Source organism: Streptomyces sp. SM18, from assembly GCF_002910775.2.
Classification (GTDB): domain Bacteria; phylum Actinomycetota; class Actinomycetes; order Streptomycetales; family Streptomycetaceae; genus Streptomyces; species Streptomyces halstedii.
The window spans coordinates 5,601,291-5,716,633 of the sequence record NZ_CP029342.1; the positions used below are offsets into that span (position 1 = coordinate 5,601,291).

Annotated in this window: 81 protein-coding genes (2 of these 81 cut by a window edge); 47 read left to right on the plus strand and 34 right to left on the minus strand. The window is 70.7% G+C overall.

The window, feature by feature from the left end:
• Positions 1-61 carry the 5' portion of a hypothetical protein gene (locus tag B9S64_RS25305; protein ID WP_258037862.1) on the minus strand. 1,391 nt of this gene lie to the left of the window's left edge, so only the first 61 of its 1,452 coding nucleotides appear in the window; the start codon lies at positions 59-61; its stop codon lies off the left edge, out of view.
• A gap of 343 nt (positions 62-404) precedes the next feature.
• On the opposite strand from B9S64_RS25305, the gene B9S64_RS25310 reads away from it, so the two are divergent.
• Both B9S64_RS25310 and B9S64_RS25315 read left to right on the plus strand, forming a co-directional pair.
• On the plus strand, positions 405-1,121 hold the full coding sequence (locus B9S64_RS25310; RefSeq protein WP_103491395.1) for a DUF4839 domain-containing protein: 717 nt from the start codon (positions 405-407) through the stop codon (positions 1,119-1,121).
• A gap of 215 nt (positions 1,122-1,336) precedes the next feature.
• Positions 1,337-1,852 (plus strand): hypothetical protein, encoded by a 516-nt coding sequence (locus tag B9S64_RS25315; RefSeq protein WP_181012297.1) that lies wholly within the window; start codon positions 1,337-1,339, stop codon positions 1,850-1,852.
• Between the two features lie 990 nt (positions 1,853-2,842).
• On the opposite strand, the gene B9S64_RS25320 is transcribed toward B9S64_RS25315, so the two are convergent.
• Entirely contained in the window at positions 2,843-9,553 is a 6,711-nt protein-coding gene (locus B9S64_RS25320) for a DUF3320 domain-containing protein (protein WP_103491394.1), read from the minus strand.
• A 355-nt stretch (positions 9,554-9,908) separates the two neighbouring features.
• On the opposite strand from B9S64_RS25320, the gene B9S64_RS25325 reads away from it, so the two are divergent.
• Positions 9,909-10,580 (plus strand): SMI1/KNR4 family protein, encoded by a 672-nt coding sequence (locus B9S64_RS25325; protein ID WP_103491393.1) that lies wholly within the window; start codon positions 9,909-9,911, stop codon positions 10,578-10,580.
• A 273-nt stretch (positions 10,581-10,853) separates the two neighbouring features.
• Positions 10,854-11,213: a hypothetical protein gene (locus B9S64_RS35165; protein WP_258317578.1), complete on the plus strand. Its 360-nt coding sequence runs from the start codon at positions 10,854-10,856 to the stop codon at positions 11,211-11,213.
• A 328-nt stretch (positions 11,214-11,541) separates the two neighbouring features.
• Here B9S64_RS35165 and B9S64_RS25335 read toward each other — a convergent pair whose 3' ends face one another.
• From B9S64_RS25335 to B9S64_RS34610, 4 genes are all read right to left on the minus strand, one after another.
• On the minus strand, positions 11,542-11,778 hold the full coding sequence (locus B9S64_RS25335) for a hypothetical protein (protein WP_103491392.1): 237 nt from the start codon (positions 11,776-11,778) through the stop codon (positions 11,542-11,544).
• 21 nt (positions 11,779-11,799) lie between these two features.
• Positions 11,800-12,036, minus strand: coding sequence for a helix-turn-helix domain-containing protein (locus tag B9S64_RS25340; protein WP_103491402.1), 237 nt, complete (start codon positions 12,034-12,036; stop codon positions 11,800-11,802).
• A gap of 35 nt (positions 12,037-12,071) precedes the next feature.
• The gene (locus tag B9S64_RS25345) at positions 12,072-12,839 is read right to left on the minus strand and encodes a hypothetical protein (protein ID WP_103491391.1); all 768 of its coding nucleotides are present in this window, start codon (positions 12,837-12,839) and stop codon (positions 12,072-12,074) included.
• A 302-nt stretch (positions 12,840-13,141) separates the two neighbouring features.
• A complete protein-coding gene (locus B9S64_RS34610) occupies positions 13,142-13,300 on the minus strand; it encodes a hypothetical protein (RefSeq protein WP_181012296.1) in 159 nt (52 codons plus the stop codon).
• 244 nt (positions 13,301-13,544) lie between these two features.
• Between B9S64_RS34610 and B9S64_RS25350 the strand changes: the two genes are divergently transcribed.
• Positions 13,545-16,301 (plus strand): tetratricopeptide repeat protein, encoded by a 2,757-nt coding sequence (locus tag B9S64_RS25350; protein ID WP_109492122.1) that lies wholly within the window; start codon positions 13,545-13,547, stop codon positions 16,299-16,301.
• 30 nt (positions 16,302-16,331) lie between these two features.
• Here B9S64_RS25350 and B9S64_RS25355 read toward each other — a convergent pair whose 3' ends face one another.
• Positions 16,332-17,234 carry a serine/threonine-protein kinase gene (locus B9S64_RS25355; protein WP_181012295.1) on the minus strand — a complete coding sequence of 301 codons (903 nt, stop codon included), beginning with the start codon at positions 17,232-17,234 and terminating at the stop codon, positions 16,332-16,334.
• A 330-nt stretch (positions 17,235-17,564) separates the two neighbouring features.
• Here B9S64_RS25355 and B9S64_RS25360 point away from each other — a divergent pair, with 330 nt between their 5' ends.
• From B9S64_RS25360 to B9S64_RS25375, 4 genes are read left to right on the plus strand one after another with little or no spacing between them, the layout of a single operon-like run.
• Positions 17,565-18,836 carry a PD-(D/E)XK nuclease family protein gene (locus B9S64_RS25360; protein ID WP_258037860.1) on the plus strand — a complete coding sequence of 424 codons (1,272 nt, stop codon included), beginning with the start codon at positions 17,565-17,567 and terminating at the stop codon, positions 18,834-18,836.
• Positions 18,833-19,978 carry a hypothetical protein gene (locus B9S64_RS25365; protein WP_146060120.1) on the plus strand — a complete coding sequence of 382 codons (1,146 nt, stop codon included), beginning with the start codon at positions 18,833-18,835 and terminating at the stop codon, positions 19,976-19,978. The genes B9S64_RS25360 and B9S64_RS25365 overlap by 4 nt, the downstream gene beginning before the upstream one ends.
• A 58-nt stretch (positions 19,979-20,036) precedes the next feature.
• Complete coding sequence (locus B9S64_RS25370; RefSeq protein ID WP_258037859.1) at positions 20,037-23,480, plus strand: hypothetical protein; 3,444 nt, start codon at positions 20,037-20,039, stop codon at positions 23,478-23,480.
• Positions 23,481-23,511: 31 nt separating this feature from the next.
• Positions 23,512-26,280, plus strand: coding sequence for a pPIWI_RE module domain-containing protein (locus tag B9S64_RS25375; RefSeq protein WP_181012294.1), 2,769 nt, complete (start codon positions 23,512-23,514; stop codon positions 26,278-26,280).
• Positions 26,281-26,391: 111 nt separating this feature from the next.
• On the opposite strand, the gene B9S64_RS25380 is transcribed toward B9S64_RS25375, so the two are convergent.
• A protein-coding gene (locus B9S64_RS25380; RefSeq protein WP_374936069.1) for an IS5 family transposase occupies positions 26,392-27,242 on the minus strand; the annotation gives its coding sequence in 2 pieces (ribosomal slippage) (positions 26,392-26,873 and positions 26,873-27,242; 852 coding nt in all).
• 585 nt (positions 27,243-27,827) lie between these two features.
• Positions 27,828-29,162 carry an alpha/beta fold hydrolase gene (locus B9S64_RS25385; protein WP_103491385.1) on the minus strand — a complete coding sequence of 445 codons (1,335 nt, stop codon included), beginning with the start codon at positions 29,160-29,162 and terminating at the stop codon, positions 27,828-27,830.
• 68 nt (positions 29,163-29,230) lie between these two features.
• On the opposite strand from B9S64_RS25385, the gene B9S64_RS25390 reads away from it, so the two are divergent.
• The 4 genes from B9S64_RS25390 to B9S64_RS25405 all read left to right on the plus strand — a co-directional run bounded on the left by B9S64_RS25390 (position 29,231) and on the right by B9S64_RS25405 (position 37,266).
• Positions 29,231-29,848 carry a TetR/AcrR family transcriptional regulator gene (locus B9S64_RS25390; RefSeq protein ID WP_103491384.1) on the plus strand — a complete coding sequence of 206 codons (618 nt, stop codon included), beginning with the start codon at positions 29,231-29,233 and terminating at the stop codon, positions 29,846-29,848.
• Between the two features lie 521 nt (positions 29,849-30,369).
• Positions 30,370-32,022: a TlrC/CarA/OleB/SrmB family ABC-F type ribosomal protection protein gene (locus B9S64_RS25395; protein ID WP_103491383.1), complete on the plus strand. Its 1,653-nt coding sequence runs from the start codon at positions 30,370-30,372 to the stop codon at positions 32,020-32,022.
• Between the two features lie 498 nt (positions 32,023-32,520).
• Positions 32,521-34,548: an AAA family ATPase gene (locus tag B9S64_RS25400; protein WP_103491382.1), complete on the plus strand. Its 2,028-nt coding sequence runs from the start codon at positions 32,521-32,523 to the stop codon at positions 34,546-34,548.
• Between the two features lie 588 nt (positions 34,549-35,136).
• Positions 35,137-37,266 (plus strand): DUF2075 domain-containing protein, encoded by a 2,130-nt coding sequence (locus B9S64_RS25405; protein WP_258037865.1) that lies wholly within the window; start codon positions 35,137-35,139, stop codon positions 37,264-37,266.
• Between the two features lie 56 nt (positions 37,267-37,322).
• On the opposite strand, the gene B9S64_RS34770 is transcribed toward B9S64_RS25405, so the two are convergent.
• The 3 genes from B9S64_RS34770 to B9S64_RS25415 all read right to left on the minus strand — a co-directional run bounded on the left by B9S64_RS34770 (position 37,323) and on the right by B9S64_RS25415 (position 40,242).
• A complete protein-coding gene (locus B9S64_RS34770; RefSeq protein ID WP_219818780.1) occupies positions 37,323-37,451 on the minus strand; it encodes a DUF6408 family protein in 129 nt (42 codons plus the stop codon).
• A gap of 260 nt (positions 37,452-37,711) precedes the next feature.
• Entirely contained in the window at positions 37,712-39,583 is a 1,872-nt protein-coding gene (locus B9S64_RS25410) for a DUF2075 domain-containing protein (protein ID WP_181012293.1), read from the minus strand.
• A gap of 242 nt (positions 39,584-39,825) precedes the next feature.
• Complete coding sequence (locus B9S64_RS25415; protein WP_258037858.1) at positions 39,826-40,242, minus strand: GerMN domain-containing protein; 417 nt, start codon at positions 40,240-40,242, stop codon at positions 39,826-39,828.
• A 208-nt stretch (positions 40,243-40,450) separates the two neighbouring features.
• Between B9S64_RS25415 and B9S64_RS25420 the strand changes: the two genes are divergently transcribed.
• From B9S64_RS25420 to B9S64_RS25435, 5 genes are all read left to right on the plus strand, one after another.
• Positions 40,451-40,630 (plus strand): hypothetical protein, encoded by a 180-nt coding sequence (locus tag B9S64_RS25420; protein ID WP_103491380.1) that lies wholly within the window; start codon positions 40,451-40,453, stop codon positions 40,628-40,630.
• A complete protein-coding gene (locus B9S64_RS25425; protein ID WP_103491379.1) occupies positions 40,627-41,367 on the plus strand; it encodes an ABC transporter ATP-binding protein in 741 nt (246 codons plus the stop codon). Before B9S64_RS25420 ends, B9S64_RS25425 begins: the two co-directional genes overlap by 4 nt.
• Positions 41,368-41,450: 83 nt before the next feature.
• On the plus strand, positions 41,451-42,332 hold the full coding sequence (locus B9S64_RS25430; RefSeq protein WP_258037857.1) for an ABC transporter permease: 882 nt from the start codon (positions 41,451-41,453) through the stop codon (positions 42,330-42,332).
• Positions 42,333-42,420: 88 nt separating this feature from the next.
• Positions 42,421-42,642 (plus strand): ABC transporter permease, encoded by a 222-nt coding sequence (locus tag B9S64_RS35170; protein WP_258037856.1) that lies wholly within the window; start codon positions 42,421-42,423, stop codon positions 42,640-42,642.
• Positions 42,643-42,825: 183 nt separating this feature from the next.
• Complete coding sequence (locus tag B9S64_RS25435) at positions 42,826-43,491, plus strand: response regulator transcription factor (RefSeq protein ID WP_103491378.1); 666 nt, start codon at positions 42,826-42,828, stop codon at positions 43,489-43,491.
• Positions 43,492-43,495: 4 nt separating this feature from the next.
• On the opposite strand, the gene B9S64_RS25440 is transcribed toward B9S64_RS25435, so the two are convergent.
• The 7 genes from B9S64_RS25440 to B9S64_RS25470 all read right to left on the minus strand — a co-directional run bounded on the left by B9S64_RS25440 (position 43,496) and on the right by B9S64_RS25470 (position 52,245).
• Entirely contained in the window at positions 43,496-44,668 is a 1,173-nt protein-coding gene (locus B9S64_RS25440) for a sensor histidine kinase (RefSeq protein ID WP_258037864.1), read from the minus strand.
• 196 nt (positions 44,669-44,864) lie between these two features.
• Positions 44,865-46,211 (minus strand): FtsX-like permease family protein, encoded by a 1,347-nt coding sequence (locus tag B9S64_RS25445; RefSeq protein WP_109492234.1) that lies wholly within the window; start codon positions 46,209-46,211, stop codon positions 44,865-44,867.
• Positions 46,212-46,234: 23 nt separating this feature from the next.
• Positions 46,235-46,993 (minus strand): ABC transporter ATP-binding protein, encoded by a 759-nt coding sequence (locus B9S64_RS25450; RefSeq protein WP_103491951.1) that lies wholly within the window; start codon positions 46,991-46,993, stop codon positions 46,235-46,237.
• A gap of 269 nt (positions 46,994-47,262) precedes the next feature.
• Positions 47,263-48,537 carry a hypothetical protein gene (locus B9S64_RS25455; protein WP_103491952.1) on the minus strand — a complete coding sequence of 425 codons (1,275 nt, stop codon included), beginning with the start codon at positions 48,535-48,537 and terminating at the stop codon, positions 47,263-47,265.
• Positions 48,534-48,797, minus strand: a complete 264-nt coding sequence (locus B9S64_RS25460; protein ID WP_103491953.1) for a hypothetical protein — start codon at positions 48,795-48,797, stop codon at positions 48,534-48,536. The genes B9S64_RS25455 and B9S64_RS25460 overlap by 4 nt, the downstream gene beginning before the upstream one ends.
• A complete protein-coding gene (locus B9S64_RS25465; protein ID WP_103491954.1) occupies positions 48,794-51,463 on the minus strand; it encodes an SUMF1/EgtB/PvdO family nonheme iron enzyme in 2,670 nt (889 codons plus the stop codon). Before B9S64_RS25465 ends, B9S64_RS25460 begins: the two co-directional genes overlap by 4 nt.
• Positions 51,460-52,245: a class I SAM-dependent methyltransferase gene (locus B9S64_RS25470; protein WP_103491955.1), complete on the minus strand. Its 786-nt coding sequence runs from the start codon at positions 52,243-52,245 to the stop codon at positions 51,460-51,462. The genes B9S64_RS25465 and B9S64_RS25470 overlap by 4 nt, the downstream gene beginning before the upstream one ends.
• A 227-nt stretch (positions 52,246-52,472) precedes the next feature.
• Here B9S64_RS25470 and B9S64_RS25475 point away from each other — a divergent pair, with 227 nt between their 5' ends.
• The 13 genes from B9S64_RS25475 to B9S64_RS25535 all read left to right on the plus strand — a co-directional run bounded on the left by B9S64_RS25475 (position 52,473) and on the right by B9S64_RS25535 (position 67,970).
• Positions 52,473-53,354, plus strand: a complete 882-nt coding sequence (locus tag B9S64_RS25475; RefSeq protein WP_103491956.1) for an AraC family transcriptional regulator — start codon at positions 52,473-52,475, stop codon at positions 53,352-53,354.
• A gap of 166 nt (positions 53,355-53,520) precedes the next feature.
• The gene (locus tag B9S64_RS25480; RefSeq protein ID WP_103491957.1) at positions 53,521-54,384 is read left to right on the plus strand and encodes an ABC transporter ATP-binding protein; all 864 of its coding nucleotides are present in this window, start codon (positions 53,521-53,523) and stop codon (positions 54,382-54,384) included.
• Positions 54,385-54,563: 179 nt separating this feature from the next.
• The gene (locus B9S64_RS25485) at positions 54,564-55,631 is read left to right on the plus strand and encodes an iron-siderophore ABC transporter substrate-binding protein (RefSeq protein WP_103491958.1); all 1,068 of its coding nucleotides are present in this window, start codon (positions 54,564-54,566) and stop codon (positions 55,629-55,631) included.
• Positions 55,632-55,756: 125 nt separating this feature from the next.
• Positions 55,757-57,874, plus strand: a complete 2,118-nt coding sequence (locus B9S64_RS25490) for an iron ABC transporter permease (protein ID WP_103504950.1) — start codon at positions 55,757-55,759, stop codon at positions 57,872-57,874.
• A gap of 254 nt (positions 57,875-58,128) precedes the next feature.
• Positions 58,129-59,292 (plus strand): peptidase C39 family protein, encoded by a 1,164-nt coding sequence (locus B9S64_RS25495; protein ID WP_103489200.1) that lies wholly within the window; start codon positions 58,129-58,131, stop codon positions 59,290-59,292.
• Between the two features lie 350 nt (positions 59,293-59,642).
• Positions 59,643-59,993 (plus strand): NADH-quinone oxidoreductase subunit A, encoded by a 351-nt coding sequence (locus tag B9S64_RS25500; protein WP_103489201.1) that lies wholly within the window; start codon positions 59,643-59,645, stop codon positions 59,991-59,993.
• Positions 59,984-61,306 (plus strand): hypothetical protein, encoded by a 1,323-nt coding sequence (locus tag B9S64_RS25505; protein WP_109492123.1) that lies wholly within the window; start codon positions 59,984-59,986, stop codon positions 61,304-61,306. The genes B9S64_RS25500 and B9S64_RS25505 overlap by 10 nt, the downstream gene beginning before the upstream one ends.
• On the plus strand, positions 61,299-62,231 hold the full coding sequence (locus B9S64_RS25510) for an NADH-quinone oxidoreductase subunit H (protein WP_103493827.1): 933 nt from the start codon (positions 61,299-61,301) through the stop codon (positions 62,229-62,231). Before B9S64_RS25505 ends, B9S64_RS25510 begins: the two co-directional genes overlap by 8 nt.
• A gap of 11 nt (positions 62,232-62,242) precedes the next feature.
• A complete protein-coding gene (locus B9S64_RS25515; protein ID WP_103493826.1) occupies positions 62,243-62,848 on the plus strand; it encodes an NADH-quinone oxidoreductase subunit J in 606 nt (201 codons plus the stop codon).
• Positions 62,845-63,150 (plus strand): NADH-quinone oxidoreductase subunit K, encoded by a 306-nt coding sequence (locus B9S64_RS25520; protein WP_103493825.1) that lies wholly within the window; start codon positions 62,845-62,847, stop codon positions 63,148-63,150. The genes B9S64_RS25515 and B9S64_RS25520 overlap by 4 nt, the downstream gene beginning before the upstream one ends.
• Positions 63,147-65,042: a proton-conducting transporter membrane subunit gene (locus B9S64_RS25525; RefSeq protein WP_103493824.1), complete on the plus strand. Its 1,896-nt coding sequence runs from the start codon at positions 63,147-63,149 to the stop codon at positions 65,040-65,042. The genes B9S64_RS25520 and B9S64_RS25525 overlap by 4 nt, the downstream gene beginning before the upstream one ends.
• Before the next feature lie 4 nt (positions 65,043-65,046).
• Positions 65,047-66,552, plus strand: coding sequence for a NuoM family protein (locus B9S64_RS25530; protein WP_103493823.1), 1,506 nt, complete (start codon positions 65,047-65,049; stop codon positions 66,550-66,552).
• Positions 66,549-67,970: an NADH-quinone oxidoreductase subunit N gene (locus B9S64_RS25535; RefSeq protein WP_103493822.1), complete on the plus strand. Its 1,422-nt coding sequence runs from the start codon at positions 66,549-66,551 to the stop codon at positions 67,968-67,970. Before B9S64_RS25530 ends, B9S64_RS25535 begins: the two co-directional genes overlap by 4 nt.
• Before the next feature lie 249 nt (positions 67,971-68,219).
• Here B9S64_RS25535 and B9S64_RS25540 read toward each other — a convergent pair whose 3' ends face one another.
• The 10 genes from B9S64_RS25540 to B9S64_RS25585 all read right to left on the minus strand — a co-directional run bounded on the left by B9S64_RS25540 (position 68,220) and on the right by B9S64_RS25585 (position 79,518).
• Entirely contained in the window at positions 68,220-69,107 is an 888-nt protein-coding gene (locus B9S64_RS25540; RefSeq protein ID WP_103493821.1) for a hypothetical protein, read from the minus strand.
• A gap of 90 nt (positions 69,108-69,197) precedes the next feature.
• Entirely contained in the window at positions 69,198-70,322 is a 1,125-nt protein-coding gene (locus B9S64_RS25545) for a DUF3696 domain-containing protein (RefSeq protein ID WP_103493820.1), read from the minus strand.
• Complete coding sequence (locus B9S64_RS25550) at positions 70,315-71,496, minus strand: DUF262 domain-containing protein (RefSeq protein WP_103493819.1); 1,182 nt, start codon at positions 71,494-71,496, stop codon at positions 70,315-70,317. Before B9S64_RS25550 ends, B9S64_RS25545 begins: the two co-directional genes overlap by 8 nt.
• A gap of 828 nt (positions 71,497-72,324) precedes the next feature.
• Positions 72,325-73,620 (minus strand): cation:proton antiporter, encoded by a 1,296-nt coding sequence (locus B9S64_RS25555; RefSeq protein WP_103493818.1) that lies wholly within the window; start codon positions 73,618-73,620, stop codon positions 72,325-72,327.
• 86 nt (positions 73,621-73,706) lie between these two features.
• Positions 73,707-74,261, minus strand: a complete 555-nt coding sequence (locus B9S64_RS25560) for a helix-turn-helix domain-containing protein (protein ID WP_219818820.1) — start codon at positions 74,259-74,261, stop codon at positions 73,707-73,709.
• Between the two features lie 135 nt (positions 74,262-74,396).
• Entirely contained in the window at positions 74,397-74,972 is a 576-nt protein-coding gene (locus B9S64_RS25565; protein ID WP_103493817.1) for a flavin reductase family protein, read from the minus strand.
• A 34-nt stretch (positions 74,973-75,006) separates the two neighbouring features.
• On the minus strand, positions 75,007-76,575 hold the full coding sequence (locus tag B9S64_RS25570; RefSeq protein WP_103493816.1) for a tryptophan halogenase family protein: 1,569 nt from the start codon (positions 76,573-76,575) through the stop codon (positions 75,007-75,009).
• A 116-nt stretch (positions 76,576-76,691) separates the two neighbouring features.
• On the minus strand, positions 76,692-77,948 hold the full coding sequence (locus B9S64_RS25575) for a pyridoxal phosphate-dependent aminotransferase (RefSeq protein WP_258038079.1): 1,257 nt from the start codon (positions 77,946-77,948) through the stop codon (positions 76,692-76,694).
• A gap of 62 nt (positions 77,949-78,010) precedes the next feature.
• Entirely contained in the window at positions 78,011-78,754 is a 744-nt protein-coding gene (locus B9S64_RS25580) for an SDR family NAD(P)-dependent oxidoreductase (protein WP_103493814.1), read from the minus strand.
• Positions 78,751-79,518, minus strand: a complete 768-nt coding sequence (locus tag B9S64_RS25585; RefSeq protein WP_181012469.1) for a thioesterase II family protein — start codon at positions 79,516-79,518, stop codon at positions 78,751-78,753. Before B9S64_RS25585 ends, B9S64_RS25580 begins: the two co-directional genes overlap by 4 nt.
• A gap of 119 nt (positions 79,519-79,637) precedes the next feature.
• Here B9S64_RS25585 and B9S64_RS25590 point away from each other — a divergent pair, with 119 nt between their 5' ends.
• From B9S64_RS25590 to B9S64_RS25605, 4 genes are all read left to right on the plus strand, one after another.
• Positions 79,638-81,263, plus strand: a complete 1,626-nt coding sequence (locus B9S64_RS25590; protein ID WP_103493812.1) for a (2,3-dihydroxybenzoyl)adenylate synthase — start codon at positions 79,638-79,640, stop codon at positions 81,261-81,263.
• A 228-nt stretch (positions 81,264-81,491) separates the two neighbouring features.
• Complete coding sequence (locus B9S64_RS25595; RefSeq protein ID WP_181012468.1) at positions 81,492-82,583, plus strand: monodechloroaminopyrrolnitrin synthase PrnB family protein; 1,092 nt, start codon at positions 81,492-81,494, stop codon at positions 82,581-82,583.
• 1 nt (position 82,584) lies between these two features.
• A complete protein-coding gene (locus B9S64_RS25600) occupies positions 82,585-83,892 on the plus strand; it encodes an FAD-dependent monooxygenase (protein WP_103493810.1) in 1,308 nt (435 codons plus the stop codon).
• Positions 83,889-84,782 (plus strand): SAM-dependent methyltransferase, encoded by an 894-nt coding sequence (locus B9S64_RS25605; protein ID WP_181012467.1) that lies wholly within the window; start codon positions 83,889-83,891, stop codon positions 84,780-84,782. The genes B9S64_RS25600 and B9S64_RS25605 overlap by 4 nt, the downstream gene beginning before the upstream one ends.
• Positions 84,783-84,926: 144 nt before the next feature.
• Here the strand turns inward: B9S64_RS25605 and B9S64_RS25610 are convergent, their stop codons facing one another.
• Both B9S64_RS25610 and B9S64_RS25615 read right to left on the minus strand, forming a co-directional pair.
• Positions 84,927-86,495, minus strand: a complete 1,569-nt coding sequence (locus B9S64_RS25610; protein ID WP_103493808.1) for an NAD(P)/FAD-dependent oxidoreductase — start codon at positions 86,493-86,495, stop codon at positions 84,927-84,929.
• 165 nt (positions 86,496-86,660) lie between these two features.
• A complete protein-coding gene (locus B9S64_RS25615) occupies positions 86,661-87,872 on the minus strand; it encodes a cytochrome P450 (protein ID WP_103493807.1) in 1,212 nt (403 codons plus the stop codon).
• A gap of 591 nt (positions 87,873-88,463) precedes the next feature.
• Between B9S64_RS25615 and B9S64_RS25620 the strand changes: the two genes are divergently transcribed.
• Both B9S64_RS25620 and B9S64_RS25625 read left to right on the plus strand, forming a co-directional pair.
• The gene (locus B9S64_RS25620; RefSeq protein WP_103493806.1) at positions 88,464-88,691 is read left to right on the plus strand and encodes an MbtH family NRPS accessory protein; all 228 of its coding nucleotides are present in this window, start codon (positions 88,464-88,466) and stop codon (positions 88,689-88,691) included.
• A 469-nt stretch (positions 88,692-89,160) separates the two neighbouring features.
• On the plus strand, positions 89,161-89,604 hold the full coding sequence (locus tag B9S64_RS25625) for a winged helix-turn-helix domain-containing protein (RefSeq protein WP_028441069.1): 444 nt from the start codon (positions 89,161-89,163) through the stop codon (positions 89,602-89,604).
• Positions 89,605-89,769: 165 nt separating this feature from the next.
• On the opposite strand, the gene B9S64_RS25630 is transcribed toward B9S64_RS25625, so the two are convergent.
• Positions 89,770-90,489 carry a tryptophan 2,3-dioxygenase family protein gene (locus B9S64_RS25630; RefSeq protein ID WP_164343045.1) on the minus strand — a complete coding sequence of 240 codons (720 nt, stop codon included), beginning with the start codon at positions 90,487-90,489 and terminating at the stop codon, positions 89,770-89,772.
• A gap of 459 nt (positions 90,490-90,948) precedes the next feature.
• Here B9S64_RS25630 and B9S64_RS25635 point away from each other — a divergent pair, with 459 nt between their 5' ends.
• The 10 genes from B9S64_RS25635 (at position 90,949) to B9S64_RS25680 (ending at position 112,336) form a co-directional block, all read left to right on the plus strand.
• Positions 90,949-92,715, plus strand: a complete 1,767-nt coding sequence (locus B9S64_RS25635) for a non-ribosomal peptide synthetase (protein ID WP_258038078.1) — start codon at positions 90,949-90,951, stop codon at positions 92,713-92,715.
• A 153-nt stretch (positions 92,716-92,868) separates the two neighbouring features.
• A complete protein-coding gene (locus B9S64_RS25640; protein ID WP_103493803.1) occupies positions 92,869-97,479 on the plus strand; it encodes a non-ribosomal peptide synthetase in 4,611 nt (1,536 codons plus the stop codon).
• Entirely contained in the window at positions 97,476-101,600 is a 4,125-nt protein-coding gene (locus B9S64_RS25645; RefSeq protein ID WP_103493802.1) for a non-ribosomal peptide synthetase, read from the plus strand. The genes B9S64_RS25640 and B9S64_RS25645 overlap by 4 nt, the downstream gene beginning before the upstream one ends.
• Positions 101,597-102,721, plus strand: a complete 1,125-nt coding sequence (locus B9S64_RS25650) for a Gfo/Idh/MocA family oxidoreductase (RefSeq protein WP_103493801.1) — start codon at positions 101,597-101,599, stop codon at positions 102,719-102,721. The genes B9S64_RS25645 and B9S64_RS25650 overlap by 4 nt, the downstream gene beginning before the upstream one ends.
• Positions 102,722-102,805: 84 nt before the next feature.
• Positions 102,806-104,644, plus strand: a complete 1,839-nt coding sequence (locus tag B9S64_RS25655) for an ABC transporter ATP-binding protein (RefSeq protein WP_103493800.1) — start codon at positions 102,806-102,808, stop codon at positions 104,642-104,644.
• Entirely contained in the window at positions 104,641-106,356 is a 1,716-nt protein-coding gene (locus B9S64_RS25660) for an ABC transporter ATP-binding protein (protein ID WP_103493799.1), read from the plus strand. The genes B9S64_RS25655 and B9S64_RS25660 overlap by 4 nt, the downstream gene beginning before the upstream one ends.
• 8 nt (positions 106,357-106,364) lie before the next feature.
• Positions 106,365-107,165 (plus strand): thioesterase II family protein, encoded by an 801-nt coding sequence (locus B9S64_RS25665; RefSeq protein WP_181012466.1) that lies wholly within the window; start codon positions 106,365-106,367, stop codon positions 107,163-107,165.
• Between the two features lie 477 nt (positions 107,166-107,642).
• Positions 107,643-109,490, plus strand: coding sequence for an asparagine synthase (glutamine-hydrolyzing) (asnB, locus tag B9S64_RS25670; protein ID WP_103493798.1), 1,848 nt, complete (start codon positions 107,643-107,645; stop codon positions 109,488-109,490).
• A gap of 57 nt (positions 109,491-109,547) precedes the next feature.
• Complete coding sequence (locus tag B9S64_RS25675) at positions 109,548-110,774, plus strand: thiolase family protein (RefSeq protein ID WP_103493797.1); 1,227 nt, start codon at positions 109,548-109,550, stop codon at positions 110,772-110,774.
• Positions 110,774-112,336: a class I adenylate-forming enzyme family protein gene (locus B9S64_RS25680; RefSeq protein WP_103493796.1), complete on the plus strand. Its 1,563-nt coding sequence runs from the start codon at positions 110,774-110,776 to the stop codon at positions 112,334-112,336. Before B9S64_RS25675 ends, B9S64_RS25680 begins: the two co-directional genes overlap by 1 nt.
• Before the next feature lie 203 nt (positions 112,337-112,539).
• Here the strand turns inward: B9S64_RS25680 and B9S64_RS25685 are convergent, their stop codons facing one another.
• Both B9S64_RS25685 and ccrA read right to left on the minus strand, forming a co-directional pair.
• Positions 112,540-114,294, minus strand: coding sequence for a fatty acyl-AMP ligase (locus tag B9S64_RS25685; RefSeq protein WP_103493795.1), 1,755 nt, complete (start codon positions 114,292-114,294; stop codon positions 112,540-112,542).
• A gap of 498 nt (positions 114,295-114,792) precedes the next feature.
• Positions 114,793-115,343 carry the 3' portion of a crotonyl-CoA carboxylase/reductase gene (gene ccrA, locus B9S64_RS25690; protein ID WP_228872478.1) on the minus strand. The gene runs 652 nt beyond the window's last position, so the window shows 551 of its 1,203 coding nt (coding positions 653-1,203); its start codon lies beyond the right edge, outside the window; its stop codon occupies positions 114,793-114,795.

A 115,343-nucleotide genomic window follows, 5' to 3' on the forward strand; every position in this document is an offset into this window, starting at 1 on the left:
ACACCGCCGCGATCTCGCGCAGCAAGTCAGCCTGCGGTGCAGACACCGCGTACTTCACCACTCCGGCTCCACTCGAGGATGCAGATGGGATTGCCAAGGTAAGGGGGAAGGGAGGCGACCGAGGTGCGTTGGCCCCTCATACGAGTGGTGCCAAGGCTGAACCCGACCACGGACGACGGCATCTGGTGTAATGCCCTGCTGATCCTCCACAGGGCAGATCTGCCCGGAGTTCGCTGTTCGACATCGTCTTGGTGCCCTGCATCCGCCACCGGGACGCGCTACTCAGGCGTGGCCGCGAACGACCCGGTCGAGCAGGGGCTGAAGGCGACGTCCGTCTCTCGCGGAGTCATCTATGCTCGCACCCAGTTGATATGTCCGGTTCGCTTCAGGGGGCGGAGAGCCGCATGGCCGATGAGATCAAGTACGAGTACAAGGTCGTGCAGACGGTTCGAGGCACCGACGGACTGGTGATCTCGAAGATGCAGAAGGACGGATGGGAGCTGGTGGAACAGCTTCCAGGCAGACTTCGCACCACCCTCAACTTCCGTCGCCCGAAGAGGTCACTGCCTTGGCGTCTGATCGGGGCAGGGGCTGCCGCCCTCGTGGTCTTGGCCGCCATCATCGGCACGGGCGTTGCGCTCGGCGACGGCGACGAGGAGAAGGGCGCGGCGGCCAGTTCGCCAGCCGCGAGTGAGAAGCCTTCCGCTACGCCGCCCGCAAACGAGCCGACCACCGCTGAGGTGATCACGGGGCAGAACAGTCCCGAGTTCGCCACGTTGTTGAAGGCGGATCCGTGTGGCGAAGCGAACGTGAACTTCGCAACCAAGCACGAGGGGCAGACGGTCGCCTTCGACGGGTCAATCAGGCACATGGCGGCCCACGCGGATGACCAGACCCGCTACGACTTCCTTCTCGGCCCGGGCGACAAGGGGCCGCAGACGACGGACGGCCCGAACTTCAAGTACGAGGACGTCAACACCGGCAACCTCCACCTGACCGGCAAGGAGGTCCCTGCCACCATTGCAGTTGGCGACAAGTTCCGCTTCATCGCCGAGGTGATCGAGTTCAACACGGCCCAGTGCCTATTCCGCCTCGCCCCGGTCTCGACGGAGACCCGGTAGCCGAGGTGGCCAGCCTTCCCATCATGGAGGAAGCTGCCCAAGGGAACGGCCCCCTGCTCCATCCATTCGAGAGTTTTGAACTTTCCCACCAGCTTGCCAGACGGCAGCTCCATCCTTGACCCATGCTCGCATCCAGCCCTACCCAACGGCTCGCCGACCACGTTCGACATTCCCTTGGCAGCGGACCGTTTCTCCAACCCGGCGGATGGACCCACATGGGTGCTGTCATCTGCGACGCCAGCTTCCAACCACGGTGCAACTACGAGAGGACTCTCCGACCGCGGCTCCTCCATTTGCAACTGAGCTGGGCTGATGCAAGAACAGTCCGCGGATTCCAGCGCCGGCTCGTCACGGAAGACCTCGCCGTGGCCATGAAGTTCAACCACGCACAGAAGGTCGCGACGGCTCACGCGATCACCGACCTCCTCGCTGCCGACGAGGTCGATACCCGCGAGGACCTCCACGCCTGGCTCGATCATCAGGCCAATCGCGCCGCTCTGCGCACGGTGAAGGGAGTGGGGCCGAAGAGCATCGACTACATAGGCAATCTCGTCGGCCGTTCGCACGTCGCTGTCGACGTACACCTGCGTGCCTTCGCCGGGGAGGCTGGTGTTCCGAATCTCCCATACGACCAGCTCCGCGCCGTGTATGAGGAAGCCGCCGTGCTTCTCGGGCACGACAAAGGTGGGTTGGAGCATGCCGTTTGGCGGCACAGGTCGAAGGCCACGTAGCCAGCGGGCCTGGCCGTGGTAGGTGCGGTTGCAGCAGGCTGATCTGCTCGCCGAGTTCGTGGACCGTGTCTCCGGTTCGCCCCCTTCCACGAGTTAGCGAAGATCCTGCGGTGTCACCGTCGAGGCGAGGCGGAACTCTCCTGTGGCTGGGGAGAGTGCCGTGATCCGTGCGTGGGCTCATCCTGTTCGATTCGTTCTGCGGCTGAAAGTCGCGCAAGACCCGCCTGTTCCTGGCGGGCAAGGGCTACCCCGGAGCAGTCGAACCGGGCCCCGTGGGCGGGCGTTCAGTGACGACTCTGCCCCGGCCTCCGCGAGCTCTTGCAGCAGCTGCTCCATGAACGTCACCCGAAGCTGTGATGGAGGGCTTGGCCTCCGCCCGGTGGCCGGAGTTTCCAGCGCTCGGGTGGACTGAGGTCGTGGAGCGGCGGCCTAAGTCTTCGGCGGGCGTGACTCGCGGGGAGGGTACGCGCCGTGCGCCAGGTGGTGCTGGCCAGAGCCGGTCCAACACCGGGCGCGGCCCGGGCGATCGCTCCGGCCACGGAGGCAGCAACGGTTCGATTCAGAGCCCACAACTCATCGTCCACGACACGGTCGACGACCCACACCTCACGAACGGCCGTGGCGAAGTGCTCGGCCGGGTAGAAGGGCAGCGGCCAGCACTGTCAAGGTCTACGAGGTGGGTATGTGCGACTGTCTCCGTATAGCCGTCTTGAGTTCTCCCTCTGGGGCAGTCGATCGGTGGCTCCGCCTCAGCGATGGCGGAGTCGATCTCGGGGATGTGTGTGTCGAGCAGCTCACGGACGGTTGCGCATGGCGGTATCCCACCGTCAGGACGGGCCGGCACGTCGTAGAGCTCGTCCTCGCCGCACAGCTGTTTAGCAAGCCTGTGTCCGCTCGACGGCGGGCAGCTTCGATTCGCCGACAGGGGTGATGGACGCGACCCACGGCCGCTCGCCGGCAGTCCCGCCGAGCGGCACCACTCGTGACTGGTCAGTCACCATCCGCAGGCATCAGGAAACCGTCCGCTTCACGGACCGCCCCCTTCGCGACGAGCTCGTCCACATCTCGCGTGAGCGCATCCCTGATATCAGGACCCAGCCGTGTCCACCCGAAGAAGCGTGAGACCTCGCGGAGCAGTTCCTCTCGGTGGACGCCCGGACTTTCCTCGACCACATGTCCCACGACGAGCCGCCGCTCGACCGACGGGACCTGCCCGACCTTGCGCGCCACGGTTGCTGTCGGAGTGCGAGCGAAGGCCAGCTCCCGGCCAGGAACGTCGTACGCCTCGCCGACTCGCACGATCTGCCCCGCGGAGGAGATCCTCCGCAGCGCTCGACGAACTGAGTCCCGGACCACCGCGCCCGCCCTTGAGATGCCCCAGGCCGAACGGACCCGGGTGAAGATCAGGTCCTCCGCCATCGGGCCCTCAGCCTTGATCACGGAGAGGGCAACGTCGGCGACGACTCCCACGGCATCTGGGTCTTGCAGCTCCGCATCCCGCATGCCGCGACGCTTGGCGGACGTGACCCGCAGGTTGACCAGTTGAACGTCGACGACCTCCTCATACACCCGGCTCCACGCGGGGGGCCCGTCGTCCACCGCTACGAACGTCACCGACGGCCCCATGTCCACCGTCGTGTCCGGCGCGGCAGATCCCTCTGCAGGAGCCTCCTCGCTGACTAGCTCCTCCGGTCTCACCCGAAACGGGTCCTGCGCGCACGCCTCCTCTACCGCGGCGCGCAGGCGGGCCATCGCGTCCCGGCGGTTGCGGTACCAATCCGTGCCCCAGATGCGGTGCAGATTCCAGCCGAGGTCGCGCAGTACGGCCTCCCGCAGCCGGTCGCGGTCGCGGGCCGCGCGCGAGGAGTGGTACATGACACCGTCGCATTCGATGCCGAGGGCGTAGCTGCCTGGGGCGGCAGGGTGCCGTACCGCCATGTCGACGCGGAAACCGGCGACGCCGACCTGGGGCTGTACGGAGTAGCCCCAGTCGCGCAGGACGCCCAGGACTTCTTCCTCGAACGGGCTCTCCGGCACGGCGTCCGGGTCGGCCGCAGCCGTCTCCAGGATGTGGGGGCCGTGCTCGGCGTACTGGAGGTAGCGCTTCAGGTGCTGGACGCTCTTATTGCTATTATCGGCCAGCTCGGAACCATGGAAGGAGGCGACGACCTCCATACGTCGCCGGGCGCGGGTCACGGCGACGTTGAGACGGCGCCAGCCACCGTCCCTGTTGATGGGGCCGAATGTTGAGAGCAGCTTGCCTCGGTGGTCCGGACCGTAGCCGACGGACAGGATGATGACGTCGCGCTCGTCGCCCTGGACGGTTTCCAAGTTTTTGATGAAGAAGCCGTCGAGACGATCTTCGGTGAAGAAGCGATCGAGGTCGGGTCGGGCGGTTCGTGCCTTCTGGACGGCTTCCTCGACGGCCTCGGCCTGTGCCTTGGACAGGGCGACCACGCCCAGGCTGAGCCCCGGCCTGGTGGCGAAGTGGTGGATCACGCGCTGTGCGACCGCCGCTGCCTCGCCTGGGTTGTTGCTTCGACCACCCCGGTCGTAGACACCGTCGGCCTTGAAGAACTCGACGCCGAGGTCCGGGCTCTGCTCATACGCACCCGGGAAGGTCACCATGGTGTTGTCGTAGAAATCGTTGTTGCTGAAGGCGATGAGGTTCTCGTGGCGGCTCCGGTAGTGCCATCGCAGCGGCAGGCCACGCAGCACGCCGCTGGCCTTGCAGGCGTCGAGCACGGATTCGAAGTTGTCCGCGCCCTCCTCGTCCCATTCGTCATCGTCGTCGCCGTCGCCGGCGCTGAAGAACGAGGTCGGGGGGAGCTGCTTTTGGTCGCCCGCCACGATGAGCGCGCTGCCGCGGTAGACGGAGTTCACCGCATCCTGCGGCAGCACCTGGGACGCCTCATCGAAGATGACGACGTCGAAGCGGAAGTCCGGCGGCAGGAACTGGCTGACCGTCAGAGGGCTCATCATGAAGCATGGCTTGATGAGTCGCACGACATCCCGTGTCTCACCCAGCAGCTGCCGTACCGGCTTGTGACGGCGTTTCAATTGCGACTGGCGGCGCAACTCAGCCGCGGGGCCGATGTTGGTTCTACGCGGGCGGCGGGCATTACATGCCGCGATGACCTCAGCGTGGGCAGCCTCCACAAGGGCGCGATCCGCGTCTCGGAATCGCTCGACGAGCTGATCGCGGTCCGCCGCGCGCATGGGCTTGAGCCGGGCGTCGAGCCCGAGGCGTCGCTCGATCCAGGCGGTAAGGACGGCGCGTTCGACAGAGGCGGGGAAGTCGGCCGCGGACACGCCGCGCTGCGCGAGCTGGGAGGGCAGCCCGTCCAGGCCGTACCGTCGCAACTGCTTGAGAGCCTCGGAGCACGTGGTCCATGCCTCGGGGCCGAAGGGGTCATTGTCCAACTGGGACAGACAGGTCGCGGCAGCGGGAAGCGACTTCCGGAGCTCGCGCTGCAGAAGACGGCTGCGTTGCACGTCAAAGTGGGCGACGAGGTTGTCCCGCTGGCGCTGCCAGTCGTCGTGGCGGTCGGCCACGGACGTGTCGGAGGGGGCATCCAGCATCAGCCGGGCTGCTGGGGCGGACAGCGGGGCTCCGTGGCCTCCATGTGCTGTTCGGCGTACCTGCTGGGCCCAGTCCAGGGCGTCGAGCACAGCTCCCTTGTTGGTCGCCGCCCCCTGGTAAAGGCCACCGAGCAGCTCCTCGTGGCGTGGGGCGTCCTCGGCGAACCGCGTGACGACCGCCCGCGCGTCGACCACTGCCGTCACTGCCTGGCGAGCCCGTGAGAGAGACAGCCCGCTGTCGGCGTCGGCGACGCGCCCCACAGAGCGGAGGAGGTCGGCCGCGTCCTCGAAGGGTTCGACGTGGGCGCGTAGCCAGCGCGCTGCGTCGTGCAAGGGGCCGGCTAGCAGGTGCGCGCCTACGGCTGCCAGGTGCGGCTGACCGGCGTACTCCCGCCAGGCGTGCAGGTCGGTACGGAGCTGTGGCTCCGTCCGTCGCACAACGGCGTGCGGAACGGGTCGTGCGTCCGCGAGGAAGCCGATAAGACGTGCCCGTCGGACGGGATCGGTGAGCGTGTCCGGCGCCAGCCGTTCAACGGTGTGCGCGGCTTCCAGGGCGTCCTGCAGTGCGGCAGTGTCGACGCCGCTATCGGGTGCGTACCGACCGAGCAGCTTGCGCTGCTCCTCGTCGGCGCGGGCGCCCAGGGTGGATTTGTGGATGGTCCAGGCGCGGTGCAGGAGTTCGAGGACGCCGCTCGGACCCTGCTCTGCGCCGAAAGAAAGTGCCCGCAGCTCGGCGGGATCGGTGTCCAGTCCCTGGTACCAGGAGCCGCAAAGGCGACGGTGAGTGTCCTCCTCGGCCGCGAACCTGACGGTCTCTCGCCGGCTCTCCTGGGCGGCGCCGATCGCCGCTCGGGCGCCTGCGAGCGTGTACGCGAAGTCAGGTCCGTCGTCGCGACGGCCGACGGAAGTGACCGTGTCGATGACGTCGACGGCCTGAGCGAGTGGATCCAGGTGGTTGCGCAGCCAGCGGGCGGCGTCGGCCAGAGAGCACTTGGCGAGCTCGTCCGCGACGGCCGCCAGGCGGGGACGTGCCAAATCCTGCCGCCAGGTGTTCAGATCCTCGCTCAGGGCCCTACAGTGCTCCAGCAGTTCCGGAGCAGGAGTACGACCGTCGGCGACCTGGGCGGCCATCAGACCACGACGATGCGGGTCCAGGACCGTGTCCGGCGCGAGCCGGTGCACGGAACCGGCGTGCTCCAGTGCCGCTACCAAAGCAGGCACGTCGGGCAGATCCGTCCCCGCATAGTGTCCGAGGAGAACGGCATCCCTACGGGCGAGAGACCGCAGGTGGTCGTGGGCCGTATGCCAGGCCAGGGCGAGCGGCAACCGGGCGTACAGCTCATTGCGCCACGAGCCCGCGATCGTCAACGCACCGAGTGCCTTGCGGTCTGCGCGTACCGCGCTGGACAGCAGGCCGCCAATCCCGCGTGAGCCTTCGGATAGGCGACCTATCAAGTCCGGCAGCCCGGGGGTGACGGCGGTCTCGGGCCTGAAGACGTCCTGCGCAGCCTGCTCGGCCTCAGCGAGCCGGCGCGCGGCGTCGGTGATCTCCGCGCAGGCTTCCCGCACCTGAGACATCACCTCAGGGGCGAGCCATGTGTCCAGCATCCGGTGGGAGGCCGTGGCCAGCTTCACGAGGACGAGCAGCTCCTCGGCCTCCTGCGTGCTCCTCGGCCGGTCGTGCCCGAGAAGCCTGGCCGTGGCTGCGGCATGCTGTTCGGCAGATTCGAGGGTCGCCCCCAGGCTCGCGAACCAATTGGAGAGCCCTGCGGTCTGTGTACGTGTCAGAGTGCTCAGGTCCAGGCCGGCTGGTTCCAGTTCTGCAAGGTTCTGCTCGGACGCCGGTGGTTTCGTGTCGAGCGTGGCGGGAATCGAGGCCCAGCCAGGGCCGGCCTCTATGATCGCGTGTGCCTGTGCGGACAGAACCGTGTCACGTCGGGCGAAGAACGTGTGCAGACCGTCGGCGACGACGTTGACCGCCGCTCTGTCCGCCTCGGATGCTCCCCTGGGCACTAGCCACTGTTCGAGGGGCCGGTGGTCGGCTCCCGCCAGTGCGACGACGTCGCAGAGATCTTCCGCTGCCGCAGCGCTGCCCGGGATGTTCAGCCCCAGCTGCTGCGCGACCTCGGCAAGGGTGCGGTGCGTACGCTCAAGACCGTCCGCGGTCGTCTCGAACTCGTGGGCCAGCTCGTTCGCGTGCTCCTCCGACAGCTCGGAGGGATCGATACCGGCCGGAGAGAGAGTGGCCAGGGCGCGTTCGGCTTCGCTCGGCACGGGGGTGAGGCGCGGTGAGAGTTCCTCCCAGCGATCCCCTGCCACGGAGCGGGCCGTGGCCTGCGCTCTGACCACCTTTTTGAGAGCGGAGACGAAGTCGTCGACCGGGCTCTCCACCGTGTCGGCGAAGTCGGCACTGGCCAGCCATGTTTCGGGCACCGGGTGGCGTGACTCGATTAGCGCGAGGAGGTCGATGAGCCGGCGGACGCCATCTTCCTCATCGATCGGCTCGCCGTCTTGCGAGAGATCCTGGTAGTGCGCCACCGCCGTGGCAAGCCCGTCCCGTGCGGCCATGGCCTGGTCGAGCGCCGGGCGGGGATGGGGACTTCCGGCCTTCAGGTCCCGCCAGGGAAAAGATGGATCGGCGACTGTCTGCCAGGCACCGGCAATGGCCTTCGTCGCCTCGATGACGAGGTGTAGGTCCTGTCCGCTGATTGCTGCGGCGTCGAACACCTTCTGCTTGCGGGCAATGCCGTCCGCCTCCGAAGCCAGGAAGGCCACGTGTGCCTCGGACAGCTGCCCGATCCTGCCGATCACATCGTGCAGGCTCTGGCCGAGTGGCTGGCTGATCTCGTTCATCGCCTCGGCATAGGCGCTGAGGGCCTCGCGCGCCTCGCGGGCTCGGGCGACCGCCTCCTGGGAGAGTCGTGGGGCTCGCGGCTCCTCTTCCAGAGCCTTTCCCAGCTCCTGAGCGACGGCTCGGCGGCTGGTGTTGTGGCTGTGAAGAGGAAGGGCGTACGAGTCGAGGCCAACGGATTTCAGCCGATCCAGCACCACGTCGAGCGCGGCAGCCTTCTCACTGACGAACAGCACGCTGCGTCCCGCGTGCATCAGACCGGCGATCATGTTGGTGATCGTCTGGCTCTTGCCTGTACCGGGCGGGCCGTCGAGCACGAAGGACTGCCCTGCGACAGCGGCCGCGACGGCCTGACGCTGCGACGCATCTGCATTGAGGACGAGCGGGCTGTCCTCCGGCGGACTGAGCTCGTCGATCCGGTCGGCGTCGATCTCTTCGAAGTCGAAGCGGTCCGACGCCAGTCCTGCCTTGGGGCCGAGCGCCACTGCCCGTACGAGATCGCTATTCAGGATATGGGCTTCGTTGTCCAGCAGGTCCTGGTACATCGACTCCTTGTGGGAGGCGAAGAGCGCCAGAACCACGCGCCTCGAAACCTCCCAGCCCGATTTCCCGGCCACTGCGGTGTTGACCGCGTCGATCACGGCGTCGAGGTTCGTCGGATCGTGTTCCGTGACGGGCGACCAGTCGATGTGGAATTGCTCCAGCTTGACCTTGAGCGCGGGGTTGAGGCGCGGTTCCTCGTCGTCATTGACTACCAGGCGGATACGTCCGTTGGCCAGTCGCTCGATACGCACGGGAAAAAGGAGGAGTGGCGCGTTGCTGCTCGTCGACGCGCCGTCCTCACGCCAGCGGAGGATGCCGACACCCAACTGGAGCGTCCACAGACCGTAGTCGTTGAAGAGTTGGGTGGACTTGCTGCGCAGACTTGTCAGCGCACGGAGGAGCGCCGGCCCCGTCGTCTTCTGGGTGACGATCCCGTACGCGGCACCATGCCGTTCGGCGAAGCGTGTTTGCGCCTGGCCCCCCTCAGAGTCCTCGGTGGCGGGCTCCTCGTCGGGCAGCGGCGCGAAGTCCCAGCCGCGTTCCAGACCCTCGATGAGTTCCTCGGCCGACGGCTGCGCGATCTCCAGGGTCGCCGCCTTGGTGTGCCTGAAGTTGAGGAGCCGATTGCGGCCACTCAGGTCGACGAGTGACGTCCGCCAGTTGGCCAAGATCGCTTTGAACCGCTCCAGCTCTTCACCGCCACCAAAAGCACTCGGGTTTGCCACACTCGTCCTAGCTGCTCGTGTTCTCTCACTGGGCCTCCGAGAAGCGATGTGCCCTAATGAAGCCGCACAAGCCCAGGGCGAAGCCGCTCCCGAGAGAGTGGTGCCCTCCGGCTGCTCCAGTCCCGCCGACCCCCTGATTGGAGAATCCTATGACTCTGGCCCCATGGCGTGAAGAGCGGTGCCCCCCTGGCTCCGCCGTCAGCGACGCGGCTTCTCACGTGTTAACTCACCGCACGCGGAGCATCTCCGGGAACCAGGAGTCCAGCGCAGCCCACTTCGTGTGCCCGGTCGACGACTTGCACGGCGCGCCTGTGCTTGTAAGCCGGGTGTCGGTGGCTGCACGTACGGTTTCCGCATGTCTGATGAGTGGCGGGTAGGCGTACGTCGGCGGGTTGAGGCGGCGGGTGAGGGACCTGGGGGCAGCGAGGTGTTCGGGGCGTCGGGGCACAAGTGGGTCGTGGAGGAGCCGCTGACCCAGGACGAGCTTGCCGAACTTGAAGCTCAGATAGGCGTGAGGCTGCCGGGGGAGTACCGGGCCTTCCTGCTTTACGTGGGTGCGGGTGGCGCCGGCCCCGCGTACGGCCTGTTCCCGGTTCGGCGCGTACAAGGTCGCTGGCGTTGGGAAGGCGACGGCGCGGATCTGGCCGACCTGTCGAGGCTTGCCGAACCATTCCCCGACCAGGGCCCGAGCCCGAAGCTGCTCGCCGATCTCCTTGCTCAACGCCCAGAGGAAGAAGACTTCGATGACATCGAGGACTTCGACGACGCCATCGAGGCGTGGGACGAGCGGTGGGAGGCTGTCATGTTTGCTTCGGAGCGCACCGTCGGTGCCATCGCGATCTCCCACCTGGGCTGTGCCCAGAGAGAGTGGCTGATTGTCAGTGGCCGACACCGCGGCACGATCTGGTCCGACAGTCGAGTGGACGATGTCGATCTCACCCCGCTCCTCGACGATGACGGTATGCCGGTGAAGTTCGCTCGCTGGTACACCGACTGGCTGGAGAAAGCCGAGAGTACCGCCTCGTAGGCCCGTCGCCTTGTGTGGAGCTATGAGGGGCCGTCCGGGGAAGTCGGCCACGGCAGCCTGTTCGCTCCGAGTGGAAGGGACGAACTGGGCCGTGACGCTCGTTTGGCGCTCTGGGCGCCGACCAGTAGGGCGATGAGCAAAGAACGCGGCTCTGACCTGGGGTTTTCCGAAGATCGCTCAGGCCGACATCTTTCCGATGACCCATCATGTTGAGTGCGTGGCGATCCTCGAACCTGTCGCAAAGGTCGTCTGACCTGCAAATGTGTAGGCTTGTTGAGCTGGTTCGACCTGCTTTCAGGGCTTGGGCGGATACACCGTGTGGAGCGCGTTGCGCTACTGGATCCTCCATGGAAGGGGTTTCTCGGCTTTTTGTCCGTACCCTTATGTGATGTGCTACTGACTACGGAGGCGTCCATCAGCCTGCCGGTGGCGAAGCTGGTGGAAACACTCGGGGCGCGCTGGAAGCTGAGTCCTCGCCCTCATCCTGAGTATCCCTTGTCCGAGGCCCGGATGCGTCCGGACTACGCGGTGGAGAAATCGGGGCGCATCACCGGCTTCCTGGAACTGAAGGCGCCAGGGCACGACGTCACGCCCGACGGCTTCACGAAGGGGACCGGGAGCCGTGGGAGCTGATGCGTGGACCGCGGTGGCCCGGTACCAGTCCGGTTCCTGCGGGCACAACTCGGGCGCGCAGGTGCGCCCGGACGAGGGCTCGTGCGGCGGTGGTGCGGTCGGGGTTCTCGTCGGTGGCCACGGCAGCGTCGAAGGCCAGTCCTGCCGGTCGGAGAAGATTAGGTGGGTGCCAGTCCTTCGTGCCCACGACGGCGAGGACCTTCGGGGTCATCCCCTTGAAGGCGGTCGTAGCGAGCGGTGCGTAGGGTTGGGCCGCCGGGCCGTTCAGATTCGCGCCCCGGCCGGGCGCGGCGATCATGACGCGGGCGCCGAAGCGTGCGTCGACGGCTTACCGGCAGGTTCGGGGTTGACGGGCGTGCTCGCCGTAGCTCGGGTCGGTGATCGCCGGCGGGTTCACGAACTGGCCGATGTGCGCGGGCTGTCGGCTGCCAAGCCGCTCGGCGAAGAAGGAGGGCATCCCTTCGCCCTCGAGTGCCGAGCAGCCGTGGAGAACCGTGCGGCGCACGTCGGCGGCGAACGGCCCGTCGTAGGAGGCAGGGCCGTGCGGCTCCGTGGCCGATGCCACGGAGCCGCACGGTGGTTACCGTCAGAAGCCGACGCTCGGATCGGCCGTATCCTCTTCCGGGTCCACGCTGTACAGCGGGCGGTCCTCGATCCCCAGGGCGCGCATCAGCTCGTTGGTCGGAATCCTGTACCTACGTCCGATGCGGAGGACGGGGCAGGGGAACTCGTGCTCGCGGATCAGCCGGTACGCGGTCGTCGAGCCGATTCCGAGTGCTCGGGCCGCCGTGCGCAGGTCCACTGCGACGGGCAGGTCGAACATCTCCGTGAAACTGAGGCGGCCCTCTGCCGGGTCCTTCACCCTCGCCTCCCCGCTGGGCGGACCGGCCGGGTGTCCGCGCGGCGCCCGGGCCGTCGCCTCTTCCCGGGGTTGTGACCCGCCGAACGGTCCTGCGACCCGTCATCGGTGTCGATGAAGATTCCCTGTCGGCGCAGATGCTCCGGGCGCACCCGGAAACGCAGCGGTGCGCACAGCCCGTCCGGGCCATCCGGACGGTCGACCCGTACATCCAGGCTCTCCGCCGCCGGAGCGTCCGCCTCCTCACCGGACGCATTGAGAGCGTGCTCCTCGGTGATGCGTTCGATCTGGGTGGAGGGAAGCTCCCGCAGCCCTTCCCGGGCGAGATGCCACGCCCTGGCGCGCGCCGCGTGCAGCAGGGAGGAGTGGGTGAGACAGCTCGCGCCGTCCCGATCCGCCAGCTTCTCCAGGAGGACCAGGACCATCTCGGCCTCCACGTCTGACCGGTCGGCCCGCAGGCGGGTGCAGACCCGGTGGACCGTCCCGGTCAACCGTGGCAGGGCCAGCCAGATCGCCAGGAGTTTCCCTGTGCTGTCTGGAGTCAGGTCGCTCTGCGCCGTGCGGATGACCTCCTTCCAGACCGCGGTGGCGAACTTCGGGTCGGAGCTGGGGCCGTACAAGGCCTCGTGCGTCTCGGCGGCGGTCAGCCGGACCGGATCAGCCTCGTCGGCGTCCGTGGGGACGAGCACGAAGACCGCGTCACTGGTCCGGGGATCGTCGAAGTGCCGCCTCACCGAGGCGAACGCACTGCTGTGCAGTGGATACATCAGGAAATGTCCTCTCTTCGGACTGCGGCAACCTGAGTCCGGAGGTGCTGGAAATGCCGAGATGCTGGACGAGGTGGCCTGTGGTGGGGACGTACAGCCTCATATCCGCGTCAAGCGGAGACGAGTCCCACCAGCCTCACTTTGATGCGTGAGCATGCGGTAGTGGTCTTCTCGACCAGGTAACGCCGCCTTTGACCACGAGCGTGTAACAAGCGCGGCAGCCAGCCCGCGAGCTTGCCGGTGACGAAGTTCGCGAGGCTGGTGGGTGCCCGTACAGAACGGGCACCCACGAACTGTTGCGCTCAGGCGGTCTCGGAGGACGAGGTGTCCGGCGCCTCGGTGGGCGGGGTCGTCGGGGTGGTGTCCTCGGTCCGGTTGGCCGCCCGCCGGCGGCGGCTCGGCGGCCAGTCGGGGGACTGGCGCAGACGGGCTGCCCGGCGGTTGCGCTGACGGTTGTTCATCGGGTTCGCGGTTCCTCTCTGATGAATCGATGGATGACTACGCCGCCGTTTCGTGCTTCTGCGAGCGGCTGGTGCCATCGTGCCCGGGGGTGAAGCGGGGCCGCAGAGTGAAAACTGAGGGATAACTGAGTCCCCGGGGGCGTGAAGAAGCAATCGCGTGTGAAGCGGCACAGCGCGGCGCACAGATGAAGGAGCGCCGGCGAGGGGCCGGATCACTGACTGCGGCGCGGTGAGGGGGAGGGCGATGGATGGGTACGTGCTGGGCCCGGTGCGAGCCGAAGGGGACGCCGGCAGGAGGGTGGTCGAAGGGTCGAAGGTGGCGGCCCTGTTCGCGCTCCTGGTGACCTCGCCAGACTGCCGATGTAAGAGGAAGGACATAGCCGAAGTCCTCTGGGAGGGCGTCGAGGACGTCGGCGATCTGGTCAACCGCGTCGTCGCCGACCTGCGGAAGCGGCTGGGCCAGGAGTCCGTGCCCCATTGCGGCAAGTCGGGTTACTGCACGCTCCGCGTGCCGGTGGGAGACGTCGACCTGCTCCGTTTTCGCGAAAAGGTGAAGCAGGCTGAGGGACTGACCTGCAAAGCGCAGTTCGAGCTGCTCGGCGCGGCCTTGGAGGAGTGGGACGACGAGGACGAACCGCTGCACGGACTGTCCGAGACCGGCTTCCACTTGCGTCGGGAGGAGCTACGGGCCGAGTTGATGGCCGCCGTGTACGCGCGGCTGGACGCAGCCTACAAGTCCAGGGAGGGCAAATGGCTGCGCGAGGAGACGGAGAAATGGTTCGAACGCGCGCCGGAATTACCCCAGATCTTCCGGTTCTACCTGCTCGCCCACGCAGACCTGCCGGAGTCCCAACGTGAGCGGCTCATCAAGAAGTGGGAGAAGCGCAACGGAAAAGCGGATGTCGATGTACAGAGCGCCATTGACCAGGTCCGGGGAGAGAGACGCCGGCCGGGCGGGGTGCTCCTGCCCCCCGTTCCCGACCAGTTGCCCGGCGGCAGGCGCAAGCCGATCGGGCAGGACGAGCTGATCGGCGACCTCTTCGAGGCCGTGTGCGAGGAACAGGATGCCGGCAATCTGGCGCTGGTCCTGATCAGCGGCATGGCGGGTGTCGGGAAGACCACGGTGGCCGAGAACCTCGCCGGTCGGCTGCGGGAGCGATTTCCCGACGGGGTGCTGCGCGGCGAACTGAAGGGATTCACCGACGGAGACGTGCGGCCCGCCGAACCGGACGAGGTCCTGGACGGCTTTCTGGCCGCGCTGCCGCCCTACACCACGGTGACCGGAACGGAGAGCAAGGGCAATGCGCTGCGGTCGGCGCTGGCCCACCGGTCGGTGCTCATCGTCCTCGACGACGCGCTCAGCGCCCAGCAGGTGCTGCCGCTGCTTCCCGGAGACGGTACCTGCGCCGTGGTCGTCACCAGTCGTAACGACCTCTTGCGGCTGCAGTCCGAGAGAAAGGTGCTGTTCCGCAAGATGGAGCCGCTGCGCGAGGAGGACGCGCTGGAGGTGCTCCAGGAGAAAGTGTCGGTTGAGGGCCGGGCCAAGCACGCCATGGCCTTCAGCGAACTTGTCGACCTCTGTGGCCGACTGCCGCTGGCCCTTGTGGTGGTGGCCCGGCTCCTGGAAGGTGGTGCGCGTCCGCTGCACACCCTCCCTCTCCTGGTGCAAGAGATGAAGGAGGAGCGGAAGCGGGCGATGTTGGACACCCTGGACCTGCCCGAGCACGAACTGTCGGTCCGCGCAGCACTCAATTGCTCCGTGCGCGTGCTGAATGAGGAAGCCCGACTGCTGCTGTGGCAGCTCGCCGTCCACCCCGGGCCCAGCGCTTCCTGGGAGGCGGTGATGGATCTGGGACGGGCAGTGGACGAGGGGACACGTACCGACCGGGCCCTGGTGGACCTCGTGGCGGCGAACCTCGTGGAACTTCATGGCGACCGCTACGGGCTGCACGACCTCGTGCGGGCCTTCGCCCTTCGGCACGTGCGGCCGGTGTCGGACGGAGAGAACGCGGAGATTGAGCGGGCGACCGTACGGCAGGTGCTCGAACACCAACTGCACAACGTCCGAGCCTGCGACCGGGTGCTCGACCGCGAACGCACCCTGCCCACCGGCGAGCCCGGAGCGGTCACGGTCACCGACCCTGCGGACCTCGCGGAGGCGATGGCGTTCCTGGACGAGGAGTACCCCGCCGTCCAGCGAGGCATTCGCTTAGCGATCAATCGGCGTATCGACCGGTACGTGTGGCTGCTTCCGATGGCCCTGGTCATCTACCAGTGGCGCCGTCGCCTGCTCGATGATGCGCGGCAGAACCTCCGGTACGCCATCGAGGCGGCGGAAACCGCCGGCCCGGTTGATTGCGCCATGGTCTACCGGTCGCTGGCAGGGACCCACTGGCGGCTCGGTGAGTACGACTTGGCTGTGGGCAACCTGCGCAGGGCCGTCCGGCTCAGCGAGGAGGACCGCAGCACGGAAGGCCGGCTGAGTCTGGCCCGTACGCTGCACCGGCTCGGACTCACCCTGCGCAAGCAGGGCGACCGGACGGGAGCGGAGGAAGCGCTCGGCCGCGCACTGGAGTTGTGCCGGGAGGTGTCCGATCGGGTCGGGGAGGCGGCTGTTCTGAACGTCCTCGGCGCGATCGACCTCGACCGGGGCGAGCACGAGCAGGCGCTCCGTCGGTGCGCCGACGCCCTGGGCGTGGTGGAGCGCACGACGGAGCGCAGCGGCCTGGCCGATGTGCTGTTCACCCTGGCCAAGGTGCACCTGGCCCGTTCCGAACGGGACGAGGCCATCACCCTGTACCGGCAGGCCTCCGACATCTACGGCGAACAGGAGAACTGGCCCAACGAGGACAAGGTACGGATGCTCTTCGCTGATGTCCTGGTGTCCGCCGGCGACACCGACGCGGCGGTGCGGGAACTGGAGAGAGTCATCGTGCTGCGTGAGCGGATGGACGGTGAGGGGGTGCGGGGGGTCCGAGAGCGGTTGGAAGGGCTGAGGTGACCCGCCCGGTCGGGGGCCGTCGGCTCACCGTCAAAGCCGGGGTGGATGCGTGCGGTAGTACTCGGTCGGGTCCGGGCGCAGGGGCTTCGATGGCCGTCGCGAGCCGAGTTGGGGTAGGTAGCAGCGGAGCCGATCGAACACTTCACGGACATCCGCTGGGCGCTCCGCGGCCTTCCACCGGACCATCCACAGCGCCAGGGAGGCGAACTCCGGGGGCAGTTTGGCGAGCCGGTCGGCCGGCAGCACCGGGGTGCCCTCTTCCGCCCGCTCTTCCTGTCCGCCGTAGGGCAGGCGCATCACGGTCATCTCCAGCAGGATGCAGCCGAGTGCGAAGATGTCCGCTTGCCGCGTCAGACCTGACGGACACGCGTCGGACTGCTCGGGGGAGGCCCAGCCGCGCGTGCCGCGTGCGTATTCCGTCTCCTGATCCGCCATGACCGCGTGGCCCATGTCAATGAGCCGAAGACGGCCGTCCGGCTGCACGATGACGTTCTCGGGCTTGAGGTCGCAGTGCACCAGATTCCGGTCGTGGACTTCTGCCAGAATTTCGCACAGTTGGCCGATGACGGCCACAATGGTCCCAGGATCCTTAACGGGCAGGGCCGCCGAAAGGACCTTCTGCAGTTGGTGCCCTTCGACGAATTCCATGATCAGGCACCGGCGTCGCCGGTGTGTCCCCGTGGCGATGACTTCGGGAATCGCCTGGATTCCCGTCAGCATCATCATGCGTGATCCCTCTTTGAGGAGTTCATTGCCGGCCCAGCGGAAATCGCTCTCGGGTCCGAGGTCCCGGGCCTTCTGAAGCTTCAACGCCACCTTCTGCCCGCTGGTGCGGTCACGCCCGAGGAAAAGGTCGCCTTGGCCGCCGTCGCCGACCATGTCCAGCACTTCGTAGCGCCTCTCCACATCGCCGATCGCCTCGATCTCCCTCACGGCCATCCACCTTTCCTCAGCACGGAAATGGAGCATGAAATGTCACAGCCATGGCTGCCCCCCGACGGGGTGACCCGCACGTCCGACGTCATTACGGTATCCGCCGGAATGTTCAAGGGGGGAGAGTTCCGATGCCCCGCAGCTGACGCTCTCAAGACCCGCGGATACCACACCACCGACCCCGTCCCGCGCCGCCATGAGCGGTTGGAGCACTTCGCTCTGGGCCCCTTCATGGCTGCCAGCGACATCCGTTCGGGACCTGCCGGCCACCCGCCCCGGACACGTACCGGGCCCTTGCACGACGGTCTGCGGGCCTGGTCGGAGCACGGCGTGACGTTGTACGAGGCGGCCTTCCCCCTAGACCCGGAACGCCCCCTGCACGAGGTGCCCGAGCCGTGGACGTACCGCTATCGGCCGACCGGTCCAGACCCGCGCGACGCCCAGGAATACCGCCTCACCGTGTGGGGCCGCTGCCTGGCCTCCCCCGACGGTGCTTACCGCGAGCTTCGTCTGCCCGTGCACCGCCTGCGGGACCTGCCGCCCGACGGGTTCACCGCGGCCGTCGCCCTGGTGCTGGCCGAGGGCACCCCCGGACCACCGCCGGAGCACGTACGGATCGTGGAGTTCGCGCTCTTCGACGGCCGTACGCGGGAACTCTTCGCGGGAAGCCGGGAAGAGGCGCGCGCCCGGTACCGCGAACACGGCCCCGCTGCCCTGGCCGGCGTACTGGACGGACGGGAATACCGCCCGGGGTCCGCCTGTGGCGGATGCCCCTACCTGTCGGTGTGCCCGGCCCTGCGCACAGCGCCCGGACTGCTGGGCATCGAGGCGCACGACCGGCCCCGCCGCACCTGGTCGGTCACCAACGGGCGGGCCTACCGAGCCTGTCCGGCGCGTGACCATATGCGCCGGCTGCACCTGCCCACGGCGGATTCCGTCGAACGCGCGGTGACGGCCGAGCGCGGCCGGGCGCTGCACGCCTACCTCGCCGAACGGCACGCCCACGGATCGCCTCGGCCCTGCACGGTCGAGGTCCCGAAGGAGTGGGTACCGGAGGGATTCGACCTGCCCGCACACGAACGCGCACTCGGCGCCCTGCTGTTGCGGCGGCACGCCGCGGTCTGTCCGCTGCGGTACGTCGGGGACGGTGCGGATGTACGGACCGAGCCCCGGGTGGTGCGGCACGACACAGCCGCCGACGTGGTGGTCCTGGCCGCGCCGGACCTGCTTTACCGGGATGCCGGGTCATGGGTGTGGCGCGAGACCAAGACCTCCGTCACCGATCGGCGGTCCGACCGCCCCCTGTTGGAGCGTTATCCGCAGTTGGCCCTGGCCGTCGTGCTGATCGCCCGCGGTGACCTGGGCGGTGATTCGTTCCGCGCGCGGGTCGAGTTGGAGGTGCTGCGCCCCGGCGGCGCCGACCTGGAGATCATCGATCCCTTCGCCCCGGCCAATCGGGTCACCGCCGAGAAGGTACTGCGGGCGATGGTGGCCGACTGGCACGGGGACGACCAGTACGCGGCCCGGCCCGGACGCTCCTGCGAGCGGTGCGAAGTGGCCCGCTGGTGCACGGCGTCGTCCGTCAGCGAGGCCGCGGCATGAGGGCGGGGCCGGCCGGCCGGGCCGATCGGCCGGACGCCGGCGAGGCGCCCGAGGGCGCGGGCAGCGACCTCTTCGGCGAACTCGCCCGCATGGTAGCGGCTCTCTCCGAGGTCCAAGGGCTCCGCTCCTTCACCCTGCCCTATCCCGGCCTCGCCCAGCGGGCGCTGGAGCACACGGTGATGCGCTGCCTCGATACGGGGGAGGCGCCGCCGAGGAGTCTTCCGGAGCTGTGGGAGTGGTGCCGGACCAGGCCGTCCGACGATCCACTCTTCGCGGTCCCCTCCTTCCTGGTCTCGCCGGGCACCAGGCTGGTGCACCGGGTCGGCCGGATGCCGACCCGGTCGTGTCTTGAGATGGCCTCGCACGGACCGGACGGAGGCGTGGCGGGACACGCCCGCGCGCTTCTCGGGGACCTGCACGCGCGAAGTGGAACGGAGGAACGCTACCGGCAGTGCAGGGCGTTCCTGGCGCGTCACCCGGTCGTCCACCAGCAGGACCGCTTCGCGCCGGGTTGGAACAGTGCGGTCTGGAGCCGGGTCAAGAACCTCTACGGTCCGTTGCCCGAGTTCCTGCTCGTCGACGGAGACTTCCTGTACTGCCCCTCGTGCAGGCTCCCCGGGCTGCCCCGGGACAGTGCCGTGCCCGTACCCGGACCGTCCGGCACCGGCGCGGAAGTCTGGTGCGAGGGGGAGGACTGCCCGCGCGACGCCCCTCCGCGGCTCATCCGTGAGCCGGATCAGGCGTGGATCCTGCAGCGCTCGCTGCGGTGGTACCTCGTACTGCCGCACCGCACCGACGAAGCCGCCCGGGAGGCACTGGAGCGCGCCGGAGTCGCGTACGAGACCCTGCCCGGTCTTCTGCCCGCCTACCAGCCCAGGGACACCGGCCCCCGCATCGTGGACATTCAGGTGTACGACCGCCTGCAGCCGGCGCTCCTCGCAGCCCATCTCACCGACAACACGCGCCTTGCGGACCGCACCCTCGTCGTGGTCCCCGACGCGCTCGCCGGACGGGACGGCTACCGGCAGGCCTTCACCGACGCCCTTCCTGCGCTCCTGCGGGACCGGCTGGTGCTCACCACCCCCATGGATCTCGTGCCCGACCTGGGACGGGCCCGGCGAGAGGAGAAGGACGATGCGTAGCCTCACCCCGCCCTTGACTGACGTGTTCAATGCGCTCAAAGTATTTCTGGGGTCTTCCGTGCCCCAGCCCGCGCTGGAAGCCCTCTGCCAGGTCGAACTCGGCCTGTACCTCCAGCAGAAGATGATGCCGGGCAGCCCCGCGGGCAGCGCCTGGGTGCTATTCAGCGGGTACGGGTTCGCCGAGGCGCACCGGGCAGCGCTGCCATCCGATGCGGCGAAGACCCTGCGTATCGCCAGGTACTCGCTGTGGACGCTGCGCCGGAGCCGGACCTGGCTCGAGGCGCTGGACACCTACCAGAGGTTCGACCCCAGGGTGCGCGCCTACGACGTACCGGACGCCGAGACACCCGCTGCCCGCCGCGACCTCTCCGTCGCCGGCGACCGCTTCTCCGTCTACGAACAACTGCTGCGTGCCGCACCGCCGCTGGCGGGCAGGCGCCTGCAGGTCGCGGGTCAGGGCCCGCACGCCTTCCCCGTCAGTCGCACCATGGCCGTCGTCGACCTGCCGCCGGTCCCCCACATCCCCCTCGTCGCCCACGACATGGACCTGGAACCGGCCGGCGGAGGCGAGCCCCTGATCTTCACCAGGGAGAACCTGGAGCGCACGGCGGCGGAGATGGACGCCCAGCACGCTCACTCCGGCAAGGGCCGGGCACCACGGTGGCTGGAGCGACTACGGTCGTTCGACCTGTCCACCAAGGCGAACGGAACCTTTCACAAGGCGAGGAAGGACGAGGACTTCGCCTTCACGGTCGACGGCATCCAGCACCTGCTCGGCATCGTCGGCGCCGGCAAGAGCACACTGCGCGACATCATCGCCGTCCATCTCGCCAAGCTGGGCAAGCACACCACCATCGTCGTCACCGATGTCGCGGAGGTGCTGAAGCTCGTCCGGCTCTACGACCTCTACACCGACGGCGCCGCCGCACCCGTGCTCGGCTCCTCCGGCCGTGAGCGGCACGCCCAGCGGCTGCACCGCCGGCTGGCGGGCCGGGGCGAGCACCGACTGCTCGCCCACTACGACCCCGCCTTCGCCTACCTCGGCACGTCCTGCCTGCTCAACGTCAGACGGCAGGGCGCCACGTCGACGACCGAACCACTCGCCTACGGCGAGGCACCCTGCTCCCGGCTCCGGCCCCCCTCGGCCCCGCGGCGTGACCCGAGCGACGGACGGCACTCCGAGTGGCAGAAGAGGGTGACGAGCTGCCCGTACTGGTCCGCCTGTCCCCGTCATCACGGAGCTCGCACCCTGGTCGGCGCCCTGATCTGGGTGGCCACGCCGGCCGGGCTGATCGACGCCTCGCCGCCCCGCCCCCAGAACGGCGAGCGCATCCGCTTTCTCGAACTCGCCTGCCGCCGTAGTGACCTCGTGATCATCGACGAGGCCGACCGTGTCCAGATGCAGCTCGACCGGACTTTCGCACCCGCCGTGGTCCTCGCCAGCGACGAGGACAAGGGCCTCATCGACCAGCTGAGCCGGCACAAGATCCGGGAACTCGCGGCCGGCGGACGCACCCAGCTCTCCGAACGGGACGTCGAGACCTTCGCCGCCGCCCTCAACACCGCAGGCGCGGCCACCGACCGGCTGTACGCGATGCTCGTCGCCGGGTACGAGCTGCGCACGTGGGTGCGGACGGGCTACTTCAGCGCCTGGACGCTCCAGCTGGGGCTCCTCGACGAACGCTACGAACTCCCCGACGACAGCGGTCGGGACCACCCTCATCACGCCCCTCGGGAGGCTCTCGGGAAACTGCTCGACGCGTTCCGGGACAACCCCTTCGGTGACCGCCACCGCAGGACGCAGGAGGACTTTAGCCGGCTGACCACCCTCCTCAACGAACTGCTCCACACCGGCAACCCGGAGAACACTCGGCGCCGCCTCACCGAGGTCATGGACGAGGTCTTCGCCATCGACCCGAAGTACATGGCTGCCCGGCAGCGGAAGTACCAAGAGGCGTACGACGAGTGGCGGCGCAAGGAGGAGGAACAGGAGAAGAAGCGCGGACGCCGCAGGAAGGCCAAGCCTCCGCCCCAGACTCCCGAGGAATGGCGGAAGCAACTCGCGGAGCGCTTCGAGTTCACACTGTTGCTCAGCGCCCTGGAACCGCGGCTCGCCATGATCAACGCCATGTGGCCCCGCGTCGAGGCCGCCCTCAGCCTGGGCTTCAACACGATGTACCGCAGGCCGCTCGACTACGGCCCGATGGTGCCCGAGGCCCCGATGGGCAATGTGCTCGGCTTCCAGTTCCGGGTCCCGGGTGAGGACAAGGGCGGAGTCCGCAGTGGCGAACTGACCTTCTTCAGGTGCAGCGGCGTCGGACGTGAGCTGCTGCGCGCCATTCCCTATCTCACCTCCGTCGACGGCAGGCCCGGTGCCCACTTGCTGCTCATGTCGGGCAGCAGCTGGGCGGGCGCGTCCAGCCGCTACCACGTCTGCGTCCCGGTCGGTGTGGTCATCGAACCGCCGGCCGAGGTGACCGAACGCATCGCCAACGAGAGCTCCATGCGCTTCGAGTTCATCGACGACGGCGACGAGAAACTGCGCATGTCGGGAACCCATCCGGACGACCGCCCGGAGAAGTTGCGCCGCATCGCGTGCCATCTGGGTGAGGTCGGAGACGAGTACGAGGTCACTGAAGGTGGTCCGCTCCAGCAGGAGTTGCTCTCTCTTCCTCCAGGGCGCGACCAGATCCTTCTGCTGGTTGGCAGCTATGCCGAGGCACGTGTGGTGGCCGACACACTGCACAACCTCAACGTCCGCTGGCACAACAAGGTGCTGTGCCTGGTGTCGGACGACGAGGAGATCACCGCGGAGGACGAGGCGCCATCCGCCTACCACGCCCGATCACTGCGCCGGGGCGACATCGAGCACCTGAAGGACCTCGAAGCGGACATCCTGGTGGCGCCCCTGCTCGCGCTGGAACGCGGCCACAACATCCTCAACGAGGACGACGAGGCGGCCATCGGCACGGTCTACTTCCTGGCACGGCCCCATCCGCACCCAGAGGACCTCCATCTGGCCGTCAATGCCGTCAACGACTGGGTCGTCCGCGCCGTCACCGGCGGTGACTTCGCCACCCTGGTACGGGGACAACCCACCGTCGAGGAAGGAGCGGAGGAGTTCCGCCGCCTCGCCCGTTCGTACTGGTACCAAGTACTCGCCCGTTCGATGGCGTGGAGCCGTCTCGACGACGATGTACGGAAACAGGTCACCTGGGACATGCTGGTCCTGTTGTGGCAGGTGATCGGGCGACTGGTACGCGGTGGCGTACCGGCCCGGGTGGTCTTCGTCGACGCCGCCTTCGCCCCCAACCGCGGCGCCGTACCGGCGCGGCCCGACACCCCCGAATCCAGTCTGCTGCACAGCGTCCTCGCCGTCCTGGACCCGTATTTCGACGGCGGCACGAAGACCGCGGAGGAGCAGTTCATCGTCCGCGCCCTGTACGCGCCACTGCGCAGCATGCTCACCCGCCTGCTCGCCGCCGTACCCGCCCACCCGTAGGCGCCGAACCCCTGTCTCAGGAGGTAATTCTGTGTACCACCGCATTCGCATCGCGGCCTACGAACCCGACCCGCTCCACGGACCCTGGCGGGAGGATATGAAAGTGCTGCGGCTCGGCGAGGACCTGCACGCCGAGCTCACCGGGATGCATGCCGAGGCGGACAAGAACTCCGTCCGCCCCCACCGGCTCCCCGTGCGCAGGCTCAACTCCCTGCTCCAGGCGATGGCGCCAGGCGTCATCGCGACCGGCCGCAACGCCGGGACGGATGGCCGTCTGCCGTGGCTCTACGCGCGGGAAGCCGTCCCGCCGGACGTGCTGGCCCCGGTGGTAGGAGCTTGGGCGGCGGATATGCACCGGGAGGGCGACGACTCGGAGGGCGGCGATTTCGAGGAGAGGCTCCGCTCCGGTGACCCGGCCGAGACGGTACATCTGCCCCACTGGGAGACGGAATCGGTCGACCTCGCCGAGAGCATGCTCTCGGCGGGCGGAACCGCCGAACCCGCTGCGCGACTCTACAGCCTGCTGCCCGAGTGGATCGCCTTCCGGCTGGGCGCCCGGACCTTCCGCACGGGCGGCAGCGCACTCCGCTTCCGCGTCGAGAGCTCGGGTGACGGCGCGCGACTCGTCTCCTGGCCGCCTCAGCGCTACGAACGCCGCGGGCAGACCTGGTACTACTCGGCCTGTCTCACTGTCACCGTCCACACCGTGCCGTTCGCCCCGCGTTTCCGCGTCCATGTGTCCACCCAGGTACGCCGGTGGGCCACCCGACTGGACGTACGCCCCCACCAGCTCGGCGGTACGACCGTACTGCTCGACGCTCCACTGCCGTGGCCGGAAGGGCCGGACCGGGGCCACCGGCTGATGATGAACACGCTGGGCTACGACCGGCGGTCGAAGGAACTGGCCTGGCGCCGGCATAGCCCCGCACCGCTCGTGCCCGAGCTGGATATCGTGCGCAACTATCCCCGGCCCGAAGCGCTCTTCTCCGACCCCGAACGCTGGATCAACGGTTCCGGGGACGTGGCCGCTGGCATCGTTTACCACCCGTCGATCGGCCCGCACGAGGTCGGACCCGGGCTGATGCCACGGGAGCGGGCGGATTTGGACGCCTGGGTCGAGGAAGGGCTGCACCCCCTGCTGACCCGGGTCCCCGACCTCACGCGCGTCTCCCGGAGCAACACACCCTCTCTGCTGCCCCGTTCCGGCGCCGGACGCGTCCCGGGCGTCCGCGACGCCCAGCTGGCTCTGCAACGGCGGGCGGCGCTGACACGCGCACTGAACGGCCGCCCCCTGGAGATCGACGTCTTCTGGCAGTCCCCGGAGACCCGTGCGGCGCTGCTCGCCGAGCTGCCCAAGCTCATTGGTCTTCCCGCCGGGCAGCAAGTGCCGTCGGCCGACGGGGAGACCTGCCAGTGGCAGTGTGAGGGGGTCGACATCCGCGTCCGGGCCCGGCCCGCGGGACCTTTGGCCGACGCCCTGCCGACCCCCCGAGCCCGCGGGCGCCTCAGGGCCGTCCGGCTGGCCGAGGCCATCGAAGGGCGCTGCGGGCTCGTGGCGGACCGGGCGGATCCGCTCCTGGGCGGGGCCGGAGTCGTGATCACGGAGATCGCCGGCAAGGAGCGCTTCGCCGCCGTCCCGGACTCCGACCCCAAGCACGCGCTGCGCATCGCCTGGGCACGGCAGGGACGGCTGACCCAGTTCGTGAACTCGCCCGACGACACCGACAGCGCTCTGGAACACCGGGCCAGGTGGACCTGGCTGGACGCCTTCCGGCAGCTGGGCGCGATCAGCCCGCCCGCCCATCGGGTGGGAGCCGGCATTCCGGGCGATCTTCAGTACGCGGCGCTCTGGCTCGTACGCCACACCAGGAAGGGGCCCACGCGATGCCCCGCCCACCGGCTGGTGGCGGTGCGGGTGCGCCCCGGGGACGGACCGGGCGTCATCGAGGGGTGGGACGCAGAACGAGCCGAATGGGTGTCGTATCCGAAGCTGTTGCTGCTGCTCTCCCAGGCACGGGAACCGGCGGCGAGCGGCGGGAAGGAGACCAGCACGGGGAAGCTTGTCGATGACTCGGCAGCCCCAGGAGGATCCCGGCCCGCTGCCGGCCCGGGCGTGGAGCAGGACAGGCAGCGGGAGACCGAGCGGCAGATCCGGGCGCTGCTCTTCCAGCTCCGCGACCGCCCGACGCTGCTGCTGGCGGACGCCGGCAATCTGCGCCAGTGCTGGCCTGGCCTGCGCAACGGTGCACTGGACCGCGACACGCTTGGCTTCGGGGCCGAACCCGCCCAGCGGCACACGCTCTACGGCCACGACCTGAGGGTGCTGCTCGTACGGGACGCCAACGCCCGGGGTGAAGTGGCAGAGTGGTACGCCCACGGCACCGAGGACGGGGTCGGCTTCGCCGAGGGTGTGTGGGGGACGGCGGATACGGAGGGCCGTGTCTTCGCGAGTACGGCCTCGAAGCCGCACACTGTGGCGAAACTGCCGAAGGGGCTCATGAAGCTGGTGCCCACGGCACAGGGCCGGACAGCGCCCGGGAAGACCGCGTGGAACCCCGGGCAACTGGAGATCACTGTGCTCGGCTGTCTGTCGGAGAAGGCGCTGACGGACTCGGGGCGTGCGGGTGACCCGCCCGACCGGCCGGCGGAGTGGGCGACGCTCACGCACCAGCTGCGTTACCACGACGACTACCCGCCGCTCGCCCGGCCTCTCCCGCTGCACTGGGCGCGTCTCGCCGGTGAGTACGTGCTTCCGGTGGCCGGAACGAAGTCGGCGGGGAGTACATCATCCGCTTCCTGAGCGAGGTGCCGCCTGAATGGGGCGACCCAAACGATCGACGCTGATAAGGGTCAATGCTTCCCTCGTGTGAGCGCCGAAGCCTGAACCTGACTAGGGCCTGTCTTCATAGGGTCAAATCCACATCAGGAGTGACGCGATGGTGAGTGCCGTTCCGTATGATTCGCGGATTTTGTCGTAGCGGGTGGCTATGGCCCGGTACTGCTTTAGCGCGTTGAAGCAGCGTTCGACGACGTTGCGCTGCTTGTAGCGCTCCTTGTCGAAAGCTGGCGGCCTGCCGCCGTTGCTGCCACGACGGCGGCGGTTCGCCTGCTGATCCGACCGTTCAGGGATGGTGTGTGCGATACCGCGTTTCCGCAGGTAGTTGGGTATGCCTCGGCTGCTGTATCCCTTGTCGCCCAGGAGATGATCGGGCCGGGTGCGCGGTCGGCCTGGGCCTGGACGGTGAACCCTGATCCGCGCGAGGATTTGCTCCACCTGCGTGCAGTCGTTGATGTTGCCGCCTGTGACGACAAAGCCGAGCGGACGGCCCCGGCCGTCACAGGCGAGGTGAATCTTGGTCGTCAGTCCGCCACGGGATCGTCCGAGGGCGTGAGCGTGTGCCGTTTCTGTGTAGCCTGCCCCTTTTTACGGGCGCCGGCCGCGTGCTGATGAGCGCGGGTGATCGTGGAGTCCACCGATACCAGCCAGTCGACGTCCCCAGCCGCATCCTTCTGAGCCTGAACAGCCTCAAGCATCCGCGTAAACGTGCCATCGAGCGCCCACCTGCGGAAACGTGTGTACAACGTCCGCCAAGACCCGTACCTCTCCGGCACATCACGCCAGGCCGAACCAGTCCGCAGCTTCCACACGATCCCATTCAGAACCACCCGGTCGTCCCGCCGGGGCCGCCCCGTGTCCGTCCGCGGAAGCAGCCCCGACAGAACGTCCCACTCTTCGTCCGAGAGCTCATGTCGCCGCACCATGCGCCATATGATGCCCCATCAACCACCTTTGAAGACACACCCTAGGGGGACGGCGTCTGGTGCACTCCTTGCTGGGGTCACTGGACGTCCGCCGTGACGCTAGTTTGACGCTCTTCGCACCTGGTGGCCCCAGGACGGAGACGAGGGACGGACCTGACCTGGGGTTTCGCGCGTGCGCATTGTGTGCTGTGCGGGCGTTACGGGCGATACCTTGACGCTGAATGACGCTTGTTCTGATGGGGGGCCAGGCGGATCGTCAGGCAGGTCACTTGTCCCGGAAGGGGCCAGCCCGGGCCATGACCTGCGGCGATGGCCGGTCGTGATGCGCTGACCCGCGTCAAGGGGCTTTCGCTTGTTTCACGCTCATGCCCTGTGATGCGGCGGTGCCGGTCAACCCTCGCACGCGCTATGGCGAGCAGCCTGTCGCGCGATCCCAGCGGGCGGAGGCGCAGGATTTGATCCAGAGACTCGTCGCCGAGGGGCCGCGGGCTCAGCACTCGGCAGAGGTCGGCACGACGACCAACTCGCCACATAGGGCGCGGTCTTGTCCTGCGACGTGCGTGCGATGTCCAGGGGCCCGCCCGCTTACTTGTGGTCATGGAGGAAGGCCGGGATGTCGGCTCGGGTCGGGTAGTCGGGCAGCGGTGCGGGCTTGTCCTGGAGGAATGCGGTGATGACCGCTGCTGCTCGTTGGTCGTTGTCACCCAGGCTGTTCCACATGTGGTGGCCGACACCGGGCATGTACTGGGTGCGCTGGATGGCGGGGTTGTCCGCGAGGAGGGTTGTCTGCCACTGCCGGACCTGGGAGGAGCATTCAGCGATCATGAGCATCGAGGGCGTCCTGGACCGCCTCAACTGGGGGGTGATGGACGGGGAGTCTTGGATTGTCCGCTGGATGCGGAGGCTGGCGGCGGCACTGAAGGAGAAGTTCTCCGCGGTGTCCTCGACGGGGATGCGGTGCGCGTCCTGTGCGCAGTAGGCGGACGCGGTGTCGCTGCCGAGGTCGGCAGCGGTGAAGGCGTTGTCGCCCTCCGCCTGCCCTACCAGTCCGTTGTCCGGGCTGAGCAGTCCGAGCCGCATGAGGCCGAAGGCGACCGCGTACCGCGGCACGCGTGTGGAGCGCGGTCCGGTCATGGCCGGCGCGATGTCGCGGGCCGACGGCCGGCCCTTCTGCTCGGCCATGCGGGCGGTGGGGCCGTCCATCGGGCCCGGCTCGGCGATGACCGCCCGGCGCAGGTGGTCGGCGATGGTGGGGTCGGCGAGCGCGCGGGTGAGCACGACCGCGCCCGAGGAGAAGCCCAGCACGTCGGCGCGGCCCATGCCGAGTTCGCTGACGAAGGCGCCGAGGTCGTGGACGGACCGCGTGATCGAGTACTGGTTCATGGGCAGCAGGTCGCTGCGTCCGCCACCGGCCTGTTCGTAGGCGTACACGTCGTAGCCCTGTCCCGCGAGCCGCCGCAGGAAGCGGTGGTCGAGCACTGAGATGCCGCGTACCGGACCGCCGTTGAGGTAGACGAGCGGGGTGCGTTGCCGGGGGGCGTTGCCGGTGGGCGGGTAGTGGTAGACCGCGACCCGGCTGCCGGTGGACAGGCGCATGTGCTCGGTGGTCACGAAGGACAGGGCGGGCGGGTGGTGGCGCGTTGTGGGGACGGTGGGGACGCACACCGACAGGGTCAGGGTCGTTGCGACGAGGACCGGCAGGAAGGGCACCAGCCGTCCCTGCCAGGAGCGGCGGCGGCCCCGCCACAGCGCCGCGACGACCGCGATCCCGGCAGTCGCGGACCATGCGGCTAACCCCGACCCCGCGCCATCGGTGGCGACGATCAGCGCCAGGAAGAGGGCGATCAGCCCCACTACCGCGGCGGTGGCTGCCAGCAGGCGGCCGACAAGGTGCAACGGACGTATGACGGACGGTGGCATCGTGAGCTCCCCAGAGTTTCGTAACGGTGTTTTGAAACGATGTTATCACCATGGGTACACTGCTTTCCATGGGAAGGCCGAGAACGAACGACGCCGACGTCAGAGAACGGCTCATCGCATGTGCGACCGAGATGTTCGCCACCCGCCCGCAGGAGTCGGTCACGGTCCGCGCGCTGGCCACCGCGGCCGGAACGTCGACCGCGGCGGTGTACACGTTGTTCCAGGGGAAGGACGGAGTGATCCGCGAGGTACGCGACCAAGCGGTCGCCGGCCTGTTCCAGGACCTGACGGCCGTTCCCGGCTCTGAGGACGCCCTGGAGGATCTGTACGCGTTGGCCGTGGCGTATCGCCGTTGGGGACGCGAACACAGCCACCTGTACGCGGTGTTGTTCGGTGGCGCACAATCCTTCGCACCGTCGGCCCGGATCGGCGACCGAGACCCGGTGCGACCGCTTGTCGCGGCGATCGACCGTGCCGTGGCGGACCGGATCCTCGCGGGCGACACCACACTGATCGCCGTCTCGTTGTGGGTCGCCCTGCACGGGCTCGTGACCCTCGAACTCGCCGGCGGCCTCGACGGCACCGCGGCCGAGACCGCGTTCCGGTCAACGATCGAGGCCGTACTGCGCGGCTGGGCGACCCCCGCCGCCTTCCCCGGCCTTCGGCTCCCAGATCCGGCCCTGTGAGGTGGTTGCTCCGTAGCCACACGAACACGGCGGGCAGGGGACCGAGCCGATATACACGCGCCCCGGCTGGCATAGGACTGATCTCGGGCCCGGCGCCGGCGGCCGAGTGGCGGTCGAGGAAGCCGACGTCGTGGTCCGGGAGCGGGGAGAGCCGGGTCGACGGGCCCGGAGCCTTCAGGCCGAGGCTGCCGAGCCACTCGCCGGCGGGGCGACGGGCGCTCCCGTACTCGTCGTCGCCGGTCGACCGCGGGAATTCACCCGCCTCTGTTGCACCCTTCTGCCACCTCACCGAAGAAATGGCTTGCAGCCCCGCGGACTCCCCGTTTACGGTGCTGCGCATGGGTTCTCTGTGATATTCCCCGTGCGGCCGCGTTGAGCTCGGCTCCGCCGTCGCGCGTTCTCCTCCGTGCTTCCGCTCCTCCCGTGATGACGTCTGTTCGGCGTGCCGTGGAGTGTTTCCGGCGTGCGCGGACGCGTCCATCCACCCGCGCCGATCGGCCCGGCCGAGAACAGGGGACTCTATGTCTACTGCCGCACAGCTATCTCTTCAGAACGTCACCCGCCGCTACGACGACCACGTCGTGCTGGACGACGTGTCCTTCAGTATCAAGCCGGGCGAGCGGGCCGGCATCGTGGGCGACAACGGAGCCGGAAAATCCACCCTGCTGCGACTGATCGCCGGGCAGGACCGGCCCGACAACGGCGAACTGACCGTTGTCGCACCAGGCGGCTCGGGCTATCTGGCCCAGTCGTCGGACCTGCCTCCCGAGGCCACCGTCCAGGCCGCAGTGGACATGGCTCTTGCCGACCTGCGTGAACTCGAAGCGCGGATGCATCACGCGGAAGCCGGACTCACGGGCTTGGCGGGGGCTGAACTCACCGCCGCGCTGGACGCCTACGCCCACATGGCCGCCCAGTACGAGGCGCGCGCCGGCTACGAAGCCGATGCCCGGGTGGACATCGCCCTGCACGGGCTCGGCCTGCCGGGTCTGGCTCGGGACCGGACCCTGGGCACGCTGTCGGGCGGTGAGCGGTCACGGCTGGCTCTGGCCGCGACCTTGGCGTCCCAGCCGGAGCTGTTGTTGCTGGACGAGCCGACCAACGATCTGGACGACCAGGCGGTGGGCTGGCTGGAGGCACACCTGCGGGCGCAGCGCGGCACTGTGCTCGCGGTCACCCATGACCGGGTGTTCCTGGAACGGGTCGCCACCACGATCCTGGAGGTCGGCGAGGGCAGGGTGAGGCGTCACGGCGACGGCTACGACGGTTACCGCGCCGCCAAGGCCGCTGAGCGGCGGCGCCGTTCGCAGGAGTACGCGGACTGGTCCGCGGAGCTGGCCCGCAATCAGAAGTTGGCCGCCACGAACGTGGCACGGTTGGTGGCGATCCCTCGCAAGCTGCCGTTTGCCGTGTTCGGTCACGGCGGCTTCCGTGCCCGCGGTCGTGGTCACGGGGCGATGGTCCGTATCCGTAACGCGAAGGAGCGTGTCGAACGGCTCACGGACAACGCCGTCGCACCGCCGCCCGAACCGTTGGTGTTCGCCGCACGGATGACCACCGCCGACGGTCAGATGTCACAGGCCGCGGCGGAACTCACCGGCATCCGTGTCGAGGACCGACTGCACGTACCTTCGCTGCGGATCGGCGGCGAGGAGCGGCTGTTGGTCACCGGGCCCAACGGGGCCGGCAAGACAACGCTCATGCGGGTGCTGGCGGGTGAGCTGCGGCCCGATGAGGGGACGGTGCGGACGCGAGGCAGAGTCGGGCACTTGAGGCAGGAGGGGACACCGTGGCCGCCTGGCCTGACAGTCCCACAGGCGTTCGCCCACGGCCGCGGTGGCTCACTGGATGAGCGCATCGACCAACTGTTGTCCCTCGGCCTGTTCAGCCCTGCCGACCTGCGCCTGACAGTGGGCGAACTGTCCTACGGGCAAAGGCGCCGGATCGAACTGGCCCGCCTCGTCAGCGAACCCGTCGACCTGTTGCTGCTGGACGAGCCCACCAACCATCTCTCCCCCGCCTTGGTCGAAGAACTGGAAGGAGCCCTGACCTGCTACCAAGGCGCGGTCGTCGTCGTCACCCACGACCGCCGCATGCGCACCCGCTTCACCGGCAGGCACGTGGAACTGAACGCTGGCCACGTCGCACAGTTCCAGGAGACCGCAGCGGGCTGAAACCCACGGGCCGCCTTGTCACCGGCGGCGGCGAGCTCGCGGGCCTCGCGGTGATCAACACCGGACGAGAACGAACCGACCCGCCGCGTCCTCACCGACGCGCTGGGGCAGATCCTGTCCCGGAACAACGCGTGCCCCCTCGGTGACTTCGATCCCGTCCCCGACCGGCAACACCGTGGACCGGCCGAGCGCATCGAGGCAGATCACTTTTCGATCACCGAGGATCAGGCGGCAGAGACCGTCGCGTGCCTCCGGCACTGACTCGATTCACTCAAGACCATTCCATCCAGCATTCCGATATATGGAGCAGTCAAATGCGTGACACGTGAATATGGTCGGCCGTCATGGACCCAGTCATGGGGGCATAGTCCCGACAAGTAAGTCAAGACTTACCTTTAGGGAGCTTCGTGCGTATGGTGTGGCTCGAATCGAAGGAGCGACTTGTTGTCGAAGAAAAATGATTCTGCTGTGCGTGCGGTTGAATTGGAGCAGGGTTATGTGTCCTCGTTGTACGAGTTGCTCACCGAGCGGCTTTCCGAGGCGCGGGCACACAGAGCGAGTGTGCTGAAGGGCCCGGCAGACAGCGCCGGTGAGACATACGAGCGAGAAGTCGCCGCCGACCGTCTGGCCAAGGAGATCGGCCGGCTGGAGGGCGCCGAAAGAGGGCTGGTCTTCGGTCGCATCGACTGGACGGACGGCACCGCCCTGCGCATCGGACGGATCGGACTGCACACGGAGGAGGACGACCTGCCGCTGCTCGTGGACTGGCGCGCGAACGCGGCGCGGCCCTTCTACGAGGCGACACCGGTCCACCCGATGGACCTGCGGCGCCGCAGGCATCTGCGCCTCGACGACCGCACCGTCATCTCCGTGAGCGACGAACTGCTGGACGGGACCGCGCCGACCCACGAGGACATCGTGGGGGACGGCCCGCTGACCGAGGCCCTGTCGGCCAGGCGCACGGGCAAGATGCACGCCGCCGTCGCGACGCTGCAGGCCGAGCAGGACGAGATCGTCCGCTCCCGCCACCGAGGGGTGACCGTGGTGCAGGGTGGGCCCGGCACCGGCAAGACGGTCGTCGCCCTGCACCGGGCGGCCTACGTCCTGTACGCCTTTCCGCGCGCCGCGGAAGAGGGAGTCCTGGTGGTGGGCCCTAACGCCCGGTTCCTCGACTACATCTCCCAGGTCCTTCCCTCACTGGGAGAGAACGACGTGGTTCTGGCGACATGCCAGGAACTGGCCGGAGTGTTCACGGAGGCGGCGGATCCCTTCGACACGGCACGTCTCAAGGGCACCTCCGGCCTCGCCGACGCCCTGGCCGGCCTGCTGCGCGTCCACCAAGCCCCTGCCGGTGACTTCACCGTGCGGGTCGGGCAGGAAGTGGTCCACCTGTCCGAGAAGGAGGTGGCCACGGCACGCGACGCCGCCGTGGCAGCCGCACCGGGGCACAACCCCGCGCGCCAGGTGTTCAAGGAACTCCTCGCCGATGCCGTCACCGATGCGATGCAGCGGGATATGGGCGACATCCTGGAGCAGATCGACGCCGATACCGAAAAGATGACGGGTCTCAACCTCGACCGGTTCACGGGAGCCGCCCAGCGCCGTGCCGAAGGCGCGGCCGACCCGGATGCTGCCCACGAGCTGGACCTGGACGCCATCCGGGCCGACCTCCTCGACGACGCCGGCGTCGACCGGGCGGTCGAGGCGCTGTGGCCGCGGCTCCCGCCGGGCGGCCTCGTGAACGAGCTCCTGGCGAATGCCGGCGCTCTCGCCGAGCATCTGCCTGGCGTGAGCGTGCGGGAGCGGTCCCTGCTGCTGCGCGGTCCGGACGACCCGTGGACCGGTGCCGATGTCCCGCTGCTGGACGAGGCGGCGAGCCTGGTCGAGGGTCCTCCCGAGCGGACGTACGGCCACGTCGTCGTCGACGAGGCGCAGGAACTGACCGCCATGCAGTGGCGGATGATCGTCCGCCGGTGCCCGGCAAGAGCGATGACGCTGGTGGGCGACTTCGCCCAGGCAGGCCCCGTCGCGACAGCACGCGACTGGAGGGAGGCGCTGAGCCCGCATGTCGGACCGCGGTTCAAACTGCACAACCTGACCGTCAGTTACCGCACCACGCAGGAGATCCTGGAGAGCGTCCGGGACCTGCTCACGCGGATCGCTCCGGACCAGAAGCCCACACGGTCACTGCGAAGCGGTGAGAGCCCTCGTACCGTGATCACGTCTCAGGACGGGTCGGTCGCCGCCGTCGTCCAGGAACTCCATGCGCAGAGCACCGCGCACCCGGACGAGCTCTTGGGGGTGATCTGCGCGGACGCGAGGGTGAGCGAGTTGACGGCCCTGAATATCGTGCACCAGGCACGCATCGTGCCGGCGTCCGAAGCACGCGGCCTGGAATTCGACGGGGTCGTCGTCATGAACCCCGAGGAAATCATCACGGCCCGCCCTGGTGGGGAGAGAGACTTGTACGTAGCCCTGACCCGGGCCACCAAACGCCTCTGCACCATCACCGCCCAGCCCGCCTGACGACTCCGCGCCCGCGGTGTCATCGAGGGCGCATCCGGCGGTCACAGCAGCCGGTCGACGAGCCTGTCGACGGAGTCCTGGGTGAGTTCCATGCCGAACAGGAACCGCGGATGTACATCGGGGCGGGGACGTGGTCCAGCACGTCGAGCGCGGCGGGCCCTCTCGCCGCGCCAGCCGGCGCGGTCCGGCATGGACTGCGCCGGTGGACGGTCGGGTAGGTCGTGGCCCGCGTTGGGTGCGGCCGCAGTCCGGACGTGAAGCGCCGCCCGCACGACCCCTCACCAGCGCCTCGACCGTGCCGAACGCGGCCGTGGCCGCCTCGGCCTCCACATCGTGGATCCCGGCGTTCACCAGCGAGACCCAGAACGGTGGGGGTTGAACGTTCGGTGCACCCCTTCATGGGTGTGGTGGCCCGCCCAGGCGGCCACGAGTGTCACGCTTCCGGCCGACAGCCGGGGCGGCATACTTCTGCAGGCCAAATCCTGTCTAAAATCACCCCAACCGAATTGCGGCCCGACGGGCTTCCTGGACAGGACATGCCCCCACCCGCACGAGTGACTCGTGCCCTGGGGGAAACACCTCGTGTCCATGCTCCTTCTGCGACTGTCGGCGCAGGATCTGCTCACACTTGATTCGCGAGACCGGATGGTGCCGCACCTTGCCGCACGTTGGCGGTACTTCCGGGGAGCGGAAGCCTCGGAGTCGGAGCGTTCCGCGTGGGCGGAGAGCCTCGTGAGCCTTGCGAACGACCTGGTCGCGGCGGGACGGGGCAACGTAGAGATGATCGTCGAGTGTGCGGCCACGATCGACGAGGCGGTCTGCCCCGGTGATCCCCGCCTCATCGACGTCGTTCTGGTGGGCCGCCATCCGGAGCGTCACGTTCCCTCCGTCCAGTTGGTCGAACTGAAGCGCTGGTCAACCGTGAGCCGGGTGGAAAAGGCGGCCGCGGAACTGTTCCACGTGACGGGCATCAAAAAGGAAAAGAAGCATCCGACGCTCCAATTGGAGGCCTACTATGAGGCATTCACAAGCCACCGGGGTCCCTTTCAGGGCGCCGACTTCGAATGCGGCGGTTTCGCGTACTTGCACAATGCCACCGAGGAATCGGTACGCAGCCTGATCGACGTGGACGCGCCTACCGGTTCCTACGCCCGCGTGTACACGCGTGACCGACGCGAGCGGTTGCTGTCCGATCTCAGGACGAACTTCGCCGAAAAGGGCGCGGCCTCTATGGCCGAGAGGATGCTGCAGGGCATGGGTCTGCGCAATACCCCGCTGCTCGATGCCATGATCTGGTCGCGAGGAGCCGACACCGTCTTCACCTTGCGAGGGCGGCAGAAGGAGGCCGCGGATCAAGTCCTGGAGACTGCGTCGAAGGTCCTGCCTGATCCGGCCCATCCGGCGCTGGTGCCGGATGAACGGCGCGTGGTCTTTCTTGTGACGGGTGGAGCGGGAACGGGAAAGAGTGCCATCGGCTTGCAGATCAAGGCAGAGCTGGAGGCCCAGGGGCATACGGTCAAATACGCCAGTGGCAGTCGGGCCTTCAACGGCGCCCTCCAGGAACACGTCGGCTACGGGGATCGGCAGTTCAGGGAGACATTCACCTACTTCAGCGGGTTCGTCACCCCGCCGGACCCTCCGTTGGACGTGCTGATCTGCGACGAGGCGCACCGGCTCCGAAATCGGTCGACCAGCCGTTTCTGGAAGCCCGAGGATCAGGGGACCGGCCCGCAGGTGGACGAACTCCTGGCCGCATCCCGCTTGACGGTGTTCTTCCTGGACGAGGGGCAGTCCGTGAGACCGAACGAAGTCGGAACCGTCGCTCTGATCAAGGAAGCGGCTGAGCGGCACAACGCTCTCGTCGTCGAGTACAAGTTGAGGGAACAGTTCCGATGCGGGGGCAGTGACGCCTACGTTCGTTGGGTGAAGGCGTTGCTCGGTGTGACGGGCGAAGACCCTGGTAAATGGCGCCCTGACGGACTGATGCACATTGAAGTGGCGGATAGCCCGGAGGAACTGGAAGAGATCATTCGCACGGAAGCGTTCGCCGGTGCGTCCGCGCGCATGGTCGCGGGTTACTGCTGGCCGTGGACGAAGCCGCTGGGCAAGGAGCGAAGGCTGGAGCCCGACGTCCGTATCGGCGAGTGGTTCCGGCCGTGGAACGCGGACAGCGACAGCTTCTGCGAGGACGACGCACCACCGTCGAAGATCTGGTCCGTGCACGAGAACGGCCTCGGCCAGATCGGGTGCGTGTACACCGCTCAGGGGCTCGAATGGGACTGGTGCGGTGTGCTCATGGGGGATGACATGGTGCGCCGCGGTGACCAGTGGGTCTTCCGGCGGGGCAAGGAACTCAAGACGGCGGAGCCGGGTGTGAAGCGGGTCGCGGAACCTGGTTCGTTTGATCCGAAGGTGAAGGCCGGCAGCGTCGACGACCACGAGTTCGCGCGCCTCGTCCGGCACGCGTACCACGTGCTGATGACCCGGGCCAGTCGTGCCACCGTGCTCTACTCCACGGATCAGGAGACCCGGGACTACCTCAAGAAACTCGTGGGCAGGGTCGAGATCCATGGGTTGCGGCCGACTTGGGAGAACCTGCCCGTGGAGGCACGTACACCTCACCTGCCCAGGCCGGGCCGGAATCGAGGGCGGGGTAAGAGCAAGGGGAAACGCCACAAGGGCCAGGGGCCACAGGGCCCGGAATGCAGGCTGTTCTGACGAGAACCGGGGCATGAGTGAGGTGGCGGGCTCACCGGGCCCGCCACCGGCCTGCACTAGAAGAGCAGACCTGCGATCGCCATCAGGGCCGCCACCAACAGGTTGGAGACGACTGCGGAGGCGATGTCGATCAGGACCTCGCGGATCCGGTCACGACGCGCACGCTTGCACTCGACCGAGTTCATGGCCACTCCAAAGCAGTGAGATCGGAATGGCAGGGGGACGCCCTGCCGGGCGTCCACGCTCACGTCGTGTGTCACCACGCGACGGGCGCAACCGTTCCTCACTCGCAGCCCGTTGGGGCGAACCCAAGAACCACAGCCTCGTACCTTCCGGGAAAGGTGCGCAGCGCGATCATGATATCTCTTGAGCCGCTGCGGAGAGTCCGGATTTCACAGAGGCGTGCGCCGGTCCCGAATCCGGTTCGATCCGGCGCTCGCGAGGGTCAGAGCGCCGAAGGGATCAGGGAGCGGAGCTTCTCGCGAGTTTCGGAGTCCGTCGAGTAGATGACCGTGCCTATCATGCCGCGCGTCAGGAGCACCTTGTAGGTGTTGCGGATCAGGCGGTCCACGTCCTCGTCCGGAGTGGATTTGGTGAAGGACGGGTCCTTGGAGGCGCTGCGGTCCACCACCCATTGGTCGGTTCGCCAGACGAGGTCCGGGCCCATGATCACACCTGACCAGTCGTACTCGAAGCCCTGGGCGGTGTAGACGCATCCGACCTGTCCGAAACCCGCAGGGTCGGTGGCCCAGAGGGGCGCCGGCGGGGCGCCGAGCAAGGCGCGGTCGCCGAAGAGGTTCCACGGTCTGGCCCAGTCGCCGATGACCACGTCGGTGGGAAGGGTGTGCATGCTGGACGTGACCTTTGTCGTCCACTTCCAGCAGTAGCCCGCGGAGATGCGCGCACCGTAGTTCTGGGACCGTCGCGCAGCCAGGAAGCTTTCCAGTTCCTGGGGGCTGTCGGCGGTCAAGAGCTGCACCTTGTCGTCAGGCTTCCACGGGGTGGGCGCCGTACCTTCGAGTCCCAGAAGGTCGACCACCCACCGCAGGTAGGCGTCGCTGCCACCGCACCGGAACTGGCTGTCGAGCTTGACCACCGTGCAGTCCAGACCCTGTTCGGCCGCGGCCGCCTGGATCTGTTCCACGGTTCCCATCTCACCCGGACGCACCACTTGGTGCTGGTCCAGCAGGAACACCGGAACCCGGGCGGCGTCCATCAGCTCCGCCACCTGCGGTCGGCCGGTCCGCAGTGTGGCCTTTGTGTACCGGTTGGCGGAGGTCCTGCGGAGCCGGTGCGCCTCGTCGCAGACGAGCACGTCGAGGTCGTTCGGCTCCGCCTCCATGAAACTGTTGAAGTACCGGAAGAGCCGTTGGACCTCGGGCTTGCGGGCACCCGCGATCTTGCGCATCGTCTTGGTGAAGGACTGCGAACCGGTGGCATGCAGGGCCGGTACACCGTGCCGGTAGAGCTCGCCCAGCAGGGAGAGGGCGATGACGCTCTTGCCGGAGCCAGGCCCGCCAGCCACGACGACGACGTGCTTGCGGTTGGACCGCCTGGCCTGTCGAACTGCCGACATGACCGTTTCGTAGGCGAGCCGCTGTTCGTCCAGGAGCACGAACTGCTCGCGCGTGCGCACCTCTTCGGCGGCAACAGCCATCAGTTGCCGTGAGGGCCGGACCTTACCCTGCAGCAAGGCGTCGGCTGCCTCGGCACCCGGCTTCGCCGCCAGCCTGGAGCGCAGGTAGCCGATGAAGGCTCCGCGTTGGTCGCCCGTGAACATCCGGCCCCGATCGTCCTCCACGACAGCGCGGAGCCCCGCAACGCCGAAGTCGGTCGCGTTGTGCAGGTAGGCGACTCCCGTGACCGAGTCGGGGATTCGTTCCAACGCTCCGTTGAACGAGGTGAGGTAGTCGCAGTAGCCGCGCACCTGCTCGATCGGATTGAGGACCGGATCCGGGTAGGCGTCGATGCGGCACAGCAGTGCATCGTCCTCCTCGGGATGGGCCTCGCTCCACTGCTTCAGCTCGACCACCACGTAAGAGGGCTCTCCGCTCCTCGGATGAACACCGGCCAGTATCACGTCCGCGCGCTTGCTGGTGAGTGGCAGCGCGTACTCGAGCATCATCTCGACTTCGCCGAGCCCGGCTTCGATGAGCGCATTGGTGAGTGCCGGGATGCTGCGCTCCCAGGAACGCACCTCGGACGGCTGGGGGCGATGGCGGTGTTTGTACAGGAAGTTCTCGCTCAGGAGCTCGGCAAGCCGTCCTTCAAGGTGGGTGCGGTTGGCCAACGACGCCGCGGACTCACGGAACAGCAAGGAAGTGCCCCCAGGCAGCACGAAGTAGCTCGTGCGGGTGGGGGCATGTCCTTCGGTTCCACCGAGGTGGAGCGGAAGCCCGTCGGGCCGCTGAGATGGTCTGAGCCATCCTAAAACAGCGCGTGGATGATGTGCCCTGAGCCAGCGGCCAAGGACTCCTGACCTCCGGTCGCGTCTGCGCGCCATACGGAGCGTGGCACGGCCGAAGGAGCATCGACCAGGGCCCGCGCGGAGGCGCGGCCTCAGGAGTGCGGCTGTTCCGGTAGGTCGAGGTCGAGGACCACGGGGCAGGCGTAGTCGGACTGGGTCATGGTCCAGCCGTCTCCGCGTACGCGGATGCTGCCGGACGTGGGGGAGGCGGGTTCGGCGCCTTCTTCGGCCTTCGCGTCCAGGGGAAGGGGGTGGGAGACCTTGACGGCCGACTGCGCCACCGTGCAGGCCAGTTGGTACATGGCCTGGCGGCTGAGCGGTGCCGCGTCGTCGGGGAACTGGACGGTGAGGACGCCGTCGTCGTCGATGGCCACCTGGGAGGCGTCCGACAGGCGGGGCAGCTTCGTCGTGGCCGTCTCGGCCTCGCTCGCGGTCGGTCCCTCGAACAGCAGGCGGACGACGGCCACCGGGTCTTCGGCGTCGCCGGTCTGGCGGGGGTACGCCGTCACGTCTCCGTCCCGCAGGAAGAAGAGAGAGACGACGGCGGGCGTCGAGTGCCCGGGATCAGGGGAGGAGATGCCGCTCGCCGGCGCACCCGCCTGGATGACACCGGTCGGGGGATCCCGGACGCCGCGAGTGTCGTCGCGGCCGCGAGTCCGGACAACAGCGCCACCACTCGCGGGCCCCTCACCAGGCATCACCGGCTAGGTACTCACCGTGCCCGTCGCCGCGCTGCACACCTCCGCCGACAAGAAGGCCCGGGTGCGGGTCGTGCGGGACGGCAAGGTCACCGACGTCGCCGTCGAGGCGGGTCTCTCCGCGGACGGTCAGGTCGAGGTCACCCCGGCGGACGGCGCCGCTCTGGCCCCCGGCGACCAGGTGGTGGTCGGACGATGAGCGGTGGCCGGACACCGGGCGGCGCCCCGCCCGGCGGCGCGCCCGACGCGGACACCGTCATCCAGCTGACCGGCGTGAGCCGGACTTTCGACTCCGCGCCGCCGGTGCACGCCCTGCGTCAGGTCGATCTGACGGTCCGGCGCGGCGAACACCTCTCGATCGTCGGCCCGTCCGGTTCCGGCAAGTCGACACTGCTCCACACCCTCGGACTGCTGGACCGCCCCACCTCGGGCGCCTACTGGCTCGACGGGGTGGAGACCAGGGGGCTCGGCGACGCGGAACGCACCTCGCTGCGCGGCAGCCGGATCGGGTTCGTCTTCCAGTCCTTCCACCTGCTGCCGTACCGGACCGTGGAGGAGAACGTCATGCTGGCCGAGGTGTACCGTCGGCCGCGCCCCGGGCGCGGCCGGGCCGGACGTGCCGCACGGGCCGCGCGGGCACTGGAACGGGTGGGTCTGGAGCACCGGTCCGGCTTCCGGCCGGACCGGCTCTCCGGCGGTGAGAGACAGCGGGTCGCGATCGCCCGTGCGCTGATGAGCGAGCCGGCCCTGCTGCTCTGTGACGAGCCCACCGGCAACCTCGACAGCGAGAACACCGAGTCCGTACTGGATCTCTTCGGCCGACTCGGCGAGCAGGGCATGACCCTGGTGGTGATCACTCACGAGGAGGCGGTCAGCGGACGGGCCCACAGACGGGTGAGGATCCGCGACGGACGACTCACCGAGGAGCTCCTGTGAGGCCGCGGACACCCGCCCGGCGCGCCGGAACCGGCACGGCGTCCGCCGCAGGCCAGGCCGGGCGGAGCACCGGGCGCCCCTGGATGGATGTCAGGGACCTGTGGGCGGAGGCGCTGGCGGGGGTGATGGCCCGCCCGACGCGGTCCGCCCTCACCACGCTGGGCACCGTCCTGGGTATCACCACCCTGGTCGTCACCATCGGGATATCGTCCACGGCGGGCAACCAGATCGTGGGCCGGTTCGACGCCCTGACCGCCACCTCGGTCACCGTGGGGGTGCCCTCCGTGAAGGGGGCCGGCAGGGGTCCGCTGGTGGACTGGCCGGACGTGGACGCGGTGCGCCGGCTGGCCGGGGTCGAGTCGGTCGCGGCGGTCTCCGAGTCCGAGAGGACCGCGAGCGTCGAGGTGCGCGCCAACGACGTGGTCGCTCCCGGCGAGGTCAGCGGTCGGACCATGGCGGTCGTCGCCGCGTTCCCCGCACTGCCGGACGTGGTACGGGGCGGGACGACCGCCGGGCGCTTCTTCGACGACGGGGACATCGCCCGGCACGACCGTGTGGCGGTCCTCGGCGACCAGGCGGCACGGCTCCTCGGTATCGGCTCGGTGGAGGACGCCCCCGCGGTCTTCCTGAAGGCGCAGACGTACACGGTGATCGGAACACTCGGCTCGGTGGAGCGGGAACAGCGGCTTGCCATCGCGGCGATCCTGCCGCCCACGACGGCCGCGGACCGGATGGGGCCGGAGGCCGTGACCCGGGTACTGAGCAACACCTCGCTCGGCGCGGCGGACCAGGCCGCCCGCCAGGCACCGGTCGCGCTCGCCCCCGGAGCCGAGGCCTCCCTGACTGTGACGGCACCGGCCGACCCGGCCAAGGCCGGCACGGGGGTACAGGGCGATGTCAACGGACTGTTCTGGTCCTCGGCCTGGTCTCCCCGGTGGTCGGGGTCATCGGTACCGCCGATGTGACACGGGTGACCGTCATCGAGCGCGTCGGGGAGATCGGTCTGCGCCGCGCCCTCGGGCCTTACGGTGCCAGGCCGCCAGGCAGTTCCTGGTGGAGTCGACGACGATCGGACTCCTCGGCGGTGTCGTGGGCGCCGCGCCGGGCATGGTCGTCGTGGTGATCGTCGCCGCAGTCAAGGAGTGTACCCCGGTCCTGGACGTCCGTCTCGCCCTCGGAGCACCGGTCGCCGGAGCTCTGGTGGGACTCCTGGCCGGCCTCTACCCGTTTCTGCGGGCCTCCCGCATGGAACCGGTGGACGCCCCGCGCTCGTAGTGCCCGTCCGACGGGAGGACCACGCCGCTCTGCCGCACCGGCCGCCGTCGGCGGTGCGGCAGAGCGGCCGACCGGACGCCGGAGGACCGCCCACCCCAGCAGGACGACCGACGCCTACGGGAAGGAGCCGAACCGTCGTCACCCGGAGGCGGCGACCGCCGGCGCGGGCCCGATAATGGCCTCATGACCGACAGGCGTCTGCGCGTGCTGCTGGCCGAGGACTCCGTCGTCCTCCGTGACGGCATGGTCGAGCTCCTCGGCGCCCGGGGATGCGAGGTGGTGGCCACCGCCGGGACGGCGCCCGAGCTGCTCGCCGGGGTGGCCGAGCACCGGCCCGACGTCGCCGTGGTGGACATCCGGATGCCACCCACACACACCGACGAGGGCATTCGCGCCGCCGTCGAGATCCGTGCGAAGACGCCCGAGGTCGGCATCCTCGTCTTCTCCCAGCACATCGAGACCGCCTGGGCCTCCCGGCTGCTGGCCGGCGGCGCGGCGGGCATCGGGTACCTGCTGAAGGAACGCGTCGCCCGGACCTCCGAGTTCGTGGCCGCGCTGCACCGGGTCGCCGAAGGGGGCGTGGCGCTCGACCCCGAGGTGGTCACCCTCATGATGCGCGGTGGCCGGCGCAGCCGGGTGGACACCCTGACGCCGCGCGAGCACGAGGTGCTGGAGCTGATGGCGCAGGGGCATTCCAACCGCTCCATCGCCGCGCTGCTGGTGGTGTCAGAGCGTGCGGTGGAGAAGCATGTCGCCGCCGTCTTCACCAAGTTCGGCCTGCGGGCGACGGCGACCGACAACAGGCGGGTGAAGGCCGTCCTGACCTATCTGGCGGAGAGCGGCGGCTGAGGTCTCAGCACAGCCGCGTCGGCAGTTCGGCGGTGACGACCGTGGGCCCGCCGGGCGGGCTGTCCACGCGCAGGATCCCGTCCACCGCCGCCAACCGCTCGGCCAGACCGGTCAGGCCGGTGCCGGTGCCGGGCGTCGCGTCGCCGCGGCCGTCGTCGCGCACGGTCAGACGGATACGGCCGTGGGCGGCCCGCGCCGTGAGTTCCGCCGACCGGGCACCGCTGTGCCGGGCGACGTTGGTGAGGAGTTCGGCGGCGCAGAAGTAGACGGTTCGGGCGACCACCGGGTGCGGGCGTTCGCGCAGGTCGAGGTGGACGCCGACCGGTACCGGCGAGGTGGCGGCGAGGCCCGGCAGCGCCTCTTCGAGGCCGCCGTCCAGCGCCACCGGGTGGATTCCCCGGGTGAGCCGCCGCAGTTCGGCGACGGTGTCGTCGGTCTGGGTACGGGCCCGGTCCACCAGGGCGCGCAGCCGCGGCAGATCGGGGCCGGCGGCGGGGGAGAGCGCGTCGTCGGCCAGTGAGAGGGTGATGGCGAGGGCCACGAGCCGGGCCTGGGTGCCGTCGTGCAGATCACGCTCCAGGCGGCGGAACCGGTCGGTGTTGTCCGCGAGCAGGGTGGCACGGGCGGCCTCCAGTTCGCGCACGCGCCGCTGGGTACGGGCGGGGCCGAGCAGCAGCCGTGCGAGGTACCGGTTCGCCGCGCTCAGCGACCGGATCGCGACGGGCACCGCGCACAGGAGCAGCACTCCGAGCACGGTGGAGGCGGCTTCCAGCCGCACGTCCGGCCGCGGGCCCGCTTGCGGCAGGCGGATCCAGAGCGGAAAGCCGATCAGCCAGCCGCAGCCGAGCGGAAGCACCACGGCGTCGGTGAACCCGAGCACCCCGAGGGGCAGGCGCAGCACCAGATAGAGCAGTGTCCGCCAGCCGGCCGGATCGGTCAGTACGACGCGGCCACGGGCGATCGGGCCCGCCGGGCGGGGCAGCTTCCCCGGTACCTCGACGTACTCGCCGAGCAACCGTCCGACCAGCCGCCGGTGCAGCGTGCCCAGACCGCGCGCGCCCAGCAGCCCGGCGACCACGAACGGCAGGCCGAGCACGGTGAGCGAGAGCAGCGTCCCGGCGTACAGGACGGCGAACGCGTAGACGCCGCCGAGGAGGGCGAGCGGCAGCCCGACCACGGCGAAGACCCATTCGCCGCCCCGGACGGACAGGAATCGCCGTCGCTCAGCCGTCTTTGGCCCCCGGCGTCCCGGCCGGACGCCTCGCGGGCGGCCGGGACGGACCGGCGGGCGGCGCGTCCACCCCGGCCGGAGTCCCGCCCGGGTGGGCGTCCGACCGCCGGCCGCACCCTCGGCGGCGGACCCGCCGGCGCGCTCAGTCACGGCCGCCGCCCACCAGCTCCGCCGCCGGGCCGTGGATCGCCCGCAGGCCCGTGGCCAGGACGGCGGGGACGGTCAGCAGCGCCGCACCCGCGACGACGAACCCGCAGGCGCCCACCGGGACGGACGGCATCCGCGATCCGGTCACCGCCGTGCTGAACGCCGCCGACGCGGCGCCCGCGACCGCCGCGCCGAGGAGGACACCCACCGCTGTGGTCAGGACCGCTTCCGTGGTCAGCATGCGCATCAGCTGCGGCCGGGTGGCGCCGACCAGCCGCAGCAGCGCGAACTCGCGGCGCCGTTCGGCGGTCACGGCCACCAGGGTGTTGAGGGTGGAGACGGCGGCGAAGCAGGCCAGCAGCGCCAACTCGGCCTGGCGCAGCCAGACGTCCGTGGCGGACGTGACGCCGGTCGCCGTCGGGCTCGCGGCGTGCCCGGCGGTGCTCGTCATGATCAGCATGGTGCCCGACAGCCCCACGAGCAGTGCCACCGGCACCACGGCGGACGAGAGCCGTCGCGCGTACCCCCGGAGGCCGGCGTCGGCCAGCCACCCCGCACCGGGTGCCAGCGCCCGTACCGGTGCCCCCGCGACGGCCGCCAGGACACGCGCCATGAACGGCCCCGCCAGGGCGACGGCGACCAGCAGGACCAGGGAACCGAGCAACGCCGCCTGCCCCGCCTTGTCCGCCTCCTGCGCCGGGCGCGTCGCGGCCAGTCGTAGCAGCAGGACACCGCCCACCAGCACGCCGGCACCGGCGAGCAGGCGTGGTGCGCCGGTCCGCCCGTGCTCGGCCGAACTCGCGGTGAGGGCCACGGCGGGCGTGACACGGGAGATCCGCCGGGCGGCGACGGCCGAGGCCGCGAGGCCGACGGCGAGCGTGGCGACCAGCGCGACCAGCATCGGCAGAGGGGCCACCGGCACCCGTACGTCCGGCGCCGTCAGCCCCAGTCGCCGCAGCCCGGCGAGGAAGCGGCGGGCCGCGATCACCCCGACGACCCAGCCGGGCACGGCCGTCAGCACGGTGACCGCGACGACCTGGCACCGGACCAGCCGCCGTATCTGACGGGGCGTCGCCGCGATCGTGCGCAGCAGGGCCAGCTCATGGTGCTGCTGGCGGAGGGCGAAACCCAGCGCGTTGACCACGACGAAGAACGCGACCAGGACGGCGATCTCACCGAAGGCGCCGGCGATCACCATCAGCCCGGGGCCCGCGACGCTCCCGTGGGTGGGCGCGGGCGCGGCCGCCTCGGCGGCGAACAGCGAGCCGAACAACGTCACGGTGGTGACGGCGAGGAACAGCGCGACCGCCAGACCGATGAAGGCGGCCGGACGCCGGCGCATCTGTCCGAGAGCGAGTACGACCGTCACGGGCGCTCACCCAGCTGGCTCAGGCGCTCGCCGACCTGGCTCGCGGTGGGCCGGTCGAGCTCGTCCACCACCAGCCCGTCGGCGAGCAGCAGCACCCGGTCGGCATACCCGGCGGCGACCGGATCGTGCGTCACCATCACACAGGTCTGCCCCTCCTGGTCCACACCGGCGCGCAGAAGGGCCAGGATCTCGTGGCCGGTGGCCCGGTCGAGCGCGCCCGTCGGCTCGTCGGCGAAGAGCACCTGCGGGCGGGAGACCAGCGCACGGGCGATCGCCACCCGCTGCTGCTGCCCGCCGGACAGCTGTCCGGGCCGGTGCCGCTCTCGCCCGGTCAGTCCGACCCGGGCGAGCGCGTGGGCCACCCGGCTCCGGTCGGGCCGCCTCCCGGCCAGCCGGCCGGGGAGCTCGACGTTCTGCGCGACCGTCATCGCCGGCATCAGGTTGAACGCCTGGAACACGAATCCGACCCGGCTGCGCCGCAGTTCGGCGAGCCGCCGCTCGGGCAGCCGGGACACCTCGGTACCGCCCCACCGGACGGAGCCCCGAGTGGGCCGGTCCATCCCCGCGAGACAGTGCAGCAGGGTGGTCTTGCCGGAGCCCGAGGGCCCCATCACCGCCGTGAACGTCCCGGGCGCGAGCGCCACCGACACCCCGCGCAACGCGTGTACGGCGGCGGTGCCCCGCCCGTACGCACGGTGCAGGTCCTCCGCCCGGACGGCGGTTCCCGTCCCGATGTCCTTCGTCGTCTCAGCCATCCCCCCATCCTGGGCGGGCACGGCACGAAGATCGATCGTGGCAGCCCCCGGTCCGGGGTACGGGAAACCGAACCCCGCGCCTGTCGCCCGGAAGGCGATGCGCCGTGATGTCGCTTCAGCGGCGCTGCCACGAGGTCCGGCGGGGAGCTCGGTCGGTGCGGGTGGCCGGAGCTGGCCAGGTGTTCACGCCCATCAGAGAGGTGCCCACGACGAAGAGCGCCGCGTACCGGGCGTGACTCTGCCTCCCGGTCCCGGCGGGCAGAGCCCGGTCACGGTCTGGCTCCCCCGCGAAGTGACGACAGCACCAGCCTCCCGTACCGGGTCGCCAGAGCGCCTGCCGTGGCGGCGACGGAGAGCCCGAGCGCGACGAGCAGATGGGCGAGGGACTCGTCGCCGAGTACCTGGAGTACGCCGAGGGCCGTACCGAGCGGCAGGCCCAGAACCGTGATCAGCCCCAGTGCGCCGCTGATCTGCTGGCTCTCCTGCGTCTGGACCAGGCGGCTGTAGTCCGCCGCTTCCGCCAGGATCTCGGTGAAGCGGGCGGGCAGCCGGTGCTGGTCCTGGAAGGCGAGGAGAATCTCGTTGGCCGGGCCGTGCGCGGTGAGGTGCTGGCGCCAGTACGTGCTGCGGAATCCGGCGATGTTCCGTTCGAGCGTGGCGACCCGGCGTGCCAGCCTCGCGCCGTCGAAGACCTCCGAGAGGTCGTCGGTCAGTTCGTCGATGTGATCCCGCTGGAGCGAACCGAGCAGCAGGGCGTCGAGGTAGACGGTGCGTGAGTGCAGCGCGCCGAACTCGTAGAAGTCTCCGTCCCCCGTGTCGGCACGATGCCCCAGGAAGGCGGCGCCTTGCCGTAGCACCATGGAGCTCCAGTCCGCCGAGATGCGCACGGTGCGGTCCGACTGGTCCTCGGCGATTTCAGGGGCCAGGGGGAAGTCGGCCGGGTTCGAACGCGAGGCCAGCTGCCACAGCCAGCGGTCCGCGGTCGCCGGCAGAGCCCCTTCGATGCTGAGGCGAAGCGTGGCTGTGTGGGCGGCCGTTGGCGTCATGAAGGCGACGGTGTACGGACGGGCGATGGCGAACGGGCCCGTGCCGCCGCGTACTTCGGCGATACCGGAGAGAAGGCCTCCAGGATCCAGCCGCCCGCTGAGCGGTCCGGTCCCGGCGGCCGGGCGTCCGGCCAGCGCGCGCAGGACGGGCAGCAGCGGCCTCGTGACGGTGAAGTGCAGGACCGCGAGGGCGTGTTCGGGGTGGCGGGCAGTGGCAGTGCGCAGCAGCTCCGTACCGATGAGACGCAGGCCGCCCTGGACGATGGACCTCGGGCGGTGCCAACGGCGGGGCCGTCCCGGACTCCCGTACAGGACTCTGGCGGAGGCCGGGGCGAAATAGGTGGCACGGGTCGCGGTGTCGGTGCGTCGACTGCCCGTCTCGAACGGGAACGGCCCCTCGGCCCAGTCGGGCGTGCGCAGCAGGCTCACGGGGACGACGACGGTCAGCTCCTGGCGTGCGCCGGTCACGACGTCGAGCGGCGGGGCAGCAGCGGTCATCCGTAGTACTCCGAGGGATCGGGCTGGTCCAGACGGATCACGAACTCGGCCCGCCCTGGGCTCTCGGCCGACACATGGAAGCGGACGGGCTCTCCGATACGGATGGTCCGGAATCCCTCCGTCACGATCTGCCGGTAGTCGAAGCCGTAGTACCGCTGGTCCTCGTCGTCCTGGACGGTGTAGGCGCCGACGGTTCCGTTCGCACCACCGCCGGTCTGCCGTCTGTCCACGACGGTGCCGTGGCGTGCCTCGCCGTTCACCCGGCCACCCCCCTCGGGTCCGTGACGTCCTCCACACAGCGGAAACCGACCGCGCGGCTGGCACCGCCCTTACGGTAGAGCCCCTTGCTGCTCGTCTGCACCGCACGCATCGGGTTGTCGTAACTACCGCCGCAGATGACGGCCAGACCGGGGTCGCCGAGGCTGCTGGACGTCCATTCCCAGCAGTTGCCCACCATTTCGGCGACGCCGAACGGGGAGCGGTTTCCGGGGTGCTCGTCCACGGGGGCCGCCCCCGCCCTGCGGACGGCGTCCTCCGCGAAGTCCCGGTACCACGCCTGATAGGTCACCATCGGGCGGGTGACCCATGAGTCCGCGCAGTTGACGAGGGCGCTGTCGGGCCGGTCGCCCCAGGGGAACAGGCGGCCGTCGGCACCGCGCGCGGCGGCTTCCCACTCCAGCGAGGTGGGCAGCCGTTTGCCCTCGAAGGCGGCGAAGGCGAACGCGGCCCACCAGCTCACGCAGACGGCCGGGTGTCCGGCGTAGCGCGGATCCGCGTAGTAGTCGGGCCTGCTCAACTGCTCGCTCCTCGGCCGGTGCGTGACACCGGCCGGCTGGTCGGGATGGTCCCAGCGCGAGGTGCCGTCGCTGGTGAGCGCGTCGAGGAAGCGCCCGTAACGCGCGGCGGTCACGGCGTACCGGTCGAAGCGCACGGGGCGTGGGACACGGCGGAGCAGCAGCCGTTCCGGCGGCCCGACGAGGTAGGTCCCCGGCGGCAGTACGCAGTCGTCGGTCCCCTGGGCGCCGGGAAGACCCGCCAGGAAGGCCCGCACCTGCTCGGTGAGGAAGGCTCCGCCCGGTATGACCGCTGCCGCGTCGCGGTTCGCCGGTTCGGTGAGGTACCGAGCGGCCAGCAGTTCCTGGTACGCGGTGTGCACGAAGGCGACCTTGTCCGGTCCGACGGGACGCAGTAAAGGGCCGAGCACACAGGCGTCGGATTCGAGGCGGCCCTCGGCGAACGCGTCCGTCCCCAGCGCTCTGTGCAGGTCGAGGAGGGAGAAGACGGTCCGGTCGGTGAGAAACGCCTGTCCGAAGAAGGCGGGCAGGCGCCTTTCGAGGTCGGGCCGCCCGCGGTCGGCGAGGACATGGGTGAGGTGCCTGCCCAGTAGATCGGCGAACGGCCGCCCGGGAGACACGTCCAGCGAAGCGGTGAGGCGCTTTTCCAACGGGGTCGCGGGCTGCTCGGCACCGGGTTCCACGAGACGGACGAGGTGGAAGTGCGGGACCCTCGCCGGATCGACCCCGTTGGCGTACATCTGCTCGACCAGTTGCTCGGAGCGGCCCGCGCCGCTGTCCAGCAGTTGGCGTATCTGTGGTGAGTCGGCCAGGAAGGACACACGTGAACTCATGATCACCGCGGACTCGGCCGACAGCACGGCGGCGAGGTCCGCGAAGAGCCGCAGGAAGCCCGCCGGGCTGGGTTCGTCGACGCCTTCGTCAACGGCGTCCAGCACGCAGAGCGCGGTGCCGGACCGGATCAGGTAGAGGAAGAGCTCATAGGCGCGGGAGCGGTCGGAGGCCATGGACGGCGCCAGAAGCCTGGCGGCGTACTCGGAGAAGGGTTCGTCCTTCGGCTTGAGTCCGAGATCGAAGTAGAAGCGGAACCGGCGGACGGTGGGATTGACCGCCAGTGCACGGAGCAGTGTGCTTTTGCCGCTTCCGGGACGGCCTGTGACCAGTACGTTCGCACTGCCACGGGCCAGTCGGGTCAGCAGCTCCGCGGCGTCCCCCGACTCGGTCATCAGGGACTCACCGGTGCGCGGGTCCGTGGACAGTACGGCCGCTGAGACGGGTGCGGCTGCACCGGCCGGAGTTGACCCGGCCGTGGAGGCGACCCCGCCGAGGTGGGCTTCGAGATTGACGAGTGTGTCCACGAAACCGTCGTAGGGGACGATCCGGATGTCCATGCCGAGCAGCCGGTGCAGGGCGTCTGACGGCGCACGGTCGTGGGGGTCCTCCAGGACGACGAACCTGGTGAGCTTGGGGAGCCTGGTACGCAGCAACTCGCCGTCACCGGAGGCGAGTACGGTGCTCAGGTCGTCTGCATCGCGGGAGAGTATGAGCTCCACGTACTCGAACCGCATGCCCGATTCACGACAGAACAGCTGATAGACGGTGTCGGAGCTGAGGACGAAGCGCTTGGCCTGCCGGTATCCGAGAGTGACGTACAGGCCCGCGAGGAACTCGCAGCGGCGGGCCACCTCGGGAGCCATGTCCGGTTCGCCGCCGGTGAGCGCGGCGCTTCCGGTGTTCGTGAACCAGACCAGTACGTCCACGAGTCGGCGCACCGCCAGCAGGCCGTCCTCGTCCCTGATGTCGTAGCCGTCGTGCGAGGACCGGTTGCGTAATCTGCGGATGTCTTCAAGCGCGTCCATCACCGTGCTGCTGCGGATATGCGGGCGACAGCGCTTGACGAGGTCGTTCAACGCCTTGGTCGAAGGGTCGCCCTCGATGTCGTGGTGACGCCACAACTCCTTGAGCAGCTTCTCGGTGAGTTTGCCGACGAGGGCGACGGCGTTCTCGGGATAGCCGTCGTCGAGGGAGCGTAACGGGCGTTCGAGGTCCAGCCCGAGGTGGTCCGCGATGCGTGAGTGGTCGTCCAGCTCACTGCGCAGACGCCGCAGCCGTTCATCGACCACGGTGCTCATCCGACTCCGTCCTGCCCTCGGTTCGACGTGCCCAGAGCGAAGGCGAACCGGTCGGGAAAGACCAGGACGGGTTCGGGATGGGCGGCGCGCATCTCTTCGATCCCGGCCTCGATCTCGCTGTCGCTGAAGGTGGAGAGCAAGGACATGTAGCGGGCGCGCACCATGCCGAAGTACGTCTTGCGGTCGATGCGCAACTCGTGCTCGACGTGGCTGAGACCCGCGTCCAGCCCCGCCGCCGTCAGGTGCTTCACGATGTCGGCGGGGTCGGGCTGAAGCTCTTCGAAGCGGGCCAGCGCGGCCCCGAACAGCGGGTACCGGATGGTTGCCGGAAGCATCACGACGAGCAGGCGGCCGCCGGGCGCCAGACGTTCGGCCAGGCCGTGCAGCGTCGGGCCCGGTTCGGCAAGGTGGTGCACCGACTCCTTGAGCCACATCGCGTCGAGCCGCTCGTACGGGAGCTCGGTCCGCCGCTCGGCGATGTCTTCCGCGGAGGCGACGAGCGGCGTCAGGCCGGGCGGCGGAGGCACGCCGATCTGGCGCAGCATCCCCTCGGACGGATCCACGCACAGGACGGGGTGGCCGGGCCTGACGGTACGGGCTATCTCGCGGGCGAACAGGCCCGTACCGCAGCCGATGTCGGCTGTACGGTCCGTGGCGGTCAGCCGCAGCGCCTCGGCGATACGGGCGGACATCCAAGGGACGTAGTCCGGCCCGTAGACCCAGTGCTCGTCGTACTCTGCGGCCAGTTCTTCGTAGTGCCCCCGCACATCGCGCCGCTCCACGGCCGTCCCCTCGTGTGTCGCCGACGCCGTCACCCCGAGCGGGCATCGAACTCGGCCAGGTTATCGCGGGGCGTGCTGCCGGCGACACCCCGTAAAGCTCATGGCGGTCACGTCATCCCGTCGGGGTGCCGCGCCGCGCCGGGTCTCCGCGGGCGGTCCGGTGACCCTCGCGGGGCCTTGTCGGACGGCCCCCGGGGCCGTCGCCGGGCCCGGATAGAATCGTCCGTATGGTCCGATCGTCCCGTGGTGAGGCGGCCCCCGGGATGTGGCGGCGGGAGGCCGGTACCGTGGTGCGGCGGGCCGGGGTGCTTCCGGAGCCCGTGGTGGCCCCGTTCGTCATCGTCGCCGGGGGACAGGTTCCCCGCGTCCCCACGGAGTGGGCGCCGCACTCGCACCGGTTGCACGAGCTCGTCTGGGTGCGCGGGGGGACGCTGACGTCCCGGGTGGAGGACCGTCTCTTCACCGTGTCCGAGGGGCACGGGCTGTGGATGCCCGCCGGAGTGGTGCACGGGGGCCGGGCGACGGCGGGGGCGGAGTTCCGCGACGCCTTCTTCGCTCCGGACCGGACCCCGTTCGCGTTCGCGTTCGGGGAGCCGACGGCGATCGAGATGACGCCCTTGCTGGAGTCGCTGCTGACCCATCTCGCCCGCACGGATCTCGACGCGGCGGCCAGGGCGCGGGCGGAGTCCGTGGTGTTCGACGTGATCCGTCCCTCGGAGCGCCAGTTCGCGCTGCAGCTGCCCGGTGACGCCAGGATCGACGCGATCGCCGAAGCCCTGCTGGACGATCCCGCCGACTGCCGTTCGCTGGAGGAGTGGGCGCGGTCGCTGGGTATCAGTGACCGCACGATCACCCGTGCGTTCCGTCACACCACGGGTCTCTCCTTCGCGCAGTGGCGGCAGATGCTGCGCGTGCACCGGGCGCTGATGCTCCTCTCCGAGGGCTTCGACGTGATGACGGTCTCCGAGACGCTCGGCTACGCGCAGCCCAGTTCCTTCATCGCCGCCTTCCGCCGCGTCATGGGCACCACGCCGGGCGCGTTCTTCGACGCGGCCGGCGACAGCTCCGGGAATGTCCCGAATCCCGTATCGCGTGTCCAGAACTCCTGATTGTCGCCATCGCAAGCGGAATATAACCTTCTCGGAGTTAGGTGACCCTTAGTTGATGCTCGCCGCGAACGGTGCTGTCCGTGCGCGGAGGAGTGTGGGGCCCGGCCCGTGAGGGCGGGGCGGGGGGTGCCGCAGTCCTTGCCCCTCCGAGCCTCCGGACTCATCGATGTTCACACGCCCCTTCCGGCCCGCCGACCAGGTCGCGGCCGGCCCCGCCGCCCCGGCGACCGCCCTCAGCGGGCACGACCTGGAGCTGCGGTACGGCGGCCGGCCGGTCGTCCACGGCGTCTCGCTCGCCCTGGAACCCGGCCGCGCGACCGCCCTGGTGGGGCCGAACGGCAGCGGCAAGTCCACGCTGCTGCGGGCGCTCTCCCGGCTGCACCGGGTGGACGGCGGCCGGGTGACGCTGGGCTCCCCCGAGGAGCGGTCCGAGCGTGACGCGGCCCTGCTCAGCCCCCGCCAGTTCGCCCGCGAGGTCACGCTGTTCTCCCAGTCGCGGCCCGCGCCCCAGGGGTTGACGGTCGCCGAGGTCGTGGCGTTCGGACGCCACCCCTACCGGCGCGGCTTCGCCGGACCGACCGACGAGGACCGGACCGCCGTCGACCGTGCCATGGGCGTCACCGGCGTACGGGACATGGCCGGCCGGCCGGTCGGTGAGCTCTCCGGCGGGGAGATGCAGCGCGTCTGGCTCGCGGCCTGCCTGGCCCAGGAGACCGGTGTCGTGCTGCTGGACGAGCCGACCAACCACCTGGACCTGCGCTACCAGATCGAGACGCTCGACCTGGTGCGCGATCTGGTCGAGGACCACGGCATCGCGGTCGGGATCGTGCTGCACGACCTCGACCACGCCTCCCGTGTCGCGGACACGCTGGTCCTGATGTGCTCCGGCCGCGTACACGCGGTGGGCGCACCCGCCGACGTCCTCACCGCCGAGAACATCGGCGAGGTCTACGACATCCGGGTCGAGGTCGGCATCGATCCCCGCACGGGGCGTCTCCGTATCGACCCACTGGGGCGGCGCGACTCCTGACACCCAGCGCACCCCCCGCTCCGTCGAGCCGCGTCCGGACCGCTTCCGGGCCGTCCGAACCGTGTCCGGACCGTCCGAGCCGCGACCGAACCGGTCCGCGTCGCCTCGCATTTCGCATCATCGAATATCGCAACGTATCGCAACGTATCGCTGCGAACCGTAAGAAAGAGGACCCCTTCATGAACCGTGCCCGTCGCCTGGCGGCGTCAGCCTCCACCGGGCTCGCCCTCCTCCTCGCCGCAACGGCCTGCGGCACGACCGACGTCGACAAGACCGAGGCCGGCAGCGCCCCCTCCGCGTCGCCCGCGTCGAAGAGCTGCGCCGAGGACACCACGGCCACCTCGACGAAGCCGGTCTCCTTCAAGGACGGCGTCGGCCGGCAGGTGAAGCTCGACAAGCCCGCCCAGCGGATCGCCGTCCTCGAATGGCAGCAGGTCGAGGACGCGCTGACCCTGTGCGTGACACCCACCGCGGTCTCCGACGCGAAGGGGTACAGCACCTGGGTCAGCGCCGAGAAGCTGCCCAGCGGGGTGACGGACATCGGCACACGCGAGGAGCCCGACCTCGACACCCTCTACGCGGCCAAGCCCGACCTCATCGTCGTGGAGGCGTTCGACGCCGACGACGAGACCATCGCGAAGCTGGAGAAGCGGGGCGTCCCCGTGATGGCCACCCGCGGCGCGAACCCGAAGGACCCGATCGGGAACATGCGCGAGGTGTTCAGCATGATCGGCCAGGCGACCGGGCGCACCGAGCGGGCCGACCAGGTGCTCCAGGAGTTCGACGAGCACCTCGCGACGGCGAAGAAGCAGGTCACCGACGCCGATCTGCCGACGAAGGACTTCCTGTTCTTCGACGGCTGGCTGGAGGGGGGCAACCTCACCGTCCGCCCGTACAGTGACGGCGCCCTGTTCACCGAGATAGGCAAAGAGCTCGGCATGACCCCGGCGTGGACCAACGACGTCAACAAGGCGCACGGCGACGGGGGTGTCGATCCCTCCTACGGCCTCGCGCAGACCGACGTCGAGGGTCTCACCTCGGTGGGGAACGCCAACTTCTTCTTCGCCAACGACGAAGGGGCCGGCGGGTACGTCGCGGCCCTGGAGAAGAACCCGATCTGGAAGACCATCCCGGCCGTGAAGGAAGGCCGCGCCCACGCGTTCCCGGCGCGGGTGTGGGGCGCCGGCGGTCCGCGCTCCTGCGAGCAGGCGATCGACGCGTACGTCGACGTGCTCGACAAGAAGTGAACGCACCCCGGACATCGGCACCCGGAACGGGACCGCTGCCGCGCGACGAGCGCGGCGGCGGTCCCGCCGGGGTGCCCGGCTCCGCCGAAGTGCCTGCGCCCGCCGGGGTGTCCGCCCCCGCCGGAGTGCCCGCCCCCGTCGGGGCAGCCGTCGCCACGGCCGGTGGCGGACCCGCCCCGGCGGCCGGCGCCGAACGCGGTGGCGGCCTCAGCGGGGTCGCCGTCCTGGCGCTCCTCCTCGTCGCCACCGCCCTGGTGGGCATGTGGCACCTGACGCAGGGGACGTCGGGCGTCGGCTTCGGCGACCTGGTGCGCCACCTCGCCGGGGAACGGGCGGACACCGGTGGGGCGCCGGTCGGTGAGATCCTCACCGGCTCGCGCCTGCCGCGCCTGCTCGCGGGCGTGGCCGTGGGCTTCGCCCTCGGTTCCGCCGGCGCGCTGCTCCAGTCCGTCACGCACAACGCGCTCGCCTCCCCCGACACCCTCGCGGTCACGGCCGGGGCCTACCTCACGCTCACGCTCGTCGCGGCCTTCGGCCTCGCCGTCCCGCTGTGGGCGTCGGGCGCCGTCGCCTTCGTCGGCGGACTGGTCGCGGCGGCACTCGTACTGCTTCTCGCGGGACGGGCCGCCGGCACCGCGGGCACCCGCCTCATCCTCGCCGGATCGGCGACGGCGATGGCCCTGGACGCGGCGACCGGGATGCTCCTCATTCTGTTCAAGCAGAACACGACCGGTCTCTTCGCCTGGGGCAGCGGTTCGCTCGCGCAGCTGAACATCGACGCCTCCGTACGCGCCGTCCCCCTCGTGGCCCTGGTGCTGTGCGTCGCTCTGGCACTGTCCCGGCGGCTGGACGTGATGAACCTCGGCGACGACGCCGCGTCCACCCTCGGCGTGCGGATCCGGAGCACCCGGGTGACCGCCGTGCTCTGCGCGGTGCTCCTGACCAGTACGGCGGTGACCCTGGCGGGGCCGATCTCCTTCGTCGGACTCGGCGCGCCCGTCCTGGCCCGGCTGATCGCGGGGCGGGTCCGGGCGCTGCGCCGGCACCTCCTCCTGGTGCCCGCGGCCGGGCTGCTCGGCGCGCTGCTCATCCTGCTCGCGGACGCGACCCTGCGCGCGGTGCAGGGCGCGGACGGGGCCGCCTCCATCCCGACCGGCGTACCGACCGCGCTGCTCGGTTCCGTCGTGATCGTGGTCCTCGCGATGCGGCTCCGGGACACGGGCGGACTCCGCCGTCCCCCGCACGCGCGGGTCGCCGCGCGGTCACGCCGGGCGTTCCTCCTGGTCGTGCTCGGCGCGGTGGCACTCCTGGCCGGTGCGGTCCTGGTGGCCGTCCTGGCGGGGAGCCTCTGGCTGCGGACCGGGGACCTCGCGCTCTGGGTCCAGGGCGCCGCCCCGGACCTGATCGGGGCGGCGCTCGACGACCGGATCCCGCGTGTGGCCGCCGCGGTCCTCGCCGGAGCGGCGCTCGGTCTGGCCGGATGCGTCGTGCAGAGCGCGGTACGCAACCCGCTGGCGGAGCCGGGCGTGCTCGGCATCACGGCGGGCGCCGGACTGGGTGCGGCCGGCGTCGTCACGTCCGGCCTGTCCGGCGGACGGCCCGTGCTGGTGGCCGTCGCGGTCGCGGCGGGGCTCGCCACGTTCGCGGTGATCGCCCTGCTGGCCTGGCGCGGCGGCTTCCTGCCCGACCGGTTCGTCCTGATCGGCATCGGCTGCGGGTACGGTCTCAGCTCCGTCACCACCTTCCTCCTGCTGCGCGCCGACCCGTACAACACGCCCAGGATCTTCACCTGGCTCTCCGGTACGACCTACGGCCGCACGCTGCCCGACGTCCTGCCGGTCGCGGTGGCCCTGGCGCTCGCGCTCCCCCTGCTGCTCGCCATGCGCTCCCGGCTCGACCTGCTCGCCGTCGACGAGGACACCCCGCGCATCGTCGGCGTGCGGGTGGAACGCACCCGCTTCGCCGCACTGGCGATCGCCGCCGTGCTCGCGGCGCTCAGTGTGATCGCCGTCGGTGTCGTCGGCTTCGTGGGACTCGTCGCCCCGCACCTCGCCCGGTCACTGGTGGGCGCCCGGCACGGCCGCTCGATCCCGGTCTCGATGCTGCTCGGCGCCGTGCTGGTGTGCGTGGCCGACGCCCTCGGCCGAACGGTCGTCGCACCGTCCCAGGTACCGGCGGGCCTCATGATCGCCCTGGTCGGGGCCCCGTACTTCGTCTGGGTGCTCAGGCGGTCCCGCGCATGACACCGGGCGGCGGTACGGCCGCGCCGACCGGGCTGCCACGGGCCGGCCCGACCGGTCCACCACGGACCGCGCCCTCCGGTACGCCGCCGGCCGGGCTCGGGGCGCGGCGCGGCGGCCCGGATCCGGCCGCGGCCGGGGCTCCGGCTCAGGCCCTCGACCGGCCCGGACCCCGGGGCCTGGCCGGCGCCCTCACGTACCGGCGGGCGCGCCCCCGACCCGCCCCTCGCCCTCCGAGACCCGCCTGGAGCATCGCAATGCCGTCCCCGCAGGAAACGCCCGTGAAGAGCGTCGTCGTCCCGTTCGAGCGCGAGAATCCGCCGGCCCCGCTCGGGCGGCTCCTGCGGCACGGGATGCCGGAGCGCTGGCAGGCGGCCGACCGCTCCGCCCACGCCCCTCACCTGGTGGCCGTCCCCGCCGACGACGGCGAGGACTGGACCGCCGCCGCGCTCGTGACGGCACGCCCACACACCGCCTATCTGAAGATCGTCGACGCCGTCGGAGACGTGCGGGCCGCCGTCGCGGCCGTCGTCGCCCACGCACGCGGCCGGGGGCTCGCGCAGGTCAAGTGGGAGGGATGGACGGCACGCCCCGAGGACGCCGCCGCCGCGGGCTTCGCCGCGCTGCGCCCTCCGCTCGCGCAGGCCGAGGACGCTGCCGGGCCCGCCACCGGGTACGTCCGCTGGCTGCACGACGGCGCGGTGGCCGAGCCCTCGTACGGGGCGGTGGCCGAATCCTCGTACGGCTCGGTGGCCGAGCCCCCCTACTACGGGCAGACCACGCACTTCACCTGCGGCGCCGTCACCGCCCTGGTCGCGCGGGCCCACGCGGGCGCGCTGCCGGTCGAGGCGCTCGACCGCCGGGCCGAGCTGACCCTGTGGCGCGACGCGACCAACCACCCCGCCTGCGAACCGGTCGGGCTGGGCGTCGCCGTACGCCGGGCGTGGCCCTCCTCTTCCGTCACGGTCCACCTCGACACGGACCGGCCCGTCCTGCTCGACCACCTTCCGGAGAACGAGCGGGAGTGGCGTGCCCTGCTCCAGGACACCTCGCGTACGGAGGCGGACCGGACCGGCGTCCCGGTCGACCCCCGCCACCTGACCCTGGCCGCGGTCCGGAGCGCGATCGGCCGGCGGGAGCAGGTGCTGCTGCTGGTCTCGCTCGACGGGATGCAGGGGTTCGACGTGCCGCACTGGGTGCTCTGCCACGGCGTGGTGCCCGGCGCCGTGGTGATCGAGGACCCGTGGGCCAACGCCTCGACGGGGGACACCTGGGTCGACGCCCATCTGCTGCCCGTGGCCGATCCGGCGCTGGACACGATGTCGGTCATCTCGGCGGACCGCTTCCGGGGCGCCGTGACCATCGGACCTCCGCGACCGCACGACCCGTCGTTCGCGTCCGCACCCGCCGAAGCCCCGTAGACCCCCTGAGCCCCCACCCGATGGCGGTGGGGTGTCCGCCGTCGGAGCCCGACCGCCGGGTACGGGTGGACGGAGATGCTCCGCCGCCGCGAAAACGGGCCGCCGCCATGTTTCACCCGTCTGCCGCCGCACGGTGCCGCGCGTGGCGGATCCGCCTCGGGCACCGTAGCCGTAGCGCTCGACGGGGGACGCGAACGGTGACCCCGGCGTGCGCGGTCACGCACAGGTGAGGCAGGGGAGCGAGCACGGGTGGGACGAGTGGCGGAAGCACCGGGGCACGCGGGCGGCGGCCACCCGGCTCACGTACACACCGCCCGTGAGCCGGGTACGGCGACCGGGAGCGTGAGCGGATGAACGGCTTCACGGCCGCGCTGTCCCTGCTGGCCCTCGCCCTTCTCGTGGTCGCCGGGGTCTACGGCGCCGCCCAGGCACTGCGCGTCTCGTCCGAACCGCTGGCCGCCCGGGCGTTCGGGTCCGGGCTCGATCCCACCGAGCACGCCGTCAGCCGCTTCCACATGCGCTGGTACACGGTCACGATGCTCTTCCTCGCCTTCGACATGGAGATGATCTTCATGTATCCGTGGACGCTCGTCATCTCGGTGACGGGCCCCGGCGCGGTGATCGAGATGTTCGTCTTCCTCGGTGTCCTGCTCAGCGGAGTCGTGTACGCGTGGCGGGAGGGGGCGCTGCGATGGGCCTGACGCGCTTACTGGTGCGGGCGGCGGCGGCCCGGCCCCGCGTGCTGCTGGTGACGACCCCCGGCGGGACGGCCGTGCGGCTGGCCGCCGAGAAGGAGTTGCGGTGCCGGGACTGGCCGACGGCGGCGACACCGGCCGGAGCCGACCTGATGCTGGTGGCGGGCCCCGGGTGCCGGGAGCTGGGACCGGCACTGGACCGGCTGTGGGAGGACACGCCCCGCCCCCGCGTACGCCTGCGGGCCGAGACGGCCGAGGACGTGGCGGCGGCCCTCGACGCGGGCCGCGCCCGGCTGGGCGCGACGGAGCACACGTACCCCGGCACCGGCCGCCCCGCGCGCACCGCCCCGACGCACGGGCGGGGCGAGGATTCCGGCCGTACGAGGACGGCGGGTGGAGAGCGGCACACGTCGGCGGGCGGAGACGCCGACGGCGGCATGGAGATGCCGGGCGGGCTGCCCATGGCCGAGGTGGGGGAGGACCGCGACGGTCTGGCCCTCGACCGTCTGCACGTACCCCTCGGGCCGTTCCTCGCCGACTGGCCGTCCGGGCTGATCGTCCACCTGGTGCTCCAGGGTGATGTCGTCCAGCGGGCCCGGCTCGGCGGCCCCTGCGGCAAAGGCACCGCCGAGCCGTTCTGGGCGCGGCCCTGGGCGCGGGCCGCCGAGGGTGAGCCGGTGCCCCTGGCCGAGGCCGCCCGGCGGCGTGCGGCGGCGCATCTGGACAGCCTGGGACGGTTGTTGGCGGTGGCGGGCTGGCCCGCCGAGGCCGTCACCGCCCGGCGGATCCGCGACGACCTGCTGGACCGCGCGCCCGCGGAGGCCGTACTGCCCAGGACCCTGCGGCTCCAACGCCGCGTCGGGCGGTCACGCACCCTGGACCGGCTGACCCGGGGCATCGGCACGCTGAGTACGGCCGACGCGCGGGCCGCCGGTGTGAGCGGTCCCGCCGCTCGGGCGGGTGGAGACGTACCGGCCCGCTACCGGCGGTGGCTCGCGGACGCCGTGGACGACGTGCGTCGACTGGACGACGTGCGCCGACTGGACGGCGTGCGCCGACTGGACGGCGGGGCCCTCCTCGATCCAACTGCCCCTGCTCCCACGGCTTCTCCCGCTCCCACGGCCCTCCTCGATCCCACGGCACAGGAGAGTCCACGGGGCCGGTGGGACGCCGGGCGGCCGCCGTCCGTCGCCCTGGCCGGGCTGCTGCCCCGGCTGCTGGAAGGCACCGAACTCGCCGCAGCCCGGCTCGTCGTCGCCGGTCTCGACCCGGATCCTGACGAACTGACCGCGCCGATCAGGGAGTTCGCGGGTGGTTGAGGCGGGGGCGTGGTGGACGCCGCTGGCAGCCCCGGCCCTGCTGCTCGGTCTCGCCGCGCTGGCCGTGGCCGGTGACGCGGCGCTGGACGCCAGGGGAGCCGGGCGGTCCGTCACCCCGGCCGGTGTGCTGAGGCCGTTCCTCGCCGTGCCGCGCGCCCTGGTCGAGCAGCCGCGGCGGCTCCCTGCCTCGGACCGGTGGCTGTGGCGCCTGGGGGTGGTCACCGTACCGGTGGCGGCGGTGCTGTCCACGCTGGTGATCCCGTTCGGGCACCACGTGGCCGCCGATCTGTCGGTGGGGGTGGTGTGGTTCAACGCCATGGAGGTGATGACCTGGGCCGGGCTGTGGCTGGCCGGCTGGGGTCCGAACGCCGCGTTCTCCCTGGTCGGCGGATACCGCTTCCTCGCCCAAGGCCTCGCGTACGAGCTGCCGTTGATGTTCGCGCTGATCTCGGCCGCCACCGGCGCCCGCTCCCTGCGCGTGTCCGGCATCGCGGAGGCGCAGCACGGCCTGTGGTACGCGGTGTGGATGCCGTTCGCCTTCGCCGTCTACCTGGCCGGGGTGCTCGCCTTCAGCTTCCTGGGCCCGTTCGCCTACCCGGCCGGCCGTGACATCGCGGACGGGGTGCTGGGCGAGACCTGCGGGGTGGACCAGCTGCTCCTGCGGGCCGGGCGGTGGCTGTGGCTGGCGGCCGGTGCGGCGATGGCGGTGCCGCTGTTCCTGGGCGGCGGCGCCGGTCCCTGGCTGCCGGCCTGGACGTGGTCGCTGGTCAAGACCCTGCTGGTGCTGGGGCTGTTGGTGTGGGTGATGCGGAGGCTGCCGGTGGTCCGCGCCGACCGGTACGTGGAGGTGGCCTGGGTGGTGCTCCTCCCGGCGGCGGTCGCGCAGGCGTTGGTCCCGGCCCTCGTCGGCCTCGGTGCGGGGTGAAGGAGCGTGTCATGGGTGTGACGAGCACGGTGCTGCTGTGGGTGCTGGGGGCATGCGCCCTGACCGGTGGCGTCCTGGTGTTCACGCTGAACTCGATGGCCCGGGTCACCTTCGCGCTGCTCGGGTCCCTGGTGTGCGTCGGCGGGGTGGTGACCGTGCTGGGACTGCCGTACCTCGGCGTGGTGACCGTGCTCATGATGGTCATGGAGATGCTGATCATGGCCGTGTTCATGATCGCCTACATGATGAATCCGGCCGGTCTGATGCCGATGTCGATGCTGCACAACACACGTGGGGCGCTGTTCGTCAGCGGCGCGATGTTCGCCGGGCTGGTGGCGGGGATCTTCCTGGTCCCCTGGCCCGGCCGTACGGGCACACGGCCCGAGGACACCACCTTCCAGGTGGGCGCCGCCCTGATGGGCGATCAGATGCTGACCATGGTCACGCTCGGGTTCGTCCTGCTGGCCACCATGGTCGGTACGACCGTGCTCGCCACCCGGCGCGGCCGGTACGACCGCTTCGGCGACGACCTCGACCGGCGGCCGGCCGAGGATCCGGGCGCTGGTCCCGGCCGGCGGCAGGCCGGGGGTCCGGCCGGCGGGGGAGCGGGCCGATGACGTTCCACCTCCTGCTGGTCCTCGCCGCGGGCCTCTTCTCGACCGGCCTGTTCGGCGCGCTCTCCCAGCAGTCCGTCGTCATGATCATGATGGGGATCGAGCTGATGATCGGCGGTGTCGTCGTCGCGGCTGCCGACTTCTGGCACTTCCTCTCCCCGGCGGCCGGCGGCGGACAGGTGGTGATCGTGGCGGCCGTGGTGGCGATGGCGGTCGAGATGGCGATGGGGTTCGCCGTCACCACCGCCCTCTACCGGGCCCGTCGGATCGACATGACCGACATGGCCGAGGACCTGAAGGGATGAGCGCGGTCCTCTGGCTCCTCGTCGCGCTTCCGCTGGGCGCCGGAGCGGTGCTCGCCGTGACCGGGCCGCGCCTGGACCGGTGGGTTCCCGCCGCCGGTGTGACGGCGGCCGTGGCGACGCTCGGTGCGGCGATCGCCGCCGCGCTGCTCCGCCCGACGGCCCGCGCGCCCCTGTTCGCGGGTACGGAGGCGGGGCTCGCGGTGGACGGTCTGTCCGCCGTCATGGTGGTCACCGTCGCCGCGGTCACCACCGCCGTGCTGGCCTTCGCGGTGGGGGAGCCCGGTTCCCGGGGCGAGCGCGGCCGGTTCTTCGGGCTGATGCTCCTCTTCTCCGGCGCCATGCTCGTCACCGTCACGGCGACCACGCTGGGGCCGCTGCTGATGGCCTGGGAGGTGATGGGCGCCACCAGTTGGGCGCTCATCGGCCACCGGTGGCGGCGGCCCGGGACGGCGGCGGCCGCCGATGTCGCGTTCCTGACCACCCGCGCCGCCGACCTGGGCCTCTACCTGGCGGCCGGCGCCGCCACGGCCGGGGGTGTCACCACCCTGCGACTCGACGCGCTGCCGCGGGCGGCCTCGCCGTGGCTCCATGTGCTCACTGCGGGCGTCGTCGTGGCCGCACTCGGCAAGTCCGCCCAACTGCCCTTCTCCTTCTGGCTGTCGAGGGCCATGCAGGGTCCCAGCGCGGTCTCCGCGCTGCTGCACTCCGCGACCATGGTCGCCGCGGGCGCCTACCTGCTGCTGCGTACGGCCCCGCTGCTGGAGACCACCGGCTGGGCCGGGCCGCTGGTCGCCTGGTCCGGCGCGGTCACCGCCCTGGCCCTGGGGCTGGTAGCGGTGGCCCAGACCGACCTGAAGCAACTGCTCGCGGCGTCCACCTCCGCCCAGGTCGGATTCATGGTGATGGCCGCGGGCAGTCACGGGGTGGCCGGGGGCACCACCCAGCTCGTCGCCCACGCCGCCACGAAGTCGGGCCTGTTCCTGGCCGCCGGGGCCTGGCTCACGGCGCTGGGCACCAAGCGGCTGCCGGCCCTGCGCGGCGCGGCGCGCACCCACCGGTTGGTCGGCGCGGCCTTCACCGTCGGCGCGCTCACGCTGGCCGGGCTGCCGCCCCTCTCGCTGTGGGCGGCCAAGGACCTCGTGCTCGCCGCCGCCCGGACCCGGGGGACCTGCCTGTACGCGGTGGGGCTCGCGGCGGCGGCCGTCGCCGCCGTCTACGGCGTCAAGGCCCTGTGGTACGTCACCCGCCCCCTCCCGCCGGATCCGGCGGCCGGATACGACACCGAGCGACCCGGCACCCGGCGGGTGTCCCGCGCCACCCCGGCTCCGCTCCTCGCCCTCACCTCGGCCGCGGCCCTGCTCGGGGTGCTGGCCCTGCCGGGACCGGCGTCCTGGCTGCGACGGCTGGTCGGCGCCGGGGGCGAACCGTCCCCCGAGGCCTGGGAGCTCGGCCTCTCGGCCGGTGTCGTGCTCACCGCCGCCGGGGCGGCCTGGTGGTGGGCCGCCCGCCCGGCACCCGCTCCGGGAGCCGCCGTGGCGCCCGTACCGCGTGCCGTCGTGCGGGGGGCCCGGAACTGGCTGTACCTGGAGCGGTTCGCCCGCACCGCGGTGGCCGGGCCCGTGCTGAGCCTGGCCAGGGCGCTGGCCGTCTTCGACGACCGGGTCATCGACGGAGCCGTGCGGCGGACCGCCCGGGGCGGCCTCGCGGCGGCCCGGCTCGCCCGCCGGGTGGACGACGACGGCATCGACGCGGCCGTACGCGCGCTCGCCTCCGGCACCCGGAGCCTGGGCCGGTGGGCGCGGCGCCCGCAGACCGGACTCCTGCACCAGTACTACGCCCAGGCCGCCGTGGGCTTCGCCGCGCTCGTCCTGATCATCCTGTTGGTGAGGTGACCCTGTGCTGAGCGTCGTCACGTTCTGGCCGCTGCTGGTGTGCGCGGTGCTGCTGCTCCTGCCGCGCACCCTCCCCGACCGGGCGTACCACCGGATCTGGATCGGCACCGCCGCCGCCGAACTGGCCCTGGTCATCGCGCTGTGGGCGGGTTTCGACACCGGCGGCGGGACGCAGTACGAGCAGCGGGCGCGCTGGATCCCCGGCGCGGGCGTCGGCTACCACGTGGGCGTGGACGGACTGTCCCTGCCGCTGGTGGCGCTGACCAGCCTGCTGTTCCTGGCCGTCGCCGTCTACTCGGCGCGCGAGCGGCGGCGGGTGCGGTCGTACGTCTGCCTGTTCCTCTTCCTCCAGACCGTCGGCACCGGCCTGTTCGTCGCCCTGGACCTGATCCTGTTCTTCGTCTACTTCGACCTGTCGATCGTCGGCATGTTCTTCGTGATCGCCGGATGGGGCCACGGCGAACGCGCCCGTGCCGCGGCCGTGACGTTCTTCCTCTACACCTTCCTCGGCTCCCTCGCCCTGCTGCTCGGGTTCATCGGCCTGTACCTGGCGGCCGACCCGCACACCTTCGACATCCTCGACCTCACCCGGGCCAACCCGCTCGCCGGACGCGGAACGTACGCGGGCCTGGTGCTGCTGGCCATCGGGGCCGGGCTGGCGGTCAAGACCCCGACCGTGCCGTTCCACACCTGGCTGCCCCCGGCGCACACCGAGGCCCCCGCGGCGGGCTCGGCGATCCTGGCCGGGGTCCTGCTGAAGATGGGCACCTACGGATTCGTGCGCATCGCCATGCCCCTGCTGCCGGGGAGCTGGCGCCGGTACGCGCTGGCGATCGCGGTCGTCGGGGCGGTGTCGGTGGTCTACGGGGCTCTGGTGGCCCTGGCGCAGACCGACTTCAAGCGGATGATCGCCTACACCTCCGTCAACCACATGGGGTACGTCGTCCTGGCCGTCGGCGCCGCCGGGACGCTCGCCGGTACCGACGCCCAGGCCCGCTCCCTCGCGGTGACCGGAGCGGTCACCCAGATGGTCAGCCACGGCCTGATCACCGGAGCCCTCTTCCTGCTCGCCGGTGTGCTCCACGACCGCGGCCGGACCTACGCGATGGACGCCTACTCGGGTCTGGCCGCGCACACACCGCGCTTCGCCGCGGTCACGGCCGTCGCCGCGTTCGCCGCGCTGGGCATCCCCGGCTTCTCCGGGTTCATCGCCGAGTTCCAGATCCTCACCGGGAGCCTGGCCTCCCAGGCGGTCGCCACCGCCGTCGCCCTCACCGGCATCCTGATCACCGCGGCCCTCTTCCTGACCGCGCTGCGGCGCATGTTCTTCGGCGCCCCGCGCCTGCCGGGGACGGTGCCCACCGGCGGCCTCGCGGATCTGCGCGCCACCGAGACCTGGTCCACCGGGCTGCTGCTCGCCGTCGCCCTGGTGATCGGCGTGGCACCGCGCTGGCTGCTGGACGTCGTCGAACCGGCCGGCCGCACCCTGACCGGGCTGGTCGCGCGGTGAACGAGGACCTGACCGCCCTCGTCCCCGAACTCGCCCTCCTGGGCGCCGCCGTCCTCGGCCTCCTCACCGGCTGCTGGCTGCCCCGCCGCCGTCAGTGGATCGTCGCCGTCCTCGCCGCCGTCGCCTGCGCGACCGGTCTGACCGCCACCGCCGTCACCCTCGCCTCCGGGCGCGAACAGACCGTCTTCTCGGGGACGTTCGCCGTGGACACCGCCACCGGCGTCGGCCGGCTCGCCGTCCTCACGGCCCTGCCGCTGGTCATCGCCATGTCCGTGGACACCGTACGGAACCATCCGCGCGAGACCGAGTACTGGGTCCTGCTGCTGCTGTCCGGCGCGGGCACGCTCGCCCTGACCGGTGCCGACGACCTGTTGATGCTGTTCGCCGCGTACCTGCTGGCCAGTCTGCCCGCCTACGCGCTCGCCGCGTTCGCCAAGGACGCCCGTGGTACCGAGGCAGCCCTGAAGTACTACCTGATGGGTGCGCTGCTCGGCACGGTCATGCTCGCCGGGACGGCCCTCCTGTACGGCGCCGGGCACACGACCCGCTACCGCGCGCTCGCCACGGCCCTGCCCCTGGCCCCCTACGGACTCGTCGCCGTCGGGCTCATCGGTGTCCTGGCCGGCCTGCTGTTCAAGGCGGGCGCGGTACCGGCCCACTTCTGGGTACCGGACGTCACCGAGGGCGCGCCCGTGCCGGTCGCGGCCTACGTCACCACCCTCCCCAAGATCGGCGCCCTGATCGCCGGTTACCGCCTCCTCCACCAGGCGCTTCCCGGCAGCGGCGTCAACTGGCCCCTGTTGCTCGCGGTCGTCGCCGCGCTCACCATGAGCCTGGGGAACCTGGCGGCGTTCTTCCAGACCTCCGTGACACGGCTGCTGGCCTACTCCACCATCAGCCAGGTCGGCTACCTCCTCATGGCCCTGGCCGTCGCCACCCGGAGCGACCTCGCCCAGAAGGGCCTGCTGTTCTACCTGCTCGCCTACGCCGTCACCAACCTCGGCGCCTTCGCCGTTGTCGCCGCACTGCCCCGGGCCCGTGCCCTCACCGACTACCGCGGCCTCGCCGCCAGGCACCCCGGCCTCGCGGCCGTCCTGGTGGTGTGCCTCCTCGGCCTGGTCGGCACCCCGCCCACCGGGGTCTTCCTCGGCAAGCTGGAACTCTTCAGCGCGGCCGTCGACGGGGGCTTCACCTGGCTCGCCGTCCTGGCGGTCGCCAACACCGTCGCCTCGCTCTTCTACTACCTGCGCTGGCTCGGCCCCCTCTTCGCCACCACCGGTGCGGCGCCCGCCGCCGTCCAGGCCGTACGGGGACGAGCGGCCGCCGCCACCGCCTGCACGGCGGCGGCCCTCTCCCTGGCGCTCGGCATCGGCGGGAGCGCCGTCCTCACACTCGCCGGGGGGCCGCTGGTGCCGTGAGGGGGCCCGGCTGTCGGCGTTCCGAGCGGCGCAAGGGTGTGAGGCGTACGGGGCGTTCGAGCTGATGGCGCGCCACTTGGACAATGGCATGTCGCTTTCAGCGAGATGCTCTACGCGAAGCTGTGTGAAGCCGTCGTGCGTGCGCAAGCCGCACAAGTCGTCCTCGGTCGCGGATAGAGGCGAGGCCTGTCCTACCAGAGGTTTCAGCGCAGGCTACGAAGTCGCGAAGACTTGGCTCTTCTGCTCACCCTATGCGCCAAGCTTGGGTCCGATGTAGGCGATCTCCAGAGTTCTTTCCATCGCAACGAGTCGGAAGTGCAGGCGGCCTGCGCCGGGCGTGAAGCGTCCGTGCCAGTCGTAGCAGCGGTTCTCGCCGGTGTCGTCCGGAAAATAGCACAGGCGTTTGCGCTGCACGTGTTCCGGCGTGATCTTCGCCCCCTGCCAGTGGGGGACAGCGGATTCGACCGGATTCCACCGCGCGGCCGACTCCTCCAGTCGCGCGAGCAGGCCCCGTACTTGAATGAATGCTGGTGGCTGGAGGGCTTTCAGGTCTTCCTGCACGCGGGAAAGGAACCGGAGCGAAGGAAAGAAGTCGGCCCTCTCCCCCCAAAGTCGCGCTGCCGAGTCGATCGCGTCTAGGCCGGTGGACCGGCCCCATTGTTCGTGCGGCTTGAGGTCCACCGGACGAGAACCGTGGCGTACGGACTCGATGGACTCGGCCACGAAGAGCTCGCCGTGGTCATCTTCGGTCAGCGTGCGGACCGTGACCTCCAACCATGGCCGGTGCCAGGCAACTGACACGGGAAGACTGACGCAGAGGCCGTCCATGAGATGGGCCGCACCCATCCCTTCGGCACCTCCTCCCGCGTACTCGTACTCGACCTCGCCGCGTGCCGTGTGCTGAGAGAGGACATCGGCGAAGGGGGACCGGTTGCGGAGGGCTTTGATGTATTGCCGCTCATTGCGATGCCGGTTGTCGGCGGCCCATTGCTGGTAGCAGTAGCCCTGGGCGAGCTCGGACTTGGTCAACGGGGTCCGGGTGACCAGTGCGATCTCACGCCATGAGCGTGCCTCGCGTAGTAGTCGGATCAACTCGTCCATCGCCGCGGCCACTTCCCCCGGCGACGCTTCGGACATGCAGGACCGCTCGTTGAGGAATAGCAGAAGTGGCATGCCCGCCCCCAGGTATGGTGATGGTGAATCGTGTCGGTTCTCGTTGAGGGCTGTTCAGTCCAGTAGCTGATCGAGGGAGTTCTCCCACTCGTCGAAGAATCCCTGAGGCCAATCGGACAGCATGCCGTCGTCTCCCATCCGGGGACTGACCACCCCAATGCCCTGCCCGTTGCGACGGAAGAAGTGTACGGCTGTTGCGGACGGTGCGATGCGGTCGTTCTTGACCGAGATACGCAGGCCGTTGAGGACATGGTCCGAGTGCGTCTCCACAATGAGCTGCGCACCGGCTGTGACGGCGGCCGTCGCCAGATAGGCCAACGAGGTCTGACCTTGCGGGTGGAGATGTGCTTCCGGATTCTCCAGGAGGATGAGTGATCCGGGCCGGGCGGTGAGGCATGCGACGACGATGGGCAGGGCGTAGGTGAGGCCGAACCCGACGTTGGTTGGCCGGTACCTGTTCGAGGCGTTCACTCCCGAGCCGAAGCCGTAGCTGAGCCTTACGGTGTCCGTGCCGTCGATGCCGATGGCCTCGAGATTGACTCCTGGGCAGAGTTGTTGCATCCATGCGTCGGTCTGCTTGAGCAGTGTGTGTGAGGCCGTTGACGGGTGGCGCAACGCCGTCTCCACCGGATCGTCCTGATGAACGCGCAGGTAGTTGGCCGTGTGTTCTCCCCGGGCGCCAAGGAACCCACGGCGTACAACCGCGTGGTGCGAGCGCGGGTAGCTGATGGCGGGGACGATGCGATCCGCCTTGAGGTACTGGAAACCAGGACCGAAGAGCTCGGGCAACGCCATTGCTAGACGTGTCTCCGCTGGAGGCGCATCGACCAGCTTGAGCAGATCGTCCTCCGAACCGTACGCGGCACGCCAGCTCAGGCCCGCCTGGGAGAGCCCAACAGGGAGGACGCCGAGACCGATGTCGGGATCGTCCTTTGTGTAGGCCTCGTGGCGTACGTCCTGACCGATACCCAGCTGAACGAACTCCCCGTTGAGGAGGAGCCCTGACTCGGAACCGTCTTCGAGGACCCCGGCCTCGTAGGACTGGCGCAACAGGGCGAGGGCTTGGAGGACCGTACTCTTGCCGGAGGAGTTCAGGCCGGTGAGCAGAGTGAACGGCGCGAGCGCGAGGTTCTGTCGGCCGAATGCCTTGAAATTGCTGATGGTGATTCGCTCAAGCATTCAGTACCTCCTGAAACATTTCGTCGAGCAGGCGAAAGCGGAGGCGTACCTTGTTGATATCGCCTGTGCCTGCGGAGACGGCATTGAAGAAATCGCCGTCGTCCATGAGGTCGAGGAATCCCTCTTCCACCTCTGCGTGTCGCTGCTGGAGAATGTCGATTTCGTGCGGTGCATACGTGGATAGGGTGACCGACTGGGATTCGAAGAGCGCCTTGTTTACAGGGGAACGTCTGTTCGTGTCACGGAATCTCTTGCGGAACGCATGGTCGCCAAGCACGGCGTGGCTCGCGTCCATGGCCGTGAGGAATCGTAGTCGCAGATGTTCTCGGGCTTCGGGGTCCAGGGAGTTGACCTGATGCATGGCCTGACGTAGGAACCTGTCGAAATCCCCGCTCGTGTATTCGTCGGGGGGAGTGAGTGAGAAGGCGACGAAGCGCAAGCACATTTCCCGGTCGGACATCCGCTCCGAGGAAACACTTCCCCCTGTTGCCTCCCGGAACGCATCAGAAGAAGCGAGGTGCGCGAGAAAAGTACGTGCGGGGCCGGGGATCAGGGCATGGCGGAGTTCCTGACGGGTGAGCGCCCGCCCGCCTGTGTTGATTCGGGCGAAGATGTTGAACTTGACTTCTTCTGGAGTGCCCCGCCGGATGAGGAGAACGACGAGTTCGGTTTCCTCTATCCGGGTCTGGAGGCGACCGGGCAGGTCGGTGAAGGTGCAGCCGTCGAACTCGGTGAGGTACTCCAGTCCCGTCAGACGCAACGGTTCACTGCCGATTGTTTCGGGGGCGACGAACCTTGCGATCGTGGAGAGGCGCTGGACGCCGTCCACGATGGCCCACGTGTCCTCCTCGCCTTCAGCCGCGTAGAGCGTCGGCAAGGTGATGCGCAGCAGCAGCGATTCGATGAGTCGGCTCTGGGCCTTCATGGTCCAGATGCCCGCCCGCCGCTGGAAGTCAGGGGCGAGGTCGATCGTCTTTCGTCTGATCCGGTTGAGGAGCAGACCGACAGTGGGATTGCGGGTCTGCACTTCAATCAGATCCGGATCGAAGGGACTGTCGATCCGCTCGCCGATGTCCTCGCGCTCCACGTCCGTGCTGAGACCCGTCTCGTCCAGTTCGACGGGGATCATTTCCTGGACGAGGCGTGCTCCGGGTGCGGTCGTACCATCACTCATGGGTTCTCTGAACCGCCTTTCCGTTGTCGGGCTCCATCGTCCACAGACGCATCGTATGCGGATCCCGTCGGCCGGCTTCGTGGCGGTCGATCGGTGGCATCGGACCATCTGGCGGAAGAGCCGAGTGGTTGGCTGTTCGGCGGAGTCCGCTCAGGGGCGGGGGTGGCCGCGTCGGAGCACGGGTGGCCCTGGGGGAGAGTGACCGACTCGGGGGAGGGGACAGTCCCCTGTCATCCCCTGGGGCGCCGCCGGGCCGGCGAAGCAGAAAGTGGGAGTGCACGATCCAGCGGAGGTGGTTGTGCTGCCACGGGCGGTCGGTGCGCAGAGCGTTTGGGTGGCCGGTCAGCTGTGTATCGGCCCCTGAAGACGGTAGTCCTTCGGAATGCCGTCAGTTGTCGACCGTTACGTGGAAGCACTGGGGGACGCGCTATGCGTCGTCCTGCCAGGTGCGTGCCCAGCTCCGTATCTCGCGCTCGGGGCAGCGGCACACCCTCTACGGTGGAGTTCTGGGCGCCGTCAAGGTGGAGAAAAGCCGCAGTTGGGCATATGCGGGACCGCCAAGCCGATTCACCCCGAGGTCGAGCTCCTTACGTCCACGGCGCCGTGCTGGACACATTCGGCGTGGTCGGCGAGCATCGCGAAGCAGGGCTGGAGCCCGCGTCGTGCGCGAGCGGCCGTGTGGCGCGGGATGAACATGCCGACGGGATGAGGCGTGCCACGACGGGCGACGACAGAGTGGAGATCGCTCGCCGTGTCCCCTCACCGGGCGACCGCGCAGCCGTTGCCGCGCGACGCACGGCGCTGGTGGGCCCAACCACGTCGTCCGTATCACTCCTTCATCGCCACCGGGCCGGGGAGCCCGGGGGCCGTGGGGGTACCGCCGCGGCGGCGTTCGGCGCGGTCGACGAGTCCGAGCAGGGGGCCGGTCATGGCCGTGGTCGTCAGGGCCATGATGACCAGGGCGAGGACCAGCGGCGAGGGCAGGATGCCGGCACGGTGTCCCGCTTCGAGCACGATCAGTTCGGTCAGGCCCCGGGTGTTCATCAGGACGCCCATCCTGCGGGCGGAACCGGAGGGCATGCCGGCGAGGCGGGCCCCGAGGTAGCCGCCGAGCAGCTTGCCCACGCAGCCCAGGACGAGCGTGGCGGTGATCAGCGTCCAGGACGCGGCGGAGAAGGCGTCGATGAGCACGGTGACGCCGGTGACCACGAAGAAGACCGGCGTCAGGGTCCGCCCGGCGTGCGAGACGGCGGCCACCGGCTTGGTCCAGGGGGCCAGGGCCTCGCCGGGGATCGCCAGGCCGACCATCGCGGCACCGACGATGGCGGTCATGCCCAGGCGCTCGGTCAGCAGGGCCGTCCCCATCGCGGCGCAGCCCAGGAGCACGGCGGTGGTCCTCGGCAACCGCAGGCAGAGCCGGCGCGCCGGGGCGGTGAGCAGGCCCAGGCGCAGCAGGAGCGCGCAGCCGCCGCCCGCGAGGAGGGCGAGGCCGGATCCCCAGAGGCCCGAGAGATCACCCGCGCCCAGTCCGATGGCGAGCGTGAGCATCATCCAGCCCAGGCTGTCCATGACCACGGCGGACGCCAGGGCGAACTGCCCTTCGGTCGTGTCGCTCATGCCCCGGTCGCCGAGGATCCGGGAGAGGACGGGCACCGCGGTGATGGACATGGCCACCGCGACCAGCAGGACGAAGGCGGGCATCGGGGCGTCGCCGCGGGCCGCCGTGTCGTCGGTGAGATGGATGAGCCCCACCAGGAGCAGGCCCGTGGTGAGGGGGAACACGAAAGCACCCGCGACCAGACCGGAGAGGGTGCGCTGCGATGGGCTGCCCGGCCCCGGCCGCAACTTGTGGGCGAGGCCCACCAGATAGAGCACCAGCCCCGTCTGGCCGACGAACTTCAGCACGTCGAGTACCTCGGCCGGCAGCAGCGTGTCGAACGCGGCCCGGTCGGAGAGCGCGAGCACGGCGGGGCCGATCAGCAGCCCCACCGTGACCTCTCCGACGACCTCGGGCTGGCGCAGCCACCGGGCGGCGGCCCGTCCCGCTCGGGCCAGGACCAGGACGACGGCGAGCGCCACGATCACGTGCACGGGATGGGACAGGAGGTTCGAGACGATGTCCATGGTTGCGTGAGGCCCTTCGTGGCCGTTCTGACGCGGTCAGACGAGGTGAAGACGCTGTGGAGCCGCGTGGGTCCGTGGCGTGGGGGTCACCGCCGCCGGATCTCCGGATAGCGGGCGGCGATCAGCTCGCTCGCGCGGGGGCCACGGGCGAAGACGAAGTCGGCGGTGTCGAGGTGACGGCCCGTCAGGCGGTCCACCACGACCGGGTCCGCCTCCACGCCGGTGGCGTTGTCCACCAGCAGCAGACTGCGCTCCTCCGGGGCCAGCCGGTGATTTCCCCACGCGGCCATGACCAGGATGAGCGGGCGGAGCGCCCGGCCGCGACCGGTGGGCCGGTACACCGGGTCGTCCGGGGACGAGGCCCCCTCCTCGGGAGTGAGGAGGTCCCTCGCCACCAGGTCGGCGATCCGGTCGGTCAGTACGTCGGCGGGCGTCGCCAGATTCCGGCGGATCGACGAGAAGCGGGTGTGACCGTCGAAGACCTCGTGCAGGATCTCCAGCGTCCACCAGGGGCCGACGGCCTCGACCGTACGTGCCAGCGGGCAGTCGGGAATCCGTGGCTTCGGGCCGGCCGGGTGTGCCGGTTGTGCCGGTTGTGCCGGTTGTGCCGCTTCGGCACGTCCGCCGTCCCGGGTGTTCAAGAGATCGCTCCTCACCGTCAGCTCCCATGGGTCGTCGGAATCGCCGGAATCGTCTGGTACCGCCGGGCGCCCCCGGCCGGTGGCCCCCGCGTGACGGCGGGCGCCTCCGGCCGGGGGCGGACACGTTCCGGCCCCTCACACGGCCGCACCGCCGGCCGCCGGACCGGTGCCGCCCGGGCCGGGCGGGGAGGTCTTCAGGGAGCCGTACCGCCGCATCCCGTACAGCAGCGGGCTCGACGGCCGGTCCGCCCGCACCTTCACCTGGAGCACCTCCCCGAAGACCACCACGTGGTCCCCGACGGACAGCGTCTCGCTGACCCGGCAGTCCGCGACCGTGTGGGCGTCCTCGACCAGGTGCGGCAGCCCGGACTCCGGTTCCCGGACCCACGCCACCTTCTCGAACCGGTCCGGCGCGCCGGAGGCGAAGAGGGTCGCCGCGCCCTCGGCCCGGTCGTGCAGGAGGTTGACCGCGAACGCCGACACCTGGAGCAGCGCGGCCAGCGTCGGGCTCTCGGCCCGCAGGCACACCAGCAGGGTCGGCGGCCGCAGGGCCACGCTGCACATCGACGAGCAGGTCATCCCCCAGGGCTCACCGTCCGGCGCGGTGGTCGTCACGACGGTGACTCCGGCCGGGTGCGTCGTCATGAGAGAGCGGAACTCCGCCTGATCGACGGGTGCGCGCGCGATCGTGCCGGTCACAGGGTTCGGCATGCTGTGCTACCTCCTCGCTCGGCCATGCCGCTGACTACGAACGTTTCCCTTTCAGCTTCGTGACGTGGGCCAGGTAGTCCCAGTGGCTCGGCAGCCGCTCGACCAGCGAGGCCGCCTGGTCGCGGACCTGACGCAGCTCCTTGGACGCGGCGGTGTCGTCCATCAGCGCCAGACCGGGCCGGGGACGGACGTCGAGACCACCGAGGCCCAGGATCATCGCGGTGTAGGAGTAGGGCTCGAAGCCGTGGTAGTACGGGAACACGGTGTCCGCGTCGGGCAGCTTGACCTTCCACTGCTCGATGCGCTCGGCCAGCGCGTCCGGCACCGTGCGGGCCTTGGCGTCCTGCCAGTACGCGTTGTTGTTGCGCTTGGCGGCGATGTAGTGGAGTACGAGGAACTCCCGTACGCCGTCCATGACGTTGGCCACCTGGCGGTTGTAGGACCGGCGCAGCTGGTGGTCGTCCCGGCCGCCGGGGAAGTGCTTCACCAGCTGCTCGATGCCGTTCTGGATGAAGAAGATCCCCGTCGACTCCAGCGGCTCCACGAACCCGCTGGACAGGCCGATGGCCACGACGTTGTTGACCCAGGAGTTCTCGCTCCGGCCGATCCGCATCTTGATGTGATTGGCCGTCAGGTCCTCGGACCCCGGCCCCACGAACGAGCGGAGGGTGCGTTCGGCCTCGTCCGGGGTGCAGTAGTCACTGGCGTAGACGTAGCCGGTGCCGATGCGGTCGGAGAGCGGGATCGTCCAGATCCAGCCGGCGTCCTGCGCGGTGGACCGCGTGTACGGGCCCATCCCCTGGTCGGACATCTCCATCGGCACCCGCAGGGCGACCGCGCTGTCGTTCGGCAGGCTGTCCTGGTAGGAGAGGAAGGGCACCTCCAGCCGTTTGTTGAGCAGCATCCCGCGGAACCCGGTGCAGTCGATGAAGAGGTCGCCCGCCAGGTCGCCGCTCTCCTTGGTGCGCACGTGCGTGACGTCGCCGCGCTCGTCCACCTCCGCGTGCACCACGTCGTCCAGCACGTGCCGGACCCCGCGGTCGGTGCCGTACCGGGTGAGGAGCTTGGCCAGCAGGGTGGCGTCGAACTGGTAGGCGTACGGGAACTGGGTGTTCTGCTCGGCCATGGTGGACCGGGACGCGTGCTCCGCCTCGTGCTCGACCGCGTCGAGCTCCAGCAGGCTGCCCTCCAACTGCCGGGGGGAGCGCTTGGCGTCGCAGAGCGCGGCGATCACCGAGCAGTCCTGGTCGTAGTCGTCGCTGGGCCGCTTGTGCAGCCACCAGTCGGCGAGGGACACGCCCTCCACGATGCGCGGCCGCTCGAAGGGGTGGTAGAAGTGGTGCCCCTCGGCCCGCCAGTTGTCGTAGCGGATGCCCAGCTTGTAGGTGGCGTGGCACTCCGGCATCCAGTCGGTCTCGGCGAGTCCGAGATACGAGAAGAAGTGCCGGATGGTGCTGAAGGACGCCTCCCCCACCCCGATCGTGGGCACGTTCTTCGATTCGACGAGCGTCACCGCGAGCTTGTCGCCGAAGGTCGCTTTCAGATACGAGGCGGTCATCCACCCCGCGGTCCCGCCGCCGACGATGACAACGCTTCTGGCCATGGTTCCCCTCACTTCTTCCGTGCTGACCCGACTTCAACCGTCCTGGCTCCCCGGGGCCCAAGTCCCGGGCCCGCGAAGGAGGATGATCTGGGAGGGACGCGCCCCGTCCTCCTCGTCTACCGGGAGGAACCCGCGCCCTCGTCACCGCACTCGTCGACGAACTCCAGGATCTTGCGCACCCCGGATTCGAGCGACGCCGGATCCACGCAGAACGCGACCCTGACCTGATGCCGTGCCCAGGGCGCGAAGTCGTGGGACCGGATGCGGCCCTGCTCGTCCACGTCGGGGCGCATGGCGAAGCCGTTCCCCGGTACGACGGCGACGCCCTTGCGTGCGAGCAACTCGGTCGCGAAGGTCTCGGCGTCCAGCCCCGTCCGGGCCACGTCCAGCATCGCGTACCAGCCGCCGGCCGGGAGTTCGTTCATCAGCCCGGCCCGGACCAGCGGCGACAGCGCCACGTCCCGGTTGCGCTGCACCAGCTTCCGGTTGGTCGCCGCGGCGTCGGCCCGGGTCTCCAGCGCGGCGATCCCCGCGTACTGCACCGGGGTCGAGGTGCCGATGATGTTGGCCTCCTGCGTCACCTTCATGACGTCGGCGGCGTGGTCGTTGGCCAGGGCGACGTAGCCCAGCCGGTAGCCGGTCATCGCGAAGCTCTTGGAGAAGCTGAAGACGCTGTGCACGATGCGCTCGGCGACCGGCACGTCGCGTTCGAGCGAGGCGACCGAGACGTGTTCGCCCTCGTACAGGAAGTGCTCGTACGCCTCGTCGCTGATGACGTGCCAGCCCCGGGCGCGGGCCAGCTCCAGCAGGGCACCGATCTCGTCGCGGTCCAGGACGACACCGGTGGGGTTCGCCGGCGAGTTGATCACCAGCACCCGGGTACGCGGGGTGGCGGCGGCCGCGATCGTCGCGGGGTCGGGCCGGAAGTTGTCACCGAGCGCGTACAGCACCGGCCGGAACCCGGCGAGCACGCTCTGCTGGAGGTGGACCGGCCAGTGCAGTTCCGGCAGCAGGATCTCGGCGCCGGGCTCGGCGAGCGACTGGAGCAGGGCGGCCAGACCCTGACACGAACCCGGCGAGATCAGCAGCCGGGAGACCGCGCTGTCCACACCGTTGTCGAGGCGGAGCTTCTCCACGGCCGCCGCGCGCAGCTCGGGCAGGCCCTCCACACCGGTGTACTTGGTCTCTCCGCGCCGCACCGCGTCCACGAAGGCGTCCGCGACGTTGTCGGCGGGGTCGAAGTACGGGTCACCGACGTGCAGCTTCACCACCTCGGTGCCGGACTCCTCCTCCTTCGCCTCCGCCGCGCGGAAGATGCGGTGCAGACACGAGGAGGGGATGGAACCGGCGGCGGACAAGATGTCTGAACTCACGCTCGTACCGTCCTTGTTCTGTCGGGGTTTGCGTCGGCCGTTCGGGGAGGTCGCGGGATGTGTCATGCCGTCCGGCCGCCGTCCACGGGGATCAGCGCCCCGGTGACCCAGCCGGACACCTCCGGGTCCAGCAGCAGGGACACCCACCGGCCGATCTCCGTGTCCTGGCCGAACCGCCCCATCGGGGTCGAGGCGAGGAGACCGACACGCAGGTGTTCGGTGCCCGCCCCGTCGAGACCGGTCTCGTGCCACATCGGCGTGTCCACCGGGCCGGGCATGACGGCGTTCACCCGGACGTCCGGGGCGAGTTCCCGCGCCAGCGAACGTGTGAGGCTGTTGAGGGCCGCCTTGCTCGCGCCGTAGAAGGCGCGCCCCGGCATGGAGAGCGCGCCGCCGACCGAGGAGATGTTGACGACGCTGCCGCGGTGGGCGCGCAGCTGCGGCAGCGCGCACCGGATCAGTTCGGCCGGAGCGCGCACGTTGACGGCGAGCATCGCGTCGAACAGCGCCGGGTCGGTCGTCTCCAGCTCACCGAACCGGGCCAGCCCCGCGTTGTTGACCACCGCGTCGAGCCTGCCGAAGGCCTCGGTCGCCGCCGCCACGATCCGCTCGGCCGCGCCCGGTGCGGAGACGTCCTCGGCCACCACCGTGACGGCGTCCCCGTAACGGTCCTTCAGCTCCCGCAGGGGCTCCTCGCGGCGTCCGACGGCGGTCACACCGGCGCCGGACTTCAGCACGCACTCCGTGATGCCCCGGCCGATACCGGTGGCCGCGCCGGTGATCACGACGGACTGTGCGGTACTCATCGCAGGACCTCGCTCTCCGCGAGAACCGCGGTGATGTCGTCGATCAGCTCGGCCGGGTGGGAGAGGAACCGGAAGTGCCCGCCGGGCAGGGCGCGTACGTCGAAGCGGCCGGCGGCCACGGCGTCCCAGGCGCCGGCCCGCGCGGCGTCCACCAGCGGGTCCCCGGTGTTGTGGTAGCAGCGGATCCGGCAGTCCAGCGGTTCGGCGCCGGCCGGAGGCCGGTAGGTCTCGTGGAGCGTGATGTCCGACCGCAGGACCGGCAGCAGCAGTTCCCGCAGCTCCGGGTCGTCCGCGATCTCCGGCGCGATCCCGCCGAGGTCCCGCAGCGCCTGCCACAGCTCCTCGTCGTCCGCCCGGTGCGTCGTCCCGCCGCCGGCCGCCAGGGGCGCGGGCGCGCCCGACAGGAACAGGGCGCGCGGGGGCGTGCCGAGGTCCCGCATGGCCCGTGCGGTCTCGTACGCGACCAGGGCGCCCAGGCTGTGACCGAACAGGACGCAGCGAGCCGGATCCAGCCGGGACAGCTCCCGCGCGACGTGTGCGCCGATCTCCGCGATGCTGCCGGCCGGCGCCTCGGCGATCCGGTCGGCGTGACCGGGATACTGCGCGGCGAGCAGCTCCATGTCCCCGGGCATCGCCGGCGACCAGGCACGATAGGTCGCCGCCGAACCGCCGGAGTGCGGAAAGCAGACCAGCCGGCCGGCCGGGCCCGTCACACCGCCGAGGGCCCGCAACCAGCCTCGGTCACGCGTTCGTATGGGATTCACGCCACCGAGCTTCACCGAACCCCCGGCCCGGTCGCGGCAATCTGTCAAAGCTCTGTCGGGCTCGCCTGGGCACCCGCACCAGTGCCCGAACCTGAAGGTGTCGCACCCTAGGAGGACACATGCTCGACGGGTTCGTGCCCTGGCCCACCGGCTTCGCCGACCGCTACCGCCGTGCCGGCTACTGGCGCGGTCTCTCCCTGCGGCAGCTGTTCGCCGACAGCGCCGGACGCCGGCCGGACAAGACCGCCGCGGTGGACGCGCACCACCGCGTCACCTACGCGGAGCTGGCCGAGGAGGCCGACCGGATCGCGTCGGGCCTGCTGGCCCTCGGCGTCCGCGGCCGCGACCGGGTGGTGGTGCACCTGCCGAACCGGATCAGCTTCCTGTCCACCGTCATCGCCCTGGCCGGCATCGGCGCCATCCCGGTCCTGGCGCTGCCCGGTCACCGCCGCGACGAGATCCTGCATCTGGCGCGCGCCTCCGAGGCGGTGGCCTACATCGGCCCCGACCGGTTCCAGGGCTTCGACTTCCGGGCGCTGGCCCGTGACGTCCGCCGGGACGTGCCCGGCCTGCGGCACGTGGTGATCGACGGCCAGGCGGAGGAGTTCACCCCGCTGTCGGAGCTGGCGCGCTCCGGCGTACGGGAACTGCCCCCCGTCGACTCGTCCGAGGTGGCGCTGCTCCTGCTGTCGGGCGGAACCACCGGAGTGCCCAAGCTGATCCCGCGCACCCACGACGACTACGCGTACAACATCGCCGCGTGCGCCCGGGTGGTGGAGTTCGACGACACCGGGGTCTACCTCGCCGCGAACCCCGTGCCGCACAACGCCGCGCTCGGCTGCCCCGGCGCGCTGGGGGCGGTGCTCCTCGGCGGTAAGGCCGTGCTGGCCGCCAACCCCAGCCCCGACCACGTGTTCCCGCTGATCCGGGACGAGGGCGTCACCCTCACCACGCTGGTGCCCGCGCTGGCGCTGCTGTGGGCGGAGGCCGCCCGCGCCACGCCGATCGACATGAGCGGCATGATCATGCAGGTGGGCAGCTCCAAGTTCGGACCGGCCGCGGCGGAGCGGGTGAGCGGGAGCCTGGGCTGCCGCATCGCGAACGTGTACGGCATCGGCGAGGGCCTGATCACCCACACACGCCTGGACGATCCGCCGGAGGTCGTCTTCGGCACGGAGGGCAGGCCGGTGTGCCCGGACGACGAGATCAGGATCGTCGACGCCGACGAGAAGGACGTCGCCGTCGGGGTCACCGGTGAACTGCTCACCCGCGGCCCGTACACCATCCGCGGCTACTTCGCGGCGCCGGAACACAACCGCCGGTCCTTCACCGAGGACGGCTTCTACCGCTCCGGCGACCTGGCGCGGCTGACCGAGGACGGCAACGTCGTCATCGAGGGCCGGCTGAAGGACATCATCCACCACCTCGGGGAGAAGGTCTCGGCGGAGGAGGTCGAGGGACACGTCCTGACCTACCCCGGAGTCCGGGACACCGCTGTGGTCGGCGTCCCGGACGGCGACCTCGACGAACGTGTCGTGGTGTTCGCCGTCCTCGGCGACGACGCGGACGGCGAGGCGGCGCCGGTCACACTGCGCTCGGTCAGGGAGCACATGCGCGCGCGGGGACTGGCGTCCTACAAGATGCCGGACGAGGTGGTCGTCGTACCCGACCTCCCCCGCACCCCGGTGGGCAAGATCGACAAGAACGCGTTGCGGGCCTCGCGCCGCGAACGCCAGACGGTCTGAGAGCCGCCCCGAAGTCCCGTATCCCCCGCGTGGACTTCGGGGCACCGGGCCCGGTACCCGTACCGGGCCCGCACCCCCCGCCTCCCTCTTCTCCGCCTCGCGGTGTTCCGTGTCCGGCCCGGAGCCCCACCCCCGCGCCACGGCTGATTCCTGACCGTTCCGGCATCACAAGGAAACGGATCCCCATCGGAAGAGTTGGTTCACATGCACCGCACGGCAGAGACAGACGTGAGTTCCGAGGAACGCAACGAGAGAATCGGGCGGCTCGACCCGTTGCGGCTGGACGACGACGTCCGCGCGTTACCCAAGATGAACGAAGCCGCTGACGTCCCGGCGCTGGTGGACGTCCTGCGCGGGGCGCTCCCCTCCGAGGAGAGCGTCGCCGCCTTCACGGTGCCGGAATGCCTCGCCGCCATGCGTGATCTGGGCATGTACCTCGGCAGCCTCAAACGGCACGGTGTGTCGGCCTTCGACGCCATCCCGGAGGCGACCCGTTCGTTCGAACTCCTGGGCCTGCGGACCCATATGATCCCGCGCGACACCGTGTACCACTACACGTGCTGGAACCCGGTGGGCGCACGGGAGCGCCTCTACAGCGGCCACCCCATGGAGAGGCACCTCATCGACGCGGTACGCCGCTGCGTCCCGGACCTCGCCCGCGCCGTCGAGGCCGGGCGGGTGCTGCGCGCCGAGGAACCGGGCAGCGCGGCGCACGCCGACGCGATGGCGGCCCTCGCCGGGCACATCACGGCGGCCGACCGGGCGATGGGCCGGGTGAACGCGCACGTCACCCCCGAGTTCTTCGCCCTCGTGCTCAGACCGTACTTCGAGGACGTGCGCATAGCGGGCCGAAGATACATGGGGCCGGCCGCCGCCCATGTCCCCCTCTTCCTCCTGGACCTGCTGCTCTGGGCGTCGGACCGGGGCAGCGGGCAGTACCGGGGCTTCTGCCACGAGGTCGCCCTCCAGACGCTCCCCGACTGGCAGGAGCTGTACGCGGAGTGGACCGCGGGGCCGTCCGTCACCACGCGGGTCGTCGCGGCGCTCGACGGCCCCTCCCCACCACCCGGGACCGGCCACGTCCTGGCCGGTGCCGAGGGGCTGCGGCAGGCTCTCCGGTCGCTCACCTCGTTCCGCGGGAAGCACCTGGTGATGGCCCGGCGCGCCTACCACGCGGAGGTCAGGCTCTACGAACTGGGCAGCGGCGGCGGCAGCGTGGGCCTCCTCGAGGAGATCCTCGCCCTGACACGGCAGAACGGTGCCGTGGTCGGTCCGGCCGCCGCCCGTACCGCCCCCCGTGCCACGACACCGAAGGAGTGACGTGCCGACGACGAAGATCACGATTGTCGGGTCCGGGATAGCCGGACTGGCCACCGCGGTCAGCCTCCACGCGGCGGGATTCGACCGCGTGACCGTCTACGAGGCCGATCCCTCCGTCCGCTCGCTCGGGCTCGGACTCAACATCCTGCCCAACGCCGTCCGCGAACTCGCCGAACTCGGGCTGCTGGACGAACTGCTGCACCAGGCGGTCCGCACCCGGGAACTCGCGATGTACAACCCGCACGGAGACCTGGTGTGGCGTGAGGACCGCGGGACGCACGCCGGATACACCTGGCCCCAGCTGTCGGTGTCCCGCTCTCGGCTCGTCGCGGTCCTGGCCGGGGAGGCCCGGCGGCGGCTGGGCGACGGCGCCGTCGTCACCGACGCCCGGCTCGTCGGCCTGGACCACGGGCCGGGCGGACCGCGCGCGGTCTTCACGGACCGGCGCGGAGACACCCGGACCGTCGAGACGGACGTGCTCCTCTGCGCGGACGGCATCCGGTCGGCCGCGCGCGCACAGCTCTACCCCGACGAAGGGCCTCCCCTGACGAACGGGACGACCCTGTACCGGGGGACCGCCTGGGCCGACGCGTTCCTGACGGGGGACTCGATGGCCGTTCTGGGGGACGACAGAAGACGGCTCGTCCTGTACCCGATCGAGAGGAATGCCGAGGAGCGCCGCGCACTGGTCAACTGGGTGGCCGCGTTCCCCGACGAGGACGGCTCCACGCACCGGCGGCCGATGGGCGCGGCGGACAGCCGGGAGGTCATCCTGCGCGAGTTCGGCCGGTGGTCGCCCCCGGGGACGGACCTGGCGAGCCTCCTCAAGGACACCGAGGACATCCAGCGCTACCCGATGACCGACCGGGACCCCATTCCCCGGTGGACGTTCGGGAACGTGACGCTCGTGGGGGACGCCGCCCACGCGATGTACCCCGCCGGATCGAACGGGGCCACCCAGGCCGTCATCGACGCGCGGGTGCTCGCCTGGCACCTCGCCGCACACCACCCGGACGTGGGCCGCGCCCTGCGGGCCTACGAGGCCGAACGCCGGCCGCAGATGACCGAACTCCAGGCGAGCGCCCGGTCCATGGGGCCCGAACGGGTCATCACGCTGGCCCACCAACGGGCCCCTGACGGCTTCGACGACGTACGGGACGTCTTCGGCGAGGAGGAACTCGCCCAGATATCCCACGACTTCGCCGTCACGGGCAGGTTCGACCAGGAATGGGTCAACACGCGGCCCTCTCTGAATGTCAGCCCCCACCGTCCGCCGGCCGCACGGCCCGACTCCCGGAGTGCGAAGTGACCCACCCGACCCGGCGGGACGCCGAGTCTGAGACCGCGGCCGCCTCCCAGACGGTGCGGGCCGTTGAAGCCGTGGAGGCCGTCAAGGAGACGAGCTTCATCACGGCCGTCATCAGGGCCATGGAGAACGACCGGCCCGACGCCTACCTGTCGGATCCCCACGCCGCCCTGTTGAGCACTCCCCGGTCCAGACGGATGGCGGACGAGGCGCTGGCCGCCGGCGGCACCACCGGATCGGTGATCGTGCGGGCCCGTTTCGGTGACGAGGAGCTCCGCCGGGGAATCGCCGAGGGAATCACCCAGGTGGTCTGCCTCGCGGCGGGCAGCGACACACGTGCCTGGCGCCTCGGACTCCCGCCCGCCACCCGCTTCTTCGAGATCGACCTGCCGGGCCAGCTGGAGGCCAAGGAGGCGCTGCTCGCGCCGGTCGAGGACCGGCTCGCCTGCCACCGCGTGTCCCTCGGCGCGGACCTCCGGAGCGACACGTGGCCGGAGCACCTGCGCGCCGCGGGCCACGACCGGGCCGCACGCACCGTCTGGATCGTCGAGGGCCTGCTCCCGTACGTGCGGATCGAGCAGTTCACCCGGCTGGTCGCGCACGTCAGGGAGAGCTCGGCGCCTGGCTCGACACTGCTGGTCGACGCACCGCACACGGAGTTCTACGCCGACCCGGCCAACGCGAGGTTCCTGGCCTTCATGGAGTCCCGCGGATCCGCGTTCCGGCTCGGTCTGGACGACCTCGGCGGCTTCCTCGGCCGGCACGGCTGGCAGGCGGACGCGTACACGCTGAGGCAGTTGTCCGCGGGCGCGTGCGCGGGGTTCCCGCCTCCGCCCGCCCGGCTCTGCCCGCCCCACGACCATCACTGGGTGGCCCGCGCGCGTCTCGCCTGAGGGACGCCCGACCGCGTGGGCCGGCCGCCGCGCGAGCGGTGGCCGGCCGTGGAGCCCGCGTGCCGGGCGAGTCGGTGCGCCCGGCCGTGGAACCGGGGCCGGGCGGGACCGGTACGCCCGGCCGGAGCCGGGCGCCGGGCGGGATCAGTACGTCGGGTCCGCCTTCATCAGACCCAGCGCGATCAGCCCGCGCGAGACCAGGCTGACCGCCATGGTCAGGACGGCCTGGGGCGGCTTGAACGCCGTCGGCACGTTCATGATGGTCTTCCGGGCCGTCCGGGGGTCACTGTGCGGTCCGGACAGCCGGTACACGTGCGGCATCTGCGAACCGCACCACAGCTTGTAGGCCAGCCGGGGGTTCAGGAAGACGGACGGACGCCACGGGGAGCACCCGATCACCCGCGAGAAGTCGATCATGAAGTGGTTGTAGTGCACCAGGGTCCGCAGGTCCGGGTTGCCGTGGAAGACCTCGTTCTCGTACGCCGCCTGGCGCTCGATGAGCCCCTGGAGCCGTACCCGGTCCGGCAGGCTCTTCTTGCCGCTGCACAGGAGGGCGAAGTACCGGCTCTGCATCTCGGAGCAGGCGGGCACTCCGCCGGCGGCCGGCCGCGCCCACCCGATGAAGACCACACCAATGCCGAGGTCCGGGTGGATCATGTGCTTGTACAGGGTGCGCACGTCGGTGATGTCCGCGTCCTTGAGGATGCTGAAGTCCTCGACGTAGCCCGTGTTCAGCATGACCGTGTCGATCTTCTCCCGCCGGCCGTCCTTGAACAGGACGTAGTCCTTGCCCAGGCGTTCGATCCCCGCGGCGTTGACCGTCAGCCTGCCGTCGACGACCCGGTGGATGAAGGCCTCGTTCTTGGTCAGGAAGTGGTTGAAGAAGTACTTGTTCTTCGAGTTCCACTCGGCCACCGCCCTGGCGGCGCCCGTCTTGCCCCGGGTCTTGATCCGCTTCATCCCGAAGCGCATGACGGTGGTGGCGGCCGCCAGCGGAATCGAGTGCAGCAGATGCGAGGTGTAGGCGTCGTTCGTGTGGGGGCCGCCTCCGGGGTACCGTTCGAGGACCGGCTGGTAGCGGCGCACCGACAGGGTGCAGGCCTCGGCCGTCTGCGCGATCTCGTTCACCACGTCCGCCGCGGTCTCACCGATCCCCACGCAGAGGACGCGCTTGCCACGGAAGCGCGCGGCGTTGCGGTAGTGGGCCGAGTGCACGATCTCGCCGGTGAAGTCCTCCTGTCCCGGGAGGTCGATGTAGTTCGGCACCCGGTGCGTGCCGGTGGAGATGACCACCGCGTCGAACTGATGGGCCGTCCGCGCCTTGGGGTCGTCGACCGGTGCTACTTCGACGGTGTATCCGCCGTCCTCGTTCTTCGTGATGCTCAGTACGTCGGTACGCGTGCGGACGGACGGCCCGAGACCGAACCTCTCGGCGAAGTCGAGCAGGTACTGCCGGTACTCGGCGGACGACCAGAAACGCCGCTCCTGCTTCTCCGGCGGCGGGAAGCTGGAGAACGTCATCATGTAGTTGGATATGGTCAGCATCGTCGAGTCGTAGGCACCCGCCTCGTCGGGCGCGACCTCCGCGCGGAAGACCCCGCCGATCTCGGATCCGTGCTCGAAGCAGGTCACCGTGTGGTCTTCGTCCAGCAGTTCTTTCACCGCGACCAGACCCGATGGGCCCGCGCCGATGACACAGACGTTCTTTCGCATCGTTACCTCTCGACTTCTGGAAGTGCCTTGTCGGGCCTGGAGGGTGCCGGCCGCACACGGACGCCGGGTTCGCCCGGCCGGTGGGGGGTGGTGCCGCGGAGGGGTGGGGGAGGACGGGACGACCGGGGCGGGGTGCCGGGGGTGGTGCGCTGTCCGCCGACCGCCTCAGCGGCCTTCGAAGTGCACCGGCAGGCTGTCGTAACCGGTCAGGAAGTTCGAGTAGATGGGGCGCGGCGTCCCCCGCAGCTCCATCCGCCCGACGTCGGACACCAGCGCGTGCAGCAGGGCCCTGAGTTCCGCCCGGCCGAGGTGCGCGCCCAGGCAGTAGTGCGGACCGTGACCGAACGAGAGGTGCTTGTTCGGGGAGCGGGACAGGGTGAACCGGCGGGGCTGGTCGAACACCGTCTCGTCGTTGTTCGCCGAGATGTTCCACAGGGTGACGATGTCGCCCGCGCGCACCGTGTGTCCGTGCAGCTCAAGATCCTGAACGGCGGTGCGGGCCAGGTGGATCCCCGGGGTCGACCAGCGGATGATCTCCTCCGCCGCCGATTCGAGGGAGACCTCGCCCGTCCGCAGGGCGTGCCACTGCCCGGGGTTCTCGATCAGGGCGAGCACGGCGCAGATCGCCGAGACCCGGGAGGTCTCGTCGCCGCCGATGATCAGGCTGTAGCAGTTGACGGCGATCTCCTCGACCGTGAGCGGGCGGTCGTCGAGCCGCGCGGTCGCGAGCATGCTGATGACGTCGTCGCCCGGCCGCTCCCGCCGTTCCTGGGCCAACTCCATGAAATACAGCACGATTTCGTTGCGGGCGCCGATCGCGTCGATTTCCGTGCTGTCCGCGTGGCCCGACGACAGCGCCATCTTGTTCCACCGCAACAGGTCCGCGCGGTCCCCGTGCGGAATGGAGAGCAGATCGCAGATCGTGTTCATCGGAATCTGCTCGGCGACCTCGGCGGCGAAGTCGAAGGTGTCCTTCCCGGTCATCGTCGATATCAGTTCGGCCGTGCGGTGCCGTACCTTTTCGACGACCTCGCCAAGGACCCGTGGCGTGAACGCGCTGAAGAGGAGAGTGCGCAACTGGCGGTGGCGCGGGCCGTCGGTGACCGCCAGCATGCTCCCGCCCGCGGAGTCGTCACCCCGCAGCACGACGTCCAGGACGTTTCCCCTGGTGGAACTCAGGGCCGCGTCATGGAAAAGGGACTGGATGTCCGCGTAGCGGGAGACCACCCAGAATCCGGGGTTCCGGGCGGTGGGCTCGTGCCAGTACACCGGACGCTCGGCGCGCACCGTGCGCCAGAACTCGTGGACGTCGTTCTCAATGAATGTGGCCGGATCGGTGAGATCCAGGGAACAAAGGCTGAGAGCGGACTGAGTCATTTCCTGATCGTGACAGGCCGGCCCTGCCCGGCGGCCGAACTCTTGCCAGTTCCTTTCCTCTGCCGTCCGGCGGTCCGCTCCTCTGCCGTCCGGCGGTCCGCGTCCACCGGGCGGGGCGTGAGGGTACGAGGGGGGCGCGCCCACGGCGGGGACCCGGTGGGCCCGGCGGGTCCCCGGCGGTCCCTGTCGGCCCCTGGTCGGCTCCGGCGGTGGGCGGGCAGGTGCGAGGGCGCGCTCGGCGGCGGCGGGGCCGGCCGATCCGACAGAGACCGTACGAAGTCTGTCAATATGAGAAACGCATGGGCACAAATGTGGAGTGAATCTGTCTGGATATGGTCACTGACTGGTAATGTCGATAGCGCTTCCATGGGGCCGGGGCGGGGATGGAAGACGGACGGGTCGTCGTTATCCGCGGCAAAGCCCATCGGCGGCCGGCCGGGAATGGTGGATCCGGTGGGCTGCGAGCTGGATTCCCCCGGTGCCGTGCGGCCGGTGCGGTGCCGCTATTCACCGCCGGCGAAGACCCGGAACGACCGCTGTGCATTACCGGAATGTTTCAGAGCATTTCAGCTCGATGAGGGGACGGTGCGCATGCCCAATCCATTCGAGGACGACAGCCGGGACTACCTGGCGCTGCGGAACGACGAGGAGCAGTACTCGCTCTGGCCGCACGATGTCGCCGTTCCGGACGGGTGGCGGGTCGTGTACGGCCCGGCGTCCCGCGAGAAGGTCGTCGACCACGTCGACCAGACCTGGACGGACATGCGTCCCAAGAGCCTCCGGGACGCCATGGCCGCGAACGAGGGTGCGCCGGCGTGAACGCCGGTGGATGAGGGACCGGCCGGGCGCTCGACCTGACGACGGGTCGGGCGCCCGTGGGCGAGGGCCGTGTGCGGCGGTGCCGCGCGGTCCCCTCGGCCGCGACGAGCCCGCCGCCGAACGCCCGGTGGCTCCACGCTGTGCCACGACGCGCCCGGAGACACGGCCCGGAGAAGCCGCCCGGATACACCGCACGGAGACGCCGCGCGGGGCCGGACGGCGACGGCCGACGGGACAGGAAGGACGGCGGGGCCGGGGAACGCGTGGACACGGTTCCCCCGCGCCGCCATGACAGGGGGAACCCGCCCGGGACATGCACTGAGCCGGTGTCATGTCGAAGGCCGGCTGAAGAACGGTGCGGTTGAGAATCCTACTTCTCGATTTCAACGGACAAGGTTCTTGGGGGATGGCTGTGAAAGCAGATGTGAAGAATCGGGTCAAATTCGTTCGATGGCCTGCGGAAAGAGATATGCGTGAGCAATGTAAGGTCCAGGGTGATCTCTGTCTCTTGGTGGTCGAGCACGGCGCGTCTCCGCCGGAGCAGCTGAGCCTGTACGAGGACTGGGTGCGTCCTCCGATCGTTCAGGAAGATCTCCAGGCCCGACTGCGTCAGCTCGCCCACCGTGCCGTCCTCAAGTCCAAGCCCCTGCTGGACCCGACGGGAATCCTCTACTTCAAGGACTCCTCCGTCACGCTCTCCCTGACGCAGTGCGAGATGCTGGCACCGCTGGTGGCCCGGTACGGCCAGGTGATTTACCGGACCGAGCTGCGCGAGATCCTCGAACGCTCCGGCTCCAGCTCGTCCAGCAACGCCCTGGACCTGCACGTCATGCGGTTACGCCGGCGTCTGCAACTCGTCCGCCTCGCGGTACGGAACGTCTGGGGGCGCGGCTTCGTCCTTGAGCCCATCTGATCCCACCCGGGCCCGTCCGATCCCGTCCGGTCCCTTCTGCGCCCGGCCCCATGCGCCGGTCCGGGCGGCCGTCCGTGTGAGGACCAGGTCCGGAGATCGGCGGTCCACCGCCCGGCACGGCACCACCGGCCCCGCACGGCGGTGGAGCCGTGCCGGCGGCGGCGTTCACGACGACGCGACGCTGAGACCGACGTGCGCCTGACCGCGCAGCTCGCGCAACTCCGCGAACGGCAGTGTGCAGCGGCTCAGCAGATAGTCGGCTCCCGTGCTGCCGCCGGTCCCGGCATGACTGCCCATCACCTTCGTGACCAGGCTGACGTGGCTCACCTGCCAGCGCCAGTAGCCGTTGCCGACGTCGAGCAGCGCCTCGATGATCCGGTAGTACACGTGCGCGTCGACGCCCCGCCGGGCCAGGTCGGACACGCTGTGGCCCGACCTGGCCACCCACGCGCTGAACGACTCGTACAGAGGGCCCTCGTGCTCGGCGTTGCCGATGAGGTGGGCCAGCCGGTGGAACTGCCCCGACTGCGCGCCGCTCGCCGTCCCGAGCAACTCGCGGAACAGGGCGAAGTCGCGCAGGGACAGCTTGTCGAGTGCGGTCAACTGCGTGTGCAGAACGCCGACGAGCGCGGCGGCGCGTTGCAGGAGATCGACGACCCATTCCGCGTTGGACGTGTCGTCGGTCGTCGTGAAGACGTCGACGACGGCTTCCAGGTCGGCGATGATCTGACGGAGCCAGAGTTCACTCGACTGATGGGCGATGATGAAGAACTGCTCCGACAGCACGGTGGACTTCAGGGCGTCGGAGCCGGCGGCGCGGGGCTTCTGGAGGGACAGCAAAGTATCCAGCTCAAGGTAGTTCTGGTACTTCAGTTCATGGGCCACTTTGATTCCCTCTCTCCGTGACGAACTCGTACGTACGGCACGCCCCTCGCGCCCCTGTGGGCAGGACGGAAAGCGCTGCGTGGAACCCCCCGCGCGGGAGACGATGGCCATACCGGCGACGTCGCCCCCGATCGCTCGTGGCCTGGGGCATCCGTACGACGGCCGCGCTGAACCGGGCACCGCCACATCATGGAGCGCCCGGCGGACCCGTGAGCACCCGGAGAAAGAGTTCTTTCACGGCCCGTCCGGCCGGCCGGGCTCCATGCGATCGTCGGTGACTGTTACCCGGCGCGACGGCATTCCCGGCGCCCGTGCCGGCGAACGGTGACACCGGTGTACGGAACTCGGGAGGAATTCGGCGGCAGCCGTTCCCGCGCACCGTAACGCGTCCTATTCGTGCCGGAACTCTGTGTCGGAGGCGGAGCGGAGTTGAACACTGTTTCGGAGCTATTCGAGTCCGTGGTTACCGAGTCCGGTGACGCTCCGGCGGTCGTCTTCGGCGAGAGCGTCCTCGACTACGCGGAGTTGAACGCCCGTGCCAACCGGCTCGCCCGGCGGCTGATCGCGGCGGGTGTGGGGCCGGACGCGCTGGTCGCGGTCGCGGTGGAGCGCTCGGCCCGGCTGGTCGTCGCGGTGCTCGCCGTGCTCAAGGCGGGCGGCGCCTACCTCCCGCTGGACCCGGACTACCCCGCCGAACGCCTGACGCACATGGTCGTGGACGCGCGGCCGGTCCTGCTGCTGCGGACGGACGGCGTCACCTCACTCCACCTGGACGTGCCGGAGCTGGTGCTCGACGACCCGTCCTTCGAGGCCCTGTGCGAGCGGGAGCGCGGCGACGACATCGCGCCGGGCGAGCGCACGGCACCGCTGGTCCCCGCCCATCTGATGTACGTCATCTACACCTCCGGTTCGACCGGGGTCCCCAAGGGGGTCGCGGTCAGCCACACCGGCGTGACCGACCTGGTCTCCACCCAGGTGCGGCTGTACGGGGTGGGCCGGGGCGACCGGATCCTGCAATGGGCGTCCTTCAGCTTCGACGCCTGGTTCTGGGACTTCACCCTGGCGCTGCTGAACGGCGCGACGCTCGTGATGGCCGAGCAGCACGCCCTGATGCCGGGGGAGACCCTGCGCGAGACCATGCTCACGTACTCCATCGACCACGCGGTCCTGCCGCCGGTGGCCCTCGGCATCACCGACAGCGAAGGGCTGCTGGTCGGCGGCACCATCACCTCCACCGGTGACGTCTGCACCCGGGCCCTGGCCGAGGAGTGGTCCAAGGGCCGGCGGCTCTACAACGCCTACGGCCCGACGGAGGTGACCGTCGGCGCGTCGATCGGCGGCCCCGTCAAGGGCGTGCAGGACGAGGTGACCGTCGGGACGCCGTGGGACGGCGGTGTGGTCCACGTCCTGGACGAGCGGCTGCGGGAGTGCCCCGACGGCCAGGAGGGGGAGCTGTTCCTGGCGGGGAGCGGTGTGGTCCGCGGCTATCTGAACCGCCCGGGTCTGACCGCGTCCCGCTTCGTCGCCGACCCGTACGGCCCGCCCGGAAGCAGGATGTACCGGTCGGGCGACCGGGGCAGGCACGAGGCGGACGGCGAGCTGTACTTCACCGGCAGGATCGACAACCAGGTGAAGATGCGGGGCTTCCGCGTCGAACTCGGCGAGATCGAGACGCGCCTGGAGAGTCACCCGGCGGTGGAGATCGTCGTCGCGGTGGTCGGCGGCCAGGACGCGGCCACCGAGCACATCGTCGTCTACGTCAGGACGTCGGCCCGCCACGAGGTCACCGAGGGGCAGTTGCGGGCCTGGGCGCGCGACGCGCTTCCCGAGCACATGGTGCCCACGCACGTCGTCGTGCTCGACCGGTTCCCGACGCTGCCGAACGGAAAGATCGACCGCAAGGAGCTGGCCGAGCGGGCCGTGCGCGCCCCGGCCGGCCACCACGGCACACCGCCGCACCCGGTTCCGGCGGCGGATGAGGGCGGGGCGGGCGAGGCCGCGTCGTACGAAGAGGCCCTGTGCCGCATGGTGGGGGAGATCCTGCAGGTCCCCGAAGTGACCCCGAAGGACAACTTCTTCGACCTGGGCGGCCACTCGATGCTCGCCGCGAAGCTGGCCGGCCGGATGCGCAAGGAGCTCGGTGTGACGGTGCCGATGCGCTCGATGTTCGAGGCCCAGAGCCTGGCCGAACTGGCTCAGGTCATGGAGCGGGCCAAGCGGGGCTGACCGTGCCGTCCCTCCGCTGACCGCTGGTGCGGTGCGCCGTCCCCGGGGCCGGCGGGCGGCACCGTCGTTCGTCCCCTCACTCCCGGTGACCGCCCCGGACCGCCGGGGACGGCGTCCGGCCGCGGAGTCGAAATCGTGCAAGGGAGTTAGGAAATGTCATCGGAGCCTGTTGACCACGGCGCGGGGTCTCCCGCCGCCACCGACGCCACGGACGCCACCGATGCCGGGACGAGCCGCGAGGACCTGCGCCGCGTGGTGTCCGACCTGCTGGGCATCGAGCTGACCCCGACGGACGACGACAGCAACCTCTTCGAACTCGGCCTCCAGTCCCTGGAGATGATGCGGCTGGCGAACCGGCTCAGCCGTGCCGGAGGAGAGATCACCTTCTCGCGGCTGTCCGACGACCCGCGGCTGTCGGCGTGGTTCGAACTGCTCGTCCCCGTCGCGGAGGCCGAGCCGGCACCGCGGCCCCCGGCTCCGGTGGTGGAGCACACCGACGCCACGGACCGCCCCTTCGCCCTCACGGCGGTGCAGCAGGCCTATCTGATCGGCCGCGACGACGACCAGCCGCTCGGCGGCGTCAGTTGCCACGCCTACCTGGAGTTCGACGCGGAAGGGGTCGAACCGCACCGGCTGGAGCAGGCGGTCCGCGCCCTGATCAGGCGGCACCCCATGCTGCGCGTGTCGTTCGCCGACGACGCCACCCAGCGGGTCGCGGCCGAGTCCGCGTGGCCGGGGGTGGGCGTCGAGGACCTCAGGCACCTCCCCGAGGCCGAGGCGACGGCGGCGGCCCTGGCCCTCCGCGACCGGCTGTCGCACCGGCGCCTGGACGTGCGCGGCGGAGAGGTCGTCGACGTCCGGATGACCCGGCTCCCCGGCGGGGTGGACCGGCTCCACCTCAACGTCGATCTGCTCGCCGCCGACCTCGCCAGCATCCGGGTCCTGCTCGCCGACCTCGCCGTCCTGTACGACCACCCCGAGGGGCTCGACGAGATCACCTACACCTTCGGCCGGTACGTCGCGGAGCAGGACGCGATCCGCGGCGCCGAACGCGAACGGGCGCGCGCCTACTGGCAGGAGAGGCTTCCGTCGCTGCCGGGCGGACCGAAGCTCCCGCTGGCCATGGACCCCGAAGCGGTCGGCGTACCGACGTTCGTCCGCCGCTCGTGCGCGCTCACGGCGCGGGAGTGGCGTGTCATCGAACGGCGGGCGGCCGAGGCGGGTCTGACGCCCTCGGTGGTGCTCGCCACGGCGTACGCCATGGTGCTGGGCCGGTGGAGCGGGGACGAGCGCTTCCTGCTCAACCTGCCGCTGTTCGACCGCGATCTCGACGCCCACCCCCAGATCGGCCAGGTCGTGGCCGACTTCACCGGGCTGGTGCTGGTGGAGGTCGATCTCTCCGGCGACAGCTTCGTCGACCGCGCCCGCGCGATGCGCAAGCAGATGCACGAGGACATCGGCAACGCCGCCTATTCCGGGGTGGACGTGCTGCGCGACTTCGTCCGCGCCGACCAGGACACACCCCGTACCGCGCCGGTCGTGTTCGCCTGCGACCTGTCGGCCCCGCTCGTCCCGGACGCCTTCGCGGACCGCTTCGGCGAGCCCGCGTGGATGATCTCCCAGACCCCGCAGATCTGGCTCGACCACCAGGTCTACCGCACCCGCGACGACGGGGTGCTGCTGGTGTGGGACGCCGTGGACGCCCTCTTCCCGGACGGCGTGCTCGACGCGATGATGGCCGCCTACGAGCAGGTGGTCCGCGGTCTGCTGACCGACGCGTGGGAGGCCGCCGCACCCCGGATCGCGCTGCCCGCCGCGCAGGAGCGGCAGCGGGCCGCGGTCAACGCGGCGGTGCGCCCGATGACCGGGAACCTGCTGCACACGGCGTTCTTCGAGCGGGCCGGCGAACGCGCCGGGCGGCCGGCCCTGTTGTGGGGCGAGCGGGAGGCGATGGCGCACGACGCGCTGGCGCGGGACGCCCTGGCCGTCGCCGGAGCGCTGGCGCGGCGCGGTGTCGGCCGCGGCTCGTACGTCGCGGTGACCGCCCCCAAGGGGGCCGGGCAGATCGCGGCCGTGCTCGGGGTTCTCGCCGCGGGCGCCGCCTATGTGCCCATCGGCGTGGACCAGCCGGCCGAGCGGCGCACCCGCATCCTCGAACTCAGCGGCGCACGGCTGGTCCTGGACGGCAGCGGACTCCTGGAGCCCTCCGAGGCCGGTGTCGAGGTCCTCGCGATCGACGCGGCGACGCGCGAACACCCGCTGAGCGCCCCGGTGCCCGCCGGTCCCGACGACACGGCGTACGTGATCTTCACCTCGGGCTCGACCGGACTGCCCAAGGGCGTCGAGATCAGCCACCGGGCCGCGGTCAACACCGTCGAGGACGTCAACGAGCGCTTCGGCATCGGGCCCGACGACCGGGTGCTGGCGGTGTCCGCGCTGGACTTCGACCTCTCGGTGTGGGACGTCTTCGGATTCCTCGGGGCGGGAGGCGCCGCCGTCCTGGTGCCGGAGTCCGGCCGGCGCGACGCCGCCGAGTGGCTGAGACTGTGCCGCCTCCACGCGGTGACTGTGTGGAACACCGTCCCGGCCCTGCTCGACATGGTGCTGACCGCCGCCGACGAGTCCCCTCTCCCCCCGGCGATGCGCCTGGCCCTGCTGTCCGGCGACTGGATCGGGCTCGACCTGCCCGAGCGGCTGGCCCGCGCGTCCGGCGGCCGATGTCGGATGATCGCCCTCGGCGGCGCCACCGAGGCCGCGATCTGGTCGAACGCGTACGAGGTGACGGAGGTCCCGGACGGCTGGCGGTCCATCCCCTACGGAAAGCCCCTGCGGAACCAGAAGTTCCGAGTGGTGGACGGCAGCGGGCGGGACTGCCCCGACTGGGTACCCGGTGAACTCTGGATCGGCGGCGCCGGGGTCGCCCTCGGCTACCGCGGCGACCCCGGACTGACCGCCGCGCGCTTCCCCACGCACGACGGCGGGCGCTGGTACCGCACCGGCGACCTCGGCCGCTACCACCCCGACGGCACCCTGGAGTTCCTCGGGCGCCTCGACCACCAGGTGAAGATCAACGGCTTCCGGGTGGAGCTCGGGGAGATCGAGACCTGCCTCCAGGCGCACCCCGCGGTGGCACAGGCCGTCGCCGTCGTGTTCACCGAAGGCCGCCGCGAACTGGTCGCCGCCGTGGTCGAACGCACGGCGGCACCGGACCGGCCCCAGGAGCGTACGGACCACGCCGCCGAGCGGGGGGAGCGGTACGGCGCGTTCCTGCCGCCGGCCCCCGACGCCGCGGCCGGGACCGATCCGCACGCACGCGAACACCATCTGGTGGAGGTGCTGCTGGCCGGCGTCGTCGCGCCGCTGACCGGGCCGGACGGTGCCACCGCGCCGGTCTGCGCCGAACAGCGCCCGGTGGCGGACATCTGGCTGGAGTACCTCGCGCGGCGCTCGGTGCTGGTACGGGAAGGCGACGCCGCCTACCGGCACGGGCCCCGCTGGGCCGAGGTCACCGCTCCGGGCCGGGACAAGGAGGTGCGTGAGGCCGCCCGGGGGACGTGCTTCGAGACCGTCGCGACCGCACTGGAGTGGGCCGGGCCGCTCTTCACGGCGATCCTGTCCGGCGAGGCCGACGCCACCGCGCTGCTGGACGACCCCGTACTGGCGCCGGAGGCCCTCAACGACCTGATGCCGGGCACGGCCGCGTGTCTGGGAGCCGTGGCCGAGGACCTGCGGGCGCGCTCCGCCGACACCCCGCCCCCGGCCGTCGCCGAGTGGGACGTGACCGGTGGCCAGGGCACCGTACGGCTGCTCGGCGCGCTCGCCCCGGACACCGTCGGGTACACCCTCCTCGGCTCCTCCGCCCCGGCGCTCGCCAAGGCCGGGGCACTGCTGCGCGAGCACGGACACAGCCCGCGGACGGCGGTGCAGGGCCCCGCCGCGATCGCCGCGCGCCACGTGCACGCCTTCGACGCCGTGGTGGCCGACAACGCCCTGCACCGGATGGAGGACCCCGGGACGGCCGTGGCCACCATGGCCCTGCTGCTCGCGCCGGGAGGACGCCTCTACCTGAGCGAGCGCACCCGTCCGACCCCCCTCGCTCTGGTGACGGCGCTGCCGCTGGAGGCGCGCGCGGGGCGGTTCGACGACGGCCGTACCGGATCCGCCTGGCTGTACGGCGCCGAGCGGTGGGCGGCGGCCTGCACCGAGGCCGGGCTGTGCGACGTCCGGGTCCTGCGCACCGAGGCCACCGGTGAGATCCTGCTGGTCGCGGACCGGCCCGCGACCGCCCAGGGGATCGACGGGGACGAGCTGCGCCGGTGGACGGCGGAGCGGCTGCCCGACCACATGGTCCCCGCCCATCTGACCGTGCTGCCCGCACTGCCGCTCAGCGGCAACGGGAAGGTCGACCGGCGGCGGATACGGACCGTTCTCGAACAGTCCGCGGACCGGCCGCGCGACGCGGGCGAACCGCCGCGCGGCGCCACCGAGGGGTTCGTCGCCGAACGGTGGACGAAGCTGCTCGGCCTGGACTCGGTGGGCCGGGACGAGAACTTCTTCCGGCTCGGCGGCGACAGCATGCTCGCGACACGCTTCATCGCCGAGGTGCGCGGGGCCTGGGGCGTCGAACTGCCCATGCGGGAGGTCATGCGCGCCCCGACCGTCGCCGGGCTGAGCGAACTGATCGACCAGCTCGGCCCCGCCGCCGACGGGCGGCCCGCCGACGACTGGGGCAACGGCGACGATTGCGAAGAGGGTGCGGTGTGAACGCCAACGACCTGCTCGAAGAGTTCCGGAGCGCCGGTGTCCGCCTGTGGCGCGAGGGGGAGCAACTGCGCTTCCGCGCCCCCCGTGGTGTGATGACCGAGGAGCGCCTGGCGGAACTGCGCCGTGGCAAGGCGGAGTTGCTGGCGGCCCTAGCCGGGGGTCCGGAGGCGGAGGGGCCGGGCGCCGACCCGGTGTGGCAGGCCCGGCCCGGGGAGCGCGAGGAGCCCTTCCCGCTGACCGACATCCAGTCCGCCTACCTGTTCGGCCGCAACCCGGCCTTCGACTACGGCGGCGTCTCCTGCCACGTCTACCTGGAGTTCGAGTATCCGGCGGACCTCGACCCCGCCCGGCTGCGACGGGCGTGGGACGGCCTGGTGGAGCGCCACGAGACGCTGCGGACCGTCATCTCCTCCGACGGCACCCAGCGCGTCCTGCCCGCGCCGGCGGCCAGCCGTATCGAGGTCGCCGATCTGCGTACGGCGCCGGGCGACACGGTCGAGAAGGCGATCGAGGGCGTGCGGGACGAGCTGTCCCACGCGGTGCACCCGGCGGACGAGCGCCCCATGCACGAGCTGCGCCTGACCCTGGCCGGCACGCGCAGTGTGCTGCACGTGTCGGTGGACTTCATGGCGCTGGACTGGCTCAGCATGCAGCAGGTGCTCACCGAGCTGGACCTCCGCTACGCGCGGCCGGACTGCGAACTCCCCCCGGTGGAAGCCACCTTCCGCGACTACGTGCTCGCCGAGCGCCGGCTGCGGGAGGGCGGCCGGTACGCGCGCGACCGCGCGTACTGGTGGGACCGCCTCGACGAACTGCCCGGCGCCCCGGCGCTGCCGCTGCGCGAGGACCACGACCCCGCGACCGCGCCGCCGCGCTTCCACCGGCTGACGGCCACGCTGGACGACCGAGTGTGGCGGTCGCTGAAGGCGCGCGCCGCCGAACACGGCGTCACACCGGCCAACGCGGTGCTGGCGGCGTACGCGGAGACGATCGGCCGCTGGAGCGGCACCGAGCGCTTCTGCCTCGGGCTGCCCGTGCTCAACCGGATGCCGCTGCACCCGCACGTGGACCGGCTGCTCGGCGACTTCACCTCGCTGAGCCTGCTCGCGGTCGAACCCGGGGGCAGGGCGTCCTTCGCCGAACGGGCCCGCGCGCTGGGCGAGCGTGTCTTCGACGACCTCGACCACCGGCTGTACAGCGGGGTGGAGGTACTGCGCGAACTCACCCGGCGCCGCGGGCGCGAGGCGGCGGCCGTGCTCCCGGTGGTGTTCACCGGCAGCGTCGGCGTGGTGGGCGGCACGGTGTCGGCGGCGGGCCGCAAGGCCCGTCCGGTGTACGGCATCAGCCAGACCCCGCAGGTGTGGATCGACTGTCAGGTCGGCGACCAGTACGGCGGCCTGGACATCAACTGGGACGTACGGGACGGCGTCTTCGCCGACGGCGTGGTGGACGACATGTTCCACGCCTTCGAGGGGCTGCTGCACCGGCTGGCCGAGGACGACGGGCCGTGGGCGGCGGTGGAGCCGCAGCCCCTCCCGGACCACCAGCGGGCCCGGCGGACCGAGGCCAACGCCACGGCGGCACCCTCGCCGGACGGCCTGCTGCACGACCCGCTCGTGGCCTACGCCCGCGCCTTCCCCGACCGGACCGCGGTGATCGACCCGGCGGGATCACTCACCTACGGGCAGTGGCTCGGGCGCGCGGCCGGGGTCGCCGAACGGCTGCGAGCCGCCGGGCTGCGCCCCGGTGACTTCGTCGGCGTGCTCGTCGACAAGAGCCGGGAGCAGGCGGTCGGGGTGCTCGGGGTGCTCCTCGCGGGCGGGGTGTACGTCCCGGTCGACCTCGGCCAGCCCGCGGTCCGGCGGGACCGGATCCTCACCGGCAGCGGCACCCGGTTCGCTGTCGTCGCCGGTGACGCGACCGCCGCGCCGCCCGGCGTCCGGGTGGTGGACGTGGCCGGGGTGGAGCCGGTCACGGAGGACGGGACGACCGCCGTCCCGCCGGTGGCACCCGTGGAACTCGCCTACGTCATGCACACCTCGGGTTCGACCGGTGTGCCCAAGGGCGTGATGATCACCCACCGGGCCGCCGCCAACACGGTGCACGACATCAATCTGCGCTTCGGCGTCAACGGGGCCGACCGGGTGCTGGGGCTCGCGGCGCTCAGCTTCGACCTGTCCGTCTACGACCTGTTCGGTCCGCCGGCCGTGGGCGCCGCCCTGGTGCTCCCGGACCCGGCCCGCCGCGGCGACCCCTCGCACTGGGCCGCGACGGTGGCCGCACACGGGGTGACGCTGTGGAACTCGGTCCCCGCGCAGCTCCACATGCTGATGCACTACCTGGACGTCGAGCCCACCGCACTCCCGTCCCTGCGGCTGGCGTTGCTCTCCGGCGACTGGATCCCGCTGTCGCTGCCGGCGCACGCCGCACGCCACGTCCCCGGCACCGAGCTGGTCGGTCTGGGGGGAGCGACGGAGGCGGCGATCTGGTCGATCCACCACCGGATCGGGACCGTCGAGCCGCACTGGCGCAGCATCCCGTACGGGACACCCCTGGCGAACCAGCGCTTCCACGTGCTCGACGCCGCCCTGCGCGACCGGCCCGACCTGGTCGTCGGCGAGCTGTACATCGCGGGCACCGGCCTGGCCACCGGCTATCTCGGCGACCCCGGGCGGACGGCGGAGCGCTTCTTCCGGCACCCGGAGACGGACGAGCCGCTGTACCGCACCGGCGACCTCGGCCGCTATCTGCCCAACGGCGAGATCGAGTTCTCCGGCCGCGCGGACCAGCAGATCAAGATTCGCGGACACCGGATCGAACTCGGCGAGATCGAGGCGGTGCTCGGTGAACACCCGGGCGTGGACACCTGTGTGGTGCTGGCTGCGGGCGACGACGCGTTCGAGCGGAGCCTGATCGCCTTCGTCATACCGCACCGGGGCTCCGCGCCGGCCGACGCCACGGAGCTGACCGGATGGGTGGCCGGGCGGCTGCCCGCGCACATGGTCCCGGCACGGACGCGGATCGTGGACACCCTGCCGCTCACCGCCAACGGGAAGGTGGACCGCAAGCGGCTGCTCGGGTCGGCGCCGGTGTCCGGCGCGCCGCGGGCCGTACGTTCCGAGCCGCCGCGGCCGGGTACCGAGCAGCGGATCGCCGCGCTGTGGGCGGAGGTCCTGGGAGGCGAACAGCCCAGCCGTGACCAGGAGTTCTTCGACGCCGGTGGCAACTCCCTGCTGGCGGCCCAGTTCGTCGGTCAGGTGCGCGAACGGGTCCCCGAGGCCGCCCGGGTCACCTTCGACGTGCTGCTGCGCGCCCTGCTCGACCGGCCCACGGTGGCCGGTCTCGCCGAGTGGCTGGGCTCCGCCGCCGCCGTACCGGCCCAGGCGCCGGAGGTGACGGAGACCCGGCGCTCGCCGCTGGTCCCGCTCGCCGGACCGGGAGGCGGTCCGGGAGACGGACGGGTGCGGCTGCTCGTGCACGACGGGACGGGAACCCTGACGGCCTACCAGGAGCTGATCGCCCTGCTCGGGGCGGACGACCTGCCACTGGCGGGCCTCGCCCTGCCGGACGGCGGGCAACACCCCGACGTCGCCGCGGCGGACCTCGTCGAGGAACTGGCCGCCCGGTACGCCCGCGAGGTGCGGGACGCCGGACACGACGACGTCGAGATCGTCGGCTACTGCCTGGGCGGCCCCATCGCGCTGGAGACCGCGCGGGCCCTGGCCGAGGCGGGGGTGACGGTCCGGCGGCTGACCCTCGTCTCCGGCCACCGCGTCCCGTACGCCCCGCACGACGAGCTGGTCCTGGACCACGCCTTCGCCCACGCGGCGGGCGACGACGGGCGGACCGCGGCGTCGCACACCGCGTTCGCCCGTACGGTGGAGGCGGTCGCGGTGTACGAACCGCAGCCGTACGCGGGGGACATCACCCTCCTGCGCCCGGCCGGTCCCGCGCGGCTCGTGCCCGGACCGGCGGAGGACCCGGCCCTCTTCTGGGGCGACGCGTGCCTGGGGGACCTGACCGTGACCGACATCCCTGGCGACCACGTCAGCTGTCTCCGGTCCCCGCACGCGGCCCGGACGGCCCAGGCGATCACCGCCCCCAGGGAGGTCCGCGGATGACCCGCGCGACGCCGGGCCCGACGCGCGTCGTGGTGTGCGGCACGCGGTTCGGGCAGGTCTACCTCTCGGCCCTGGCCCGTGCCGAGCCCGGACGCTTCGAGCTCGCCGGCATCCTGGCCCAGGGCAGCGCCCGCTCGGTGGAGCTCGCCGAGCGGTACGGCGTCCCCCTCTACGACAAGGTCGAGCAGCTCCCCGACGACGTCGATGCGGCCTGTGTCGTGGTGTCCACCGCCGTCGGCGGCGGACGGGGCGCCGAGGTGGCGCGCGCCCTGCTCGAACGCGGCGTCCATGTGATGCAGGAGCACCCGGTGCACCCGGACGAACTGGCGGACTGCCTGCGGGTGGCGCGCCGGACCGGGACCCAGTACATGGTGAACACCTTCTATCCGCACCTGGAGCCCGTCCGGCGGTTCACCTCGGCGGCCCGCCGGCTCGTGCGGCTGCGCACGCCGGTGTTCGTCGACGCGATGTGCGCGGTGCAGGTCTCCTTCGACCTGCTGGACATCCTGGCCGGGATCTTCGACGGGCTGCGGCCCTGGTCGCTGTCCCCGGTCACCGGCGGCGCGGGCCGCCCGCTGGTCGCGGTGGAGGGGCAGGTCGGGGGCGTCCCGCTGACGCTGCGGGTGGAGAACCGTATGCAGGCCGGGGACGACAGCACCAGTCTGCTGCTGCACCGGATCACCGTCGGCACCGACGCGGGCAACCTGATGCTGGCCAACACCCACGGCCCGGTGATCTGGAGCCCGGTGCTGCGCATGCCTTCGGCCGCCACGGGGCAGTTCCTCCCCGGCGAGGCGGACACGGAGGAGCTGTGGCCGCACGGTCTCGGTACCACCGGCGCCTATGTGGGCGCGGCCGGGACGCCGACCTGGGCGGCCGCGATGCGTGAGGTGTGGGCGGACGGTGTGCTGGCCGCCCTGGAGGAGCTGCGGGAGCGCGCCGGCACGGGCGCGGACCCGCTGCGCGGCAGCCAGCGCCCGCTGGCCGTCGCCCGTGCGTGGAAGGAGCTGACCGAGGCGCTGGGCTATCCCGAGGTGGCCGAACCGGAGGCGGGGGACCCGCTGACGGTGGACGATCTGACGGGGGGACCGGGCCCGGGACGAATGGAGGAGGGCGCTTGACAACGGCGCCCGTTGGTGGTGGCTCATCAGGCCCGTCCGGGGTACAGTAATTTTCGTACGCGTTTCTAAAAGGATGGGAGAGCGATGAGTGCGATCGATCCCGCTGTGGCGAGGGAGCGGTCCACGCCGTTACCGGACGCCGGATCAGCAGCGGAACAGGGTATGGGACGGCTACTGCGCCCCTACATCTGGAAATTCGCGGCCGTGGTGGTCCTCCAGGTGGTCGGTGCCGTGGCGGGACTGGCACCGCTGCTGGCGGTGGTCGAGCTGGGGCGGACCCTGCTGGCCTCGGGACCGGTCGATCGCGACCATGTGTGGCTCGTCGTGATCCTGGGGGCCGTCGGTCTCTTCGTCCGGCTGGTGTTCACGGCCGCGTCGTCCGGGATCGGGCACATCGTCGACGGCCAGGTGCAGCTGGCGTTCCGCCGGCAGCTGGCCGCCCGGCTGGGGCGCGTACCGATCGGCTGGTTCTCCCGGCGCCGGACCGGTGAGCTGGCCAAGGTGGTGGGGGAGGACGTGGGCGCCGTGCACCCGTTCATCGCCCACACCCCCGGCGAGCTCGTCTCCGCGTTCGTGGTCCCGCTGGTCTCGCTGGTCTATCTGTTCACCATCGACTGGCGGCTCACGCTGATCACGCTCGTACCCGTGGTGCTGGCCATCGCCCTCGTCCCCCTGATGATGACCCCGACCCGGCTGCGTGAGCAGGAGGAGTTCGACACGGCCATGGGCCGGATCTCCAGCTCCGTGGTCGAGTTCGTGCAGGGCATCGCGGTCGTCAAGGCGTTCGGCAGCTCCGGACGCGCGCACCGCAAGTTCCTCACCGCCACCGACGACTTCGTCGGCACGTTCTACCGCTGGGTGCACGGCATCTCCCGCATCGCCGCCGGGATGCAGCTGGTGCTGTCGCCGCCGTTCGTCCTGCTGGTCGTGCTGATCGGCGGCACCGGCCTGATCACCAACGGCGGTCTGGACCCGGCCGACCTGCTGCCCTTCCTGCTGCTCGGCCTCGGCCTGACCGCCCCGGTGGCGGCCCTGGGCCACGGCTTCGACGAGATGCAGGCCGCCGGGCGCGCCGTCGGCCGGATCCGCGAGGTGCTCGGGGTGGAGTCGCTGCCCGAGCCCGCGCACCCGGGCGTCCCCGAGGGACACCGGGTGGAGCTGAGCGGCGTCCGCTTCGGCTACGAGGAGGACCACGAGGTCCTGCGCGGGATCGACCTGGTCCTGGAGCTGGGCACGGTCACCGCCGTCGTAGGCCCGTCGGGAAGCGGCAAGTCCACGCTCGTCCAACTGCTGCCGCGCTTCTTCGACCCGACCGAGGGCTCGGTGCGCCTGGGCGGCGTCGACCTGCGCGAGCTCGGCAGCAGCGAGCTCTACCGGATGGTCTCCTTCGTCTTCCAGGACGTCCGGCTGCTGCGCGCGTCGATCGCCGACAACATCGCGCTGGCCGTCCCGCACGCCGACCTCGACGACGTGGTGCGGGCCGCCCGGCTGGCGAACATCCACGACCGCATCCTCGAACTGCCGCGCGGCTACGAGTCGGTGGTCGGTGAGGACGCCGGGCTGTCCGGTGGTGAGGCGCAGAGGATCTCCATCGCCCGCGCGCTGCTCGCCGACACCCCCGTCCTCGTGCTCGACGAGGCGACGGCCTTCGCGGACCCGCACACCGAACAGGCGGTCCGCCAGGCCCTGGCGACGCTGGAGGGCGACCGGACCGTCCTGGTCATCGCCCACCGGCTGGAGACGATCAAGGACGCCGACACGGTCGTCATGCTGGAGGACGGGGCGGTCGCCGAGCGCGGTTCTCCCACCGAACTGCTCGCGCAGGACGGGAAGTTCGCCGCGTTCTGGCAAGCCCAGCGATCCGCGGTCGCCGATGAGGCCGAAGCCCGTGGTGGCGTACTGCAAGGAGACGAGCCCCGATGATCCGAATGCTGATGCGCGTGCTGGGACGCGAGTACGCCCAGCCGTTGCGACGCACCGTGGCCCTGATGACGACGACCGCCGTCGCCGAAGGCCTGTCCTACGCCCTGGTGGTGCCCGTCCTACGGGCCCTGTTCGGCGACACACCCGAGGACGCCTGGCCCTGGCTGATCGCCTTCGGGATCGTCATCGCGGTCTACGCGGTCCTGCGGTACGTCAGTGACCTCTCCGGCTTCCACGTCGGGACCGAGCTGCTGCGCGGCATGTACCACCGGCTCGGCGAGCACCTGGGCCGGCTGCCCATCGGCTGGTACAACGCGGGCCGCCTCGGGGAGATCTCCGTCCTGGCCAGCCGGGGCGTCCTCCAGGCCATGAGCGTGATCGCGCACCTGCTGGCGCCGTTCATCTCCGCCTGTGTGACCCCCCTGACGATCGTCGTCGTGATGCTCGTCTTCAACTGGCAGATGGGGCTGGCCGCGCTGGTGGCCGTACCGGTCGTCGCCGCGATCCAGATCTGGACCGGACGCTCCATGGTGGCCGGCGACGAGGAGCGCGCCGAACGCGACGAGCAGGCCACCGGACGGGTCATCGAGTTCCTCCAGGTCCAGCCGGTGCTGCGGGCCGGCGGCCGGACGACCGAGCGGTTCCGGCTGCTCGACGACTCGCTGCGGGACGTGGAGCGCGCCTCCCGCCGTTCCACCTTCTCGGCACTGCCCGGCGCGGTGGGCCTGACCCTCGTGGTGCAGACGATGTTCACCGCCCTGCTGGTCCTGGGCGCCTATCTCGCACTCGACGGGGACGTCGGGGTGGCGGAGATCCTCACCATCCTGGTGCTGGCCGCCCGCTGCGCGGACCCGGTGCTCTCGCTCACGGACATCGGGGGCAAGCTCCGCGGCGCGCGGTCCGTCCTGGCGAAGCTCGACACGGTGCTCCAGACCGAACCGCTGCCGGAGCCCGCAGAACCGCTCCAGCCGGACGGGCACGACCTGGAGTTCGACTCCGTCACCTTCCGGCACGGCGACCGCACGGTGTTCGACCACGCGTCGCTGACCGTGCCGCAGGGACAGCGCCTCGCCGTGGTCGGACCGTCCGGCAGCGGCAAGAGCACCCTCCTGCAACTGCTCGCCCGGTTCTACGACGTGGACGCGGGCGCGGTGCGGGTCGGGGGCGTGGACGTACGCGCCATGGACCCGGAAGAGCTGATGGCGCGGATCGCCATTGTCTTCCAGGACGTCTACCTCTTCGACGGCACCATCGAGGAGAACATCCGCCTCGGCCGTCCCGACGCCGACGAGGCCGATGTCCGGGCGGCGGCCACGGCCGCCCGCCTGGACGAGGTGATCGAGCGGCTCCCTGACGGCTGGGCGGCGAACGTCGGCGAGGGCGGGGCCCTGCTGTCGGGCGGTGAGCGCCAGCGCGTCTCGATCGCGCGGGCCCTGCTGAAGGACGCGCCCATCGTCCTGCTGGACGAGGTGACCTCCGCGCTGGACCCGGTCAACGAAGCGGCCGTCCACGAGGGCATCGAACGCCTGATGGCGGGCCGCACGGTGGTGATGGTCGCGCACCGCATGCGGACCGTCCAGCGCGCCGACCGCGTCATCTTCATCGACGAGGGCCGGATCGTGGAGGAGGGCAGCCACGACGAACTGCTGAGGCAGGGCGGCCGTTACGCCGAGTTCTGGAACATCTCCATGGCCCCGGCAGTGAGGGACTGAGAGCCGAGATGGTGGACGATCCTTCGTCGGCGGGCCGTCGCGCCGGGGCGTTCCGGCGCCACGCGCCCCGGCCGTACGCCCGCGCCCGGGTGGTGCTGTTCCCGCACGGCGGCGGCAGCGCCAGCTACTACCGGACGTGGGCGGCGGCGGCACCGTGGGACATCGAGTTCCTCGCCGTGCAGTACCCGGGACGCGAGGACCGGTACGCCGAACCGGTCCCGGCGGACATCCAGGGGATCGCCGCGGCGCTGGCGGAGGAGCTGCCGGACGACGGACCACCGCTGCCGACCGTCCTGTTCGGTCACAGCATGGGAGCCGTCGTCGCCTACGAGTGCGCCCGCCGGCTCTCCGCGGCGGGCGAACCGCCCCGGCGGCTGGTCGTGTCGGGGCACCCCGCCCCGGTGCTCACCCGGCCGGGCCGGGTCCACCTCGGCACCGACGAGGAGCTGGTCGAGGAGTTGCGGCGCACCGAGGCCACCCACCGCGACATCCTCGACAACGCCGCGCTCGTCCAGGCCTTCCTGCCCGTCATCCGGGGCGACTACCGGTTGAGCGAGACCTACCGGCCCGCGCCCGGCGACCGGCTGAAGACCCCGGTCACGGTGATGTACGGCGACCGTGACCCGGAGATCCACGCGTGGGAGGCCGAGGGCTGGCGTGAAGTGACCGGCGAACCCTGCGAGTTCCGCACCTTCGAGGGCGGTCACTTCTATCTGGACGAGCACCGCGACGCGGTCGTGGAACTCCTCACGGCACGGGCACGCGCGGCCTCCGACGCGTCGGCGGCACCCTGGCTGTCGGCCCCCTGACCGGCCGTACGCGCGGGCCCCGTCCCGCGGCACCGCCCAGCACCCCGGCCCACACCTCGGCCCCGTACCGGTACCACCGGTCCGGGGCCGAGGTGTGTCCGCCCCCGCCCCGGCGTGAGGGGGCGCCGGCCGGGGAAAGGAGCAATTCCCCGCACCCCGTGGGAAATTCACATGGGGAGGGGTGAACTGAACGTTGTGGTGCCCATATCCCGGTCGGTAATCTGCCGATATCTGAATAAGTGGAAGTTTCGCTTTTCCATGTGAACAGACCGGGTGGCGCCACGCGTCGGTCCGACGTCATTTCCTCCGTCCGCCCTGTGCGGCGCGTATCCGTGGGCCGTTGGTGACCGGCGGCTGCCCACCTTCCCAGGACCGGCGGGAACGCACCGCTTTCCGGGGTTCTCGGATCCTTCCGCCCCGCCGTGGATCCGGCTGTTCGAGCAATGTACGGGAACGCAGCGGAAATGGGGTTCTTGCATGTGCGGGATTGCCGGCTGGGTGTCGTTCGACGCCGATCTGACGCGCCGGGGCGATGTGCTCGACGCGATGACCGAGACCATGGCGTGCCGCGGACCGGACGGCCGCGGCACCTACGTACGCACCCATGTCGGCCTGGGGCACCGGCGGCTCGCCGTGATCGACCTGCCCGGCGGGGCACAGCCGATGAGTGTGAGCACCCCGGCCGGCGAGATCGCGATGGTGTACTCCGGCGAGGCCTACAACTTCCAGGAACTGCGTGACCGCCTCACCTCCCTGGGGCACACCTTCCGGACGGACAGCGACACCGAGGTGGTGCTCCACGCCTACCTCCAGTGGGGTGACAGCCTCGTCGACCACCTCGACGGCATGTACGCCTTCGCGATCTGGGACGGGCGGGAACAGAGGCTCCTCCTGGTACGCGACCGCATGGGCATCAAGCCGCTCTTCTACCACCCGACCCCCGACGGCGTCCTGTTCGGCTCCGAACCGAAGGCGATCCTGGCCAACCCCCTGGTGCGCAAGGCCGTGGACACGGACGGGCTGCGCGAGCTGTTCGCGCAGACCAAGACCCCCGGCTGGGCGCTGTGGAAGGGCATGAGCGAGCTGCTGCCGGGTTCGCTGATCAGCGTCGACCGCGACGGCGGCGTCCGCCGGCGGACCTACTGGCGTCTGGGGGCGGCCGAGCACACCGACAGCCGTGAGGACACCGTGGCGCGGGTGCGGGAGATGCTCACCGGGATCGTGGGCCGGCAGCTGATCTCGGACGTGCCGCAGTGCGTCCTGCTCTCCGGCGGGCTGGACTCCAGCGCGATCACCGGGCTCGCGGCGGAGCGGCTGGCGCAGCGGGGCGAACAGGTGCGCACGTTCTCGGTGGACTTCGTCGGCCAGGAGGAGAACTTCGTCCCCGACGCGATCCGCGACACCCCCGACTCGCCGTTCGTCCGTGACGTCGCCGCGCACGTGGGCTCCGCCCATCACGACGTGATGCTGAACCCCGCCGACCTCACCGACCCGGCGGTGCGGCGCGCGACCGTCGCCGCCCGGGACATCCCCAACGGGTTCGGTGACCTCGACAGTTCGCTCTACCTCCTGTTCAAGGCGATCCGCGAACAGTCGACGGTGGCGCTGTCGGGGGAGTCGGCCGACGAGGTGTTCGCCGGCTACCCCTGGTTCCACAACGAGGCGATGCTCCGGGTGGAGACCTTCCCGTGGATGGCGGTCATCCCGCCGCTGAGCCTCGCGGCGCGCTCCGACCACATCGAACCCGGGCTGCGCGCGCGCCTGGACGTGGGGACCTACACCGCCGACCAGTACGCCACGGCGCTCGCCGAGGTCGAGCACCTCGACGGGGAGTCCGGGACGGAGCGGCGCATGCGGTCCATGTGCCATCTGCATCTCACGCGCTTCGTCCGGGCCCTGCTGGACCGCAAGGACCGGCTGTCGATGGCGGTCGGTCTCGAGGTGCGGGTGCCCTTCTGCAACCACGAGCTGGTCGAGTACGTCTACAACACGCCCTGGCCGCTCAAGACGTTCGACGGCCGGGAGAAGAGCCTGCTGCGTCAGGCGGCGGCCCACACCCTGCCGCGGTCGGTGGTCGAACGGGTGAAGAGCCCGTACCCGTCCCCGCAGAACCCCCAGTACGCGGCGATGCTCCAGCAGCAGGTGAAGGAGCTGGTGGCGGCCCCGGACGCGGATGTGTTCGCCCTGGTCGACCGGGTCTGGGCGCAGCAGGTCGTGGGACAGGACCCGGCGCGGATGACGGTGGCCGTGCGGGCTGGCCTGGAGCGGGTGCTCGACCTGCACACCTGGCTGGAGCTGCACTCGCCCGAACTGCTGCTGGACTGACGGGCCGTCAGTACATGGCCAAGGGGGGCGAGTTCTCATCAGACGAAGGAGCGGGGCGTGGCGGAGCCGGTGTGGATCGTAGGGGTGGGGATGACGCCGTTCGGCCGTCACACCGGCCGGGGGGTGCGTGACCTCACGGCCGAGGCGGTCTCGGAGGCGCTGGCCGACGCGGGGCTGGAACGGGGTGACATCGGGGCGGCGTTCTTCGGCAACACCACCCAGGGGGCGCTCGAAGGGCAGCTGATGGTGGGCGGCCAGATCGCGCTGCGGGCCATGGGGTTCGAGCGGATCCCGGTCTTCAACGTCGAGAACGCCTGCGCCACGGGGGCCACCGCCCTGCATCTGGCGGTCAGTCAGGTACGGGCCGGGGCGGCCGACATCGCGCTGGCCGTCGGCGTGGAGAAGATGAACGTGGCCGACCGCGACCGGGCCATGGCGGTGTTCGAGGGCGCCTACGACGTGTCGGACCCGGACGGGCTGTCCGCGACGCTGACCGCGCTGGGCGGCGAGGTGGACGACTCCGACGCCGGCCGGCGCAGCGTCTTCATGGACATCTACGCGGCCCTGGCACGGGCGCACATGAACACCTTCGGCACCACCCAGCGGCAGATCGCGGCGGTCGCGGAGAAGAACCACCGGCACGCCACGCACAACGACAAGGCGCACCACCGCACCCCGCTGACCGTCGAGGAGATCCTCGCCGCCCGCCCGCTGGCCTTTCCGCTCACGGTGCCGATGTGCGCGCCGATCACGGACGGGGCGGCCGCCGTCGTGGTGTGCGGACAGCGCGGGTTGCGCCGGCTGGCCGGAGCCGACCGGCACGTGCGCGTCCTGGCCTGTGTGGTCGGCACCGGGGTGGAACGCCCGCTGGACGCGACGGACCGGCACATCACCCGCTTGCTGGCCGAGCGGGCGTACGAGGAGGCCGGTGTGGGGCCGCAGGACGTGGACGTGGCGGAACTGCACGACGCGACGGCGTTCGCGGAGATCCAGCTGACCGAACTGCTCGGGCTGTGTGAGCCCGGCGCCGGTGGCGAGGCCGCCGAGCGGGGCGTCACGACGCTGGGAGGGCGCCTTCCGGTCAATCCGTCCGGGGGGCTGGAGTCGAAGGGGCATCCGCTCGGCGCGACCGGGCTGGCCCAGGTGTACGAGCTGGTTCAACAGCTCCGAGGTGAGGGGGGTGTCCGGCAGGTGGACAGAGCACGGATCGGAATCGCGGAGAATGGCGGAGGGTTCCACTCCGGCGAGGAGGCGGTCTCCGCCATCACGGTGGTGGGGGTCTGATGGCGATCATAGATTTCTTCGACCGCGGCTGGCGGCTCGGCCCGAGCGCCACCGCCTATGTGGGCGAGGACCGGAGCTGGACGTTCGACGAGGCGCGGAAGCTCTCGTGCCAGATCGCCCACGGGCTGCGGGCGGAGGGACTGGACCGGGACACCAAGGCAGGGGTGCTGTCCCCGAACGACCCGCGGGCCTGGATCTGTGTGCTCGGCATCTGGCGGGCCGGGCTGGCCTGGGTGCCGCTCAACCCCACCGTCCCCGCCGCCGACCTCCAGGTCATCCTCGACCGGTTCGACTGCGAGGTGCTGTTCTACCACCGGTCGACGGCCACCACCGTGGCCAAGCTGGCGCCGATGCTGCCGAAGGTCAAGCACTACATCTGCCTCGACGAGGACCCGGCGGCGGACGACGTCCCCTCGCTGGCCGACTGGACGGCCGGGCACCCCGACACGCCGCCCGAGGTGCGGTACGAGATGGACGACGTGGCGGCCATCGCGTCCACCGGCGGGACGACCGGGCTGCCGAAGGGCGTGATGAACACCCACCGGTCCTTCTCGGTGGTCGTGGCGCAGTTCCTGCTGAACGTGCAGTACCGCGCCGACGAGCCGGTCGTCGACCTGGCCGCGCTGCCGATGACCCACGCGGCCGGGGTGTTCAGCCTCGCCGCCACGGCCCGTGGCGGCACGGTGGTCGTCCTGCCCCGGGCCGAACCGGGCGCCATCCTCGACGCGATCGAGCGGTACCGCGTCACCGAGGTGTTCCTGGCACCCACCGTCGCCTACCGGGTGATGGAGACCCCCGGGATCGAGGAGCGGGACTTCTCCTCCGTGCGCTATCTGATCTACGGCGCGGCGCCCATGTCCACGGACAAACTCCGCCGGGCCATCGAGCTGTTCGGCCCGATCCTGACGGAGGCCTACGGTCTGGCGGAGGCGTTCGCCGGCATCTCCTTCATGCGCCCCGAGGAACACCTCGTGGACGGCCGCACGGCCCCCGACTCCCGGCTGGCGTCGTGCGGCCGCCCCAACCCGCTGATCAACCTGGAGATACGCGACGACGACGGCCGGCCGGTGCCGACGGGGCAGACCGGGGAGATCTGCGTCCAGGGCGACATCCTGATGAAGGGCTACTACAAGGAGCCCGACAAGACCGCCGAGTCCCTCATCGACGGGTGGCTGCACACGGGTGACGTCGGCCATCTCGACCAGGACGGCTACCTGTTCATCACCGACCGCAAGAAGGACATGATCATCTCCGGCGGGATGAACGTCTTCCCCAGCGAGGTCGAGCAGGTGATCTGGAGCCACCCGGCCGTCCAGGACTGCGCGGTGATCGGGGTGCCCCACGACGACTGGGGCGAGGCGGTCACCGCGGTCGTCGAGCTCAACCCCGGGGCCCAGGTGGACGGCAGCGAGCTGATCGCGCTGTGCAAGGACCGGCTGGGCAGTGTCCGCGCCCCCAAGCGGGTGGACTTCGTGGACTCGCTGCCCCGCAGCGGCAACGGCAAGGTCCTCAAGCGGGCGGTCCGCGAGCGGTACTGGACGGCCGGCGCACGGCAGATCTGAGCGGCCGGGCTCCCCGGTCCGGCCGGTTTTCACCGGGCGGACCGGGGCGCGGGACGACGGGAACACGGCGGCGCCGGTCCGGGGAGCGGGACTCCCCGGACCGGCGCCGCCGTGTTCCCGGGCTCGTACGGGCCGGGGAGGAACCGCCACCGCCGACGCCGGGACGAATCCCCGCGTCGGCGGTGTGCGTACGGTGCCGGCCCTCAGACCCGTCGTGCGGTGGTCGCGGCGGGCAGCTCGCCGTTCTCGTAGCGCCGCTTGCACGCCCGGCGCTGCACCTTCCCGCTGGAGGTCTTCGGCAGCGCCCCGCGCCGCACGACGAGGACGTCGTCCGGGGTGATCCGGTGCCCCTCCCGCACGGCGTCGTGCACCCGCTGCCGTACGGCCTCGGCGCCCAGGGAGTTGAGCAGCCGGCCGTCGGCCTCGACGACCACCACGAGCCGTTCGCGCTCACCGTCGTCGCAGGAGAAGGCGGCCGCGCAGTTCGGGTGCAGCCCCTCCACCGCGGCCTCGGCGGACAGTTCGAGGTCCTGCGGGTAGAGGTTGCGGCCCTTGCGGATGATGACGTCCTTCAGGCGCCCGGTGACGTACAGCTCCCCCTCGTGCAGGAAGCCGAGGTCGCCGGTGCGCAGATGGGTGGCACCGGAGTCCTCCGGGCCCGCGAGCCGCGCCCGGAAGGTCTCCTCGGTCTCCGCCGCGCGCCCCAGGTAACCGCCCGCCACGCAGGGACCGTCCACCCAGATCTCGCCGACCCGCCCGTCCGGCAGGGCCCGCCGGGAGCCGGGGTCCACGATCCGTACCTGGGTGCGGCCGACCGTACCGCCGCTGCTCACGAGCGGCACCGCCCCGTCCGTGTGCTCGCCGGCCGGCAGCGCGGTCCCGTCGCGCAGGGCCTCCGCGGACAGCCACCGGACGGTGGGCTCCCGGTCGTTGGCGGCGCCGGTGGCCTTGAGGGTGTTCTCCGCCAGGCCGTAGCCGGGGCACATGGCGCGCGGGTCGAAACCGTGCGGAGCGAAGGCGTCGATGAAGGACCGCATGCTGGACCAGCGCACGGGCTCGGCGCCGTTGGCCGCCAGCCGCCAGCGGGACAGGTCGCCCACGGAGCCCGTCCTGCCCGCCGCGGCGGCCCGCGCGCACAGCTCGTACGCGAAGCTCGGCGCCGCGGCGTGCGTGCCGCCGAACCGGGCGAGGGCCTCCAGCCAGCGGGCCGGGCGGCGGATGAACGCGTCCGGGGACATCAGGTAGGAGGGGATGCCCGCCCACAGCGGCAGGACGATGCCCATCAGCATGCCCATGTCGTGGAAGAGCGGCAGCCAGTTCACCACCGTGCCGCCCGGCTGGCACGGCCACGACTCGTCCGTCTCGACCACGTTGGCCAGGAAGTTGGCGTGACTGACCATGACGCCCTTGGGGTCCCCGGTGGAGCCCGAGGTGTACTGGAGCAGCGCGGTGTCCTCGGGGCCGGGCGGGGCGGGCGCCACGGCGTCAGGGTCGTGCGGCAGGGCGTCGGTGGCCAGCAGGGTGAGCCCGGCCAGCGCGGGCAGGTCGCCGAAGCGCTCCTGGAGGTCGCGGATGACCTCGGTGGTGGTCAGGACGGTCGTGGTGCCGGCGTCGTCGGCGATCCGGCGCAGCCGCTCGGCCTCCGCGCGGCGCCGGGGCGCCTGCACGGGGGCGCTGGCCACCCGTCCGTACATGCAGCCCAGCAGGGTCCGTATGAACTCCAGGCCCGTGGGGTACAGCAGCACCGCGCTGCGGCCGGAGAGGCCCGCCGCCCCGAAGGCGGCCGCGCGGAGTTCCGCGGCCTCGTGGAGTTCGCGGTAGGTGAGCGTCTCGTGCGGCTCCTCGCCGTCACGGAGGAAGACGTAGGCGGTCTCGTCGGGCTGCTTCTCGTTGTGCAGCCGGAGGGCGTCGGGAAGGGTCCGCACGTCCACGGTCGGATACGGTCCGGTGGTACTCACGGTTCAGATCTCCTTGTCGGCCGGTCGTCGTGCGGCACGGGGCGGGCGGCGAAGGGCCGGGGCGGTGTGCCGCCGGTCCGGCGCCGGAGGGCCGGCGGCCGGGTCCCGGCGCCGTCCTCGTCCCTGTCCGGCGCGCGGGTACGCGCGCCGCCCGTGCGCGTGTCTGTCCGTCGGGCGGGGGATGTCGGGAGGGTCCACGACGGGCGGCGCTGCCGGTCGTGGACGTCGGGAGGACCTCGGAGCCGGTCGTGGGACCGGAGGCCGGGAAGGGGTCGGTGAACGCGGTGCGCCCCGGACCGGAACACGGTCCGGGGACGGGGCCCGTCCGGGCTCCGGGGGCACGGGTGGCCCCCGGGCACCGGGCGACGGGAGCCGCGGGTGCGCGAGGTGGCCGGGGGGACGCCGGGCGGTGCCGGCCTGTCGCGGGGCCGGCGACCACTCACCCGGCCCCGCCGGAGCCGGGGCGGGACACCGTCACCGCCCCGGGGGAAGGACCGGCTACCGGCCGTCGGCGGGCGCGTTGACGCGGACGGCCATGTTCCCGGAGGGATGCACGTTGTCGTGCATCATCTGGTGCACCTTCCCGATGTCCGCGAAGTCGCCCGTGTAGTTGAGACAGGGATCGACGTCCCCCTTCGCGACGAGCTGGGTGAGCTCATGGCACTGGCGGAGGTTGAATCCGTGCGAGCCCTGGAGCCGCTTCTGGCGCATCCACAGGAACCGGAGGTCCACGTCGCCGTGGTAGCCGGTCGTGCCTCCGCAGATCACGACCATTCCGGCGTTGTCGCACAGGTAGATCGAGGTGGGGAGGGTGTTCTGTCCGACGTGCTCGAAGACGATCTTGGGGGCCCGGCGCTCTCCGAGCTTCTCCCAGAACTGCTTACCGAACCGCTTGACCTCGTGCAGCCACTGCCCGAACGCCTGGGGGTCGCCGATGTCCGGAAGCCGGCCCCAGTGCGTGAACTCGTTGCGGTCGATCACGCCGTGGGCGCCCAGCTTCAGGCAGTAGTCGGCGCGTTCGTCGCTCGACGCCACCGCGATGGGCACAC

Excerpts from the sequence above, each read along its gene's own strand:
- B9S64_RS25310 (WP_103491395.1), top strand. The coding sequence starts at position 405 with ATGGCCGATGAGATCAAGTACGAGTACAAGGTCGTGCAGACGGTTCGA.
- B9S64_RS25315 (WP_181012297.1), top strand. The coding sequence starts at position 1,337 with ATGGGTGCTGTCATCTGCGACGCCAGCTTCCAACCACGGTGCAACTAC.
- B9S64_RS25325 (WP_103491393.1), top strand. The coding sequence starts at position 9,909 with ATGTCTGATGAGTGGCGGGTAGGCGTACGTCGGCGGGTTGAGGCGGCG.
- B9S64_RS25340 (WP_103491402.1), bottom strand. The coding sequence starts at position 12,036 with ATGTTCGACCTGCCCGTCGCAGTGGACCTGCGCACGGCGGCCCGAGCA.
- B9S64_RS25345 (WP_103491391.1), bottom strand. The coding sequence starts at position 12,839 with ATGTATCCACTGCACAGCAGTGCGTTCGCCTCGGTGAGGCGGCACTTC.
- B9S64_RS34610 (WP_181012296.1), bottom strand. The coding sequence starts at position 13,300 with ATGAACAACCGTCAGCGCAACCGCCGGGCAGCCCGTCTGCGCCAGTCC.
- B9S64_RS25350 (WP_109492122.1), top strand. The coding sequence starts at position 13,545 with ATGGATGGGTACGTGCTGGGCCCGGTGCGAGCCGAAGGGGACGCCGGC.
- B9S64_RS25365 (WP_146060120.1), top strand. The coding sequence starts at position 18,833 with ATGAGGGCGGGGCCGGCCGGCCGGGCCGATCGGCCGGACGCCGGCGAG.
- B9S64_RS25385 (WP_103491385.1), bottom strand. The coding sequence starts at position 29,162 with ATGCCACCGTCCGTCATACGTCCGTTGCACCTTGTCGGCCGCCTGCTG.
- B9S64_RS25390 (WP_103491384.1), top strand. The coding sequence starts at position 29,231 with ATGGGAAGGCCGAGAACGAACGACGCCGACGTCAGAGAACGGCTCATC.
- B9S64_RS25395 (WP_103491383.1), top strand. The coding sequence starts at position 30,370 with ATGTCTACTGCCGCACAGCTATCTCTTCAGAACGTCACCCGCCGCTAC.
- B9S64_RS25405 (WP_258037865.1), top strand. The coding sequence starts at position 35,137 with ATGCTCCTTCTGCGACTGTCGGCGCAGGATCTGCTCACACTTGATTCG.
- B9S64_RS34770 (WP_219818780.1), bottom strand. The coding sequence starts at position 37,451 with ATGAACTCGGTCGAGTGCAAGCGTGCGCGTCGTGACCGGATCCGCGAG.
- B9S64_RS25425 (WP_103491379.1), top strand. The coding sequence starts at position 40,627 with ATGAGCGGTGGCCGGACACCGGGCGGCGCCCCGCCCGGCGGCGCGCCC.
- B9S64_RS25430 (WP_258037857.1), top strand. The coding sequence starts at position 41,451 with ATGGATGTCAGGGACCTGTGGGCGGAGGCGCTGGCGGGGGTGATGGCC.
- B9S64_RS25435 (WP_103491378.1), top strand. The coding sequence starts at position 42,826 with ATGACCGACAGGCGTCTGCGCGTGCTGCTGGCCGAGGACTCCGTCGTC.
- B9S64_RS25445 (WP_109492234.1), bottom strand. The coding sequence starts at position 46,211 with ATGCGCCGGCGTCCGGCCGCCTTCATCGGTCTGGCGGTCGCGCTGTTC.
- B9S64_RS25450 (WP_103491951.1), bottom strand. The coding sequence starts at position 46,993 with ATGGCTGAGACGACGAAGGACATCGGGACGGGAACCGCCGTCCGGGCG.
- B9S64_RS25455 (WP_103491952.1), bottom strand. The coding sequence starts at position 48,537 with ATGACCGCTGCTGCCCCGCCGCTCGACGTCGTGACCGGCGCACGCCAG.
- B9S64_RS25465 (WP_103491954.1), bottom strand. The coding sequence starts at position 51,463 with ATGAGCACCGTGGTCGATGAACGGCTGCGGCGTCTGCGCAGTGAGCTG.
- B9S64_RS25475 (WP_103491956.1), top strand. The coding sequence starts at position 52,473 with ATGGTCCGATCGTCCCGTGGTGAGGCGGCCCCCGGGATGTGGCGGCGG.
- B9S64_RS25480 (WP_103491957.1), top strand. The coding sequence starts at position 53,521 with ATGTTCACACGCCCCTTCCGGCCCGCCGACCAGGTCGCGGCCGGCCCC.
- B9S64_RS25485 (WP_103491958.1), top strand. The coding sequence starts at position 54,564 with ATGAACCGTGCCCGTCGCCTGGCGGCGTCAGCCTCCACCGGGCTCGCC.
- B9S64_RS25495 (WP_103489200.1), top strand. The coding sequence starts at position 58,129 with ATGCCGTCCCCGCAGGAAACGCCCGTGAAGAGCGTCGTCGTCCCGTTC.
- B9S64_RS25500 (WP_103489201.1), top strand. The coding sequence starts at position 59,643 with ATGAACGGCTTCACGGCCGCGCTGTCCCTGCTGGCCCTCGCCCTTCTC.
- B9S64_RS25505 (WP_109492123.1), top strand. The coding sequence starts at position 59,984 with ATGGGCCTGACGCGCTTACTGGTGCGGGCGGCGGCGGCCCGGCCCCGC.
- B9S64_RS25515 (WP_103493826.1), top strand. The coding sequence starts at position 62,243 with ATGGGTGTGACGAGCACGGTGCTGCTGTGGGTGCTGGGGGCATGCGCC.
- B9S64_RS25520 (WP_103493825.1), top strand. The coding sequence starts at position 62,845 with ATGACGTTCCACCTCCTGCTGGTCCTCGCCGCGGGCCTCTTCTCGACC.
- B9S64_RS25525 (WP_103493824.1), top strand. The coding sequence starts at position 63,147 with ATGAGCGCGGTCCTCTGGCTCCTCGTCGCGCTTCCGCTGGGCGCCGGA.
- B9S64_RS25540 (WP_103493821.1), bottom strand. The coding sequence starts at position 69,107 with ATGTCCGAAGCGTCGCCGGGGGAAGTGGCCGCGGCGATGGACGAGTTG.
- B9S64_RS25545 (WP_103493820.1), bottom strand. The coding sequence starts at position 70,322 with ATGCTTGAGCGAATCACCATCAGCAATTTCAAGGCATTCGGCCGACAG.
- B9S64_RS25550 (WP_103493819.1), bottom strand. The coding sequence starts at position 71,496 with ATGAGTGATGGTACGACCGCACCCGGAGCACGCCTCGTCCAGGAAATG.
- B9S64_RS25555 (WP_103493818.1), bottom strand. The coding sequence starts at position 73,620 with ATGGACATCGTCTCGAACCTCCTGTCCCATCCCGTGCACGTGATCGTG.
- B9S64_RS25565 (WP_103493817.1), bottom strand. The coding sequence starts at position 74,972 with ATGCCGAACCCTGTGACCGGCACGATCGCGCGCGCACCCGTCGATCAG.
- B9S64_RS25570 (WP_103493816.1), bottom strand. The coding sequence starts at position 76,575 with ATGGCCAGAAGCGTTGTCATCGTCGGCGGCGGGACCGCGGGGTGGATG.
- B9S64_RS25580 (WP_103493814.1), bottom strand. The coding sequence starts at position 78,754 with ATGAGTACCGCACAGTCCGTCGTGATCACCGGCGCGGCCACCGGTATC.
- B9S64_RS25590 (WP_103493812.1), top strand. The coding sequence starts at position 79,638 with ATGCTCGACGGGTTCGTGCCCTGGCCCACCGGCTTCGCCGACCGCTAC.
- B9S64_RS25610 (WP_103493808.1), bottom strand. The coding sequence starts at position 86,495 with ATGCGAAAGAACGTCTGTGTCATCGGCGCGGGCCCATCGGGTCTGGTC.
- B9S64_RS25615 (WP_103493807.1), bottom strand. The coding sequence starts at position 87,872 with ATGACTCAGTCCGCTCTCAGCCTTTGTTCCCTGGATCTCACCGATCCG.
- B9S64_RS25620 (WP_103493806.1), top strand. The coding sequence starts at position 88,464 with ATGCCCAATCCATTCGAGGACGACAGCCGGGACTACCTGGCGCTGCGG.
- B9S64_RS25625 (WP_028441069.1), top strand. The coding sequence starts at position 89,161 with ATGCGTGAGCAATGTAAGGTCCAGGGTGATCTCTGTCTCTTGGTGGTC.
- B9S64_RS25640 (WP_103493803.1), top strand. The coding sequence starts at position 92,869 with ATGTCATCGGAGCCTGTTGACCACGGCGCGGGGTCTCCCGCCGCCACC.
- B9S64_RS25650 (WP_103493801.1), top strand. The coding sequence starts at position 101,597 with ATGACCCGCGCGACGCCGGGCCCGACGCGCGTCGTGGTGTGCGGCACG.
- B9S64_RS25655 (WP_103493800.1), top strand. The coding sequence starts at position 102,806 with ATGAGTGCGATCGATCCCGCTGTGGCGAGGGAGCGGTCCACGCCGTTA.
- B9S64_RS25660 (WP_103493799.1), top strand. The coding sequence starts at position 104,641 with ATGATCCGAATGCTGATGCGCGTGCTGGGACGCGAGTACGCCCAGCCG.
- B9S64_RS25665 (WP_181012466.1), top strand. The coding sequence starts at position 106,365 with ATGGTGGACGATCCTTCGTCGGCGGGCCGTCGCGCCGGGGCGTTCCGG.
- asnB (WP_103493798.1), top strand. The coding sequence starts at position 107,643 with ATGTGCGGGATTGCCGGCTGGGTGTCGTTCGACGCCGATCTGACGCGC.
- B9S64_RS25680 (WP_103493796.1), top strand. The coding sequence starts at position 110,774 with ATGGCGATCATAGATTTCTTCGACCGCGGCTGGCGGCTCGGCCCGAGC.